General features: G+C 33.6%; 85 protein-coding genes and 3 pseudogenes (2 of these 88 running past the window's edge). 50 read left to right on the plus strand and 38 right to left on the minus strand.

All coding sequences use genetic code 11. The annotated features are described in order from the left end of the window. Together ACNH59_RS14385 and ACNH59_RS14390 are read right to left on the minus strand one after the other, a co-directional pair. Nucleotides 1-2,431 carry the 5' portion of a YfhO family protein gene (locus ACNH59_RS14385; protein ID WP_418263212.1) on the minus strand. The gene continues 11 nt to the left of window position 1, outside the view, so only the first 2,431 of its 2,442 coding nucleotides appear in the window; its start codon is at nucleotides 2,429-2,431; the stop codon falls past the left edge of the window. 47 nt (nucleotides 2,432-2,478) lie between these two features. Then, the gene (locus ACNH59_RS14390) at nucleotides 2,479-2,760 is read right to left on the minus strand and encodes a DUF4834 family protein (RefSeq protein ID WP_418263213.1); all 282 of its coding nucleotides are present in this window, start codon (nucleotides 2,758-2,760) and stop codon (nucleotides 2,479-2,481) included. Nucleotides 2,761-2,887: 127 nt separating this feature from the next. Here ACNH59_RS14390 and ACNH59_RS14395 point away from each other — a divergent pair, with 127 nt between their 5' ends. Beyond that, nucleotides 2,888-3,820: a transporter gene (locus ACNH59_RS14395; protein ID WP_418263214.1), complete on the plus strand. Its 933-nt coding sequence runs from the start codon at nucleotides 2,888-2,890 to the stop codon at nucleotides 3,818-3,820. 90 nt (nucleotides 3,821-3,910) lie between these two features. Beyond that, a complete protein-coding gene (locus ACNH59_RS14400; protein ID WP_418263215.1) occupies nucleotides 3,911-5,032 on the plus strand; it encodes a GTP cyclohydrolase in 1,122 nt (373 codons plus the stop codon). A gap of 139 nt (nucleotides 5,033-5,171) precedes the next feature. Here ACNH59_RS14400 and ACNH59_RS14405 read toward each other — a convergent pair whose 3' ends face one another. From ACNH59_RS14405 to ACNH59_RS14420, 4 genes are all read right to left on the minus strand, one after another. Further along, nucleotides 5,172-7,388, minus strand: a complete 2,217-nt coding sequence (locus ACNH59_RS14405; protein WP_418263216.1) for a TonB-dependent receptor — start codon at nucleotides 7,386-7,388, stop codon at nucleotides 5,172-5,174. A gap of 4 nt (nucleotides 7,389-7,392) precedes the next feature. Continuing rightward, the gene (locus tag ACNH59_RS14410) at nucleotides 7,393-8,688 is read right to left on the minus strand and encodes a hypothetical protein (RefSeq protein WP_418263217.1); all 1,296 of its coding nucleotides are present in this window, start codon (nucleotides 8,686-8,688) and stop codon (nucleotides 7,393-7,395) included. An 87-nt stretch (nucleotides 8,689-8,775) separates the two neighbouring features. Further along, the gene (locus tag ACNH59_RS14415; RefSeq protein WP_418263218.1) at nucleotides 8,776-9,297 is read right to left on the minus strand and encodes a DUF4331 family protein; all 522 of its coding nucleotides are present in this window, start codon (nucleotides 9,295-9,297) and stop codon (nucleotides 8,776-8,778) included. Nucleotides 9,298-9,390: 93 nt separating this feature from the next. Beyond that, entirely contained in the window at nucleotides 9,391-10,041 is a 651-nt protein-coding gene (locus tag ACNH59_RS14420) for a DUF4331 family protein (RefSeq protein ID WP_418263219.1), read from the minus strand. Nucleotides 10,042-10,359: 318 nt separating this feature from the next. On the opposite strand from ACNH59_RS14420, the gene ACNH59_RS14425 reads away from it, so the two are divergent. Together ACNH59_RS14425 and ACNH59_RS14430 are read left to right on the plus strand one after the other, a co-directional pair. Then, on the plus strand, nucleotides 10,360-10,890 hold the full coding sequence (locus ACNH59_RS14425) for an RNA polymerase sigma factor (protein ID WP_418263220.1): 531 nt from the start codon (nucleotides 10,360-10,362) through the stop codon (nucleotides 10,888-10,890). Further along, a complete protein-coding gene (locus ACNH59_RS14430) occupies nucleotides 10,890-11,678 on the plus strand; it encodes an anti-sigma factor (RefSeq protein WP_418263221.1) in 789 nt (262 codons plus the stop codon). Before ACNH59_RS14425 ends, ACNH59_RS14430 begins: the two co-directional genes overlap by 1 nt. Nucleotides 11,679-12,134: 456 nt before the next feature. On the opposite strand, the gene ACNH59_RS14435 is transcribed toward ACNH59_RS14430, so the two are convergent. From ACNH59_RS14435 to ACNH59_RS14450, 4 genes are all read right to left on the minus strand, one after another. Then, nucleotides 12,135-13,733 (minus strand): RagB/SusD family nutrient uptake outer membrane protein, encoded by a 1,599-nt coding sequence (locus tag ACNH59_RS14435; RefSeq protein ID WP_418263222.1) that lies wholly within the window; start codon nucleotides 13,731-13,733, stop codon nucleotides 12,135-12,137. 71 nt (nucleotides 13,734-13,804) lie between these two features. Next, entirely contained in the window at nucleotides 13,805-16,990 is a 3,186-nt protein-coding gene (locus ACNH59_RS14440; RefSeq protein ID WP_418263223.1) for a SusC/RagA family TonB-linked outer membrane protein, read from the minus strand. A gap of 520 nt (nucleotides 16,991-17,510) precedes the next feature. Continuing rightward, a complete protein-coding gene (locus tag ACNH59_RS14445; protein ID WP_418263224.1) occupies nucleotides 17,511-19,091 on the minus strand; it encodes an NADP-dependent glyceraldehyde-3-phosphate dehydrogenase in 1,581 nt (526 codons plus the stop codon). Nucleotides 19,092-19,173: 82 nt separating this feature from the next. Beyond that, on the minus strand, nucleotides 19,174-19,479 hold the full coding sequence (locus ACNH59_RS14450) for a rhodanese-like domain-containing protein (RefSeq protein WP_418263225.1): 306 nt from the start codon (nucleotides 19,477-19,479) through the stop codon (nucleotides 19,174-19,176). Between the two features lie 277 nt (nucleotides 19,480-19,756). Between ACNH59_RS14450 and ACNH59_RS14455 the strand changes: the two genes are divergently transcribed. Next, entirely contained in the window at nucleotides 19,757-20,386 is a 630-nt protein-coding gene (locus ACNH59_RS14455; RefSeq protein WP_418263226.1) for a Crp/Fnr family transcriptional regulator, read from the plus strand. Nucleotides 20,387-20,453: 67 nt separating this feature from the next. Then, nucleotides 20,454-21,239 (plus strand): sulfite exporter TauE/SafE family protein, encoded by a 786-nt coding sequence (locus tag ACNH59_RS14460; protein ID WP_418263227.1) that lies wholly within the window; start codon nucleotides 20,454-20,456, stop codon nucleotides 21,237-21,239. A 73-nt stretch (nucleotides 21,240-21,312) separates the two neighbouring features. Here ACNH59_RS14460 and cydB read toward each other — a convergent pair whose 3' ends face one another. Continuing rightward, entirely contained in the window at nucleotides 21,313-22,389 is a 1,077-nt protein-coding gene (cydB, locus tag ACNH59_RS14465; protein ID WP_418263228.1) for a cytochrome d ubiquinol oxidase subunit II, read from the minus strand. A 105-nt stretch (nucleotides 22,390-22,494) separates the two neighbouring features. Continuing rightward, nucleotides 22,495-23,826: a cytochrome ubiquinol oxidase subunit I gene (locus ACNH59_RS14470; RefSeq protein WP_418263229.1), complete on the minus strand. Its 1,332-nt coding sequence runs from the start codon at nucleotides 23,824-23,826 to the stop codon at nucleotides 22,495-22,497. 182 nt (nucleotides 23,827-24,008) lie between these two features. On the opposite strand from ACNH59_RS14470, the gene ACNH59_RS14475 reads away from it, so the two are divergent. The 4 genes from ACNH59_RS14475 (at nucleotide 24,009) to trxA (ending at nucleotide 27,184) form a co-directional block, all read left to right on the plus strand. Further along, entirely contained in the window at nucleotides 24,009-25,430 is a 1,422-nt protein-coding gene (locus ACNH59_RS14475) for an MBL fold metallo-hydrolase (RefSeq protein ID WP_418263230.1), read from the plus strand. Between the two features lie 41 nt (nucleotides 25,431-25,471). Continuing rightward, nucleotides 25,472-25,861 (plus strand): DUF202 domain-containing protein, encoded by a 390-nt coding sequence (locus ACNH59_RS14480; RefSeq protein ID WP_418263231.1) that lies wholly within the window; start codon nucleotides 25,472-25,474, stop codon nucleotides 25,859-25,861. Continuing rightward, the gene (locus tag ACNH59_RS14485) at nucleotides 25,854-26,702 is read left to right on the plus strand and encodes a methyltransferase domain-containing protein (protein WP_418263232.1); all 849 of its coding nucleotides are present in this window, start codon (nucleotides 25,854-25,856) and stop codon (nucleotides 26,700-26,702) included. Before ACNH59_RS14480 ends, ACNH59_RS14485 begins: the two co-directional genes overlap by 8 nt. Nucleotides 26,703-26,878: 176 nt before the next feature. Continuing rightward, nucleotides 26,879-27,184 carry a thioredoxin gene (gene trxA, locus ACNH59_RS14490; RefSeq protein ID WP_418263233.1) on the plus strand — a complete coding sequence of 102 codons (306 nt, stop codon included), beginning with the start codon at nucleotides 26,879-26,881 and terminating at the stop codon, nucleotides 27,182-27,184. A gap of 43 nt (nucleotides 27,185-27,227) precedes the next feature. Here trxA and ACNH59_RS14495 read toward each other — a convergent pair whose 3' ends face one another. Then, nucleotides 27,228-31,742: a PAS domain S-box protein gene (locus ACNH59_RS14495; RefSeq protein ID WP_418263234.1), complete on the minus strand. Its 4,515-nt coding sequence runs from the start codon at nucleotides 31,740-31,742 to the stop codon at nucleotides 27,228-27,230. Nucleotides 31,743-31,957: 215 nt separating this feature from the next. Between ACNH59_RS14495 and ACNH59_RS14500 the strand changes: the two genes are divergently transcribed. The 14 genes from ACNH59_RS14500 (at nucleotide 31,958) to ACNH59_RS14565 (ending at nucleotide 43,984) form a co-directional block, all read left to right on the plus strand. Further along, entirely contained in the window at nucleotides 31,958-32,413 is a 456-nt protein-coding gene (locus tag ACNH59_RS14500) for a MarR family winged helix-turn-helix transcriptional regulator (protein WP_418263235.1), read from the plus strand. Between the two features lie 11 nt (nucleotides 32,414-32,424). Then, nucleotides 32,425-33,057, plus strand: coding sequence for an NAD(P)H-dependent oxidoreductase (locus ACNH59_RS14505; RefSeq protein WP_418263236.1), 633 nt, complete (start codon nucleotides 32,425-32,427; stop codon nucleotides 33,055-33,057). A gap of 24 nt (nucleotides 33,058-33,081) precedes the next feature. Beyond that, nucleotides 33,082-33,648 (plus strand): YceI family protein, encoded by a 567-nt coding sequence (locus ACNH59_RS14510; protein ID WP_418263237.1) that lies wholly within the window; start codon nucleotides 33,082-33,084, stop codon nucleotides 33,646-33,648. A gap of 226 nt (nucleotides 33,649-33,874) precedes the next feature. Further along, nucleotides 33,875-34,441, plus strand: coding sequence for a YceI family protein (locus ACNH59_RS14515; protein WP_418263238.1), 567 nt, complete (start codon nucleotides 33,875-33,877; stop codon nucleotides 34,439-34,441). Between the two features lie 246 nt (nucleotides 34,442-34,687). After that, nucleotides 34,688-36,088 (plus strand): anthranilate synthase component I family protein, encoded by a 1,401-nt coding sequence (locus ACNH59_RS14520; protein WP_418263239.1) that lies wholly within the window; start codon nucleotides 34,688-34,690, stop codon nucleotides 36,086-36,088. An 80-nt stretch (nucleotides 36,089-36,168) separates the two neighbouring features. After that, entirely contained in the window at nucleotides 36,169-36,735 is a 567-nt protein-coding gene (locus tag ACNH59_RS14525) for an anthranilate synthase component II (RefSeq protein WP_418263240.1), read from the plus strand. 67 nt (nucleotides 36,736-36,802) lie between these two features. Then, nucleotides 36,803-37,795, plus strand: coding sequence for an anthranilate phosphoribosyltransferase (gene trpD, locus ACNH59_RS14530; RefSeq protein ID WP_418263241.1), 993 nt, complete (start codon nucleotides 36,803-36,805; stop codon nucleotides 37,793-37,795). Nucleotides 37,796-37,887: 92 nt separating this feature from the next. Further along, the gene (trpC, locus tag ACNH59_RS14535) at nucleotides 37,888-38,679 is read left to right on the plus strand and encodes an indole-3-glycerol phosphate synthase TrpC (protein WP_418263242.1); all 792 of its coding nucleotides are present in this window, start codon (nucleotides 37,888-37,890) and stop codon (nucleotides 38,677-38,679) included. Nucleotides 38,680-38,721: 42 nt separating this feature from the next. Beyond that, on the plus strand, nucleotides 38,722-39,339 hold the full coding sequence (locus tag ACNH59_RS14540; protein ID WP_418263243.1) for a phosphoribosylanthranilate isomerase: 618 nt from the start codon (nucleotides 38,722-38,724) through the stop codon (nucleotides 39,337-39,339). Nucleotides 39,340-39,376: 37 nt separating this feature from the next. After that, nucleotides 39,377-40,561 (plus strand): tryptophan synthase subunit beta, encoded by a 1,185-nt coding sequence (gene trpB / locus ACNH59_RS14545; protein WP_418263244.1) that lies wholly within the window; start codon nucleotides 39,377-39,379, stop codon nucleotides 40,559-40,561. A gap of 124 nt (nucleotides 40,562-40,685) precedes the next feature. After that, nucleotides 40,686-41,006: a gamma-glutamylcyclotransferase family protein gene (locus ACNH59_RS14550; RefSeq protein ID WP_418263245.1), complete on the plus strand. Its 321-nt coding sequence runs from the start codon at nucleotides 40,686-40,688 to the stop codon at nucleotides 41,004-41,006. A gap of 56 nt (nucleotides 41,007-41,062) precedes the next feature. Continuing rightward, nucleotides 41,063-41,824 carry a tryptophan synthase subunit alpha gene (gene trpA, locus ACNH59_RS14555; protein WP_418263246.1) on the plus strand — a complete coding sequence of 254 codons (762 nt, stop codon included), beginning with the start codon at nucleotides 41,063-41,065 and terminating at the stop codon, nucleotides 41,822-41,824. 192 nt (nucleotides 41,825-42,016) lie between these two features. Further along, nucleotides 42,017-42,676 carry a hypothetical protein gene (locus tag ACNH59_RS14560; RefSeq protein WP_418263247.1) on the plus strand — a complete coding sequence of 220 codons (660 nt, stop codon included), beginning with the start codon at nucleotides 42,017-42,019 and terminating at the stop codon, nucleotides 42,674-42,676. 168 nt (nucleotides 42,677-42,844) lie between these two features. Then, the gene (locus ACNH59_RS14565; RefSeq protein WP_418263248.1) at nucleotides 42,845-43,984 is read left to right on the plus strand and encodes a hypothetical protein; all 1,140 of its coding nucleotides are present in this window, start codon (nucleotides 42,845-42,847) and stop codon (nucleotides 43,982-43,984) included. Between the two features lie 12 nt (nucleotides 43,985-43,996). Here ACNH59_RS14565 and ACNH59_RS14570 read toward each other — a convergent pair whose 3' ends face one another. The 3 genes from ACNH59_RS14570 to sucC form a co-directional block, all read right to left on the minus strand. Then, entirely contained in the window at nucleotides 43,997-45,784 is a 1,788-nt protein-coding gene (locus ACNH59_RS14570; protein WP_418263249.1) for an SLC13 family permease, read from the minus strand. 515 nt (nucleotides 45,785-46,299) lie between these two features. Next, on the minus strand, nucleotides 46,300-46,638 hold the full coding sequence (locus ACNH59_RS14575) for a hypothetical protein (protein WP_418263250.1): 339 nt from the start codon (nucleotides 46,636-46,638) through the stop codon (nucleotides 46,300-46,302). A gap of 379 nt (nucleotides 46,639-47,017) precedes the next feature. Beyond that, complete coding sequence (gene sucC / locus ACNH59_RS14580; RefSeq protein ID WP_418263251.1) at nucleotides 47,018-48,211, minus strand: ADP-forming succinate--CoA ligase subunit beta; 1,194 nt, start codon at nucleotides 48,209-48,211, stop codon at nucleotides 47,018-47,020. Nucleotides 48,212-48,627: 416 nt separating this feature from the next. Between sucC and gltB the strand changes: the two genes are divergently transcribed. From gltB to ACNH59_RS14595, 3 genes are all read left to right on the plus strand, one after another. Next, nucleotides 48,628-53,142: a glutamate synthase large subunit gene (gene gltB / locus ACNH59_RS14585; protein ID WP_418263252.1), complete on the plus strand. Its 4,515-nt coding sequence runs from the start codon at nucleotides 48,628-48,630 to the stop codon at nucleotides 53,140-53,142. 4 nt (nucleotides 53,143-53,146) lie between these two features. After that, the gene (locus ACNH59_RS14590) at nucleotides 53,147-54,601 is read left to right on the plus strand and encodes a glutamate synthase subunit beta (RefSeq protein ID WP_418263253.1); all 1,455 of its coding nucleotides are present in this window, start codon (nucleotides 53,147-53,149) and stop codon (nucleotides 54,599-54,601) included. 132 nt (nucleotides 54,602-54,733) lie between these two features. Next, the gene (locus ACNH59_RS14595; RefSeq protein WP_418263254.1) at nucleotides 54,734-55,213 is read left to right on the plus strand and encodes a DUF6265 family protein; all 480 of its coding nucleotides are present in this window, start codon (nucleotides 54,734-54,736) and stop codon (nucleotides 55,211-55,213) included. A gap of 264 nt (nucleotides 55,214-55,477) precedes the next feature. On the opposite strand, the pseudogene ACNH59_RS14600 reads toward ACNH59_RS14595, so the two are convergent. The 4 genes and pseudogenes from ACNH59_RS14600 to ACNH59_RS14615 all read right to left on the minus strand — a co-directional run bounded on the left by ACNH59_RS14600 (nucleotide 55,478) and on the right by ACNH59_RS14615 (nucleotide 61,799). After that, a pseudogene (locus ACNH59_RS14600) lies at nucleotides 55,478-56,913 on the minus strand (TolC family protein). Continuing rightward, nucleotides 56,906-60,109, minus strand: a complete 3,204-nt coding sequence (locus ACNH59_RS14605; protein ID WP_418263255.1) for an efflux RND transporter permease subunit — start codon at nucleotides 60,107-60,109, stop codon at nucleotides 56,906-56,908. Before ACNH59_RS14605 ends, ACNH59_RS14600 begins: the two are co-directional and overlap by 8 nt. A gap of 25 nt (nucleotides 60,110-60,134) precedes the next feature. Continuing rightward, nucleotides 60,135-61,217 carry an efflux RND transporter periplasmic adaptor subunit gene (locus ACNH59_RS14610; RefSeq protein ID WP_418263256.1) on the minus strand — a complete coding sequence of 361 codons (1,083 nt, stop codon included), beginning with the start codon at nucleotides 61,215-61,217 and terminating at the stop codon, nucleotides 60,135-60,137. Between the two features lie 153 nt (nucleotides 61,218-61,370). After that, nucleotides 61,371-61,799 carry a hypothetical protein gene (locus tag ACNH59_RS14615; RefSeq protein ID WP_418263257.1) on the minus strand — a complete coding sequence of 143 codons (429 nt, stop codon included), beginning with the start codon at nucleotides 61,797-61,799 and terminating at the stop codon, nucleotides 61,371-61,373. Between the two features lie 305 nt (nucleotides 61,800-62,104). Here ACNH59_RS14615 and ACNH59_RS14620 point away from each other — a divergent pair, with 305 nt between their 5' ends. Both ACNH59_RS14620 and ACNH59_RS14625 read left to right on the plus strand, forming a co-directional pair. Then, on the plus strand, nucleotides 62,105-64,375 hold the full coding sequence (locus ACNH59_RS14620; RefSeq protein WP_418263258.1) for a TonB-dependent siderophore receptor: 2,271 nt from the start codon (nucleotides 62,105-62,107) through the stop codon (nucleotides 64,373-64,375). A 143-nt stretch (nucleotides 64,376-64,518) separates the two neighbouring features. Next, nucleotides 64,519-64,944, plus strand: coding sequence for an HIT family protein (locus tag ACNH59_RS14625; RefSeq protein ID WP_418263259.1), 426 nt, complete (start codon nucleotides 64,519-64,521; stop codon nucleotides 64,942-64,944). A gap of 67 nt (nucleotides 64,945-65,011) precedes the next feature. Here the strand turns inward: ACNH59_RS14625 and ACNH59_RS14630 are convergent, their stop codons facing one another. Further along, nucleotides 65,012-67,645 (minus strand): valine--tRNA ligase, encoded by a 2,634-nt coding sequence (locus tag ACNH59_RS14630; protein ID WP_418263260.1) that lies wholly within the window; start codon nucleotides 67,643-67,645, stop codon nucleotides 65,012-65,014. Nucleotides 67,646-67,847: 202 nt separating this feature from the next. Here ACNH59_RS14630 and ACNH59_RS14635 point away from each other — a divergent pair, with 202 nt between their 5' ends. Then, nucleotides 67,848-68,237, plus strand: coding sequence for a DUF1573 domain-containing protein (locus ACNH59_RS14635; protein ID WP_418263261.1), 390 nt, complete (start codon nucleotides 67,848-67,850; stop codon nucleotides 68,235-68,237). A gap of 34 nt (nucleotides 68,238-68,271) precedes the next feature. Here ACNH59_RS14635 and ACNH59_RS14640 read toward each other — a convergent pair whose 3' ends face one another. Continuing rightward, nucleotides 68,272-69,489, minus strand: a complete 1,218-nt coding sequence (locus tag ACNH59_RS14640; RefSeq protein WP_418263262.1) for a PDZ domain-containing protein — start codon at nucleotides 69,487-69,489, stop codon at nucleotides 68,272-68,274. 237 nt (nucleotides 69,490-69,726) lie between these two features. Between ACNH59_RS14640 and ACNH59_RS14645 the strand changes: the two genes are divergently transcribed. From ACNH59_RS14645 to lgt, 5 genes are all read left to right on the plus strand, one after another. Then, a complete protein-coding gene (locus ACNH59_RS14645) occupies nucleotides 69,727-70,959 on the plus strand; it encodes a pyridoxal phosphate-dependent aminotransferase (protein WP_418263263.1) in 1,233 nt (410 codons plus the stop codon). 167 nt (nucleotides 70,960-71,126) lie between these two features. After that, nucleotides 71,127-71,798 (plus strand): GTP cyclohydrolase I FolE, encoded by a 672-nt coding sequence (gene folE, locus ACNH59_RS14650; RefSeq protein ID WP_418263264.1) that lies wholly within the window; start codon nucleotides 71,127-71,129, stop codon nucleotides 71,796-71,798. 124 nt (nucleotides 71,799-71,922) lie between these two features. After that, nucleotides 71,923-73,401, plus strand: coding sequence for a cysteine--tRNA ligase (gene cysS / locus ACNH59_RS14655; RefSeq protein WP_418263265.1), 1,479 nt, complete (start codon nucleotides 71,923-71,925; stop codon nucleotides 73,399-73,401). Between the two features lie 65 nt (nucleotides 73,402-73,466). Further along, the gene (gene yidD, locus ACNH59_RS14660; RefSeq protein WP_418263266.1) at nucleotides 73,467-73,703 is read left to right on the plus strand and encodes a membrane protein insertion efficiency factor YidD; all 237 of its coding nucleotides are present in this window, start codon (nucleotides 73,467-73,469) and stop codon (nucleotides 73,701-73,703) included. A gap of 104 nt (nucleotides 73,704-73,807) precedes the next feature. Beyond that, complete coding sequence (lgt, locus tag ACNH59_RS14665; RefSeq protein ID WP_418263267.1) at nucleotides 73,808-74,734, plus strand: prolipoprotein diacylglyceryl transferase; 927 nt, start codon at nucleotides 73,808-73,810, stop codon at nucleotides 74,732-74,734. A gap of 148 nt (nucleotides 74,735-74,882) precedes the next feature. On the opposite strand, the gene ACNH59_RS14670 is transcribed toward lgt, so the two are convergent. The 4 genes from ACNH59_RS14670 to gyrB all read right to left on the minus strand — a co-directional run bounded on the left by ACNH59_RS14670 (nucleotide 74,883) and on the right by gyrB (nucleotide 84,185). Beyond that, nucleotides 74,883-77,102, minus strand: a complete 2,220-nt coding sequence (locus tag ACNH59_RS14670; RefSeq protein WP_418263268.1) for a T9SS type B sorting domain-containing protein — start codon at nucleotides 77,100-77,102, stop codon at nucleotides 74,883-74,885. A gap of 934 nt (nucleotides 77,103-78,036) precedes the next feature. Continuing rightward, the gene (gene secDF, locus ACNH59_RS14675; protein WP_418263269.1) at nucleotides 78,037-81,006 is read right to left on the minus strand and encodes a protein translocase subunit SecDF; all 2,970 of its coding nucleotides are present in this window, start codon (nucleotides 81,004-81,006) and stop codon (nucleotides 78,037-78,039) included. Nucleotides 81,007-81,230: 224 nt separating this feature from the next. Next, nucleotides 81,231-82,166, minus strand: a complete 936-nt coding sequence (locus tag ACNH59_RS14680; protein WP_418263270.1) for a malate dehydrogenase — start codon at nucleotides 82,164-82,166, stop codon at nucleotides 81,231-81,233. A gap of 72 nt (nucleotides 82,167-82,238) precedes the next feature. Next, nucleotides 82,239-84,185 (minus strand): DNA topoisomerase (ATP-hydrolyzing) subunit B, encoded by a 1,947-nt coding sequence (gyrB, locus tag ACNH59_RS14685; protein WP_418263271.1) that lies wholly within the window; start codon nucleotides 84,183-84,185, stop codon nucleotides 82,239-82,241. 264 nt (nucleotides 84,186-84,449) lie between these two features. Here gyrB and ACNH59_RS14690 point away from each other — a divergent pair, with 264 nt between their 5' ends. Then, entirely contained in the window at nucleotides 84,450-84,908 is a 459-nt protein-coding gene (locus ACNH59_RS14690; protein ID WP_418263272.1) for an RNA methyltransferase, read from the plus strand. Between the two features lie 186 nt (nucleotides 84,909-85,094). Here the strand turns inward: ACNH59_RS14690 and gatB/aspS are convergent, their stop codons facing one another. The 6 genes from gatB/aspS to ACNH59_RS14720 form a co-directional block, all read right to left on the minus strand. Further along, nucleotides 85,095-88,427 carry a bifunctional amidotransferase subunit GatB/aspartate--tRNA ligase AspS gene (gene gatB/aspS / locus ACNH59_RS14695; protein WP_418263273.1) on the minus strand — a complete coding sequence of 1,111 codons (3,333 nt, stop codon included), beginning with the start codon at nucleotides 88,425-88,427 and terminating at the stop codon, nucleotides 85,095-85,097. Then, nucleotides 88,427-89,824 carry an amidase gene (locus ACNH59_RS14700; RefSeq protein ID WP_418263274.1) on the minus strand — a complete coding sequence of 466 codons (1,398 nt, stop codon included), beginning with the start codon at nucleotides 89,822-89,824 and terminating at the stop codon, nucleotides 88,427-88,429. The genes gatB/aspS and ACNH59_RS14700 overlap by 1 nt, the downstream gene beginning before the upstream one ends. A 2-nt stretch (nucleotides 89,825-89,826) precedes the next feature. Then, nucleotides 89,827-90,096 (minus strand): hypothetical protein, encoded by a 270-nt coding sequence (locus tag ACNH59_RS14705; protein ID WP_418263275.1) that lies wholly within the window; start codon nucleotides 90,094-90,096, stop codon nucleotides 89,827-89,829. A 160-nt stretch (nucleotides 90,097-90,256) separates the two neighbouring features. Continuing rightward, nucleotides 90,257-90,706 (minus strand): hypothetical protein, encoded by a 450-nt coding sequence (locus tag ACNH59_RS14710; protein WP_418263276.1) that lies wholly within the window; start codon nucleotides 90,704-90,706, stop codon nucleotides 90,257-90,259. 180 nt (nucleotides 90,707-90,886) lie between these two features. Next, nucleotides 90,887-92,668 carry a TonB-dependent receptor gene (locus ACNH59_RS14715; RefSeq protein ID WP_418263277.1) on the minus strand — a complete coding sequence of 594 codons (1,782 nt, stop codon included), beginning with the start codon at nucleotides 92,666-92,668 and terminating at the stop codon, nucleotides 90,887-90,889. An 84-nt stretch (nucleotides 92,669-92,752) separates the two neighbouring features. After that, nucleotides 92,753-95,767, minus strand: coding sequence for a tetratricopeptide repeat protein (locus ACNH59_RS14720; protein WP_418263278.1), 3,015 nt, complete (start codon nucleotides 95,765-95,767; stop codon nucleotides 92,753-92,755). Between the two features lie 245 nt (nucleotides 95,768-96,012). Between ACNH59_RS14720 and ACNH59_RS14725 the strand changes: the two genes are divergently transcribed. From ACNH59_RS14725 to ACNH59_RS14735, 3 genes are read left to right on the plus strand one after another with little or no spacing between them, the layout of a single operon-like run. After that, nucleotides 96,013-96,696, plus strand: coding sequence for a cell division ATP-binding protein FtsE (locus ACNH59_RS14725; RefSeq protein WP_418263279.1), 684 nt, complete (start codon nucleotides 96,013-96,015; stop codon nucleotides 96,694-96,696). Between the two features lie 18 nt (nucleotides 96,697-96,714). After that, nucleotides 96,715-97,815, plus strand: coding sequence for a glycosyltransferase (locus ACNH59_RS14730; protein WP_418263280.1), 1,101 nt, complete (start codon nucleotides 96,715-96,717; stop codon nucleotides 97,813-97,815). Between the two features lie 2 nt (nucleotides 97,816-97,817). Continuing rightward, entirely contained in the window at nucleotides 97,818-98,765 is a 948-nt protein-coding gene (locus ACNH59_RS14735; RefSeq protein ID WP_418263281.1) for a glycosyltransferase family 2 protein, read from the plus strand. On the opposite strand, the gene ACNH59_RS14740 is transcribed toward ACNH59_RS14735, so the two are convergent. Together ACNH59_RS14740 and ACNH59_RS14745 are read right to left on the minus strand one after the other, a co-directional pair. Then, nucleotides 98,762-99,856, minus strand: a complete 1,095-nt coding sequence (locus tag ACNH59_RS14740) for a glycosyltransferase (protein WP_418263282.1) — start codon at nucleotides 99,854-99,856, stop codon at nucleotides 98,762-98,764. The genes ACNH59_RS14735 and ACNH59_RS14740 overlap by 4 nt on opposite strands. A gap of 45 nt (nucleotides 99,857-99,901) precedes the next feature. After that, a pseudogene (locus ACNH59_RS14745) lies at nucleotides 99,902-100,314 on the minus strand (sugar 3,4-ketoisomerase). A 254-nt stretch (nucleotides 100,315-100,568) separates the two neighbouring features. Between ACNH59_RS14745 and ACNH59_RS14750 the strand changes: the two are divergent. Next, nucleotides 100,569-101,456, plus strand: a complete 888-nt coding sequence (locus tag ACNH59_RS14750) for a glycosyltransferase family 2 protein (protein ID WP_418263283.1) — start codon at nucleotides 100,569-100,571, stop codon at nucleotides 101,454-101,456. A 19-nt stretch (nucleotides 101,457-101,475) separates the two neighbouring features. Here ACNH59_RS14750 and yaaA read toward each other — a convergent pair whose 3' ends face one another. Next, nucleotides 101,476-102,234: a peroxide stress protein YaaA gene (gene yaaA, locus ACNH59_RS14755; protein ID WP_418263284.1), complete on the minus strand. Its 759-nt coding sequence runs from the start codon at nucleotides 102,232-102,234 to the stop codon at nucleotides 101,476-101,478. A 158-nt stretch (nucleotides 102,235-102,392) separates the two neighbouring features. Between yaaA and ACNH59_RS14760 the strand changes: the two genes are divergently transcribed. The 3 genes from ACNH59_RS14760 to ACNH59_RS14770 all read left to right on the plus strand — a co-directional run bounded on the left by ACNH59_RS14760 (nucleotide 102,393) and on the right by ACNH59_RS14770 (nucleotide 106,386). Next, complete coding sequence (locus ACNH59_RS14760; protein ID WP_418263285.1) at nucleotides 102,393-103,655, plus strand: MFS transporter; 1,263 nt, start codon at nucleotides 102,393-102,395, stop codon at nucleotides 103,653-103,655. A gap of 237 nt (nucleotides 103,656-103,892) precedes the next feature. After that, nucleotides 103,893-105,071, plus strand: coding sequence for a Na+/H+ antiporter NhaA (gene nhaA / locus ACNH59_RS14765; RefSeq protein WP_418263286.1), 1,179 nt, complete (start codon nucleotides 103,893-103,895; stop codon nucleotides 105,069-105,071). Then, on the plus strand, nucleotides 105,055-106,386 hold the full coding sequence (locus ACNH59_RS14770; RefSeq protein ID WP_418263287.1) for a TIGR00341 family protein: 1,332 nt from the start codon (nucleotides 105,055-105,057) through the stop codon (nucleotides 106,384-106,386). Before nhaA ends, ACNH59_RS14770 begins: the two co-directional genes overlap by 17 nt. 74 nt (nucleotides 106,387-106,460) lie before the next feature. Here ACNH59_RS14770 and ACNH59_RS14775 read toward each other — a convergent pair whose 3' ends face one another. After that, nucleotides 106,461-106,841, minus strand: coding sequence for a hypothetical protein (locus ACNH59_RS14775; RefSeq protein ID WP_418263288.1), 381 nt, complete (start codon nucleotides 106,839-106,841; stop codon nucleotides 106,461-106,463). 344 nt (nucleotides 106,842-107,185) lie between these two features. Between ACNH59_RS14775 and ACNH59_RS14780 the strand changes: the two genes are divergently transcribed. Then, nucleotides 107,186-109,063 (plus strand): T9SS type B sorting domain-containing protein, encoded by a 1,878-nt coding sequence (locus ACNH59_RS14780; protein WP_418263289.1) that lies wholly within the window; start codon nucleotides 107,186-107,188, stop codon nucleotides 109,061-109,063. A 64-nt stretch (nucleotides 109,064-109,127) separates the two neighbouring features. Here ACNH59_RS14780 and ACNH59_RS14785 read toward each other — a convergent pair whose 3' ends face one another. Next, nucleotides 109,128-110,168, minus strand: a complete 1,041-nt coding sequence (locus ACNH59_RS14785) for an RluA family pseudouridine synthase (RefSeq protein ID WP_418263290.1) — start codon at nucleotides 110,166-110,168, stop codon at nucleotides 109,128-109,130. Next, nucleotides 110,158-110,775: a PASTA domain-containing protein gene (locus ACNH59_RS14790; protein ID WP_418263291.1), complete on the minus strand. Its 618-nt coding sequence runs from the start codon at nucleotides 110,773-110,775 to the stop codon at nucleotides 110,158-110,160. Before ACNH59_RS14790 ends, ACNH59_RS14785 begins: the two co-directional genes overlap by 11 nt. Nucleotides 110,776-110,895: 120 nt before the next feature. On the opposite strand from ACNH59_RS14790, the gene ACNH59_RS14795 reads away from it, so the two are divergent. From ACNH59_RS14795 to ACNH59_RS14820, 6 genes and pseudogenes are all read left to right on the plus strand, one after another. Next, nucleotides 110,896-111,867, plus strand: coding sequence for a D-alanine--D-alanine ligase (locus ACNH59_RS14795; RefSeq protein ID WP_418263292.1), 972 nt, complete (start codon nucleotides 110,896-110,898; stop codon nucleotides 111,865-111,867). A 40-nt stretch (nucleotides 111,868-111,907) separates the two neighbouring features. After that, the gene (locus ACNH59_RS14800; RefSeq protein WP_418263293.1) at nucleotides 111,908-112,102 is read left to right on the plus strand and encodes a DUF433 domain-containing protein; all 195 of its coding nucleotides are present in this window, start codon (nucleotides 111,908-111,910) and stop codon (nucleotides 112,100-112,102) included. A 136-nt stretch (nucleotides 112,103-112,238) separates the two neighbouring features. Then, nucleotides 112,239-112,468, plus strand: a pseudogene (locus ACNH59_RS14805) (DUF5615 family PIN-like protein). A gap of 86 nt (nucleotides 112,469-112,554) precedes the next feature. Next, a complete protein-coding gene (coaD, locus tag ACNH59_RS14810) occupies nucleotides 112,555-113,019 on the plus strand; it encodes a pantetheine-phosphate adenylyltransferase (protein ID WP_418263294.1) in 465 nt (154 codons plus the stop codon). A gap of 189 nt (nucleotides 113,020-113,208) precedes the next feature. Further along, nucleotides 113,209-113,787, plus strand: a complete 579-nt coding sequence (locus ACNH59_RS14815) for a PhnA domain-containing protein (RefSeq protein ID WP_418263295.1) — start codon at nucleotides 113,209-113,211, stop codon at nucleotides 113,785-113,787. A 153-nt stretch (nucleotides 113,788-113,940) separates the two neighbouring features. Beyond that, nucleotides 113,941-115,343 carry the 5' portion of an IS1182 family transposase gene (locus ACNH59_RS14820; RefSeq protein ID WP_418263296.1) on the plus strand. 136 nt of this gene lie beyond the right edge of the window, so the window shows 1,403 of its 1,539 coding nt (coding positions 1-1,403); its start codon is at nucleotides 113,941-113,943; its stop codon lies beyond the right edge, outside the window.

A 115,343-nucleotide genomic window follows, 5' to 3' on the forward strand; every position in this document is an offset into this window, starting at 1 on the left:
TGTCTTTAGCTTTTAGCGTTCGCTTTCTTTCAAAATAAATACCACCAATTACTAATAATAAAATAATACCATAACTTATCAATGTAAGGATGGTTCCTGTTTTAATTACTTCAGGTTCAAATTTAAATTCGATGGTATGTTTTCCTGGAGGAACCATCATGGCTCTTAAAACGTAATTCACAGGAAAATGTTCTGTTAATTCACCATCAACATAAGCATTCCAACCTTTTTCATAATAGATTTCAGAAAACACAGCCAAACCTTCTTTAGTTGTTTCCGCTGTATATTTTAAATAATTAGGTTTGTAAACATCCAAATGAATAGTACCCGTCGTGTCTAAATTTCTTTTCAAACGAGCATTTTTAAATTTGTGTCCGTAAATTTGAATATTAAATATTGCAGCTAATTTAGTATCAAATCGCTCCAATGACTTCATTTCGTCATTAGCCTTATTGACCAACTTCACATCGTGAACAAACCATGCATTTCCATTGGCATTAGGATTAATTGTTGGAAATTCATTCCCTTCCTTATCCGTTTGAATAATATATTTCACATTCAACATGTTCAAGACTTCCATATTGTTTTTGGCAATTTGGTAATCAAATAACTGTTGAACACGTCTTGGTTTAGCGGCATGATACCCTCCAATTGATTTATGAAAATATGAGGCTCTCGCACTAGAGAAATTACCACTTACTTCAAATACTCTGTAGTGTGTAGTGTCTTTTAAAATTTCAGAATCAGATGGCGTTTCTTGAAAAGGAACAGCCACTTCTCTACCGCTGATAAAGTCTTTGGCATCGACATATCTTTTAGCCACAAAAAACAAATCAGAAATCATAAAGAGTCCTACTAAAATAATAGCTGTTTTTTGAGCTAATTTATTTTTTGTAAACAACCATAAAATCGCTGCAATCACCAATATAAAAAAGGTAGAACGTAACAAATCAGCACTATACATACTCATTCTGTCCATTTTCAAAGCATCGACGAACTCAGGTCCATAAGACTCCATATAGTATGTATCACTAGTTCCTGAAAAATGGAACAAGCCTTTGCTTAAAAATAAAACAATCACCAATCCCAAGGCTAAAGTAGCTGCCTTAGTCAGTCCTTTTAACTGGTCTCCTCTATCTAACGTAAAGAAAGATTGGAATCCCATAATTGCTAAGACTGGAAAACACAATTCAAGAATCACTTGAATGGAAGATACGGCCCTAAACTTATCATACATGGGCACATAATCAATGAAAAAGTCGGTCAAGATTGGGAAATTTTTCCCCCAAGACAACACCAAAGCCACGAAAGCACCTGATAGAAAAACATACTTAATTTTTCTCTCATCAATAAAAAGTGCCAAAACAGCCAAAAAGAAAACTACGGCACCTATATAAGCAGGAGCAGCAACAATAGGTTGATCTCCCCAATAGGTTGGCATTCCTGAAACAAAATCGGCAGCTTGGTTTTCTGGAACTCCTTTTGAGAGCATGAACTCATACATTTTACTATCTGTACCTACATTCTCACTGTTAGAACCTCCAAAAAGCCTTGGTGCAATAAGGTTAAAACTTTCAGCTAGTCCATAACTGTATTCTGTAATATATTCTCTAGAAAGCGCGCTTGAGCCTGAATGAGCCGAACCATCAGGATTAAAAGTCAATTCGCTCTTTCCTCTAGTACTAAAATTAGCGTATTCAGCAGTAGCTAGTAAACTGGTAGCATTGGCTCCAATACCTACAATACCCGCTCCAATCAATACGCCAAATGACTTAAACAATGTTGGTAATTCTTTATTCTTAAATGCTAAATAACTAAAATATCCAGATAAAATCAGTAAAAAAATCAACAGATAATACGTCATTTGAAAGTGGTTCGCATTGATTTCTAATGCAGTTGCAAACAAAGTAAGCAATCCACCCACTACATATTTTTTTTGATACACTAATAAAACACCCGCAATTACTAGCGGCATATATCCTATAGCATGTGCTTTTGCATTATGCCCCACACCTAAAATAATGATGAGATAAGTAGAAAAACCAAAAGCAATAGCTCCCAAAAAGGCTTTTAAGGGATCAATTTTCAATACTAATAACAAGGCATAAAACCCGAGGAAATATAGAAAAAGATAATCAGCAGGACGCGGTAAAAAACGAATGGCATCATCTAATGCACCAATATAGTCATGAGGATATTTGGCTCCTAACTGATAGGTTGGCATTCCACCAAATGCAGCGTCAGTCCAATAAGGTTCTTGATGTTCTAAAGCTCTAAAATCATTTTGTTCCTTGGCCATTCCTGTATACTGAGCGATATCGGATTGAAAAATTTGTTTGCCTTGTAAAACAGGATAAAAGTAAAAAAGAGAAACAAAAACAAAACCAAAAATGGCAAGAGCGTGAGGGTAAAACTTATTTATAACTTTCAATTTCTAGCGTATTATGAGGGGTTAAAAAGAAAATAATTCGAGCAAATTTAGTCTATTTCTTCATAATCTACATAATCCCCTACTTTTTTAGTTGACTTAGGATTTCCTGAAGTAGGTGGTTTGTAATAAATATCTCCTGCCGAGGAGGTTTTATTCCAGGAATTATCTTGCGCTTGCTGTTGTTGTTGCTGAAAATTAGTGCCTGCTTTTTCTACCGCTTTTTTTAACAATAAAGGCAAAAACAATTTTGCTAAAAATTTAAAAATGTAGTAAAAGGCCATTATATATAATACCGTTCTTAAAAAACCTATAAAAGAAGCTGTTTCCATAAATCGATTATTTTTTTACAAAATTAACAAATCCTGCACTCAAAATTAAACTATGCTTCTTAAATAAATAATAAAATATAGTACATTTGGAAAACGCTATTCTTGTAAATCCTAAAAAACGACAACTATGTATCCATTTAAAACCGCAATATCTATTGCCTTTCTACTGGTTTCATTTGCTCAATACGGACAACACACAGATGAAATCAACTCCAATAGACCAGGAGAAACCATGTCAGCTTTTGCTGTAGGAAAGTCGGTTTTTCAAGTTGAATCTGGTATTTATGGTATTCATGAAAACCATAGTTTACTGAACTATGACGCTAATGGATATGGGGTTGACTTGACTTTTAGATATGGAGCCCTTCTTGAAAAACTAGAATTTATTGCAGATTTACAATATCAAGAACAAACGGTTATAGACCATAGCTATCAATATAACAGATCCGCTTTAAAACAAACTGTGCTAGGAGCTAAATATTTATTTTACGACCCTTTCAAAGGTTATAAAAAGGAAATTAATGTTTATAGTTGGAAGGCCAATCGTGCTTTTAATTGGCATCAATTAATTCCCGCTGTATCTCTATTTGCAGGAGCTAATTTAACCTTTTCCGATAATCCTTACTATTTTTCGCGTGAAGCAGACATTTCACCGAAAATCATGCTGATTACACAAAATCATTTCGGAGACGGAAGATGGGTTTTAGTTTCCAACATCATCGCTGACTACATCATGACCGACTACCCTAGTTATGGTTATGTTTTAACCTTAACGCGTGGATTCAACCAAAAGTGGTCTGGTTTTATTGAAAATCAAGGTTACAAAAGCGACTTTTATAGCGATGCCATTGTTCGTGGAGGTGCAGCATATTTAGTTAATAGAAGTCTACAAATTGATGTTTCTATTAGTAATAGTCTAAAAACAACTCCTTCTATTTTATATGGCGGAATAGGTATTTCATGGCGTTACGACGCTAATTATAAAGAAGTCATCATGGAAGGAGACAAAGGTGATTCTAAAAAAGCCATTAGAAGAGCTAAAAAAACTAAAAAAGGATAAGAAAATTAGGTATTCAATATTGGCTCTAAAAACGACAGCCCTCCCTTACCTCTTACCCAATAACTCATAACCCAAAACGCATCGCGATCAATGATTACAATTCAAGAAGCAAAAACTAAAAAAGAATTAACAGCATATATTAAATTTCCCTTTTCACTTTATAAAGACAATCCATACTGGGTACCTCCAATTATTGCAGACGAATTAGAAACTTTTGACAAAACAAAAAACCCAGCGTTTGAAAATGCCGAAGCTTATTTTTACTTGGCTTATCGAAATAACCAAGTCGTAGGTCGCATAGCCGCTATAATCAATTGGGAAGAAGTAAATAACCAAGAAAAAAAGAAAGTTCGTTTTGGCTGGTTTGATGTCATTGACGACATTGAAGTCACTAAAGCACTTTTAGAAAAAGTATATGAATTAGGACGCAAAAATGCGCTCGAGTATGTTGAAGGTCCGATGGGTTTTTCTAATCTTGATAAAGTTGGTGTGCTAACGGAAGGGTTTAGTGAATTAGGAACCATGGTTACTTGGTACAATCATTCTTATTATGCACAGCATTTTGAAAAATTAGGTTATGTACAAGAAAAAGAATACATAGAAAGTAAATTCCCTTTCAAAAATGTGAAAGTGGAAGCTTTTGATAAAGCACAAGATTTAATAAAAAGAAGATACCAGTTAAAGGCTTTAAATTTCAAAAAAACGAAAGACGTGATGCCTTATGTGGACAAAATGTTTGATTTGTTCAACGCTTCTTATGCTAACTTATCTTCTTTTGTAGCTATTTCAGATGTCCAAAAAGCGTATTTTAAGAAAAAATACCTCAGTTTCATCAATCCTGAATACATTAAATTTGTTGAAGACAAAGATCATAATTTAGTCGCCTTTGCAATTGTAATGCCCAGTTTCTCTGAAGCCTTACAAAAAGCAAATGGAAAGCTTTTCCCTTTTGGGTTTTATCATTTATTAAATGCACGTAACAATAGCAAAGACGTCGCTTTTTACCTTATTGGTGTTCATCCTGACTACCAAAAAAAAGGAGTTCATGCCGTTATTTTCAAGGAATACCATACCACTTTTACAGAAAAAGGTATTGAAAACTGCATCCGAACTCCAGAATTAGCAGACAACCATGCCATTCACGCAATTTGGAAAAACTTCGACCCAAAAATTACTTGTAGAAGAAAAACATTTAGAAAAGATTTGTCCTAATAACTTACTCTAATGCTATTTTTTCTGCCAAAATATAACATTAGAACATTCTTCTATTTAAAACAAAAGATCCAAATACAAAAAGGTCTAGTGCCGTACCATAAACACTAGACCTTTGCAAACAAACAAAAATCAATCTCTAAAATCTATAACTAATTTTTCCTTTCAGAAAAAAAGGTGTCCCTGGAGTAAAATGAATTTCTTCAACGCTATTGGATTCATTTTGCAATCTGGTTTCTGTAGCAAATTGGGTTTCATTCCATTCCTTATTGAATAAATTTTCAATAGCAAAACCGAATGTTAGGCTTTTCAATTCGTAATTGAGGTTACAATCTACAATTCCGTAACCTTTAGCAACGATTGAGTTATCCTCATTGGCAGGTCGATTTTTCAAATGTCTATAATGAATTCCTCCTGAAAAACCATTCCATTTTTGAAAACTTAAACCTGCAGTAGCTGTAAAATCAGGTGCGAGTGGAATGTAATTTTGACCCGATGGATTCTCCCTATCTCTGGCATAGGTATAAGTCAAATCCGTATCAAAAAACAAAAAATCGTTCATCTGGTAACGAATACCTAAATCAGCTCCCATTCTTTTTGTTTTTCCACTCGGTTCGATTATTCCTGCGTCACCCACATACACAAACTCTTGTTCCAAAAACAATCCCCATAATGCAGTATTGACTAATAATTTTGGACTCGCTTTAAAAATAGTTCCTAAATCAAAACCTACCGAACTCGGAAGTATCTGTCTTCCATTGTTTTCAACCACCACCCTAGTATCGTTAGAATGAAAACCTACGCCAGTTTTTAAAAAATATTGTACGTTATTATTGGGCGCGTAAATAAAATTTAATTTGGGAGAGATCTTAAATTCAGTTTCTGATTGTGTAGCATAACTCGTAGCCAATTTATCTTGGTAATTAAATTTGAAAAAATCAAAACGAACCGCTGGATTGATCATCCAATTCCCGTGTTTGAATTCGGCGTTCCAATAATTAAACCCATTAAACTCTTCAATATCTCCCAGTTTAATCTGGTCTAGGGTCGTGGTTCTCCCTTTTGTATGAGACAATTCAGAATCGACGGTCGCATCGGCTCTAAAACCGGCACCTACTTGTAGTAGTACATCCCAATCCTTTTGTTTTAATTTCTTATTCCATTCCGAATTCATTCCATAAATAGAACGATTTTCTTTCTGTTTGATTTGGTCTCCATTTATCGGATCCTCTAAGAAAAAAGTAAAATTCGAATACAATTCAAAATCATATTTAGAATAAAATACATTGGCTTTTACAAACGTATTTTCATCAATAGATTTCACCAAAGCCGCATTGATATTAGTCCGAGCTGTACTTCCCCCTTCGGTATTATCCACAGCTCCAAAACGTGAAATCAAACCTTGATCTACCAATCGTTGTGGTATTTGCCCAGAAGCATCCCATCGACTTGCAAAACGAGAAGCCGTAAAGGAAAATTTGCTATTTTCATCTAATAAAGTCGTAAACTTTCCCAATAAATTCACTCTATTAAAGTTTTGTGGACTATCAAATGGACCGTCAGTCAAAATATATTCGGTAGCGATATAAGCCGATTGTTTTTTTTGTTTTCCTAAAAGGTTAAAGATTCCCACTAATCTTTGTGTATTGAACTGCCCCGCTTCAAGACTTATCATGCTTTTATCAATTTTCTCTTTTGTTTGAAAAGCAACATAACCCGCTGTTGCAAAATCACCTTTGTCAGCATAATAGGAACCTTTGCCAAAATCAATTTTCTCAACTGTTTCTGGAATTACAAAATGCAAGTCGGCATAGCCTTGACCGTGCGCATGCGAAACCATATTCACTGGCATTCCATCGACTGAAATTGCTATATCAGTTCCATGATCAATATCAAACCCCCTTAGAAATATCTGTTCCGCTTTTCCACCACCTGCATGTTGACCAATGAATAATCCTGGAACTTTTCTTAAAATTTCTTGGGACGAATTTACGGGGGCGGTTTCCAAATCTATTTTGGAAATCACATTCATTGCTGATAATTTAGGTTGGATGATAATTTCATTCAATTTGAATATCGCATCCTCTAAAACAATTTTCAATTCGGAGGTAGCTACTGAATATTCTACTTTTTTATATCCAAATGCAGTAACTGTAAGCGTATTTCCTATTTCGGTTCTATCCAAAACAAACCTACCAAAGGCTGTTGTATGGGCATGAGCATTTGAATTACTGTTGACTACATAAGCATTTTCGATAGGGTTCCCCAATTCATCAACAACAACACCTTTTACATTTTGTGCAAAGGATGTAATTGAAATACAAGACAACACCACTATTAAATATAGATATTTCATACGTTTACAATTCTTTAATTTTCGATTCAAACTCAGGACCTAGTTCATAAATACTGCTTTCCAATTCTTTTTTCAAACTAGCAACCTTATCCAATTGATTATTTGCCTTGTAAATCATTGCCAAATGGTATTGAATATGTGGTTCAAATGTTTTTCCAACTACTTTATCATTAGCTATGGCTAAAGCATTTTTAGTGTCTCCTTTTTTCAAGTAAGCCCATGCTAATAAATCAAAGGATTCAGGTGTAGGACGATGATCTACTTCTTCTTTTGCAATTTCCAAAGCTCTATCAAATGTCAATTGATTGTCGGCATAAATTAAGGCATTGTATTTATTATACATCGCACCATAATTTTTTTTGGCTAGGCTTTCAAAATAATCTTCTTGGTATTTTTCAGCATCCAGTTTATTTTGTTCAAAGGAAGCAATTTCCGACTTTAACAACAATAAATCCGGTGTATTATGTGATTTTTCAATTGCTGTGATAATTCTTTTAGCTTCCTGAGTATTTCTTTCGTGTGAAAATACAATCCAGGCAATTCCTTTTTTAGCATATGCATTATTAGGATCTATTTTTAAAGTCATGATGTAATGATCATATGAATCTTGAATTCGACCAGCATGACCGTAAAAATCAGCAATATTAGAATAAGACCAAACTTTTAACAGCTTGTTGTTTTCTTGCTCAGCAATCTTTTTTGCTTTCTCCATAAATCTGATTGCAGTATCTAAATCACCCTTATGATCGTTCCATTTAGCAAGGCGAATGAGATAATCAAAATCATTCATGTCTTTGGTGGCTTCAAGATTCATTAGAGCCTCATTATAATTCCCTAGTTCCATTTGCACATCAAACAGTAACTTTTTTGACTCTATTCGTCCTTCTCCTATGGAAAAAGCTTTTTTCGCTAAAACCAAGGCTTCTTTAAAACGATGTTGGGAAATATAATTTCTAGCCAATGCCCTTAAACTCCCTACACTATTGTAATTTCTAGCTTCATTAGCCAGTATCAGTAACTTTTCAGCATGATATAAATGATTTATGTTTCCAGTAAATTGAAATAAAGCACTATATTTAGAGGCAATTATACCTAAATAGGATTTTTGGATGGTATCAGCCTTATATTTGGTTTCCCAAAATTTAATTTCTTGGAGGGTAAAATCCAAATCTTCATTCTCTTTCACTTCCAAAAAAGCATTGTAATCCTTTGAATCGGTAATTTGTTTTTTCGGGTTGGTACATGAAACAAGAAATGTTATTCCTAAGAATACCGTGAGTATTTTTATAGTTGCATTCATAATCTCATTTTTGTTTGTTTATTTGAAATAAAAACAGAGTACTATGGTAATATGACGTACTCTGTTTTTTTTTAGTGAAAGATCATATTACCAAGCAGTCGCTAAGTATGGAAAAGATGTTGTAAAATCTTTATCATTCTTGTTCACATTATCTTTTGTCAATCCTGGATTTGATGTTCCATTTGGACCTCCAAAAATCAACAACAATTCCACATCAATCACATCGTCCCCAAGTGCTCTACCAGTTAAAACATTTGTTCCGTCAAAAAAAGTTGTTTTTCCAGAAGTAGATACTCCTAAAACATCCGTTGCTAATACAGATGTAAAAGTATCCGCATCAAGAGTTAGCGCATTTGTTGTATAATTTGGGTTTAAAGCTAACAATCTAGCTTTAAAGACAGACTTATATTTAGCATTCATTTCAGAAGGTATGGTTCCATTGAAATCGTCTTTTGGCTGACCTGATGCTACAAAAACCGTATTAATAGCTGGTCGTCCCATTTGGTCTTGTTGAACAAAAGTTCCAGTAAAGTCAGGCTCTACTGAACTATTATTATCATTATTGTCGCAACTTACCGCTCCTACAGCACATACAAGTGCTAAACTCATTACTTTTATTTTATTTATTGTTTTCATAATTTATGTATAAGGATTTAACCCGATTTTGAACTTCAAAATCAGCTGATTGTAATTAAAATTTGATTATTGTTTTTTCTTAGTTTCCACCCAAGTATTCAATGAAGCAGCTGTTCCCAATTTTGCTTTAGGTACCTCAATTACCACTGAAAGAACATTTGTTCCTGCAAATGTATCCACACCAGTAGTTCTAAATCCAGCAGCTTTGCCATCAAGAATGTCTAAATATTGTCCTAAATCAAAAAAGAAAGGATCATCTCTAGGTCCTGCAAAAAACTTCATTCCGTTTTGAGTAGCTGTAATCGCTGATGCTCCATATTTAGAAATCATCACGTTTCCAGAAGCCTTACTCATATCAATTGTGCTAGTTTTTCCTTTAACGGAAGGAGCGTATGGTCCAAAGAAATACATTCTATCTCCTTTACGAATCGCTTGAATAACCAAATCTTCTTTATTATCCCCATTATTATCAATATTCACTTCGATCATCACATTTTCGTTGAATGAAGCAGCAGCTGTTGTAGCAGGACTTAATAATCCTTGAGTGTTTACTGCAAATACTAAATTATTAGTATCCTGTCCTTGAAAGGCATAGAAATCTGTAATATCAGATGCTGTGTCCTTAACCGCTGGTGCGTCAATATGATCCGCTGCCACTAAGGTTAATCCCGCTATCGCAATTAGCGAAAGTCCTAAAATTGTTTTTGTCTTTTTCATTTTGTAAATTTTTAAAGGTTATAATAGCATTTACGAGATTAAATTCCTTTTGGTTTTAAGTTTTCAAAAAAAAATAAAAAAACATTCATTGTGTATAATCATTAATTCTAAAAAAAGAAGATCATCTCAACAATTCAGCTGTAGAATTTATTTCATCATGACAATTTTCAAAAAAACTAGGAGTTCTCCAAAACATACAAAATATAGACCACAACCCTCATTAAGAAAAATTGCACAACATGATTTCTACTTTATTTATTTTAATAAGTACAATTCTAAATAAGTTTGTATAAGTTTGTAAACAAAATCGAAAACATCATGACACAAGAAGAGTTATTAGTTTTAATCTACAAAAAAGACGAAAAGGCTTTTACCTATCTTTATGATATGTATTCTAAAAGTCTATTCGCTGTTATAAATGTTCTGGTTAGAAATACTGAAGAAGCAGAAGATGTGCTTCAAGAGGTTTTTATCAAAATATGGAAAAACATGGATTCCTATAATGAAAGTAAAGGAAGATTTTACACTTGGATCCTCAATATAGCTCGAAATACTTCTATCGATAAGTTACGTTCTAAAAACTTTAACAACAGTCAAAAAAACCTTTCTTCTGATAATTTCGTACATCTATTAGATGACAATACTAAATTGACTAATAAAGTGGATACCATTGGGCTACAAGAGTTTGTAAAAAGGTTAAAACCAAAGTGTATACAAATAATAGATTTACTTTTCTTTAAAGGATACACCCAACAGGAAGCTGCGGAAGAGTTAGAAATACCACTAGGAACGGTAAAAACACACAATAGGAATTGTATAAATGATTTAAGAACCTATTTGAAAGTATAATGGAAAATAAAGAATATATAGCATCAGGAATATTAGAACTTTACGTTTATGGCTTACTCAGTGAAGCTGAAAACATAGAGATTGCTAATAAAGCCAAAAACGACCCCGAATTACAAGCAGAAATTATAGCCATAGAGCAATCTATTGTGGCATTATCATCAAGTTTCTCGCCTTTCAATTCTATAGGGAATTATGAGAAAATCAAAAACAGTTTAGGTTTCAAAAAGGAATCTGAGGTAATTGAATTAGAGCCAAGAAGAAGCCTTTCACCTTATATTGGTTGGGCAGCAGCTGTTCTATTACTAGTAGGAATTGGCTACCAATACACGCAACTTAATGTTGCCACTAACCAAGTAGTAAATGCTGAGGCTGAAAAAGAAAAAATAGAAAAAGAATTGAATGCTTTGACTTTAGAAAACAAAGCTATTGAATCTAGTTTAGCCGTCATTAGAGATACCAACAATACAGTGGTAGCACTTGGAGGACAAGCCGTAGCACCAGAATCATTTGCTAAAATTTATTGGAACAAAGAAACCCAAAAAGTATATGTAGATGCCTCTGGATTACCTGAACCTCCAAAGGGAATGGTCTATCAAGTATGGTCATTAAAATTAAACCCATTAACACCTACAAGCATTGGATTATTGGATAATTTTGTTGCCAACAATCAACGCATTTTTGCTGTAGAAGCTACTCCTGACGCTGAAGCTTTTGGAATTACGTTGGAACCAGCAGGAGGAAGTCTAAGCCCTACAATGGAACAATTATACACCTTAGGAAAGGTATAAATCCTATTGCAATTAAGCAAATCTCATTTATACAAAGACCAGCTTCAAATTCGATTGAAGCTGGTCTTTTTTTATTTACAATTCATTCACGCCTGTCAAGAATCATCAGCAAATAACAACTCTCAAACCAAAAATTCTTTGAGGCTACTTTATCCCATTGTGTTTTTCTAAATACAACCCATAAAAAACTACAATGTCAAAGAAATAACCTAAAATAGAAGAATTAACCATAACATAGCACTTGCATTATCTCACCTTGAGCTAAAAACTAATTGTGACAAAACTATTATAGACGTATGCTTCAAATTTCTAAGAGAAAGATATAAAAGCAAAAAACACCCAATCACTTTTGTCGAAACAAATGTCATTGGGTGTTCAAAAAAAAAAAATTAAAAATTGTTTTAATACTATTTCTTTAATTAAATCTAAAATCTAATCTTTAAAATGTATTTCCTGCTAATAGCCCTCATTCTGATTGATTGGAGTCTTCGTATTAGTTATAATTTCAATATTTGGGATAGGTAATAATTTAAACTTAGGATCTGCTGTATGAGCCTGTAATTGTGTTAAACTAAAAGGATTATCATACATACTATAAAAAGCAGTCATATTAGCAAAATGATTATCCATTACTCCTTTAGCAGTAATCGTTGTCATTGTAGTGTTAAAACGCAACAAGTCAAACCAACGTTGATTTTCTAATGCAAATTCCCATCTTCTTTCATTAGCAACCGCTAATTCATAAGAGGCTGTTGTTGCTAAATTTAACAAAGTGTAAGCAGGCAAACCAGCTCTTGTATGAACTCTATTAATATAGTCTAAAGTAGTAGTGTTAGCAGTTCCTACAGCCTCACAGTACATCAATAATATATCACTATATCTCAATACTGGCCAATCTAATTCAGAATCATTTGCAACAGCTACAGTAGTAATATGTTTAGATGCCCAATATGTAAATGTACTAGGAGCTGAAGTAGGTGTTGGTTTATAGACCTTGATATTATAATTTCTTCTCACATCGGTTTCACCATAAGATTTATACAATTCTTCTGTAGGATTATTATATGATCCTCTAGTTCCTGCAGGAACAGGTAAACCTGTTTGATTGGTCACTGATGTAGTATTACTAGAAAATAAATTTGCTAATGAACTACCGTATCCTAAACCACCTGATTTAAAACGAATGGCAAACAAAATTTCAGCATTCAATTCATTCGTTGATGAAAATACATTTGCATAAGCTCCAGTACCTGTTAAAATAGAGTGTCCACTATTAGCGATTACATCTGTAAGCAATGGCAAAGCATCCGATTTTTGTCCTCTAGTTAAATACACTTTAGCTAACAATCCTTTTGCTGCCCATGCAGTGGCTTTCCCTCTATTTGCGGCTACCGTACCTGCATAAGTAGTAGCAATACAGTTTTCAGATGCATTTTTCAAATCAGCAATAATGAATTTATAGATATCATCTACAGTTGCTCTTTTAATGTTTAGAGCTTCTTCAGAGCTAACTGGTCTATCTAATAAAAACACACCACCGTACAATCTAACCAAATTAAAATAATGATACGCTCTCATAAAAGAAGCTTCTCCAGCAGTTCTTTTACGAATTGCTTCAGATACTGACACAGAACCGTTGTAATCAATAGTGCCAGTGGTTGGATTATAAGAAGTTTTCAAACCTTGTAATAAGGCATTTATACTACGTATACTTGTATAAGAAGTTGCCCAGTAATTCTCTATAAATAAATCAAAAGAAGGCGCTTGAAACACATCATTACTATACACTTGTAAGTTTTGAGCATTTGTTGTTCCTGTATTATTCATAAAGGTGTTGTCACTCCTGATTTCAGACAACATCCATTCAAATGCAATAGGACCTCTTAAAGTACTATAACATCCATTTATAGCTAGATTCAATTCTGTTTCATCTCTATAAAAGTTTTCACTACTAATTTGATTAAGATTGTCAACTTCAATATAATCAGAACAACTTGATAGCGATAGAATTGAAAATAAAATTAACAACTTATTTTTATTGATAATATTTTTCATATTTATATTTTTTAAAAAAATTTTTAAATTTCACAAAACTTGTTTTACCAAATTTTAGTAAATCCATTTTATTATAATCCTACTTCAATACCAGCAAGAATAGTTCTTTGTATTGGGTAAGCTCCTCTTTGATATCCTGCATGCAATGCATCTGATTGAGATGTTCTCGCTTCAATATTTATTCCTCTATAATCTTTATTAGCAAAGAATAATAAATTTTGACCAGATAAAAAGAATCTCAAATTTGTTAATCCTAATGTTTTCAAAGTTGTTTTTCCAACATTATACCCCAATGAAACTTCTCTTAAAGTCATATAACTAGCATCTTCAATAGCATTATCAGTAAACAACCAGTTAAATCCATTTGTTGTATATGGAGTTTGTCCATCGCCTGGATTACTTGGGCTTACCCATCTATTAGCCATGTAATTTAAGTTTCTTTCTTTAGATTCATTGTAATTCGTGTCTCCATTGATTAATTGACCACCTTTTACACCTTGTATTGTAAAGTTTAAATCTAAATTTTTATAGGTCAACTTATTGGTAAAACCATAAGAAAAATCAGGATACGGATTACCTAAAATAGTTCTGTCATTAGTATCAATTTTATTATCACCATTAATATCTACAATTTTCAAACCACCTTCTTTCAGTCCATTTGTTAAAGTTGTAGTGTATCCTGAAGCTGCAATTTGTTGTATACTAGTCCAAACTCCATCAGTTTTATACCCGAAATAACTTACTAATGGCTGACCTATAATAGCATAGTTATTCAATCCATTTCTATTATCAACAGTTGATGAAATAATTTGAGAATTAGCTCCTAAATCTTTAATTTTATTTTTAACATGTGAAATATTAAAATCAGTACTCCAAGTAAAATCTTTTGTTTTAATGTTAACGGTAGAAAGCTCAAGTTCTATCCCTTTGTTATTTAAACGACCCGCATTTACAATTGTAGAACTTGAACCAGTAATTAACATACTAGACTGATTTAATAATAGCTTTTCAGTTTCAGAATTGTAAACATCAATACTCATATTAACTCGGTTTCTAAACATCGCTAAGTCTAAACCAAAATTGGATTGAAAAGTTCTTTCCCAAGTAATATCTCTATTAAAATTAACTGAATTTGTATTTGCTAATCCTCCTTGAACAGAACCCGTTCCTGTTCCACTTAAGTAATTAGTGCTGTTAAAAGTATTCTCATAAAGGAATGGAGCGATATTATTATTACCCGTTGCTCCATAACTTGCTCTAAGTGCTAATCTACTAATAGCTGCAGCATTAGACATAAAATTTTCTTTAGACACTACCCATCCAATTGAAGCAGCAGGAAAACCTCCCCATTTATTTCCTTCAGCAAATTTTGAACTACCATCCGTTCTATAACTTGCCATTACTAAATATTTATCTTTATAAGCGTAGTTTATCCTTCCTAAAACAGACACTAAACCAGTAGTTATATCCGATTGTATTGGTTGTGCAATTGTGGTAGCAAAATTTAAATTTTTAACAAAATCACTCGGGAAATTAGTTCCTGCAGTAATTAATGATTTTTCTCTTGTAGATTGTAATGTAAAACCAGCTAAACCTGTAAAATCATGATTTCCAACAGTTTTCCTGTAATTCAATGTGTTTTCTGTTAAGAAATCAAAATAATAGTCATTCGTATAAGTTGCGTAATTAGGATTTCCAAATCTTGAAGCGTTCGCTGCACCAGATTCTAATCTATCAGAATTTCTATAGTAAATACTTTGAGTCGTTCTAAAATCCAAACCTTTTAGTATTTCAAAATTCAAACCAATACTTCCTTGAAAACGAAACTGATTTTGATTGTCGTCTTGCATTAACAAAGCACGCATTGGATTGGTGTTTGAAGTGGTAAAAGGAATTGCATTTGCAGCTGTGGTAAAAGCATTTCCATTAGGATCTGTTCCAGAGTAAACTAAATTTGCAAAATCATCATCTTCTGCAAAATCACCAACTTTTATATTTCTACTTGGTTGTTGACCATTAATAAAATCAGCCGTTTTTTGTGTATGATACACAGGTAAAAAACTTGGAAATCTAGTAAAATCGATAAAATTAACAGGAGGTCTTTCTCTCTTTGTATTAGATGGATTTAAATTAATATTCAATTTAATCTTGTCTGTTAAAGCTAAATCGTATTTTACTCTAAAGTTTAATTTTTGGTACTCACTTTTCAACATCAAACCTTGATCATATTGGTACCCAGTCGAAATGAAAAACTTACTCTTTTTACTTCCACCGGAAACATTAAATTGAATATCTTGATAATAAGCATTTCTTAATGCTTCATCTTGATAATCAGTCCCGTTACCATCTAACAAATCTTTCTCGATTGCATATTGTGCTTGCCACTTACTCAAAGATGTTAAAGTAGACCCATAATTATTAGGAGCAGTAGTTGTCCACAATGGATCTGCAACTCTTAAAGCTTGTTCAGCATATAATCTCTCCACATAAGCCTGAGAACTCATAATATTATATGTTTCATAAGCCTGCTTTACCCCTGAAGTATTTCTGAAAGTAAACTTAGTCTTTCCTTCTTTACCACTCTTTGTAGTAACCAAGATTACCCCATTAGCTCCTCTAGAACCATAGATAGCAGAAGATGCTGCATCTTTCAAAACCTCTACAGACTCTACATCAGCATTGTTTAAAGCCCCAAAACCATCAGGCATTGGCTGTCCATCAACTACTAATAAAGGACCTGTACCTGAACCAATAGAACTCACACCTCTAATGTTTACTTGCGTATCAGCACCTGCTTCAGAAGAGATATTTTGAATCGTTACACCCGCAATTTTACCTTGCAAAGCATTATCTAAACGAGAAACTGGAGCATTTTCAATTTTTTCACTTTTTACTTTAGCAACTGAACCCGTAACACTTGAACGCTTTTGAGTTCCATAACCAACAACTACAATTTCATTAAGTTGATTATTGGCTTCTAATAATGACACATTTACCGTTGTATTCTTTCCTACTACAACACTTTTGGTTTCAAATCCTAAATAAGAAAATTTTAGAATTGACTTAGCACTATTGGCTAATATCACATACTTCCCATCTAAATCCGTTATTGTACTCTTTCCGTCCGCTGTAACAGTAGCATTGGGAATAGGTTGCCCCGTATTATCAAGTACTCTTCCTGATATCTTAATATTATCAGTTTGTGCATTGATAATTGATGAGAAAACTAAGAGAAACATTAAAATCGTTTTTTTCATAATTTAATCCGTTTGTTAGTTAGTTATTATTTTTTGAGTTAACCTTATTTTATTATTACTATATCGATTGAAAAATTTACACCTAATTGCATTTTTTAAGGTTAAAAACTAAACGACCAATTTGGTTAACCAATCAATAAAACAAACTTAATTTTTTTAAATCAATAAAAAAAAAGAAGTAGTACAAAAAATAAAAAAATGAAAATAAAAACACATTTCATTATTTTTATTAAAAATATCTGAAATATTATAAGCTAAATACTAATTTTAATAATAATCTATCAAACAAATTGAAACAATTTTTAACTACAAATTGATAAAAAAAAGCAATTAAAACTGAATTTACTTACTAAATACATCTAATTTTTCTAGATAAAAGCTTAAACCTACCAATCTGGTAAACCAATTTAAAAAATTAAGTAAAATGTAGCAGCTTATTACAAACGAATTCCTTACTAAATTACATAAAAAAAACCTCCTTGAAAAAAATCAAGGAGGTTCTAAATATATTGAACTAATTTTACAAAATATAATCTGTATTAATAAAATTAGATTCCTTGCTGTCTAACAATTCTTGTAAGATAGAATTGTTATAATCGTTATCTTTTGAAGCTACAAATGTTCGAATTGAAAACGAACGTAAAGCATCATGGATACTTAAGGTACCTACAGCCGAATCTTTACGACCTGTAAATGGGAATACATCTGGCCCTCTTTGGCATGAGCTATTCAAATTCACTCTACTCACCAAGTTTACCAATGAATCAATAAGGGGTGCTATCGTTTTGGCATTCTTACCAAACAAACTTACTTGTTGCCCATAATTAGATTCCGCCATATCTCTCAATGGCTCTTGAATATCTTTGAATGTTAGAATTGGTACTACTGGACCAAATTGCTCTTCCTTATACACTCTCATTTCTTTGTTTATTGGAAACAAAACTGCAGGAAAAATATAATTATCTGTTCGTTGTCCTCCTTTAGCATTAATAATTTTCGCTCCTTTACTAGTAGCATCATCAATTAATTCCTGAATATAAGCAGGTTTTTCTTTTTCAGGTAGTGGGGTCAATGTCACTCCTTTTTCCCAAGGATTTCCAAAAACTAAATTATCAACTTTATCAGAGAAACGCTTGTTGAACTCAGTAGCAATAGACTCATGCACATATAGTACTTTCAATGCAGTACAACGTTGTCCATTAAAAGACAAACTACCTGCTATACATTCGTTGATAGCCAAATCTAAATCAGCTTCAGGCAAAATTATCGCAGGATTCTTAGCTTCTAACCCTAATACCAAACGCAAACGGTTTTTGTTAGGGTGTTGATCTTGCAAGGCAATGGCCGATTTACTATTTCCAATCAAAGCCAAAATATCAACTTTTCCTGATTGCATCACCGGAGCAGCAACCTCTCTACCTCTACCGTACAAAATATTAATAGCTCCCTTAGGAAAACTATTTCTAAATGCTTCTAACAAGGGTGAAATTAATAGCACTCCATGCTTAGCAGGTTTGAAGATTACAGGATTCCCCATAATCAAAGCAGGTATCAATAAAGAGAAGGTCTCATTAAGTGGATAGTTATAAGGTCCTAGACATAAAACTACTCCTAATGGACTTCTTCGCACCATAGCATTTACACCTTGTACTTTTGAGAAATGCGCACTACGACTGTTCAATTCTTTATAACTATCAATCGTATCATTGATATATTCAACAGTTCTATCAAACTCTTTTTCTGAATCACCTAGGGACTTCCCTATCTCCCACATCAAGAACTTAACAACCTCAGCACGGGTTTCTTTCATTTGTTTAACAAACTTCTGCATGCATTTGATACGATCTACCACTTTCATTGTAGGCCAAAGTCCTTGCCCGTGATCAAAAGCCGCAGCTGCAGCCTCCACAGCCTCAAGTGCTTCTTTTTCGCCCATAAATGGAATAGAACCTAAGATTGTTGGTGCATAATCTTCAGTTGAAGAAATTGTTGAAAATACAGGAGTTGTTTCTCCTGTCCATTTTTTTAACTCTCCATTAACTAAGTAAGTATCCTGATTCAGGATCTCCTTAATTTGGTACTCTTGTGGAATTGAATTCATTTTTTTTATAGTGTTGGTTTTTTTTTATGTTTTTGATATATAAATGAAAAAAAGAGGTTTTTACCCTCTTTTCTTTAAATGTCTATTCTACTTCACCTTCCCACTCTAGCATTCCGCCAAGCAAGTTATAAGTATGTTCAAATCCTAATTCATTCATTATTTCACATGCTTTGGCACTCCTAGCTCCTGAACGACAATATATGTAGTATTTCTTATCTCTGTCCAAAGCTTCAATTTCTGAAATAAATTCTTGACCTTTATGTATATCGATGTTAATGGAATTTGGAATCATTCCTTCGTTAACTTCACTCTCAGTTCTTACATCTAGAATTACTACATTCTCGTCTGCTTCTAACTGAGCAACCCATTCTTCTTGTGATAAATTCATAATTCGTTATTTTTTTAGCTAAAATACAACGTTTTTACAAAACAAAAAACATTAATTTTAAGATATTCGTGATTACGAAAACGTATTAGTTTAGATAAGGACTTGATTTTTAAAGAGATATAGAATTGTATTTTTTTTAGTTATTTAAAATAAATACACCTTATTCCAATCTAAATATAATAACATTGATTTAAAACTAGATGAACCATAATCACTGAATTAAAACTAAAGCTATTTCATAAAAGATTGTTACTTTTGAATAAACCACTAAAGTCTTATGCCTGATACCATAAAAAAATTATTCGCTAGCTTTTCAAACGACCTCATCCATGATGTACAGGAAAATGCCATCCTTAAAAATGTCGAAGCTGGTGAGGTTATCATGAGAACGGGCCAATATATTAAAAATACCGTTTTAATCACCAAAGGAAAAATAAAAGTATACCGAGAAGGAGAAAATGGAGGAGAGTTTTTTATGTATTATCTACAACCTGGACAAGCATGTGCCTTATCCATGATATGCGCTACCAAAAATGAAAAAAGTCAAATAATGGCCAAAGTAGTTGAGGATGTTGAATTGATGATGATTCCACTTTCACTTATGGATCGTTGGATGATGGAACATCGCTCTTGGTATGAATTTGTTATAGAAACCTACCGCAGCCGATTTGAAGAAGTTCTTGAAGTTGTGGATAATATTGCTTTCAGAGCTATGGACGAGCGTTTGGAATTCTACTTAAAACGCCATCGGGATGCTTGCGGTTGTAATGTTCTAAAGTTATCTCACCAAGAAATTGGTACTGAACTCAATACTTCTCGTGAAGTAATTTCAAGACTTCTCAAAAAAATGGAACAGAGGGGATTAGTTAAATTGCATCGAAATAATATTGAATTATTAGACCTTTGATTAGCTAATGTGATAAATGTTACTGTACAACTATAAATAACCTCCCACCTTTGTAAAAAATTACAAAATGGAATATTTAGGTTATTTTGCATCTATTATCATTGGACTTTCTTTGGGATTAATTGGCGGAGGAGGCTCCATCTTAACCATTCCAATATTAGTTTATTTGTTCAAAGTGGATCCAGAGCTTGCTACTAGTTACTCTTTATTTATTGTAGGCACTACTGCTTTATTTGGTGGCTACAGTCATTTTAAATTAGGCAATTTAAATATAAAAACAGCCCTCTATTTTGCACTGCCCTCGGTGGTATCCATTTTGATTATTAGAGAAGTAATTTTTCCTCAAATTGCTTCCACAATTTTCACAGTTGCCTCCTATGCTGTTTCGAAAGATTTACTAATCATGATCGTTTTTTCGATTCTAATGATTACTGCTGCTATCTCAATGATGAAAGACAATAGCAACTTGGTAAAGAATCCAAAAACAAATTTCACTCAACTTGGTTTCATTGGATTTCTAGTGGGAATTGTCACTGGTTTTCTAGGTGCAGGTGGCGGTTTTTTAATCATTCCTGCTTTGCTATTTTTCGCCAATCTCCCAATGAAACAAGCGGTGGGTACTTCCCTTTTGATAATATTTATCAACTCTACAATCGGTTTTGCAGGGGATATATACATAGGCACACCGGTAGACTACAAATTTCTATTCCTAATCTCATCAATTGCATTTGCAGGAATGCTTCTTGGAATTCAACTTTCAAAAAAGATAGACGGCCATAAACTAAAACCTGTTTTTGGTTGGTTCGTATTGATTATGGGAATATACATTATTGCAAAGGAGATTTTTATGTAAAAAGGAAGTTTAGCATTATTTGTTATGAGCTGCTTCAACTCTAAACAAAACTCACTAACCCTAAACCTATAACTCAATGCTCTCCATAACCTACATCATCCATTTTACCACTAAAAACTTTGTATTGGATTATAAAATAACCAATAACCAATACTAAAGCTATTGCAAACCAATAAACCCCAACAGACAAAGCGTAATCTTCATTGGCTACATTATAAATGGTTAACGAAGGATTAGTAGAATTGGTAGATGGTAAAACTTCTGGAAAAATAGAAGCCGTAGTAGATGTAAAACCACCAACAAGGAAAAGTGTCGAATATATAAATCCTGTGATATCCTTCTTAAAACTTTTGACCTTAAAAAGCCCAAATAACCCAACAAAAGTAATCAAGGGAAAAATAAAAAGAATTGGGGTTTCTATAAAGTTATGAAACGGCTCTTCTTCAATAATATGCCAAACCGATAGTGATACAATCACCAGTCCAAGAAGCACATAATTTAATTTATAAATCACTTCTTTCAATTGAGAATTTAGGTCCGAATTGGTTTTGTAAATAATCCAGTTGGCACCATGAATCATCAATGCTACTACGCTTACAATACCTAAAAACAAAGTAAACCAGTCGATAATTCCTAGCTCTGTTGCTACTGGGCTAAAACTAGAATTCCACAACGGTAAGAAAAAATAATGTGGTTCTTGTGTAGAGACCCCATTGACCACCATACCAAGATTCACTCCTCTCACTACATTTCCTAGGGCCATCCCAAAAAACAAGGCTAATAATAAACTAGCAATTCCAAAGGCTTTGTCCCATACTACTTCCCACATATGATGGTGAAATTGTCCGCGTAGTTCCAGCCCAATCGCTCTAAAAATAAGCAACCACAAAATCATAATCAAAGGCAAGTAAAATCCACTAAAAGAAGCTGCATACAAAGTAGGAAAAGCGTAAAATAAAACACCTCCACCTGCAATCAACCAAACCTCATTGGCATCCCAGAAAGGACCAATTGCATTGGTAATGGCTTTTTTATCTTTTTCTTTTTTGGCAAAAAACAAATGAATGATTCCTGCCCCAAAATCATATCCATCCAGTACCACATAGGTCCCTAAAATGACGATTAATACGATGTACCAAAAAAATTCCATAAATTGATTATTTATTTTTATTTAAGATATTTAGTGAACGATTTTTGATTTCAGAATTCTCAAAATCAAAAAAACTTCGTCCCTAATTACAAAATCTCCTGTTATTTAGTGTTGTTCTGGTTCTGGTCCTTTGTAGATGATTTTACCAACTAAGATTGCGAATAGCATTCCCAACAAAGCATATAAACCTACAAATCCCATCAAGGTAAACAATGTGTTTCCTGAGGAAACTGTTGGCGAAGCTCCATCAGCTGTTCGCAACAAATCATAAACCAACCACGGTTGGCGCCCTAATTCAGCTGTGTACCATCCCGTTGTATTGGCAATATAAGGAAACGGCATCATGAACATAAAAGACCACAGCAACCATTTGGTTTGGAACAGCTTATTTCGACTCAATTGAAAAGCGGCCAAAACCATCATCCCGATAAACAAAGTCCCTAATCCAACCATAATGTGATAGGCATAATACAAGCCTGAAATATTAGTAGGATGAGTGTTTTCTGGAAATTGATCCAAACCTTTCACCTCAGTATCCCAGTTTCCGTATGTCAAGAAACTCAACACATTAGGCACAGCAATTTTGTTATCCAACTTTTTATCTTTTACATCTGGCTGTCCTATTAGTACAATTTCGGCCCCTTTTTCCTCGGTATGAAAAATTCCTTCCATCGCTGCAAAGGTTACCGGTTGATGTTTCACCACATTTTTAGCCAATAAATCTCCAGTAGGCATTGCCACAACCAAACTCGAAATCAGCCCAAACACAACACCTGTTTTCAAGAACAATTTACCATAGGATACATTGCGGTTATTCAAAATATAAAAAGCACCTATTCCTGCCACTACAAACGAACTTGTCACCATTGATGCCGCTTGATTGTGTAAATAAGAAGGCCAAAGCCACACATTAGTAAATAAGGCACTAAAGTTTGTAAGTACAAATTTTCCGTTTTCGAACACTTCATACCCTACTGGATGTTGCATCCAAGAATGGGTTGCAATAATTAAAAAACCACTAGCCCAAGAACCTAGACAGATTAGCAAGCCTGTTATAAAATGCCAGCGATGTCCAATAATTTTTTCTCCAAATAGAAACATTCCTAAAAAAGAAGATTCTAGAAAAAACGAAAACATTCCCTCCATGGCCAGGGTTTGCCCAATAATTCCACCTGTGAGTTCAGAGAATTTTGCCCAATTGGTACCAAATTGAAATTCCATTGGAATTCCAGTAACCACACCCATCGCAAAATTGAGGGCAAAAATACGCATCCAAAAATGAGTAGCTTTGTTATAATGAGGGTCGTTTGTCTTTAAAAATTTCCATTTGAAATAAACGACAATCAATGAAAGTCCCATGGTCAATTGCGGAAACAGATAGTGAAAAGTAATGGTGAATGCAAACTGCATTCGGTCATAAAAGAGCATTTCTTCCATAAGGAAAGGAGTTTATTTTTGATTGCGCAAATTTAGCCTAAACAGAAATAAAACACTACTTAAAAAAGTTTAAATTTCTATTATTTTCATTTATAAACTATTTTAGTTTATGTAACTTTAGTCACTATTTAACTAGAAAGGGAGCCTTATCTTTGTAGTGTAAAATTTTAAAACATACAGTCATGCAAATCGAACAAATATATACGGGTTGTCTTTCCCAAGGAGCTTATTACATCACTTCTAAGGGAGAAGCTGCCATCATTGATCCCTTACGTGAAACACAACCTTATATCGCACGTTTAAAAAGAGATAAGGTAAAACTCAAATATGTTTTTGAAACCCATTTTCATGCCGATTTCGTTTCAGGACATATCGATTTGAGCGAAAAAACAGGTGCTCCCATCGTTTATGGCCCAAATGCAAATCCTGAATTTGAAGCAATCATTGCTACGGATGGTCAAGAATTTAAAATAGGTGATGTTACCATACAAGTTTTACATACTCCAGGACACACTATGGAAAGTACAACCTATTTGCTAATTGATCCTAAAGGGAAAAAACATGCTATTTTCTCTGGAGACACCTTATTTATTGGCGATGTAGGAAGACCTGATTTAGCCCAAAAAGCGGCTTCGATGACTCAAGAACAATTAGCGGCTATTCTATTTCATTCTCTTCGAGATAAAATCATGACCTTACCGGATGATGTAGTTGTTTATCCAGCACATGGAGCAGGAAGTGCCTGTGGTAAAAACATGAGCAAAGAAACCATTTCGACTATTGGCAATCAAAAAGAAACAAATTATGCTTTAAGAGCCGATATGACGGAAGCTGAATTTATCAAAGAAGTTACCGAGGGACTATTGCCTCCACCAGCCTATTTTGGGATGAACGTCGCTATGAACAAAAAAGGATATGAAAGTTTTGAAACCGTCTTAAATCACGGTATGAAAGCTATCAAAGTATCAGATTTTGAAGCAGTTGCCGAAGATTCAGGCGCGTTAATTTTGGACAGTAGAGAAAATCAAGATTTTGCAGAGGGACACATTCCTCAATCCATCAATATAGGGATTGACGGTAGTTTTGCCCTATGGGTAGGAGAACTTATTGTCAATGTGAAACAACCCATCATTCTTGTAACTGCAATAGGCAAAGAAGAAGAAACCGTAACCCGTTTAAGCCGTGTAGGGTTTGACAATATTATAGGTCATCTAGAAGGTGGTTTTGAGGCTTGGAAAGAAGCCAACAAGGAAGTAGACACTGTAAAAAGAATTACTGCTAAAACCTTTGAAAAAGAATTTGATTTAGGTAAAAGTAAAGTAATTGATATTAGAAAAGAAAGTGAATACAAAGCGGAACATGTAAACGACGCTTATTTAAGACCTTTAGCTGAAATCAATGATTGGATTGAAGAAATCAACCCAAAAGAACATTTTTACATGCACTGTGGAGGCGGTTATCGTTCTATGATTGCAGCTTCAATTTTGCAAGCTAGAGGTTTTAGGAATTTCACCGAAATCAAGGGAGGATTTGCAGAAATGGCTAAAACAAATATCCCAAAAACCGATTTTGTTTGTCAGAGTAAAGTTTTGAAATCGAATTAAAAAGCTGTATTTTTAGTGTTCCAATTCTAAAAAACACTCATATGATTTCTTTATCTAAACTAGATTTTGCGAAATTGATAAAATTTAGGAGGAAACAAAAAGCCGAAGAACCACTTGTAAAACCAAATAAGGTAATTGAAACCTTAAAAAAAGATTTAATACTAAGGGAACAACTCGCCTTACAGCGGACGATTTTGGCCAATCAAAGTACATTTTTAGCTTTTCTGCGTACTGCCATGTATTTTTCAATTGTAGCATTGAGTGCTCGAAATTTACTCCAAATAGAGAATAGTTTACTAGTAGAAATTATATTTTTTGTAATCTCAGGTTTTATTTTACTTTTTGGAATAATCAATTTCTTTAAACACAAAAGAATGATTAAAGACAACAGAAAACACATTGGTGATTATCAACTGCAATATCATGAATAAAGAAAAATGCTGTACCATTTCCTGCGAAAATCCATTGGACCAAAACTATTGGGACACCCAATACCAATGCAATAGTACAGGATGGGATTTGGGCTGCGTTTCCCCTCCTATTCAGACCTATATAGATAGCTTATCTAATAAAGATATTTCAATCCTAATTCCTGGCTGTGGAAACAGTTATGAAGCAGAATACCTATTGAAACAAGGATTCTCTAATGTAACACTAATCGATATTGCACCTACATTAATAGCAACATTACAACAAAAATTCAAAAACAATCTTAACATCACTATCATTTTAGGTGATTTTTTTCAACATCAAGCCAAATACGACCTGATTCTCGAACAAACCTTTTTTTGTGCACTACCACCCTCTATGCGACAAAAATACGTTTGGAAAATGCACCACCTATTAAATAAAAATGGCATACTAGCAGGTGTATTATTCAACAAGGAGTTTGCATCAGGTCCCCCTTTTGGAGGAACTAAAAAAGAGTACAAACTACTATTTGATAGAGCATTTGAATTGGTATCTTTTGAAACTGCACGCCATTCAGCAATTCCAAGAGCTAATACTGAATTAGCCTTTCAATTTAGAAAAAACAATGAAGTTGTCGTAACTTTATATAATATAAACGGAATTACTCATAATGAAAGCAAAGAAACCGTTGGGCAAAATTTAGCAAAAAATAAATCGGTATTAAATGTCAGTATCAGCAATGATTTTACAACTATACTGGTGGTGAGCAAGACAGAAATCCCTGTCCAGCTATTACAAACTGCAATTGGCAGCAATAAACATTATGAAATAACAAAACATGAAGACGATACTATTCAATAATTGGCATACCATGCGCTGGATCCGATTAGCAATTTCGCTATTTTTGATTCAGCAAGCAATTCAATTCCATGAAATCCTATTGGCTTTTATGGGTGCTTTATTTTTATTTCAAGCGCTATTTAACCTGGGATGTGGGTTGAACGGCTGCCCATTACCAACAACTAAAACTAGAAATCATGAACAGTAATTTTGACAGCATTATCAACACTAACAAACCCGTTTTAATAGATTTTTATGCCACTTGGTGTGCTCCCTGTAAAACACTCAGCCCAATTTTAAAAGAAGTTAAGGACAGTCTAGGTGACCAAATTACCATTATTAAAATTGATATTGACAAAAACCCCTCCGTTGCAGGCAAATACCAAGTAAGAAGTGTACCCACCATGATATTATTTCAAAATGGCGAACCACTTTGGAAACAATCTGGAGTTTTGGACAAAAATGAAATTATCAACTCAATTGTTCATAAAGCGAAAATATAACAAAAGGAAGTGTTAGCTAAATAAACTTATCCTTTCAATCCATTTAATTTTCGCACCATTTACATAAAACCTGTTCTAAATCAGAAAAAATGATAGGCTTGGATAAATAATCATTCATTCCAAATTCAAAGCATTTTTCCTTTTCACCTACCAAAATCCCCGCGGTTAAGGCTATAATTGGAACTTTGGAAAAACTTTCATCTTTTCTAATTTCGAAAGAAGCTTCATATCCATTTTTCAAAGGCATTTGGATGTCCATAAAAATGATATCTATTTTTTCTCTTTTGCATTTCTCAATTGCCTGGACTCCATTATAAGCTTCATGGATGATACAATTAGGCATTACTTTTTTAATCAAAGTTTTAGCCAAAAGCATATTTATTTTATTGTCTTCTACCAACAAAATAGTTTTAGAACTTAAAATTTTTAAAACGGAAGGAAACACAGGAATAGTTTCTGACTTATCATTACCCTTCTCTTGAAGTAGTTTCTTAAAATGAACAGAAAAAAAGAAATTACTACCAACTCTATATTTTGATTTCAGTTGTAATTTACTCCCCATTAATTCTAGTAATTGATTGGATATCGACAAGCCTAAACCAGTACCTCCAAATTTTCTACTTGTAGAAGTATCTTCTTGTACAAAAGAACGAAAAATTTTACTATTGTTGTACGATTTAATTCCAATACCTGTGTCTTTTACTGAAAAATGAATCTTGACCATATCATCATAATTGGAAACTTCTTGATAAACCACAAGCCGAACCTCTCCTACTTCTGTAAATTTCAAGGCATTACCAATCAGGTTTACCAAAATTTGTTTTAACCTAACAGGGTCTGCTAAAATAAGTTTAGGCAACTTTTGATCGATGTCGAGTGCCAAATCAATATTTTTTTGACCGGCTTGATACTTAAACATATCAATGATTCGATTGCATAATTCTACCAAATCAACTTTATCAATTTCTAGCTCCAGATTACCTGATTCAATTTTGGAAAAATCAAGAACATCATTGACAATTTGCATTAAAGTGTTGGCAGAGTCATTTACTGTTTTTAAATAATCATTATGATTCTCCACAGAATTAGATTCCATTAGTAAATGTGAGAAACCAATAATCCCATTCAAAGGTGTTCTTATCTCATGACTCATATTGGCTAAGAAATCAGTCTTCGCTTTGCTAGCAGCTTCTGCTTGTTCCTTTGCTTTTTTTAATTCATTTTCCATGAGCTTTTGCTCAGTAATATCAATAAAGCTAATAACAATTTCATCTATTTCTCCATTTTCATTCCAAAGCGGAAAACCATTCACTAAGACCCAAACAACTTTCTTGTTTTTAGGATTTTTTATAGCTGTAGTTAAGTTTTTTATTGACTTATTAGTTCTTATAATTTTATTGACCGGATAATTATCAATTGATAAGGCATTTTGATGTTCATCTAAAAATATCAACTTTTCAACCAATTCTTGCAAAGCTTCTTTATTCTCTGCATTGATACTAAACAGTTCTGACGCTTTATTATTACTCATAATAATAGATTTATCAGGACTGAAAACGATGATTGCAGCATCTAAATTTCCAAGTAACCCCCTGTATCTTCTTTTGCTCTTTACCAATGATTGTTCTATTTTCTTGGTCTGCGTCACATCACGGGAAAGACAAATAAATAGCGTTTCAGCAAAATCTTTATTCTCTAATCTTGAAATGGAGAGTTCAAAACAATGTTTTCCATTAGGCAAATGCAACCAATACTGCTTTCCAATAGAATACCCGTTAATATAGGCTTCATTTATTGCTTTTTCACATACATTTGCAGCTTCTGGTGGTAATATTTCACTATAAGGTTTTCCAATAAATTGTTCAGCAGGAACGGTCAATAGTTCACTGCGACCAGAATGGTAATTTTTTATGATGCCATCTCCTCCTATTTCAAATAATAAATCGGGAAGTGCATCAAAGACAGCTTCCAACCTTTTATTTACGGTCCTAAATTCTTGCTCGGTTTTTTTGAGTTCCGAAATATCCATCATAGAACCAACTAATTTTTCGACATTTCCATCTTTATCCCGAATAATAACAATTCGTTCTAAAAAATTGCCATACTCACCATCCTTTTTTAAGAATCTGAATTCGTCTGACCGCGTGTAATCACCTCGTTGAAACGCCGTATTAAGTCCACTAAGCACCCTTTCTTTATCCTCTGGATGTAATTTGCTTATCCATAATTTTTTATTTTCTTCATTAGTCAAGTTCCCATCAAAAGAACCTATAATTTCATTATGTACTTTATTATACCAACTTTTCTCATTTACAAAATCTAACTCAAAGATTACATCATTTGTGGCCGAAGAGATCATTTCAAACCTTTCATTAGCCTTGATTATTTCTTCTTCTGCTAATTTCATAACGGTAATATCAGTCAATGTACCAATAAAACCAACAACTTGACTTAAAGAATCTTTTTCAGGGATAGCATTCCCCAACAACCATAAAATTTTGCCATCTGGATGTTCAAAACGAAATTCTGCCGACTTCTCGACTCTATTATTAACCAAATCATGCCATAAATCAAGCACATACTTTCTATCATCAAGATGTACTGCTTTGATCCAGTCACAATTTTTATAATCCTCAAACGTTAAACCTGACATCAATTTCATATTAGGACTTACATAAGAAACATTTCCTTCTAAATCAGTCCTAAATATCCCAACTGGTGATACTTCTGCTAGTGAATGGTATCTTTGTTCACTTTCAATCAACTCGTTTTCAGCTTTTTTACGCAAAGCTTCTTTTTCAAATAACTCTAAGGCAAATGCAACATCCCCCGTTGCTTCTTCCAGTAAAGCCTCTTCTGCTTTATCAAAGAAACCAACTTCATCCGAATAAAAAATAAATAAGCCCACCACTTGACCAAATTTTTTAATAGGCAAAGTCATCAATGCCCTAAAATCTCTTGCTAAAGCTTCTTCTTTCCAGTTATCCATCAGAGGATCATTGGCAATATCATTACAAACTACAGTGTGACCTTCCCTTAAACAGATTCCTGCGGGTCCATTACTGTATTTATCCTTACTAGTACTTACATTCTTTAGAAGTTCTCTATAACCATCATCGGCCCCTGCCGACATAACTGGAACTAATTTATTAGTATTTTCATCTAATAAACCAATGCAAGCCATTTTAAATCCACCTAAGTCCACCGCTATATCACAAGCTTTTCTGAACAAGGTTTCTTCATCTTTGGTCTGAACAATCATTTGGTTGATTTGGCTGATAAAGAAATAAAGTCTATTAGATTTTAATAGTTTTTGTTTGTCCATTATTTTTTCAGAAATATCAGTAATGATTCCGTGACAAACAACAGCTCCATCAGGTTCCACAACAGGTAATGAATGTACTTCATGCCAAATACAGCCTTTGTCAGGATGGTTGTATCTATATTCGCAATTTAGAGGAACCAAATCTGTTTTAGTCTTAATGATACTTTGCATCAAACTGTCAATATCATCAGGATGAACTAATTTAAATATACTCATCGCATCCATTTCTACCTCCATAGATGTCAATCCAAAAATTGCTCCCATAGCATCACTTATATAAGGAAAACTAATTCCTCCTTCATTGTCTTGGCGCATGGAATAAATTAGTCCAGGAGCAGTAGATGCTATTTTTAGAAACTTATCTCTTTCCTCTCTTAGAGCATTGGTAATTCTTTCTCTCTCAGTAACGTCCCTAAGATTTACGACAATACCATTAATGACACCATCATTTAACTTATTGTTTATCGTTCCTTCTAACCAAATATAATGTCCTTCTTGATGTTTTACTTGAAATAAAACAGGAATATTAAGATTAGGATTCGCTAGTGATTCTTTAACTTTTTGTTGTGTATATTCAATAAAATCAGGATGTAAATGGACTAAGGCTGATGATTCTTTCTCCTTATCAAAAGACATGCCTGTGATTTTTTCTGAAGAAGCCGCTCTAAAAATAACTTTCATATTTTCATCAACCACTGAAATAATCTCTTCATTATTTTCAACTAAAGCTCTAAACCGCTTCTCATTTAATTTTAATAAATCTTTATTCTTGCGCTGTTCTGTAATGTCTCTAAATAAAACTGAAATTCCATTAGGCGAAGGATAAATATGATTTTCAAACCACAAATCAAAGGAAGGATAATATTGTTCTAAATAAGTGTATTCTTGATTTTCAAAGGCCAAATGATATGCCTCATAAAAGGGTAGTTCTTTTCCGTTTGGATAAAGCTCCCATATACTTTGACCAATCACCTCCTTTGGATTACAATTTAAATAGGTAGCCGCTGTTTGGTTCATATAAGTGTAACACCAATTGGCATCTAAGGCTATAAAAGCTTCTGTTATTCTTTCATAAAAAGAATCAAACAACAGCTTCCCCTGAAGTTCATTATCTTTATTAATGGAAGTTTTTAAGTTTACTCCAGCACTATGGTTTTGTAAATCATCAATCACTTTTTCTAATTCAGCTATTTTCAACTGCAATTGTTCGTACGTAGGTGTATCTCTTTCCATTTCCACTATGTTACATTGTAATCAATCCCTTATATTAACATTAAATAAATGTAATACTTTTTTAGCAAAAAGCAATCTTTTAAATTAATAAAAAAAAACATAATACTCAGATTTTATTTCTGTTATAAAAATAAATGTTAAAAAAACATAAAATTTGTATATACAAATAAAATAACAACTACATTTGTACCAACAAATATCAAAAAAGTTGAATTATGAAAATAGAAGAAATAACCAAAACTAATACATCGCTGGATGATGCAACGAAAGTTATTTTAAATATAGTGTACACTGAAAAAGTAATTTCAGAACAATTCAGCGAAATACTAAAACCTTATGATTTATCAAGTGAACAATACAACGTATTACGAATATTGAGAGGTCAAAAAGGAAATCCAGCTAATATGTGTCTTATACAAGAACGTATGATAGCCAAAACGAGTAACACCACTCGCTTAGTAGACAAACTACTACTAAAAGAATTAGTCACCCGAAAAGTTTGTCCTGATAATAGAAGAAAAATTGAAGTCTTAATTACTCAAAAAGGGCTAAACACACTAACCGAACTGGACCCTAAAATTAAGGAACATGAAATTTCATTTTCAAAAAGACTTAGTTCAACCGAACTGAATCAATTAAACGAATTGCTAGAAAAATACAGAAACAATTAATATTAAAAACAATGAACACATTTATAGAAAAACAAAATTGGAGATACGCTACCAAAAAATTTGATGCAAGCAAAAAAATTTCCGCAGAAGATTTAGACTTTTTGAAAGAAGCTATACGACTAAGCTCTTCTTCTTACGGCCTACAACCTTACAAAGTTTTGATCGTTGAAAACCCTGAGCTAAGAGCTAAAATTCAACCCGCAGCTTGGGGACAATCACAAATTGTTGAAGCTTCACATCTTGTTATTTTTGCCAATATAACAGATGTCAACGAAACAACTATAGATCAGTATTTTCAAAACATCAGTAAAACCCGTAATATTCCGCATGAAAATCTATCTGGATTTGCTGATTTTATGAAGTCAAAAATTCTCCCTTTAAGCTCTGAGACCAAAAACATCTGGACATCAAAACAGACTTATCTAGCAATGGGAAACCTCCTGAATGCTGCAGCCGAAAAACAAATCGATGTTACACCTATGGAAGGCTTCATCCCTGAACAGGTAAACGAGATCCTAGGACTCGATGAATTAGGACTAAATGCTACCCTTATCGCAACAATTGGATACAGACACCATGAGGATGATACTCAACATTATAAAAAAGTTAGAAAATCAAAAGAAGAACTATTTATCACTTTATAATTATTAATCACACACTTTAAAACAATGAAAAAATTAAAAACAATTGCACTAGCCTTAGTATTAGTATTTACTACAGCAAACATCAATGCACAAACTAAGAAAATTGACGCTGCTAAAAGCAACATCAACTGGGTAGGTAAAAAAGTAACCGGAAAACATAACGGAACTGTAAATTTCAAAGAAGGCCAGTTAATTTTTAAAAATTCTAAATTAGTAGGTGGAAATTTCACTGTAGACATGAATTCGATGACCGCAACAGATCTATCAGGTGAATACCAACAAAAATTAGACGGACATTTAAAATCAGATGACTTTTTTGGAACTGAAAAATATCCAACTTCTACTTTAGTATTTAAAAAGATTGCCCCAAAATCAAAAGATGTTTATACGGTAACTGGAGATTTAATTATCAAAGGTAAAGCAAATCCAATCACTTTTAACCTAGCGGTAAAAGGTAATACGGCAAGCACAACATTTAATGTAAATAGAACCAAATACGACATCAAGTACGGTTCAGGAAGCTTTTTTGACAACCTAGGAGACAAAGCGATTTCAGATGAATTTGAATTGGCTGTGAATTTACAATTCTAAAAAGTAGTTACAGAATTACTAAAGCACCTCTAAGCAATAGCGTTTAGAGGTGTTTTTTTTATCTAAAACTCAAAATAACTGTTAATATTAACTAATGACAACCAATTGTTTACTGATAATTAGTTTAAATATTATGATTTTATTGTAACTTTGAGAAAGAACATTATTACATATTCGATAATTAAACATACAACATATAATTTTATTAACTAAAACCATCTATACAATGAAAAATCTAAAACTACTACTACTCGCACTCCTTGTTATCTTCAGTTTCACAAAATTAGAAGCGCAAGACAAAAAAATAGATGTTTCCAAAAGTATCATTAAATGGACTGGGAAAAAAATAACTGGACAGCACGAAGGAACAATTAAATTTAAAGAAGGCGTCTTAATGTTCAACAATAATAAAGTTGTTGGTGGCCGATTTATCGCTGACATGACTACACTGGACAACACAGACCAAACAGGGAGTTCAAAAGCCAAACTTGAAGGACATTTAAAATCAGACGATTTTTTTGGTATCTATAATTTTGACACTTCTCTTTTAACATTCAAAACAGTTACAAGCAAAGGCAATAATGTCTACACAATCATAGGCACCTTAACTATCAAAGGAAAATCACATCCAATTATTTTTGATTTAATTGTAAAAGGAAACACGGCTATGGCAAATCTAAGTGTTGACCGAACAAAATATGACATTAGATATGGATCAGGAAGCTTTTTTGACGACTTAGGCGATAAGACTATCTACGATCAATTTGACCTTAATGTTTACTTGGTGTTTTAACCAAAATCTAACAAAATTAATCATATTTTAGTATTTAAAATTTGAAAAATCAAATTACATTTATATATTTGCCCTATGAAATTTACAAATAAAAATACTTGGTGGTGGAACAATTTACGTCAATAGTCGTGAACTAAGCTCCTATGGTATTATTTCTATAAAAATATATAAAAAAGGCTTGTCAACACGACAAGCCTTTTTTCAATTAAAAAAATCAGAGTCAACTAATTTTAAAATCAAAATAAATTGAAACCATTTATACTCAAAACCCACTATAAACAAATATTGGCAGACACCATTACTCCTGTGAGTGTGTATCTGAAAATTAGAGATAAATTCCCTAATAGTTTATTGCTTGAAAGTAGTGACTATCATGGAAGTGACAATAGTTTTTCCTATATCTGTTGCAATCCTATTGCTTCTTTCAAAATCGAAAACGAAACCATTTATAAAAATTTTCCTGACGGAACGACTGAAACTATTACTATTGATGCAAAAACAGATATTCCACAGATTATTCAAGAGTTCTCAGGGCAATTTCAATCGGAGAAAAATGATTTCAAATTCATCAATAATGGATTATTTGGATACATTTCCTATGATGCCGTTCGTTATTTTGAAAAAGTAACAATTGCCAAAAAAGAAAATAGCAACACCATTCCTGATGTTTATTACGCAGTTTACCAAAATATTATTGCAATAAACCATTTTAAAAACCAAGCCTATATTTTTTGTCACAGTTTAGATGGTCGTAATAACATCTCTGAGTTAGAGCAATTATTGCAATCTCGAAACTTGTCAACTTATAGTTTTACTAGAGAAGGTGAAGGATTTTCAAACCTAACAGATGAGGAATTCAAACAAAATGTTGCCTTAGCCAAAAAACATTGTTACAGAGGTGACGTTTTTCAATTAGTATTATCGAGACGATTCACCCAAGGATTCAAAGGAGACGAATTTAATGTTTATAGAGCGTTACGAAGCATAAACCCTTCTCCTTACCTCTTCTTTTTTGACTATGGCGATTTCAAAATATTTGGCTCTTCTCCTGAAGCACAAATTATTGTCAAAGACCGTAAAGCCGAAATTCATCCTATTGCAGGAACGTTCAAACGTACAGGTGATGACGAAAAAGACGCTATTTTAGCGAAACAACTATCCGAAGATAAAAAAGAAAATAGTGAACATGTCATGTTAGTTGACTTAGCTCGAAATGACTTGAGTCGTCACGGTCATAACGTAAATGTTGAACGTTACAGAGAAGTACAGTTCTTTTCACACGTCATTCACTTAGTATCTAAAGTTACAGGACATTTGCATGACAATGCTACAACTTTACAAGTGGTTGCCGATACTTTCCCTGCGGGAACTTTGAGCGGCGCTCCTAAACACAGAGCCATGCAATTGATTGAAGATTACGAAAAAACTAATCGCAATTTTTATGGAGGTGCCATTGGTTTTATGGATTTTGAAGGTAATTTCAATCATGCCATTATGATTCGAACTTTCTTGAGTAAAAATCATCAACTACATTCACAGGCTGGAGCTGGAATTGTAGCGAGTTCTAATGAAGAAAGTGAAATGCAAGAAGTATACAACAAATTGAGAGCTTTAAATACGGCTTTGGATTTAGCAGAAACAATATAGAAACGATAATAAGTTAAGTAGTGAATGTTAAGCACTAAAAATTAATAACCATTCACTCCTAACTTACAATTTTAATGAAAATGAAAAAAATACTAGTTATAGATAATTACGATAGTTTCACTTATAATTTAGTGCATTATCTGGAAGATTTGAATTGCGAGGTTACGGTATATCGAAATGACGAATTTGACATAGACGAAATAGCACATTTCGACAAAATCTTACTTTCTCCAGGACCTGGAATCCCAGACGAAGCAGGTTTATTAAAACCTGTCATTGCTAAATACGGCGCAACAAAAAGTATCTTTGGAGTATGTCTTGGCCAACAAGCTATTGGTGAAGTATACGGCGGAACACTTTCTAATCTTGACAATGTGTATCATGGTGTAGCCACTAACGTAAAAACAGTAGTTGACGATGAAGTTTTATTTCAAGGTTTAGGAAAGGAATTTGAAGTAGGACGCTACCACTCATGGGTAGTTGACGCTACTTTACCTGATGCTCTCGAAGCTACTTCTTTTGACGAAAATGGACAAGTTATGTCATTGCGTCATAAAACATTTGATGTTCGTGGCGTACAATTTCATCCTGAAAGTGTTTTAACACCAAACGGAAAAAAAATGCTTGAAAACTGGGTTAACAGCTAGTAAGCAGTATTCAGTTAATAAAAACTTAGAACCTTAAGTACATAGATTCTTAGCAACTTTAAAAAAAATGAAAAACATTCTCAATAGATTAATCAATAACGAAATGCTTTCTAAGGAAGAAGCTAAAAACGTTTTGGTTAATATTTCTAACGGAAGTTATAATCCAAGTCAAATTGCCTCTTTTTTAACCGTATACATGATGCGAAGCATTAGTATTGATGAATTGGCTGGATTTAGAGAAGCCCTTTTAGAATTATGCGTTCGCATTGATTTATCTGATTACAACACAATTGATTTAGTTGGTACTGGAGGAGATGGCAAAGACACTTTTAACATCTCAACTTTAGCTTCCTTCATAACTGCCGGAGCAGGAATAAAAGTAACTAAACACGGTAATTATGGGGTTTCTTCTATTACTGGTTCTAGTAATGTAATGGAGAGTTTAGGAGTTAAATTCAGCAATGATGCCGATTTTCTAAAAAAATGTGTGGATGAGGCTGGAATTTGCATTCTACACGCACCCTTATTTCATCCTGCAATGAAAAACGTGGGACCTATTAGAAGAGAACTGGGTGTACGAACCATTTTTAACATTCTCGGACCAATGATTAATCCATCATTTCCTAAAAATCAATTATTAGGGGTTTTCAATTTGGAATTGGCTAGAATGTATGGTTATCTATACCAAAATACCGACAGTAATTTCACCATTGTTCACGCACTGGACGGTTATGACGAAATATCATTAACGGGACCTGCTAAAATCATCACCAAAAGCACAGAAAGAATGTTGAATCCAGAAGATTTTGGTGTTCGATTAATACAACAAAGTGAAATTGAGGGTGGAAACACTATTGAAGAATCAGCGCAAATGTTTGTAAATATCATTTCTGGAAAAGGAACTGAAGCCCAAAACAATGTAGTTTGTGCCAATGCAGCCATGGCAATTGCTACGGTGACAAATTGCAATCCATTAGAAGGTTTTGAAAAAGCTAAAGAAAGTTTGCTTTCTGGAAAAGGATTAAATGCGTTGCTTAAATTGCAAGAATTGAGTCGATAAATAGTTTAAGATGTAGTATTTAAAGTTGAATCATAAGACGAATAGAATAGAACTTTAAACACTAAAACTTTAAACTTTAAACATAATACATAATGAACATCCTAGATAGAATCATAGTTGACAAAAAACAAGAAGTTATTCTAAAGAAATCAATCATTCCTGTTTCACAATTGGAAGCTTCAGTATTTTTTTCGAAAGAAACAATTTCGTTAAGCCAAAATTTAAAAAATAGCCATTCAGGAATCATCGCCGAACACAAACGACGTTCGCCATCTAAATCCGTTATCAACCACGGATTTACGGTTGAAGAAGTCGTAAAAGGATATGAAGACGCAGGCGCTTGCGGAATCTCTGTATTGACTGATGGAAAATATTTTGGCGGTTCATTAGACGATTTATTGTTGGCAAGAGCATCTGTAAATATCCCGCTATTGCGAAAAGAATTCATTGTAGATGAATACCAAATCTTGGAAGCCAAAGCTCACGGAGCCGACTTGATTTTACTAATCGCAGCGGTTTTAACTCGCGAGGAAATCAAATCATTGTCTGAATTCGCACATAGTCTTGGACTAGAGGTTTTATTGGAAGTTCATAATCTAGAAGAATTAGAAAAATCAATCATGCCTACATTAGATATGATTGGAGTGAACAATAGAAACCTAAAAACCTTTGAAGTAAGTTTGGATTTCAGCAAGCATTTGGCCGATAAAATTCCAAATGAATTTGTAAAAGTTTCTGAAAGTGGCATCAGTAGTATTGAAGCCATAACTGAATTAAAACCCTATGGATACAAAGGTTTCTTAATTGGTGAAAACTTCATGAAAACAGATAATGCGGGAAAAGCGGCAACAGAATTTATTCAGCAGTTAGAAGGTAAAGCTTAAAGGCTATACGATTAAACTTTGCAAAACAAAAACAACAACAAAATGAAAATCAAAATTTGCGGAATGAAATACCCCGACAATATAATCGAAGTAGGATCGCTCCTACCCGATTATATGGGATTTATATTTTGGGAAAAATCAGCACGATATTTTGATGGAGTAATACCTTCATTACCGGAAAGCATCAAGAAAACTGGGGTTTTTGTCAATGAAACCATTGAAGAAATTTTACAAAAAGTAAGCCTTAACAATTTACAAGCCGTACAATTACACGGCAAAGAATCTGTGGAATTTTGTACCGAACTAAAAAGCAAATTACAGAAAAGGACAGAAATAATTAAAGTTTTTTCTATATTAGACGACTTTAATTTTGAGGTACTAAAACCCTATGAATCAGTATGTGACTACTTCCTTTTTGACACTAAAGGGAAGCTTCCTGGCGGAAACGGAACCACATTTGACTGGAAAGTACTCGAAAACTATCCTTCTAGTAAACCTTTTTTCCTTAGTGGCGGAATCGGTTTAGATGAAATGGAGGCTGTAAATGAAATATTAAAAACCAATTTACCTATTCACGCCATTGACGTAAATAGCAAATTTGAAATAGAACCAGGATTAAAAAACATAGAGACATTACAATGTCTCTCAACAATAAAGTAAAGACGGACCGAAGTACGTTTTCATAAAAAAATAAAATATGGGATCATATAATGTAGACGAAAAAGGGTATTATGGCGAATTTGGCGGTGCTTACATCCCCGAAATGCTCTATCCAAATGTTGAAGAATTACGTCAAAACTACCTTAAAATTACAGCAGAACCTGATTTTAAAGCCGAGTTTGATCAGTTGTTAAAGGATTACGTGGGACGTCCTAGTCCGTTGTACTACGCAAAACGTTTATCAGAAAAATTCAACACCAAGATTTATCTCAAGAGAGAAGATTTGAATCATACAGGTGCGCACAAAATCAACAATACCATCGGGCAGATTCTAGTTGCTAAAAAACTAGGAAAAAATCGCATCATTGCTGAAACAGGTGCAGGACAACACGGAGTGGCGACTGCTACAGTTTGTGCCTTGATGGGCTTAGAATGCATTGTTTATATGGGAGAAATTGACATCAAACGTCAAGCCCCCAATGTAGCTCGTATGAAAATGTTAGGTGCCGAAGTACGTCCAGCCAAATCAGGTTCTCGTACTTTGAAAGACGCAACTAATGAGGCCATTCGCGATTGGATCAACAACCCTGTTGACACCCATTACATTATTGGCTCAGCCATTGGCCCACACCCTTATCCTGATATGGTGACCCGTTTTCAAAGCATCATTTCTGAGGAAATCAAATGGCAATTAAACGAAAAAGAAGGACGTGAAAACCCAGACTATGTTGTAGCTTGTATCGGTGGAGGTAGTAATGCGGCAGGTACTTTTTATCATTTTTTACATGAACCAGAAGTAGGTATCATAGCCGTTGAAGCAGCAGGAAAAGGAGTCAATTCTGGACACAGTGCCGCTACTAGCAAACTAGGTAAAATGGGGGTTATCCACGGCTGTAAAACCTTGTTGATGCAATCCCTCGACGGACAAATTACAGAACCTTATTCTATTTCGGCAGGATTGGACTATCCAGGAGTAGGACCTATGCACGCGCATCTGGCGACCTCAGGACGTGGCGAATTCTACTCAATGACTGATGATGAAGCTATGAAAGCAGGTTTTGAGTTGGCACAATTAGAAGGAATCATTCCTGCAATTGAGTCTTCCCATGCCTTGGCAGTTTTAAAAGAGAAAAAATTCAAACCCGAAGATATTGTAGTCATTTGCCTTTCAGGTCGTGGAGACAAAGATTTAGAAACTTATATCGATTATTTTAAATTATAGTTAGGGTTTATCTTGAATTTATTTCAGGTCGTTCCCGCAAAAAAAATCGGGTTGACCCTGACAATTCGGGACCATCTTTAACGCACACACAACAACATTAGGCATTACATTAAAAAAAGAGAACATGGCAAATTTATTCGCATACGGAACATTAAAAGACACTGATATCCAACAAAACATTTTCGGTCGCCTTTTGAAAGGAACTCCAGAAAGGTTGATTGGCTATACCATTACCCAAATTGAAATCGAAGAAGAGTTCGGGATGGAAACCTACCCTATCATCACGGCTACAGAAAATCCAAAAGACATCATCACAGGATGGCTTTACGAAGTTACCGATGAAGAAATACAACTTGCTGACACCTATGAAGGTTTGCATTACAAACGTGCTGAAGTAACTGTAGAATCAAACGTAAAAGCTTGGGCCTACATCGTTACCAATTAAAAAAGCAATTACCTCAAAAAGCCAGAGTTCCCTCTGATAAAAATAGAACGGTTACAATGAATAGAATCGAACAAAAATTACAAGAAGATCAAAAAATACTCTCCATCTACTTTTCAGCTGGATATCCTAATCTAAACGACACAGTCCAAATCATTCAAGATTTAGAAAAAAACGGCGTGGATTTAATCGAAATAGGCTTGCCTTTTAGCGATCCTTTAGCTGATGGACCTACGATTCAAGAAAGTTCCACAGCAGCTTTACACAACGGCATGACTACTGAAATTTTATTCAGCCAACTGAAGGACATTCGCAAAACGGTATCGATTCCGTTGATCATCATGGGCTATTTCAACCCTATGATGCAGTATGGTGTAGAAGCTTTTTGTGCCAAATGTGCTGAAGTAGGCATTGATGGATTAATCATTCCTGATTTACCCGTAGACGTTTATGCAGATGAATACCAAGCCATTTTTGAAAAACACGGATTAATCAATGTTTTCCTTATCACGCCACAAACCTCTGACGAGCGCATTCGTTTTATCGACAGCGTTTCTAACGGATTTATTTATATGGTAAGTTCAGCTAGTGTGACTGGTTCTCAATCTGGTTTTGGCAGCACACAAGAAGACTACTTCAAACGCATTGCCAACATGAACTTAAAAAACCAACAAATCATCGGTTTTGGAATCAACAATGCAGAAACCTTCAACCAAGCGACTGAATATGCCAAAGGAGCGATTATTGGTAGTGCTTTCATCAAACATTTGACTGAGGAAGGAACTTCTAAAATATCAGAATTTGTGAAAGCGATTCGATAAGATTTACTTTTATTCAAAATTTACAAGGCGTTTAATCTCGATATAAATTGAGATTAAACGCTTTTTTTATATACAAATTTATAATGATTTTTTCTTACATTAGCTTAATGAAATAATATCCGCCGTTTGTCAGAACTATATACAAGTCTCACCAATTTTAAAAACAACCAAAAGATAAATACTCATAAAAAAATGAAAATAAATTTATTAACTATTTTGACAATCACCCTTTTGACAAGTTGTATTGGGACAAATAAATTTACAAGTTTTTCTGAACCTAAGTTTCAAGAAGTAAAAACAAACTCAGCAAATAACAGTTTTACATTTGACTTAACTGGACTTGAAAGTAAAACCAGCATAATTACTTCGACTAAAGTAAAATCGCAATTTATTCCTGCTATACTTTATTGGCAGTGGAACAATACAATAAAATGCGAAATTAATCCTGTTACAGTCGGGCAATTATTTCAAATAAATTTTATGCAATATGTAGACTCCTTGAAAATTTCAGAAAAACTACAAGGAAGAAAACTTGAAATGAAAGTAGAAAAAATTCCAAACAGTTTCGTTTATACACACAAAGGGAATTCCATTATTCTAATTGTTGCATATACAGTTAGTGATTTAGAGGCAATTTTTCCTCAAGAACAAGACTTAGTAGTAAGTTACAAAATGACACAAAATGGTTCGACAATAAAAGAAGGAAAACTAACTGCAAGCAATAAAGACCAAACAATTAAAAATGTATGGAAGTCGACAAAGAAGTTTACTTGGTTGTATATTGACCAGTTTAAGCAAAATACCAACTCAATGGCAAAAGAGATAGTTGATAAACTTGTTAAAGAGATATAAAAAATGATGCTAAAGTAAACCTACAGCTAGTACCCGCATAGAAAATCGATTCATAAGAACAACATTGAAAGTACAACTTTCCGCTATTCAAATTAGAATTAAATACCTTAGCAACTGCTAGTTTTCAAAAATATCCACAAATTCAATCTCAACATTCCTCAATCATACATGAAAAAATCCATTTTATTAGTATTGACATTGGTTTCCTTATTACTGCATGCTCAAGACAAAATAGCTGTTCAAAAAGTCAATATCAAATCCACTTTATTTGAGGAAGAAAACAATGAAATTCCAAAAGTGATTCCTTTAAAAAAAGAATATACTGCTGTTGCTAACAAGATTAATCAATTCATTTTAGAGGAATTCATGATTGAAGGATTTCAATTAAAGAAAGAAGAAGATTTTAGATATTCTGATTGCAAATTCAAATACCAATTAAGCCCCACTCATTTATACCTCAAAACAGAAGGAGAATACTTGGGGCCTTATCCAAGTCCATTTGAAAGAGAGCTGATTTTTAATTTAAAAAATGGAGCTGTTGAAAATAACGAAAATATTCCGTTTCAGGCTTTTTTTACGCTGAACGGATATTTGGATTTTATGGAGAAACATTGGTTAACGGAAGCCAAGAAAGAATTTGTTACCGCCATCAAAGATTGTGAAGGCTCTGAACCTTATTGCTCTTATTACGATATTGAGAAATATGAAGTAACAAACAACCAATTAACAATTTCACTAACAAATGATTGTTATCCTCATGTTGCGAAAGCCTGCACGCCTTATTTGACCAAATCCTTTTCTAAGGAGGTTATGAAAAAATTTTTAAGTGAATGGGGTTATAAAATTTTATTTAATGCCAATTATACTTCTAAAAAAGCAATAGATAAATTTATAATCAATCAAAAAGAAAGAAATAATGCTGAAAACAACATTTTCCTTTTTGGAAAAATAAACAAATTGTATCCTATTAGTATGGCTTTAACACTTTCCAATAAAGACAATTCGGTAAGCGGATATTATTACTATGACAAGAAAAAAATTAAAATTAAAATAAAGCTCAGGGGGACATATTCCACAAACGCTATTTCCCTAAACGAATTTACAAACAACCAAAACACTGGGAATTTTAGTTTGAAATTCAGCGAGAACTATAATGAAGATGGAATTTTTATCGACGATAATGACAACCAATCAAAGTACTTAACGGGAAATTGGTCAAACAACAAAAATCATTTTAAAATTATTTTTAATGCTATAGTATTTAATAAATACCCCAAAATAATGCTGGCTAAACAAACAAAAAACTAAATCAACACAAAACTACAAATAGAGCATTGGCAATAAAAAGGAAGCCAAAATCAGTAATACTATGGAAAGGACTCCTCCAATAATTAGGAAATGTTTGAATTTGTAAATTCCCAAACCATAAATAATGGCATTGGTTTGGTAACCCATTGGGGTGTAAAAACTAAAGTTAGCCCCAAACATCACTGCATACAACAAAGGCTTAGGATTAAGTTCTAATTTGGCTGCAATCGCTATTACAATAGGCGCCACTATAATTGCGGTGGCATTATTAGAAATAAAACCACTCATCAGCATGGTAAAAGCAAATATAATAGAGATGGTTACTGAGGCAGGAACCACCTTCAAAACACCGTACAATTGTTCTGCCATGTACTCATCTGTACCTGTGTTTCTCATTGCGACACCAAGTGGTATCATACCAGCCAATAAAAAAATCACTTGCCAATTGATATCGGTATAAGCATCTTTCAGCTGAATACAGCCTGTAAATAAGCACAAAGCCACCCCTATTAAACAACTTTTAAGTATCGAAAAAGTATTTGATGCTGACAATGCAATTACTAATAAGATAGCCAGAAATGAAATTACTTTTTTATACGTTGGGATATACGGATTGGTAATAACGGTATTGGCAAAAAGCAAATTATTATTATTGGCAATCTTTTGAATTTCTGTCAAACTTCCCGTTAGTAACACACGATTGCCAGGGATAATGAACTTTTTTGAGAAAAATTTCTTGAAATAATTCCTAGTATTCCGATCTTTAAAACTACTACTCACCCCTTTTACATATACATTTTCAGGTAAAGTATCATTAAATTCTTCGATAGACATATTGATAAAACGTGAATTAGGCAAGATAATCACCTCATGGAATTCATTTGTAAAGTGCTCTTCTATTAAATCTTGATCAACACCCAATATATTCAATCCTAAACTTTCCGTACGCGCGGTCAAGTCTTCTATGGTTAAATCCAACCAAAGTATGTCATTCTCTTGCAACACTTCTGATTTTAAATCTCCTTTTAAATAGTGTTTTCCTCTTTGTATTTTAATAAGATGAATGTCATTTTCATCCCAAATTTCGGTTTCAGATGTCTTTTTACCTATCAATTTAGAACCTTCTCTAATTTTTACGGTAGTAATGTAGCCAAATTTATTGTGAAGTTCAATGGTATCTAACTCGGGCGATGTGGGTAAAAATTTCTTGGCAAGAACAAAAATAATTGGAATTGAGAGCAACAAAAACAAAATACCAGCGCTTGAGAACTCAAAGAAACTAAATCGCCCAACACCACTTACTCTGGAAATATCAGAAACAATCAGATTGGTACTGGTCCCCATCAAGGTACAACTACCTCCTAAAATTCCAGCAAATGAAATCGGCAACAATACTTTTGAGCGATCAATTTTCCCTAATTTATCCAGTTCGTTAAACAATTTGATAAAAACGATAACCACTGCAGTTGTTGCCACAAAGGAAGATAGAAAACCTACAACTATCATTAATATTGGTAGAAAAACCCATATTGGTAATTTAATAATGGGTATGATTTTATGCACCATCATAGCGACAACCCCATTTTTTTCTAAACCAATAGCAATTATCATTAAGCACAATATGGTCAACACAGCATTATCTGAAAATCCCGAAACAGCTTCTTCAGGAGTTACAATTCCGCAAATAAGCAAACTAGTTAATATAAAAAAGGCTGTTTTATCTACCGTAAATTTTTCACTTACAAACAAAAGAAATGCAGTGAATAAAATTCCGATTACGATGGCTATCTCAAATGTCATACTTTCTAATATTAGAAAATTAAAGTGCTTTATAAAGCTAGATTTTTAAAGTTATACATTTTTTTCTACATCTGATATATTGATTATTAACTATTTAACAACACCTTCAATATAGACTACTTAAAAGGCCTCAATTTAGATTCTATATACTATCAATCATTTGTTTCAATAAAAAAGTATAACTCATTGATAAACTTAAATTCAAAGCAGATAAATTTAAAGGAAGTCCATAGCAAATACCTATAATTTGGACCCAAAAATAATTATCAAGCCAATTCAAGATTCTGGAAAAATTACAGCATTTATGTTTTTTAAACCAAAATTTGTATTTTCGATACTTTAGCCATTTTCTAATCAGGATTGATTTTATCTTACACTAATAAATAAGTTTATGCCCACCGGTACAATTTATTCTTATAACAATTGATAAGCTTCCAATTAGCAAGAAAAGTAAAATTTATAAAAAAATCCTAAGCCACATAGCTTAGGATTTTAAATTTATTTTAGTGTTTAATTTACGATTGAAAATTTACATCAAAAACATAAATGGTATCAATTAACAATTCATCTGTTTTAAGTTTTTTGAAGTTCAAACTTTCATTTATATAATTATTTAATTCTTCATTGAAGGAATCTGTTTGCAACACAACAATTTCATTATTGGCATTAATTCTAATCTTTACTTTTACCACAGTTTCATTTTCTAATTCACCCACTGAGGATTGAGGTGTTAAAAAAGTAGTTAATTCTTGGAAAACTTTAGAATTCGTTTTTTTAGGTTTCAATTCGTTTGCTGACACCAAAGCAGTACAAAGCAACAAAAGACACACAATAGATAAGCTTATTTTTTTCATGATTTTTCCTTTTAAGTTTTATTTTCTTTTCTTTTCTTTTACAACTCAAAACTACATCACTTACCCATAAAAAAATAAAGAACTCAAATAGCTTAACTCAATGATAAAACACAAAAAAAAGGTAAATAATTAGGCTGCTAATTTTATCCATTTAAAAATAGTTAGTCAATAATTATTCATCTGCAATATTATAGAATCGCTATAAAAACAACCAAATAGTCATCAAGAAAAGAATTCAAAACGACAGATTGAGATTAACATTGTGATAACCTTAAATTCTAACACGAATCTATTTAGTAGCAGTACAAAAAAATCCCGAGCTTTCACCCAGGATTTATATTGAATTCAACTAGCAAAACTAGTTGCAATTAATTTTCAATTAAGAAAGTGCTGCTTGAACTTGATCAGCTGCTTCTTGAAAAGCTACTGCAGATAAGATTGGCATACCAGAATTATCAATTAATTCCTTAGCGATATCAGCGTTAGTTCCTTGCAAACGAACAATAATAGGCACTTTAATAGCATCACCCATGTTTTTATAAGCATCAACAACTCCTTGAGCCACACGGTCACAACGAACGATACCTCCAAAAATATTAATCAAAATAGCTTTTACGTTTGGATCTTTTAAGATAATACGGAAAGCAGTTTCCACACGTTTAGCATCAGCAGTTCCACCTACGTCTAAGAAGTTTGCAGGTTCAAAACCAGCATACTTAATTAAATCCATAGTTGCCATTGCAAGACCAGCACCATTAACCATACATCCTACAGTTCCGTCAAGATCAACATAGTTTAATCCTACTTCTTTAGCTTCCACTTCGATTGGATTCTCCTCACGAATGTCACGCATTTCAGCAATGCTTACTTGTCTGTATAAAGCGTTATCATCAATATCAACCTTAGCATCAACCGCTAAAATTTTATCATCAGAAGTTTTCAAAACTGGATTGATTTCAAACATAGATGCGTCTGAACCAATATATGCCTTGTATAAAGCGTCAATAAACTTCACCATTTCTTTCAATGCATTTCCAGAAAGGCCTAAGTTAAAAGCAATTTTTCTTGCTTGAAAACCTTGTAATCCAACAGAAGGATCTATTTCTTCTGTAAAGATTAAATGAGGAGTATGCTCAGCTACTTCTTCGATATCCATTCCACCTTCAGTAGAATACATAATCATATTACGACCTGTTCCTCTATTCAAAAGTACGGATACATAAAATTCAGAAACTTCACTTTCACCAGGATAGTAAACATCCTCAGCTACTAATACTTTGTGAACTCTTTTACCTTCAGCAGAAGTTTGAGGAGTTACTAATTGCATTCCTATAATTTGTCCAGCAATTTCAGCAACTTGATCCAAGTTTTTAGCTAATTTCACTCCACCACCTTTACCACGTCCACCAGCGTGAACTTGGGCTTTGATAACATGCCATCCCGTTCCTGTTTCAGCAGTTAATTGTTTTGCAGCAGCAACAGCTTCGTCTGCGTTATTAGCAACGATTCCGCGTTGAATGCGAACCCCGTAGCTAGCTAAAATTTCTTTACCTTGATATTCGTGTATGTTCATAATATAGATTTTATCTTGTTCCTGAATTTGTTTCAGAATAAATAAGTGGCACAAAAGTAGCAAAATACATCCTAAGAGAGAAATATTTTTAATATTTAAAAATCAATATTTTGATAACAAATGTTAAATAAAAAGAATTTCATTTTTTAAATCGAAAAAAATCAGAATCGGCAAAAACACGACACTATTACGTTTGAAAATTCGCAAAAAAAAACATAAAAACTTGTCCAAATTGGTTAAAATTGGCTTTCAATAACAAATAAAATTATCGATTTACTAAAACAAAGAAGCAAAAACCGAATTATTTACAATTATCATCGAATTTTATGCTTTTATTACAAAAATACAGCTTCCACCACGTTTTCGATTCATAATGTATAATGAAATCTTTATTTTTGTAAAAAAATTTATCAAGCATGAAACTTAAAGAACAAGGCCTTTATTTGCCAGAATTCGAGCATGAAAACTGTGGAGCTGGTTTTATTTGCAACCTTAAAGGTGAGAAAACGAATCAAATTATACACGACGCATTAGAAATTCTAGTAAAACTAGAGCACCGTGGTGGTGTAAGTGCTGACGGGAAAACAGGAGATGGTGCCGGACTTTTGATTGACATACCACACGAATATTTCAATAGAGTTTGTGATTTTAAATTACCTGCTGCTCGTGAATATGCAGTTGGTATGGTGTTTTTACCTAAAATCAAAAATCAATACGTTTTTTGTAAAGACATCTTTGAAAAAGAAATCAAAGCACAAGGACTTGCTGTTTTAGGATGGAGAGAAGTTCCTGTTGATTCTACTCAACTAGGTGAAATTGCATTAGCTTCTGAACCTTCTATTGAGCAATTATTCGTTGGGAAAACTGAGGATATTGATGAGGCTACTTTCAAAGCAAAATTATATGCTGCCCGTAAAATCACTGAACACACAATTGCTGGCTCTAAAATCTCGCAAAGTTCTTATTTTTATGTTCCAAGTTTATCTACTACTACCTTAATATATAAAGGTATTATTATGCCTGAAGATATTGGCCCGTATTATACCGACTTACAACAAACTGATTTAGTAACTCGTTTGGCATTAGTACATCAACGTTTCTCTACCAATACGATGCCTACATGGGAATTGGCGCAACCTTTTAGATACATGTGTCAAAATGGTGAGATTAACACCCTTCGTGGTAACGTAAGTAGAATGCGTGTTCGTGAAGAAATCATGAAAAGTGATGTCTTTGGACCACAAATAGAAAAATTATTCCCTATCATTTTACCAGGAAAGTCTGATTCTGCTTCTATGGACATGGTGGTTGAATTATTAACACATACAGGAAGATCATTACCAGAAGTAATGATGATGATGATTCCTGAAGCATGGGAGAAACACAAAACCATGTCGGAAGAAAGAAAAGCTTTCTACGAATACAATGCTTGTATCATGGAACCATGGGACGGACCAGCATCTGTACCGTTCTCCGATGGTGACTACGTTGGAGCGTTATTAGACCGTAATGGTTTGAGACCTTCTCGTTATACTGTAACAAAAAGTGGTAAATTAATCATGGCATCAGAAATTGGTGTTGTAGAAGTTGACCCTGCTGACGTTGAAAGCCATGGTAGATTAGAACCTGGAAAAATGTTCTTGGTGGACATGAACGAAGGACGTATCATCAATGATGAGGAAATCAAAAGCAAAATTGTTTCTGAAAGACCTTACCAAGAATGGCTGAAACAATACCGTTTGAACTTAAAAGACGTTCCTACTACTACGATCGCTTGTCCTATCGAAACTATCGATTTAAAAACAAGAGAGCGTTTGTTCAATTATACATTAGAGGACATACAAGAAATGATTGTTCCAATGGCTCAAGCTGGAAAAGAAGCTTTGGGTTCAATGGGTATCGATACACCTCTTGCTGTTTTATCTGACAGACCTCAATTAATCCCTAACTATTTCAAACAATTATTTGCACAGGTAACAAATCCACCTTTGGATGGTATCCGTGAGGAAATTGTAACAGATATTAGTTTGGCTTTAGGTCAAGACAGAAATATTTTTGACATTTCTAGCAAACAATGTAGAAAATTAAGAATTCAAAATCCGGTAATCTCTAATGACGATTTAGAGAAAATCAGAAACATATCAATAGATAATTTCAAGGCAGAAACTATTGAAATTCTTTACTCAAAATCAAAAGGATTAAATGGTTTAGAAAATGCTTTGGATAACATTATCATCCAAATTACAAAAGCGGTTGAAAGAGGAACAAACATTATTATCTTATCAGATAGAGGTGTAAACAAAGAGTTCGCTCCAATCCCTGCTTTATTAGCTTGTTCTTACGTTCACCACCAAATGAACCGTTTGCGTAAGCGTTCTTACTTTGATATCATTATCGAATCGGCAGAACCACGTGAACCACATCATTTCGCTACTTTATTTGGTTACGGAGCAAGTGCTATCAACCCTTATATGGTAAACGAAATTATTCGAGTACAAGTACAAGAAGGTTTCATCACTGGTATCAGCGAACAAAAAGCAGTTGACAACTTCAACAAAGCAATTGGTTCAGGAATTCTAAAAATCATGAACAAAATCGGAATCTCTACTTTACATTCTTATAGAGGTTCTCAGATTTTTGAAATCGTTGGTTTCAACTCTAAATTTGTTGAAAAATACTTCCCTTACACAGCTTCAAGAATTGAAGGTATTGGATTGTATGAAATTGAGAAAGAAATTAGCGAAAGATATAATTACGCTTATCCAGATGTATTAATTCCAAACCGTTTAGGATTAAACATTGGTGGAGAATATAGATGGAGACGTAACGGGGAAAGACATATGTTCAACCCAACCACTATCGCTAAATTACAACAAGCTGTACGCTTAAGTGATCAAGATAGTTATGATGTATATGCTAAAACTGTAAACGATCAAGCTAAAAACTTAATGACCATTCGTGGATTATTTGAGTTTGATAACTTAGACCCTATTCCATTAGACGAAGTAGAACCATGGACTGAAATCGTAAAACGTTTCAAAACAGGTGCAATGTCTTACGGATCTATCTCTAGAGAAGCTCACGAAAACTTAGCCATCGCAATGAACCGTATTGGAGGAAAATCCAATTCAGGTGAAGGAGGAGAAGACAGAACTCGTTTCCAACCAGATGTAAACGGAGACAGCCGTAACTCGGCTATCAAGCAAGTAGCTTCTGGACGTTTTGGAGTAACTTCTCACTACTTATCTAGTGCAAAAGAGATTCAAATTAAAATGGCTCAGGGTGCAAAACCAGGAGAAGGTGGACAATTACCAGGTGAAAAAGTATTGCCATGGATTGCATCGGCTCGTAACTCAACTCCTTTTGTAGGACTGATTTCACCTCCGCCACACCACGATATTTACTCAATTGAGGATTTAGCACAATTAATCTATGATTTGAAAAACGCTAACAGAGAAGCACGTATCAACGTGAAATTAGTTTCTGAAGTTGGTGTTGGAACAATTGCTGCGGGTGTTGCTAAAGCAAAAGCTGACGTTGTATTAATTGCAGGTTACGATGGTGGTACTGGAGCATCTCCATTAACATCGTTGAAACACGCAGGTCTTCCTTGGGAACTTGGTTTGGCAGAAGCACAACAAACGTTAGTATTAAACAACTTAAGAAGCCGTATCGTTGTAGAATGTGACGGTCAATTGAAAACAGGACGTGACGTAGCTATTGCTGCTTTACTAGGTGCTGAAGAATTTGGCTTCGCTACTGCTCCACTAGTTGCTTCTGGATGTATCATGATGCGTAAATGTCACTTGAACACTTGTCCTGTAGGTATCGCTACTCAAGATAAAGAGTTACGCAAAAACTTTAAAGGAACTCCTGAGCACGTAATTAACTTCTTCTACTATGTGGCAGAAGAATTAAGAGGAATTATGGCTCAATTAGGTTTCAGAACATTAGAAGAAATGATTGGTCAAACGCACAAAATCAATTCTAACAAAGCAATTACTCATTATAAAGCAAGAGGTTTAGATTTATCTTCTATCCTACACAGACCTGACACGTACAAGTACATGACAGTTCGTAACACTGAGAAACAAGACCATGGATTAGACAATGTATTGGATTTCCAAATCTTGAAAGATTCTCATCGTGCTTTATATAGAAAAGAAAAAATGACTTTGGATTACCCAATTAGCAATATCAACAGATCTGTTGGTGCAATTGTGAGTAACGAAATTTCAAAAATATACGGTCACTTAGGATTACCAGAAGATACCTTAAACATTAATTTCACAGGTTCAGCAGGACAAAGTTTAGGAGCATTCAGTGCACATGGATTAACTTTTACAGTAGAAGGAAATACAAATGACTATTTGGGTAAAGGTTTGTCTGGAGCTAAATTAATCATTAAGAAACCAGCTGCTGCGACATTTGTTGCTGAAGATAACATTATCGTTGGAAATGTTTGTTTGTTTGGAGCAATCGAAGGAGAAGCTTACATCAACGGTATTGCAGGAGAACGTTTTGCAGTACGTAACTCAGGTGCTACAGCAGTAGTTGAGGGTGTGGGAGATCACGGTTGTGAATACATGACTGGTGGTAAAGTTGTTGTTCTTGGTAAAACAGGAAGAAACTTTGCAGCAGGTATGAGTGGTGGTATCGCTTATATTTACGATCCAAATAACAATTTCAAAAACGGTTTGTGTAACACCGAAACTATTGAATTTGAAACAATCGAAGGTGCTGAAGCAGATGAATTAAAACAATTGATCGAGAAGCATGTCCTTTACACCAACAGTACTAAAGGAACTGAATTATTGAAAGATTGGAGCGCAAGCTTAAACAATTTCGTAAAAGTAATGCCTACAGAATACAAAAAAGCATTGAAGCGTTTGGAAACTGAGGTACAAATGGTAGAAGAATTAACAGTATAATACAATGGGAAAAGTAACAGGTTTTAAAGAATTCGAAAGAAAAGATGAATCATACACAGCTGTACAAGAGCGTGTAGGGCATTATAAAGAATTTACAGTTCCTTTGAGCGAAGCTGAAATCACAGAACAAGGTTCACGTTGTATGGATTGTGGTATCCCATTTTGTCATAGTGGATGTCCGTTAGGGAATTTAATCCCTGATTTCAACCACATGGTTCACCAAGGTGAATGGCAAAAAGCCTCTTGGATACTACACTCAACAAATAACTTCCCTGAATTTACAGGACGTTTATGTCCTGCACCATGTGAAAAAGCATGTGTATTAGGGATTATCAATGAACCAATATCTATTGAAAATATAGAAAAAAACATCGTTGAACGTGCTTTCGCAGAAGGATGGATCAAACCACAACCTCCAAAAAACAGAACGGGTAAAACTGTTGCTGTTGTTGGGTCCGGTCCTGCTGGATTAGCTGCTGCACAACAATTGAACAGAGCTGGTCATACAGTTACTGTTTTTGAAAGAGACAATGCAATAGGTGGATTATTACGTTATGGTATTCCTAATTTCAAATTAGAAAAAGAAATCATCGACAGACGTATTGCTATCCTTGAAGCAGAAGGTATTACTTTCAAAGTAAACACTAACGTTGGTGTAAACTATGATATCAATGACTTAAAAGCATTTGATTCTATCGTGCTTTGTGGTGGAGCAACAGAAAGAAGAAGCTTACCTACTCCAGGTGCTGATGCAGATGGCGTAGTTCAAGCAATGGATTTCTTGACACAACAAACCAAAGTAGTTTTTGGAGAAAAAATCGAAAATCAAGTATTAGCTACCGGTAAAGATGTAATCGTTATTGGTGGTGGAGATACAGGATCTGACTGTGTGGGTACTTCTAACCGTCATGGGGCGAAATCAGTAACCAACTTTGAGATTATGCCAAAACCTCCAGTAGGAAGAAGCGAAACTACTCCATGGCCTTTCTGGCCGTTGCAGTTGAAAACATCTTCTTCTCATAAAGAAGGTTGTGAAAGAAACTGGTTAATCAACACCAAAGAATTCATCAAAGATGCTAATGGTAAATTAACTGCTCTTAAAACGGTAAATGTAGAATGGAAAATCGTTCCTGGACAACGCCCAGAATTGATTGAAGTTGAAGGTTCTGAGAAAATATGGCCATGTGACTTAGCTTTATTGGCTTTAGGTTTTACAGGTCCAGAGAAAACTTTGGCTGAACAACTAGGTTTACAAACAGACTTTAGAAGTAACTATAAAGCAAATAACTACCAAACTAATGTTCCGAACATATTCACTGCGGGAGATATGAGAAGAGGACAATCCTTAATTGTTTGGGCTATTTCTGAAGGTCGTGAGGCTGCCAGAGAAGTTGATTTGTACTTGATGGGAACAACTAACCTTCCTACTAAAGAAGGTGGTGATTTACCAGGAGTATAATACATTGTTAAAATAATTTCAAAATGGCTGTCTATGAATTTAGACAGCCATTTTTATTTTCTAGTTGTTTTATTATACAATCATTTTTTTCCTAATTTAGCCTCTGCAATCAATCATTAAATATCCTGTCTTATGATTTCAAGAATTAGTCTTTTATCTATTATTGTAGCCTGTGTTTCCTGTCAAAAAAATTCAAAATCAGACAAAGAATTGATTCGTTCATCCGAATGGTTGTTGGGAAATTGGGAACAAAAAACGACAGAAGGTTTGCTCGTTGAAAACTGGACGAAAGTCAATGATAGTACATTGAATGCTACTTCTTTATTTATTAGAGAAAAAGATACCATCCATAAAGAAACGATTGTACTCCAACAAACGGGAGAAAACCTTACTTATAAAACTACTATTAAGGGACAAAACAACGACCAACCCATTCTTTTTTTATCGAAAGAATCCCTAGAAAACCAATTAATTTTTGAAAACCTCAACAATGATTATCCTCAAAAAATCAGTTATTCGAAGCCAAAAGAAAACCAACTGCTAACTGAACTTTCAGGAGTACAATCAGGAAAACAAAATACCGAAAAATACATTTTAGCCAAGAAAAATTAACTGAACTAAAGTTCCCTAATTGTCTTATTATTTTGTCACGTTTACACGAATTGACACAAATTTAGGAATATATAAAATGAATTACACCATTTTTCTAATTTTAAAAATTCTTGTAATCTACAGATATTAGAGTGCGTTGAATTGGAGCCTCTAGTTAATAACTAACAGAAAAAGTAAATTCGTATCTAACACAAAAAAGGTTGCCTTTTCAGACAACCCTTTCTCACCAATAAAATATGAAACTAAATAAGCTAACTTGACCCATTAATTCCACCCGCCTCCAAGAGCTCTATAAATGTCAACAAAAGCATTCATTTGTTGTTTTTTAGTTTCGATTAATTCGAATTTTGATTCTAATGCTTCTCGTTGAGTCAACAATACTTCCATATAATCAGCACGGGCCGATTTAAATAATTCATTAGAAATCCCAACCGATTGGTTTAAAGCTTGAACTTCTTGCGATTTTAAATCAAAACTTTGTTCCATATTTTTGATTTTGGACAATTGATTTGCTACCTCAACATAAGCATTTACTAGTGTTCTTTCATAATTGTAAACGGCTTGAATTTGTTTTGCATTGGCACTTATATAAGTCGCTTTGATCGCATTTCGATTAATTAAAGGCGCTACTAAATCACCAGCAAAAGAATACAATAACGACTCAGGAGTTTCTAATAAATACTTCGCATTGAAAGCCTGAAAACCTATTCCTGCTGAAATTCCTAAAGAAGGATAAAAACGAGCCTTGGCTACTTTTACATCCAAATTAGCAGCTGCTAATTCCATTTCAGCTTGTTTGACATCTGGACGATTTCCCAACAATTGAGAAGGAACACCCGCATGAACTTTGGCTGGCACTAAATTCTCAAAAGAATGGTGTTCCCTACTAATGGGTTGAGGAAAACGACCACCAAAAAGTTGATTTTATTCTCCGTTTCAGTTATTTGCTGTTGGATCGAAAACTGCAAACCACGAGTATTTAAAACTTGTGCCTCAAAACGACGAACCGCCAACTCGGTAACACGAGCTGATTCTTTTTGCAATTTGACAATTTTAAAAGCATTGGTTTGAATTTCGATATTTTGTTTCACAATTTCCAATTGATTGTCCAAAGCCAATAACTCATAATAGGAATTAGCAATCTCAGCAATTAAATTAGTTTGCACAAAATTACGGCCTTCAACACTAGCTAAATAACGGCTTAGAGCTGCTTTTTTAGCATTGTGCAGTTTGCCCCAAATATCAGCTTCCCAAGTTGCAAAAGCACCAATTTTATAATCTTGAAGTGGTTCGGGAGTTTCGATACCTAGTTTGATTTCAGTAGTTGCTTCACTAGCTCCAATATTGGTATAGCGACCCACCTTATCTATTCCTGCACTAGCATTCAATCCCACAAACGGTAAATATTCTCCTTTTCTAGCTCTAATTTCGCTTTGAGCAATTACCATTTCTTGCATCGTGATGTTGAGCTCTTGATTGTTTTTTAAAGCACTTTCTACCAACTCATTCAAATAAGTGTCTGTGAAATACGTTTTCCACTGAATTTTGGCAGAGTTCAAAGTATCATTGGTAGTATTAAAAAATACCTCTGGAACCGTTTTATTTTCTGTTTTTTTAACCACAGAAGGAACCATACAACCTGCTAGACTTATTAATACGCAGGTTAAACCTGCGTATTTTAGTTTATTTAATTTATTCATTTTTATCGTTTTCTTCAGTTGTTGAGAAATCATCAATATAGTGTACAAATCCTTCTGTCAATGACTCATCCTCTTCTCCTTTAATTAATTTTCTACCATCAGCTAATGAGCCAAAAATATAATAGAGTCCCGGAACAATTATTACTCCGAAAATAGTTCCAAAAAGCATTCCTCCTAAAGCGGCTGACCCCAATGTCCTATTACCAATAGCACCCGCTCCTGTCGCAAGCATCAACGGAATCAATCCAGCGATAAAGGCAAACGAAGTCATCAAAATAGGACGGAAACGCACTTTGGCACCTTCAATGGCTGCTTCTAAAATCGTCATCCCTTCATGATGCTTCTGGACAGCAAATTCTACAATCAAAACTGCATTTTTACCGAGTAGTCCAACGAGCATAATGAGACCAATTTGAGCATAAATATCATTTTGAAGTCCCATTATTTGTAACAAAAGAAAAGAACCAAAAATCCCTACTGGCAATGATAAAACCACGGCTAATGGAATGATGAAACTTTCATATTGTGCTGCTAAAACAAAGTAGACAAAGGCTAATACAATCATAAAAATGTAAAGCGATTCGTTTCCTCTACTGGCTTCGTCATAAGACAATCCTTCCCATGCAATATCATAATTTTTAGGTAAGGTTTCTGCTGCTACTTCTTTGACTGCCTCAATAGCGTCAGCTGTGGTATAACCTTTGGCTGGAAGTCCTTGAATGGCTGCCGAATTGTACATGTTATAACGTGTGATTTCATTAGGCCCTTGGGTTTTGACCAACTTCATAAAAGCGGAATATGGAACCATTTCGTCACGGTCATTCTTAATGTACAGATTTAAGATATCAGATGGTAATCGTCTGAATTTAGGATCAGATTGTACGTAAACCTTAAAGAAACGTTCAAATTTGATGAAACCCTGTTCATATGTACTACCAATTAAGATGTCCAGATTTTCCATGGCTTTACCAATAGAAACTCCTTTTTGCATAGCTAGTTCATTATCAACTTCCAACTCATACTGTGGATAATTCGCTGCAAAAAAGGTAAACAAGCCTGTAAGTTCTTTGCGTTTGCTCAAATTTTCCATGAAATCTTTGTTAATCTTGTCAAAGTCTTTATAATCAACCGTAGTGTTTTTATCTAACAAACGCATCGAAAAACCTCCTGACGAACCAAAACCAGGAATTGCTGGCGGTTCAAAAAACTCAATTTTTGCTCCAAGGTCTCTTGATTTTTCTTCTAACTCTTCCATGATTTCGGTCACTTTATGTTTTCTATCCGACCATGGTTTTAAGTTAATCAAACAGGTTCCTGCATTAGAACCCCTACCCTCTGTCATGATTTCGTATCCTGCAAGCGAAGAAACCGACTCTACTCCATCTACCTCTTCACACACTTTTTGAAGTCTTTGTGATACCTGATTGGTCGTTTCTAAAGTGGATCCTGGAGGTGTTTGGATAATCGCATATATAGTTCCTTGGTCTTCACTTGGAATAAATCCTGAAGGAAGAATTTGATTAACAAAAAAGGTACCAATACAAAAAGCAATCAAAATAGCAAAAGTCAACACACGCCTGCTTACAATCGATTTGAGAAGCTTCACATATTTTCCTGTCAACTTATCAAATACACGGTTGAAGCTATCTAAACTCTTAGTTAACAGATTTTTTTTCGTTTCTTTTCCATGATTATTTTTTAGTAACATCGCACACAAAACTGGTGTCAATGTCAAAGCAATAACCGCCGAAATTACAATCGAACTCGCCATTGTAATCGAAAACTGTCTGTAAAATGTTCCAACTGGACCAGACATAAATGAAATAGGTACAAACACCGAAACCATTACAGCCGTGATGGCGATAATTGCACCACTAATTTCACCCAAAACTTTCTTAACTGCCAAATAAGGTGTAATATGCGGGAATTCTTCAAACTTGGCGTGAACAGCCTCGACGACGACAATGGCATCATCGACCACAATACCAATAGCCAATACTAAGGCAAACAAGGTCACTAAGTTGATGGTAATTCCAAAAAATTGAATGACAAAGAAGGCTCCGATAAGCGAAACAGGAACTGCCAAAATCGGAATCAAAGTCGAACGCCAATCTCCTAAAAATATAAACACAACTAAGGCAACCAAAATAAAGGCATCTCTCAAAGTGTCAATTACTTGTTCTATGGAAGCGTCTAAGAATTTCGATACATCATAACTGATTTTGTAATCCAAGCCTGGAGGAAAGGTTTCTTTCATTTCTTCCAATTTCTCTTTTACTTGCTCAATTACCTCATTAGCATTACTTCCATAATTTTGTTTCAATACAATAGAAGCAGATGGATGTCCGTCTAAATTGGAATAAATATCGAAAAATTCACTCCCTAGTTCGGCTCTACCTATGTCTTTTAAGCGAATACTTTCACCATTAGGATTGGCACGAATGATTACATTATCATATTCTTTTGGTTCACTAAATCGTCCTTTATAGGTCAATACATATTCTAAAGATTGTGCTTGAATTCCTGAACTTTGTCCAATACGCCCTGGACGACCTACAATACTTTGTTCTCCCAATGCTTTCATCACTTCGTCAGTAGAAACATTATAGGCTCTCATACGGTCAGGATTCAACCAAATACGCATCGCATAAGTTCTACTTCCTAAGATTTGTGACCTTGCAACACCTTTGATCCTGTTGATTTCAGGAAGCATTTTCACGTTGGCATAGTTGTAAAGGAATTTTTCATCCATATTTTTACCCGTTGCATAAAGGTTGACATACATCAACATACTCGGTTGGATAGGTGTAATCACAACTCCTTCTCTTTGTACTAATTCAGGCAATAATGGCATTACTTGATCGACTCTTGTCTTTACTCTAATCACCGCCTGATTGGGGTCGGTACCAGGTTCAAAAATGATTCTCAAAGTAGCTTCTCCTGCACTAGTCGCATCGGTTGCCATATACCTCATATCTTGAACACCATTAATGGCATTTTCTAAGGTAATTAATGTAGATTTCACCAATACATCTGCACTTGCGCCAGGATAAGCAATAAATATATTTACGGTTGTAGGGGCAATATCAGGAAATTGTGAGGTGGGCAATTTTAAAATTGCCAACAGTCCCATAAAAACAATAACAATCGAAATCACTATCGCAAAAACGGGTCTTTGTATAAATTTACTAAACATGTTTTTATCTTTTTAAATGATTTGATTATTCAGCATACAATTCTAAATGCGCCAAAACAGATTCTGGTTTCTCTAATTTATACTCGATTTTTTCGTTTTCTTTTACTAATCGAATCCCTTCTAGAAGTACTTTATCATTCAACGTCAAACCTTCTTTGATGATGAAAAGGTGAGGCAATTCGGCAGCGATGATAATCTCTCTTGATTTGATTACATTGTTCTTGTCTAAAACATACACATATTTTTTGTCCAAAACTTCAAAAGTGGCTTTTTGAGGAATCAACATAGCATTTTTGTACGGTAAACTCATTTCGATATTACCCGTTTCTCCATGTCTTAACAATCGTTTGGGATTTGGAAAAGTGGCTCTAAAAGGGATATTTCCTGTTTCATTATTAAAATTAGCTTCAATCGTTTCAACAACTCCTGAATAATCAAATAACTCATTATTTGCCATTAATAAATTCACTTTGGTCTTACCATCATTATGTGCTTTGGTAGCATAATCAAGGTATTCTGCCTCAGGAACATTGTAATACACCCACATTGAACTGTTATCTGAAAGTTCTGTAAGTAAATCACCTTCATCAACTAAACTTCCTAAACGAACATGAAAACGGTCAATAATCCCATCAAACGGCGCTCTTATCTCTGTAAAGTTTAGATGTACTTGATTCAATGACATTTCGGCTTTGGCCTTATCTAATTTGGCTTTAGCCATAGCTAATTCATTTTTGGAAACCACATTTCCGTCGGCAAGTTTTTTGGTGTTTTGATATTCGATTTCAGCAAAATTGGCTTCCGCTTTTGATTTTGCAAATTCTGCTTGATAGATATTTGGCATAATTTTGAATAGCAACTGTCCTTTTTTAACAGCCTGACCTTCATCAACATAAATTTGTTGTAAGTACCCTTTTTCCAAGGCTCTCAATTCAATATGACGAATGGAGCTTATTTGACAAACATATTCTTTTGTAATGGCTGTATCTTTTTGAACTGGATTAGTTACTAAGAATTTCGTTTCTTCTTTCTTTTCTTCTTTTTTGTTATTGCAACTAGCAAGCCCCATTAAAGCACACAGGCTTAAGAGCATAGATAATTTCTTCATAATAAGGGATCTTATTAAAGTAAATGTTTTTTTGTGAAATATTTAAAATAGAATAAGCACTAAGCATGCCCTGTAATTGAGACTACAAGGAAACGGTTTTAGATAAAACAAAAAGTGCTTGGCAATTGCAAATTGCCTATAAGAAATTTACAATCAAATGCGGAAAACCTGAAAAAAGACATATCTTTTATAAGAAATCAGGTTATTAAAAATCGTTTTGTAGGATGCTTTTTTCTTGACCGTAATTGGTATGTTTATACCTCTTAGAATTTGGTAAAAAGAAGCAAAATAACTTTTGGAAAGTAATTCTTTCTTGGATGAAAATTGTTCATCTTCTTCAACTTCGTTATCAGTAGCTCGAAGTTTAAAATCAATATTTTTTGTAAAAGGTTGTTCAATATGAAAAGAAGTCAAACATGTAATGAGTACGTTCTCATTACCAACATTCCCCTTTTCATTTGCTTTTTCAATAGAAAAAGAATATGAATTGCTTATAAAATTAGTGGCAAATAATGAACTGTAACCGCTAAAAATGATTACAATTAAATACAGAAAAAATCGATAATTCAACTTCTTTTTCATGATTGCGAAATTACACTTTCTTAGATAGCTATCAAATCTACTACTGTTAAATATTGTTAAATAGATTTTTATATGAATTTAAAGTCAAAAACAACACTTCAATTTTTATATGTAAAATCTAAATCCCACAAAAATTCTTGATTCGTCTCTACAATTCAATTGTTAAGCTAATCCCAAAAAACCTACTAAACAATAAGTTAGAAAAAATCACGTATTTTATTTTTATTTATTCTAAATAAACTTTGTGAAAAACTTTTTTAGGAACTACATTTGCCTTGTTATTTTAATTAAATCTAAATAAAATTATGAAAAATATCGTGTTATTGATGACAACCTTAATGGGAGTAAGTTTACAAGCTCAAGAAGTATCAACCCTTTACTCCCAAACTACATTAGAAGCCAAATACAATTTTGTGCATGATACTATTAAAAACAAAAAAGGAGAAATCCTTAGAGAAGTGACTATTACAGCAAACAAGCAACCAAAACCAGTCACGGTATTACGCTCTGGATTGCAACCAATGGACATCCCACAAAGCATTCAGATAATTGATTCAGAAATTATAACTCAACAACAAGCCATTCGTTTAAGCGAAGTTATTAAAAACACTAATGGTGTTTATGTAGGTTCAGCACGTGGTGGAGCTCAAGAATCCTTCTGGTCTAGAGGTTATGATATGGGACCCAATAATATGCTAAAAAATGGATTTCGTTATAACGCTGGATCTATACCCGAGGTTTCTTCATTAGAAAGAGTCGAATTTTTAAAAGGTGGTTCGGCATTATTGTATGGTAATGTGGCACCTGGAGGAATCTTAAATTTAGTTACAAAAACACCCCAATTCACTCAAGGCGGAGAGATTTCGATACAAGCTGGTAGCTACTCATATTACAAACCCACAGTTGATTTTTATGGTCCATTAAACAAATCAATTGCTTACCGTTTCATTGGTTCGTATGAAAACTCAGAAAGCTTTAGAGATGTGGTTAAAAATGAACGAATTTATTTCAATCCCTCGTTCTTATTTAAAATAACTGATAAAACACATTTTACTCTTCAAGGAGATTATTTAGATGCAGATTGGACCCCTGATTTTGGTACTGGAATTATTGGTAAAGAAATTTTAGATATCTCTCGAAATAAATATTTTGGAGCCCTATGGTCAACTGGTAATACTAAATCTGCTAGTGTATCGGCTTTATTGAATCACGGTTTTAATAAAAATTGGAAATTAAATTTCAATACTTCGTTTCAAAATTACAATAGAACCCAAAAATCAACTGCTCAACTTTCTGGTTTAGACACTTACGCTGTCCCTGGAGACTGGAACCGTTCGTTGACACAAAATGATAATTCAGAACAAATATTTGGTAACCAATTGAGTTTACAAGGCTGTTTCAGTACAGGAAGTATCAAGCATCAAATATTTACTGGCGTTGATTTTGAAAATTCTTTAACAACTGCATACACTTTCGCATTTAACGAAAAATCAGTAATGGTAAATGGTAAACATGTAGCTAATCTTTATGATTCTATAAATCTTTTTACTTTTGATCCTACAACACAAAGAAATGACATTCCAAATGCTAATACTACCAAAATTGTATACACAAATGCAAAACGTTTTGGAGCTTATGCTCAAGATTTGATTTCAGTAACAGATCAAGTTAAAATTTTAGCTGGATTACGTTGGTCATGGCAAGAATCACAGGCAGACACACGTGATTTGACTAAAAACCCTCTCACCTTTGACGAAGGTGCAAAGCGTTTAGACCATGCTTTTTCTCCAAAAGTTGGATTGGTCTTACAACCTACTAAAGACATTTCCCTATTTGCTAGTTATTCTAATTCTTTTACACCTAATAATGGTAACACCTATAACAATCAACCTCTTGACCCTTCCATCATAGATCAATACGAAGCAGGGGTTAAAACTGATTTTTGGAGAGGAATACTGAGCACAAATGTTACTATATATCAAATATCTAACAACAATTTGGTTCAAACAGCACCATTTGAAGCTGATGGTGTAACTCCAAACAACAACTCAAATTTAAAAATAATGAGTGGAGAAACTAAAAGTAAAGGTGTTGAATTTGATGTTACTGCTAAACCACTAGAAGGATTTAATATCAATGCTGGATACAGCTACAATGACATGCGATTTGTGAACACACCCATAGCTATTGGGAATTCAGTAAAAGGGGATCGTGTTGCGAGAACTCCAGCAAATACAGCAAATTTAAGTTTCTTTTATACCGTACAATCAGGAAAATTAAAAGGAATATCAATTGGTGCCATTGGAAATCATATTGGAAACCGAATTGCTGGTTGGAACAACCGCTATGTTGTAGATCCAAATAATGCTAATAACTTGATTATTGAAGACCGAGAAGTTCCCATTCACGGATATACTACAGTTGACATATCAGCTGGTTATACTTGGAAAAAAGTCTCAATCTTATGCAAATTATCAAACATTACTAACGAATTGAACTATACCGTTCATGAAAACTATAGTCTAAACCCAATTGCACCGCGTCAAATATTGACTTCATTAAAATATATGTTTTAAAATATTCAAATATTTATTGGATACTGTCTCCTTTAAAAGCTTTTCCTAAGTGAAAATTAGGAAAAGCTTTTGCTTTTAAAAATAAAAATTACATTTACACAATTCAAAAAAACAAATTACAGTTATTTTTAAAAGTACCTACTATGTCGAGTCCCGCTTCAGCATGTCTTTATTGTCAAAACAATGACAACTTACATCAATTAATGATTAAAATTACTGATCTTGATGTATCGCAACTTTTTTTATTCAAAGAACAATCTTATTCTGGACGTTGTAATCTAGTTTACAACCAACACGGACTAGAATTATTTGACTTGAATGAGGAACAACGCTCCGCCTATATGGGAGACATTGCCAAAGTAGGAAACGCAATTAACAAAGCCTTTGCTCCTTCTAAAATTAATTATGGCGCCTATAGCGATACCTTATCTCATTTACACATGCATATTGTTCCCAAATACAAAGATGGATATGGTTTTGGAAGTGTTTTTGAAATGAATCCACAAAAAATCTATTTATCAGATATTGAATACGAAGCGGTTATTTCAAAAATAAAAGCTCATTTGTAATTTCAAAAAAATCCCATTTGTTCCTAAAAACAAATGGGATTTTTATTTTGCAAATCAATTTTGATTTTTAATTCAATCCTGCCAAACTTTGCTCGATAGTCGTGATTTTTGCCAAAGCATCGGCTTCTTTTTGACGTTCATTAGCAATTACTTTTTCAGGTGCTCCTGCTACGAATTTCTCATTAGACAATTTTCCTTGAACTGATTTCAGAAATCCTTTGGTATAATTCAACTCTGCTGTCAATTTTTCAATTTCTTCGGCAACGTTGATGTTTCCTGTGATTGGAATGAAATATTCGTTAGAGTTCACACGGTATGACAAGGCGCCATCTACTTTTTCGGTCACATACTCAAAAGAAGAAATGTTCCCTAATTTAGTAATTACGGTATCAAAATAAGTAGAAATACCATCATTGTTAATTCCTTTCAACTCAATAGCATCTTTAAAAGGAATGTTTTTGTCTTTACGAATGGTTCTGATTCCAGAAATGACTTCCATCGTAATATCAAAATCAGAAACCAAAGTCGCATTTGCTGTTTTAGCCACAGGCCAAGTTGATACAATCAAAGCTTCTTCTGGAGTTCTTTCCGTAATTAATTGCCAAATTTCTTCGGTCAAGAATGGCATGAATGGGTGTAACAACTTCAAATTATTTTCGAGCATTTCTATCGCTTTCACAAAAGTTACACTGTCAATTGGTTGTTGGTATCCTGGTTTAATCATTTCTAAGAACCAAGAACAGAAATCATCCCAAACGAGTTTGTAGATTCCCATCAAAGCTTCAGAAATTCTATATTTATCAAAATTATCTTCAATTTCAGCTAATACTTGTTGGAACTTCGCTTCGTACCATTCGATAGCTACTTTAGAAGATTCTGGTTGTTCAATTGCATTAGAAACTTCCCAACCTTTAATTAATTTGAAGGCATTCCAAATTTTATTCGAAAATCCTTTTCCTTGGTTGCATAATTCTTCATCAAACATGATATCGTTTCCTGCAGAAGCACTCAAAAGCAATCCCACACGAACACCATCGGCACCAAACTTCTCAATTAATTCTAATGGCTCAGGTGAATTCCCTAATGATTTAGACATTTTACGTCTTTGTTTGTCACGTACCAATCCTGTTAAATAAACATTGGTAAACGGTTTTGCACCAGTATATTCGTAACCTGCTATAATCATACGCGCTACCCAGAAAAACAAAATATCAGGACCAGTTACCAAATCATTGGTTGGATAATAATATTTAAAATCCTCACTCTCAGGATCCATAATTCCACCAAAAACTGACATTGGCCACAACCAAGAAGAGAACCAAGTATCTAGTGCATCTACATCTTGTCGTAAGTCAGAAATTAGAAGTGCAGGGTTAGAAGTTCTTTCTTGCGCTAATTTTAACGCCTCTTCGATATTCTCAGCTACAACAAAATCTTCTTTTCCATCACCGTAATAAAAAGCTGGAATTTGTTGACCCCACCACAATTGACGAGAAATATTCCAGTCGCGTATGTTATTTAACCAATGCGCATAGGTGTTTTCGAAGCGTTTTGGGTGCAATTTGATGTCACCATCCTCTAAAACCGACTTGATAGCAGGTTTTACCAAATCCTCCATCTTTAGAAACCATTGATCTGATAATCTAGGTTCGATAACCGCTTTGGTTCTTTCAGAAGTTCCTACTTTATTCAAGTGGATTTCTGTTTTGGCTAAATCCCCTTTTTCCTCCAATTCTTTGGCAATAGCTTCACGTACTGTAAAACGATCTTGTCCTTGGTAATGCAAACCAAAACTATTCAAAGTCGCATCTTCATTGAAGATATCAACGATTTCAAGATTGTGCTTTTCTCCCAAAGTTTTATCATTCATATCGTGGGCAGGAGTCACTTTCAGACATCCTGTTCCAAACTCGATATCTACATACTCATCTTCGATAATTGGAATCACACGACCGCAAATAGGGACAATAGCTTTTTTGCCTTTCAAATGTGTAAAACGCTCATCATTAGGATTGATACAGATAGCGGTATCTCCAAAAATAGTTTCTGGACGTGTCGTTGCAACTGTTAGAAAATCCTCTGAACCTTCAATTTTATATTTCAGAAAATATAACTTTCCTTGTCTTTCTTCAAAAATAACCTCTTCATCAGATAAAGTGGTTTTTGCCTCTGGATCCCAGTTTACCATTCGGTAGCCACGGTAAATCAGTCCTTTGTTATATAAATCCACAAAAGATTTGATCACTGATGCAGACATATCTGGGTCCATCGTAAACTTAGTACGTTCCCAGTCACAAGAACATCCCAATTGTTTCAATTGTTCCAAAATAGTCCCACCATATTTTTCAGTCCAATCCCAAGCGTGTTTTAAAAACTCCTCACGAGACAAATCATTTTTATTGATTCCCTCCGCTTTTAATTTGGCCACAACCTTAGCTTCTGTAGCAATAGAAGCGTGGTCTGTTCCAGGAACCCAACAAGCATTGAATCCTTTTAAACGCGCACGACGAATCAAAACATCCTGAATAGTATTATTCAGCATATGCCCGATATGTAGTACTCCTGTCACATTTGGTGGTGGAATTACAATCGTATAAGGTGTTCTATGATCTGGTTCAGAATGAAAATAATTATTTTTCATCCAGTACTCGTACCATTTATTCTCAATAGTTTTAGCGTCAAATTGTGCAGGAATTGTCATTTTATCATTTATTTGTTTAATCGGTTATTCATCTAATCGATTAAACAAATAACCGATTAAACAAATAACCTTTTCTTTTGGTCTGATTTTTGTATTTTATATCGGCAACAAAAGTAAATAATTAAGCACACTATAAAAAGCGAAATAAAAATTTGTGTCCTAATTAAAAGAAAGTATATTTACTTTAACAAAAACAAACCCAATGAAAAAAATAGCCACTTTTATCGCATTCGTATTATTCTGTAGTATTGGATTTGCACAAAATGGAGCTAAAATTGATTTCAAAGCTAAAAACAATACTATCGATTACGGAACCATTTCTAAAGACAAAGACAGCGGTATCAGAGTATTTGAATTTACCAATATTGGAAATGCTCCTTTGATTATTTACTCTGTGCAGTCTACTGTAAGTTGTACTATTCTCTCAAAGCCTTCTGATCCTATAGCTCCTAACAAATCTGGTAAAATTGAAATCAAATACAATCTAGCTCCTGGTCCTATTAGAAAAACAATTACAGTTGAATCTAATGCTGTTAATTATGAAGACGGAAGAATTCCTTTAAAAATAAAAGGAGAAGTCATTGATAAATAAACCTTTAAAGCACTCTAAAACAGAGTGTTTTTTTTTAATCTAAAATATTGACTAATTTAAAACTAAACTGGTGAATGGCTCCATTTCTAAGAACCTCCATTGAAATCCATTTTTCATTAGCTGATTTTAAAATTGAAATTAATTCTTGATAAGTATAATTGTCTGCATCGTGTTTATTGATTGCAATAATAATATCCCCTCTCTGAATTCCACTTTTTTCAGCTGGTGAGTTCAAACGCACACTTGCTACTTTATAAATAGGTTTTAATTCAAATTTGTATTTAAAATTTATCGGTTCGGACTCTTCGGCAGAATCAAAAACAGAAGTAGTTTTTAAAAATAAAGGCTTTTGTTTCACTTCAACATTTACTAATTTCATTCCAGCATGAATAATTTCGATGCCACTTTTGTTGTACAAAAAGGGATTTTTAAACATTTTATTGGGTTTTAAGTACATGCTACTATTTTTATAATCCATAATAACAGTAAACCTTTTTAAAATTTCTCCCCCAACAGAACCCATTCGCCCAGGAATAAATTTTAAATATTGAATAGCAGTTGAATCTGGAAATGCAGCTATAGGATTTTTAAATCGAAAATCTAATAGTCTAAACTCATTTATGATAGCTCGCTTTCCGTGTACATCACCACTAAAACCTTTCCCTAAATAATCTTCAAAATTTTTATTGGGTATTTTTATAGTATCATTTTCAAAAAGCCAAATAGAATCACTATTCCCTACATCAACAAGTAATTTCACTGCTAAAAAATCATTCTCTAACCCCACCATTCCCTCCACATAAGGCTTGTATTTTTCAATAACAAGAGGTGTTTTAGTAAATTTTCGCGAGATTTTCTTTCTATTCCTTTCATTATCATGATAAATTGTTATTCTTTTTTTTTCATAATTAATTGCTATCAAATTATTTTTAAAGAATGTATATCCCAAAATACCATTTACAGGAATTCCTAAATGATCTGAAAAATTAAATTCACCACCAAGTATCACATACAGCAGGTGTGAACGAGAAACCATACCTTTTATCTCTAAAACATTAGCTGTCGATTTCAAACCCGGAACTGAATAATCACTACCAAATCCTTTTAAAACAATTCTTTGAGTATTCTTATACTCAAGATCATTATTTTCGTCTACACTAAACACAATGGTGTATACAGCACCAGTATCTAACATAAAAGTGAGTTCTACCCCATTTAACTTTACTGGAATCAAGACTAAATTATTAATCAATTTAAAGGAGAAACAAAGTCTATTCTTTTTTTTTATAAATTGAAAATCGTCTTGTCCTAAAACAGGGATAGCAAGGCAAAACAGAAAAAAAAATAAACATATTTTTCTCATGTTATAGTAGTTTTGATAAATTTAATAAATATCTTGCATTTCTAGCGAGATATTTCCAAATTGTGAATCTATCAATAGTTAAGTTCTAAAAAAAAAATCGCAAATTTGCAGTAAATTATTATTCACATGCCTAACATTTCAATAAGAGGTCGAAAAATGCCTCAATCCCCAATACGTAAACTTGCTCCTTTTTCTGATATAGCTAACAGAAAAGGATTAAAAGTTTACCACTTAAACATTGGTCAACCCGACATCAAAAGTCCTGAAAAAGCTATTGAAGCCATAAAAAACATTGAGTTGGATGTGATTGAATATGGTCCATCAGAAGGAAACAAAACCTACAGAAAAAAACTGGCTCAATTTTACAGAAAACAACGAGTAAATGTTGATTTCAAAGATATTATGATTACTACTGGAGGCTCTGAAGCGCTTCTATTTGCAATGGGAAGTATAATGGACCCAGGTGATGAAGTCATTATTCCTGAACCGTTCTACGCAAACTACCATGCTTTCTCAGAAGAATCAAGTGCAACCGTAGTTCCTGTTAACTCAAGTTTTGAAAACGGATTTGCTTTACCCTCTATTGAAAAATTTGAAAGTTTAATTTCTTCTAGAACAAAAGCGATCTTAATATGCAACCCAAGTAATCCGACAGGAAATTTATATTCAGAGCAAGAAATTCAACAATTAGGAGAATTAGTAAAAAAACATGATTTGTTCCTTATTGCCGACGAAGTATACCGTGAATTTATTTATGACAAAGAAGATATTCATTACTCAGTTATGAATCTTGTTGGATTAGAGCAAAATGTCATTATGATTGACTCTGTATCTAAAAGATACAGTATGTGTGGCGCTCGTATTGGCTGTATGGTTACCAAAAACAAAGAAGTAATTGCTACAGCAATGAAATTTGCACAAGCACGTCTGTGTCCACCAACAATTGAGCAGATTGCTTGTGAAGCAGCACTTGATACACCAAAAAGCTATTTTACAAAAACCATCAAAGAGTACAAAATAAGAAGAGATACTTTGATCTCTGAATTGCTAAAAATTGAAGGAGTCGAAGTAACATTGCCTAAAGCAGCATTTTACTGCATCGTACAATTGCCTGTAAAAGATACAGAACATTTTGCAAAATGGCTGTTAAAAAACTATGAACTAGACGGAGAAACCGTTATGATTGCTCCTGCAGCTGGTTTTTATTCTACGCCTGGAATGGGGAAAAATCAAGTACGTATGGCCTATGTTTTGAAAAAAGAAGACTTAATCAGGTCTGTACAAATATTAAAAGCAGCTTTAGTCGTTTACAAAGCGATAAAATACAAAAAACCGATGATTGCTGATGCAAACATTTAGTCCCATAAAAACTTCAAAACAACGGCAAGAACCAGTTTACAAGGTTTTGCCGTTGTTTTTTTTAATAGTAAAAAGTTTTATTTAACTTTTGTCGAATTAAATACTTTAATATTTATTAATTAACTTTGCTCGCTTAAAAATAACCTCGTTTATAATAGAAGATTTTGATGATACAAAATGAAGAAATGCATGACGAAATAGGAGATAATCATATTGCTTCATGTGCACAAAACCCAGTCCGAGAAGACGCTTTTGACCTATCTGACGACGAAAAGATTGAAAAAATAAAAAAAGATGTTGAAAACATTCTTCAAACTCTAGGAATGGATTTGACAGATGACAGCATCAAAGGCACACCAAATCGTGTAGCAAAGATGTTTGTTAAAGAAATTTTTGGCGGATTAAATCCAAAGAAAAAACCAAATGCTTCTACCTTTGATAACAATTACAAGTACGGAGAAATGTTAGTTGAAAAAAACATCACCCTCTACTCTACTTGTGAACACCATTTACTACCAATTATTGGAAGAGCGCATGTGGCTTATATTTCAAATGGAACTGTAATTGGTTTATCTAAAATGAACCGTCTTGTAGAACATTATGCTAAAAGACCTCAAGTACAAGAACGCTTAACAATGCAAATTGTTCAAGAACTTCAAAATGCTCTAGGAACAGAAGATGTCGCTTGCGTTATTGATGCCAAACACTTGTGTGTAAACTCACGTGGTATTAAAGACATAGAAAGCAGTACTGTAACTTCTGAATTTGGAGGTAAATTTAAAGAAGAGCAAACGAGAAGAGAATTTTTAGACTACATCAAATTAGAAACTAAATTTTAATTGATTCCCTAAATCCTAACCCTGATTAAAGTAAAAATCCTTTTTATCGTTTTTTTTAAACGATAAAAAGATTGAAACATCCCGAAGTATCGGGAGCAGGAAAAAGCTTCAAAAAAATAAAACAATGCCTTTATATCGTACTCAAACCGTCAAAATATATAATTCTCTTTCGGGAGAAAAGGAAACGTTCACTCCAATACATGAAGGAAATGTAGGAATGTATGTTTGCGGACCTACAGTTTACAGCAATGTACACTTGGGAAATCTGCGTACTTTCATGTCATTTGATGTTATATTTAGATACTTATTACACCTAGGTTATAAGGTACGTTATGTCCGTAATATTACTGATGTGGGCCATATGGTTGACGATGCGGATGAAGGAGAGGATAAAATTGCCAAAAAAGCACGCTTAGAACAATTAGAACCAATGGAGGTTGTTCAACGCTATACGGTAGATTTTCATGAAATATTGAAAGCTTTCAACTTTTTACCCCCTAGTATCGAACCTACCGCAACAGGACATATCATTGAGCAAATTGAAATTATCAAAAAAATTATTGATTCGGGTATAGCCTACGAAGCCAATGGATCGATTTATTTTGATGTGGTAAAATTCAACGAAAGCAATAATTACGGAATCCTAAGTGGTCGTAACATTGAAGATATGTTAGCTAATACTAGAGATTTGGACGGACAATCAGACAAGAGAAATCCTCAGGATTTTGCTTTATGGAAAAAAGCCGAACCACAACAGATTATGCGTTGGCCATCCCCTTGGGGAGAAGGTTTCCCTGGATGGCACTTAGAATGTACCGCAATGAGCACCAAGTATCTTGGCAATCATTTTGATATTCACGGTGGTGGAATGGATTTAAAATTCCCACATCACGAGTGCGAAATTGCACAAAATCAAGCCTGTACTGGACAAACACCGGTAAACTATTGGATGCACGCTAACATGCTGACATTGAACGGCAAAAAAATGGCAAAATCTACAGGCAACAACATCTTACCTGGAGAAATATTAACTGGTAACAATACCATTCTAAGCAAGCCTTTTTCAGCTTCAGTAACTCGTTTTTTCATGTTACAAGCCCATTATAGAAGTATCCTTGACTTTTCTGACGATGCCATTGTGGCTGCTGAGAAAGGATACAAACGATTAATGGAGGCTATCGATAACTTGAAACAAATCATACCAAGTAACACAAATACCATTCCGATTGCTTCGTGGAAACAGCTTTGTTATGATGCCATGAATGATGACTTTAATTCCCCCATTTTAATAGCGCAATTATTTGAAGGTGTTCGCTATGTGAACTTATTAAAAGAAGGAAAAGAAACGTTAACAGCGGAGGATTTGAATGATTTTGCTAATACAATGAATGCCTTTGTTTTTTCAGTTTTAGGGTTGGAAAACGAAAAAACATCCAACAGTCAAAATGACAAATTAGAAGGCACTGTCAAACTCTTAATAGAAATGCGAAATCAAGCAAGAGCTGATAAGAATTTTAGTTTATCAGATCAAATTAGAAATCAGTTACTTTCTCTGGGTATCCAACTGAAAGACAGCAAAGAGGGCACTAGCTTTACTATATAATATATTCAGGTTCAATTGTCTCCTACAATTGAACCTTTTTCATTTACAGCAAACACAACATTATAATGAAAATCACTACTCCATTCATAATACTTGTTCGCTTTTATCAATCGGCAATTTCGCCATTTACACCCGCTGCTTGCCGATTTGAACCCACCTGTTCTTCCTATATGATTCAAGCTTTACAAATTCACGGCCTGCTACGTGGAGGCTATTTAGGAATTAAAAGAATATTGAGCTGTCATCCTTGGGGAAAGACTGGTTACGACCCCGTTCCTCCAAAGAAAAATAAACAATTATAAGGACAAGGTTTAGACTGTTAAACTGTTCCCAATACTCTTTTATAACTTCAATTTAATATTGAAACTCAAAACAAAAATAGTATTTTTACACCAAAAATTTCAGAATGACACACGCTTTAAACATTGTATGGAACCCTTCAGAAGGTATCGATTTAGGATTTTTTGTGATTCGTTTTTACAGCCTTATGTTTGTAATCGCCTTTGGATTAGGTTGGTACATTATGAAGAATATATTTGAACGTGAAGGCGAAACGATTGAGAAATTGGACTCATTATTTGTTTGGACCGTATTAGCCACTTTAATTGGCGCGCGATTAGGGCATGTATTGTTTTATGATTGGGAATATTTCCGAAATCATTTGTCTGAAATTTTTCTTCCCTTTCGTTTTACTCCAAAATTTGAATTTACAGGATATCAGGGGTTAGCGAGCCATGGAGCGGCAATTTCAATAATTGTAGCCATGTATTTTTACAGTAAAAAAGTTTTAAAAAGACCTTTATTATGGATATTAGACCGAGTAGTCCTTGCCGTAGCTAGTGGAGCTATATTTGTTCGGCTTGGAAATTTTTTCAATTCGGAAATTGTAGGTAAAAAGACAGACTCTATTTTTGGAATTCAGTTTATAAGAGACCATTTTTCACCTAGAGAAGCCGTTTCTTTAACCAATATGGCAGAACCAACTGAAGCCTACTCAGCCATAGCTACCAATCCACAATTTTCAACTATACTCGCTCAAGTACCTTTAAAACATCCAGCACAGTTATACGAGTCCTTTTGTTATGTATTCGTATTTGCTATATTATTCTTTTTATACTGGAAGACTGAAGCACGCTTGAAATCTGGGTATTTATTTGGTCTTTTTTTAGTTGCCTTATGGACTGTTCGATTCATTGTTGAATATGTAAAAGAAAGCCAAGGAGGATTTGAAAGTGCTTTGGGATTGTTTTCTACAGGTCAATGGTTAAGCATACCCTTTATACTCATTGGATTTTATTTTGTTTTCACAGCAGAGAAACCAATTAAATCTTAAACAACCATTTGTAAAATAAAAAAGAGGAATAGTACTAAAAATACTATTCCTCTTTTTTATTACTAATTTCTATCGAAAAGAAGACATCTAAACTTCTTTATTTAAACTATAATCAAGCCTTAAAATTAAAGATAAAGGCTAAACTCCCCTAACGTTTTAAAGAAAAGTGAGAACGAAACTTTTTCAAAACATTGTCCTCCACATAATCAATTACAAACCAATAATCGGTAGCTGGCATTGGATTTCCATTGTAAAAACCGTTCCATCCTGCACTATTTGGTTTTACTTCGACCAATAATTTACCATAGCGATCAAAAATTCGAATTTTAGCATTCACATCATCCTTTAAGGTATCTATATTCCACGTATCATTGTATCCATCACCATTTGGAGTAAAAAATCTAGGAAAATCTACGACCAAAATATTAGTTTTCGTTATTGGAATACTACAACCAATTGGATCTTTAACAGTCACCGAATGAAGTCCATAAGAAACATTTTCAAAAACAGAACTCTCTTGAAAAGGTCCAAAATCAAGTTGGTACAGGTAATTACCTGGTGCAGTGGCATTAATAGTTACTATTTGATTATCTGCAAATGCCTCAGAAACGGTCCACTGAAAATCAACCAAAGTATTGGAAGGAACAACAGTTACAACTATAGTTTGCTGGGTTGCACATTCTCCAGAATTAGGAGTAAACACATAAGATCCCGTATTCATATTATCAATTACAGCAGGATTCCAACTACCATTAACCCCATTAGGTGAAGTCGATGCCAAAGCTGGAGGCACGCTTCCTGAACAAATAGAAAAAGAACTAAAACCGGGATTGATTGGCTGATTCACTGTAACATTCAACGTTTGCGTAAAAGCACACTCAGTTGGATCTGGAGTAAACAAATAACTTCCACTGGTTGTATTACTAACTGTTGCAGGAGACCAAGAACCAGAAATACCATTAGGTGAAACCGAATTTAATACTGGAGCCGTACTACCAGCACAGAAGGGAGCAATAGGAGCAAAATTAGGTGTACTCTTAGGAGTAATAGTAACATTTAAAGTTTGAGCTGTTGAACATTGGTTAGGATTAGGCGTAAATACATAACTACCGCTAGTGGTATTATTTATTGTAGCTGGAGACCACGAACCCGTAACTCCTGTTGGAGATGTCGTCGCCAATACCGGTGGCGTACTACCGGAACACAAAGGAGGGATATTAGCAAAATTAGGAGAATTATTCGCTATAACCGTAATAGTTACTGTTGTAGGACTTGTGGTGGCACATTGTCCCGCATTAGGTGTGAAGGTATAAACAACAGGACCTAAAACTGCGGTATTTACTGTTGAGGGTGACCAACTACCCGAAATAGCAGGGCTGTTATTGGAATTAGTAGGTAAAACAGGTGGCGTGGCATTTTGACAAACAGTACTAGGAATAGTTGCAAAAGTTGGAGTTGCTCGAGGCACCACTGTAACATTCATTGTTTGGGTAGTAGCGCAAGGATGCGCAACCGGATCAGGAGTAAAAGTATGTGTCACAGTTCCTACTGTACTAGAATTAATTGTAGCAGGAGACCAAGTTCCAGCTATACCTTCATTAGAAGAAGAAGGCAATGCAGGTGCTGTACTTCCTTGACATACTGATCCAATAGCCGTAAATGTTGGGGTAACAGTTGAAGTACCGCAAGGAACACTGCAAGTAAGTACAGAACGATCACAAGGATAAGTTGTATGCCACAGAGTTAAGGTCACTGACTTCCCAGGTGCTAACCCAAACACTTGTAAATTGGTTGGGCCAGTAGTCCCAGTAATGGCAGGTCCTCCATCTATAGTATAAAAATAAGTATATTGATTGGGTAAACTTCCAGTATTAGTCCAATCGAAATAAACGGAACTATTTTTATCAGCAGCTGCAATTTGAGTAGGATCACATCTAAAACTTAATATTTTAGACCCATTATCCGCAACTACATTAACTACAATTTGAGATCTACTACTTACAGTAGAACCATCTGTTTCACTCACATAATAAGTTGTAGAACCTACCGTAGAAGTTGAAGGGGTTGGCGCTGTGATACTAGGAGTTCCTCCGGTTGCTGCAGTACCATACCAAATCAAAGTGTTTCCTGGCGAAGCTGTTGCAGTTAACGGTGACGCAGTACTCCCTTGGCAATAATAAATAGGAGAACTAACTACTGGAGGCGCAACTGCCATTAAAGGAATAAAACTGTCAGATAAATCAATCTTGTTTTTTAAAATATTGTTATTAGGCTCATTAAAGTCTTTTAAATTATTAGCAAACAAACTTGCATGCAAAAACCACACAACAATACACAGAAAAGTAAATGATTTGATAAATTTTCTCATTATCTAAAATTTTAAAATTGAACCTGAGTAAAGAAACTCATTATTTCAATATTTAGTAAATATATAAAATTTGAAATTCTTATAAAATTAAAACCGATTAATAACACCTTTAAATGGATATAATAAGAAACAAAATTTAATATTTATATAACAACACTTTTACTACACATAATATTACAATCAAATTATGTATACAATACCTAAAAGAAAACTATAATTACACAAAACTCCAATTTCTAAATTTTTAGTATTAAAACATGTGTTAGAGTTTTTAAGGCCTGCATTGGAAACATGTCTTAGATTTCCACCAAAATAAAACTTAAACTGTTTTATAACACACAGAAAGCCCTGACGACAAAATATCTGAAAAAGCAAACCCATTAGACAATCTTTAGGTTACCGTATCAGAAAACAACGGTCCTACACTACCCTAAACAAAAACATTCAAACTTTGATATATTCTTTTTCGACTTGAAATCCTACATTCAAAATGTATTGATAAACATTTTTAATTTGGCAAACCGTTCTTTTCGTTCTTCATAATCAGGTTCTGTAGGCTTAACAAAATATAAATTCAATAATTGATGTTTTCAAAAATTTATTTCAGATTGAATAACAATCATATACGCAAACGACTGCGTTCTCTTAACTAAATAATTAAAAGCCGTTTTATAATATTTATTGGTGAATGTATAATTCTTATTCGTATACTCACTATCAAAACATGCACTAATCCAAAAATATTTTGGATGTTCATTGGACTGACAAAACAACAATAACAAACAATTAAAAAAACAATAAAATACTAAAAACTTATTTACTTTTTCTTTTGCAATTCATTTTACCAACTTAAAGTTCTACAAAACACTAAATATTGCACAAAAAAAAGACCCAACAATAATGTTAGGTCTTATTTAATTTTTCAACTTTTGAATTATACTTCAGAATGTTGTTTTTCAACATTTGATTTATCTTCTTTAGAGATTGTATCTACCAATACTGGAGTTGCAATAAATAGTGAAGAATAAGTTCCAACTACAATACCTACTAGCATTGCAAATACAAATCCTCTAATTGATTCTCCTCCAAAAACAAACATGATTAACAATACTACAATCATCGTTAATGAAGTATTGATTGTTCTTGACATAGTGGTATTAATAGACTGATTTACAATTTCAGAGAAGTTACCTTTTGTTTTACCCGCCAAGAATTCTCGAACCCTGTCAAATACAATTACAGTATCGTTCATAGAATAACCAATTACAGTCAAAATTGCAGCGATAAAATGTTGATCGATTTCCATACCAAACGGCATAAACTTATAACATAAAGAGTAGATTCCTAAAACAAAAATAACATCATGAGCTACTGCTGTAATCGCACCTAAACTGTATTGCCATTTTCTAAAACTAATCATTAAGTACAAGAACACTAACAACATCGCTCCTAGAACAGCCCAGTAAGCATTAGTCTTAATATCCTCAGCTACCGTAGGACCTACTTTTGAAGCTTGTAAGATACCAACTTTTTTTCCGTCGTATGCATTAACAAATTTGTCATAAGTCAAATCAGCTGCATAATGATGTTTCAAGTTTTCGAATAATAATTTATTCACTTCTTCATCTGCTTCTATTCCGTGATCTTTAACTTTATATTTAGTAGTAATTTTTAATTGATTATCATTACCAAATACTTTTGCCTCTGCACTTCCAAACACTTTCGTCAATTCGTCCTTTACTAATTCAGCTTCTACTGGTTTTTCAAAACGTATTTGGAAAGTTCTACCTCCAACAAAATCCACACCTTGATCTAATCCATTAGTGGCCAAAGAAACGATACTTACCACCAATACAACAGCAGAAAACATATAAGTCCATTTTTTCTTTCCTAAGAAATCAAAGTTGAAATTATTAAATATTTTTTCAGAGAACTTAGTTACAAATGTTAAGTCATTTTTACTTCTTAAATTTCTATCTAAAAAGATTCTTGCAATGAAAATAGAAGTAAATAAAGAGGTTGCAATACCAATTAATAAAGTAGTAGCAAATCCTTTAATTGGGCCTGAACCAAAAATAAACAATACTGCACCAGTCAAAATATGTGTTACGTTGGCATCTGTAATAGACGACATTGCTCCTGTCCAGCTGTACGAAGTTTTAATTGCTTCTTCAAGAGATTTACCTGATTTCAATTCTTCTTTTGCTCTCTCATAAATAATAATATTCGCATCTACTGCAGTACCCATTGTTAATACAATACCCGCAATACCAGGCAAAGTTAATACAGCACCTAAACTTGCTAAAATTCCAAAAAGGAATAACAAGTTCACTGCCAAAGCAATATTAGCATACCAACCTGCTCTACCATAGTAAACCATCATCCATAAAGATACAATAAGCAATCCAACGATTGCAGAAGTCGTACCATTGTCAATAGCTTCTTGACCTAAAGATGGTCCTACTACTTCTGACTGAATAATATCAGCTGCAGCTGGTAACTTACCTGCTCTTAATACATTTGCTAAATCTGTAGACTCATCTAAAGTAAAACTTCCTGAAATTTCAGATCTACCTCCTGCAATAGGTCCACTAGAAACCCCTGGAGCAGAATATACAACATCATCTAAAACAATGGCAATATTTGATTTTTGAGTAAAAGCTCTTCCTGTTAATTCTTCCCAAATCTTAGCCCCTTGACCGTTCATTTCTATAGAAACAGAAGGTTTCCCTAATTGGTCAAAAGATGGATTAGCACCTGTAACAACACCACCGCTCATTGCAGCAGCATCATCTCTATTCCCTCTTAGAGCATATAATTCAACAGCTTCAACATTTTTATCTTTAGCATCTTTAATTTGAGATGATTTACCCCAAACAAATTTCACATAACGAAATTCTGGCGCTAACAAAACTCTAATATCAGCTCTTTTAAAATAACTATTAATTACTGCAGTATCTTTAGGAGCAAATAATCCTAAAACTGGACCACCACCTTGAGACAACATTTTATCAAACAAAGGATTATTTCCTTGCTTAGTAGCCAATGAATCCTTAGTATCAGTTAACAATGCACTTAATGAATCCTTAACTACTTTTTTAGTTTCAACATTATTGATTTCTGTTTTCTTCAAAGCATCATTTGCAGCTACTAAGAAGTTTCCGATTTCGTCAATTTTGTATGTTTCCCAAAACTCTAATTGAGCCGTACTTTGTAATAATTTCTTAATTCTATCCACATCTTTAGCACCAGGAAGTTCTACTAAAATCCTTCCTGACTCTCCTAATTTTTGGATATTTGGCTGTGTAACACCAAATTTATCAATACGTTTTCTCAATACACCAAAAGCACTTTCAACAGATTCGTCTACTTTTCTTCTGATTACTTTTTGAACTTCTGCATCTGACATTTGAAAATCAACTCCACCTTCACCTTGTAAAGAACGATTGGCAAAAATATCAGGAGAAGCTAATTTTACAGTTCCTTTTGAATTAGCAGCAAAAGCATCAAAGAAAGCATCAATATACGTTTGATTTCCTTTTTGATTTGCTGTCGCATCAGCTAATGATTTATTAAAAACTGGGTTTTTAGAATTATTAGAAAGCCCTTTCAAAATGTCTTTTACAGAAATTTGCAATATCACATTAATACCACCTTCTAAGTCTAGACCTTTATTAATTTGTTTGTCTTTTACTTCATCAAAAGTAAAATCAGCAAAACCTAAGTTGAATACTTTTTCTTTACTAATGGAATCCAAATATCTTAATTCCTTATCAGGGTCTCCTCCTGAGAAAGCTTTAGCATCGTCTTTTATTTTATTGGCGACAAAAGTGAAAGAAAGCTGGTAAATACTTACCAATGCAAATAGAATTGCAAAAAATTTAATAAGTCCTTTATTCTGCATTATTACTAAAAATTAATTATTTTATATTTATTTTATTTTTGTTTCTACATCAATTTCAATCCTTGAATTCATTTTTTTAACAAAAAAACAAAACCAAAGGATTGTATTATTTTTATAAACCGAGCAAATATATAATTCTGGTTCAGACTAACCAATTTATTTGCGAATTAATCTCAAAAAAAAGACTGCAAAAGTGCAGTCTTTCCCATTATATGTTGTTTTTATTAACCTAAGATAGATTTTAAAGCATCATTCATTTGCCTTACAGCAACTGCACTCTTTGCAAATAACGCTTTTTCACCTTCATTTAACTTAATATCAATAATTTCTTCCACACCGTTCTTGCCAATAATACAAGGGACTCCAATACAAATATCAGATTGTCCATACTCTCCTTCTACATAAACAGAACAAGCAATCATTTTTCTTTGATTATTCAAGATACTATCCACTAAAAAAGCTACTGAAGCTCCTGGTGCATACCAAGCTGACGTACCTAACAATCCCGTAAGTGTTGCACCCCCAACCATTGTATCAGCAGCTACTTTTTCTAAAACATCAGCTGATAGAAACTGAGTAACTGGAATACCATTATAGGATGCCAATCGCGTCAACGGGATCATTGTCGTATCACCATGACCACCAATAACCATAGCCGATATATCATTTACTGGTTTGTCCAATGCTAATCCTAAATAGGTTCTAAAACGAGAACTATCTAATGCTCCACCCATACCAATTACTCTATTTTTAGCTAGTCCAGTTGATTTTAAAGTCAAATAGGTCATCGTATCCATTGGATTTGCTACAATTACAAAAATAGTATTAGGAGAATATTCTAAAACACTTTCAACAACCGACTTAACAATTCCAGCATTAATTCCGATTAATTCTTCACGAGTCATCCCAGGTTTCCTTGGAATTCCTGAGGTAACAACAACAACATCACTATTTGCTGTTTTAGAATAATCGTTGGTTACACCTGAAACTGTAGTATTAAATCCAGTATTAGTTGCACATTGCATAATATCCAAAGCTTTACCTTCTGCAAAACCTTCTTTTATATCCAACAATACCACTTCACTAGCAATTCCTCTATAAGAGATTACATCCGCACAAGTAGCTCCTACGTTTCCTGCTCCTATTATTGATACCTTCATATTTTTTTTGAGTTAATTGTTAATTAAAATAAAACCGACCATTTGTTAGAATGGTCGGACTAATTTAATAAATTAAGCATCAATATTTGCATAAACTGCATTTTTTTCGATAAATTCCCTACGAGGTGGCACTTCATCCCCCATCAACATCGAGAATACTCTATCGGCTTCAGCCAAACTTTCAATAGTTACTTGACGTAAAGTTCTAAAACTAGGATCCATTGTCGTTTCCCACAATTGCTCCGCATTCATCTCTCCAAGACCTTTATAACGTTGAATCGCAGCACTTCCACCCATTCTTTCATTAGCTTGATCACGCTGAACATCATTCCAAGCATATTCTTTTTTATTTCCTTTTTTAACCAAATATAAAGGTGGAGCTGCAATATAAACGTGTCCCTCTTCAATCAATTCTTTCATAAATCTAAAGAAGAATGTCAAAATCAAAGTTGAAATGTGACTACCATCGACATCGGCATCACACATAATAATCACTTTATGGTAACGTAATTTAGAAATGTTCAAAGCCTTACTATCTTCTTCCGTACCAACAGTAACACCAAGAGCAGTAAAGATATTTCGAATTTCTTCGTTCTCAAAAACCTTATGATGCATCGCTTTTTCAACGTTCAAAATTTTACCTCGTAGTGGCAAAATAGCTTGAAAGTTACGATCACGACCTTGTTTTGCAGTTCCACCTGCCGAATCTCCCTCGACAAGATATACTTCGCATTTTGCTGGATCTTGCTCTGAACAGTCAGACAATTTTCCTGGCAATCCACCGCCACCCATTACGGTTTTACGTTGTACCATTTCACGGGCCTTCTTAGCAGCGTGACGGGCTTGAGCAGCCAAAATTACTTTTTGAATAATCACACGAGCATCATTTGGATTTTCCTCCAAATAATTTTCTAACATTTCACCTACAGCCTGACTTACTGGCGAAACTACTTCTCTATTTCCTAATTTGGTTTTGGTTTGTCCTTCAAACTGAGGCTCTGCCACTTTTACGGAAATAATCGCAGTTAATCCTTCACGGAAATCATCCCCTGCAATTTCAAATTTTAACTTATCCAACATCCCAGAAGCATCAGCATATTTTTTAAGGGTTCTTGTCAAACCACTTCTAAAACCTTGCAAATGCGTTCCTCCTTCGTGCGTATTGATATTATTTACGTATGAAAAAATATTCTCACCATAACTAGTGTTATATATCAAAGCAACCTCAACTGGAATCTCCCCTTTATCATTATCCATTGAGATTACATGAGCAATAATTGGCTCACGATTCCCGTCTAAGTAACGGATATACTCTTTTAAACCTTCAGTAGAATGAAAAACTTCTCCTAGAAAATTACCTTCTTTATCTTTTTCTCTTTTATCCGTAAATGTAATTGTAATTCCTTTGTTCAAGAAAGCCAGTTCACGCATACGTGCCGATAAAGTATCATAAGAATACTCTATGGTTTGTGTGAAAATAGTTGGATCTGGATAAAAAGTAACAATAGTACCTCTTTTAGTCGTTTCACCAATTTGCTTTACAGGATACAAAGCTTTACCTCTTTCGTATTCTTGCTCGTATATTTTCCCGTCTGCACTATGAACGGTAGCTCTCAAATGTTGAGACAACGCATTCACACATGAAACCCCTACACCGTGTAAACCTCCAGAAACCTTATAAGAATCTTTATCAAACTTTCCTCCTGCTCCAATTTTGGTCATTACTACCTCAAGAGCCGAAACTCCTTCTTTTTTATGCATTCCAACAGGAATACCACGACCATTATCTTCTACAGAAATAGAACCATCTTCATTTATATCTACTCTAATCGTATCGCAATGACCTCCCATTGCTTCATCGATAGAGTTATCTACAACTTCGTAAACCAAATGATGCAATCCTCGAACTCCTACATCTCCAATATACATGGAAGGACGCATTCTTACGTGCTCCATTCCCTCTAACGCCTGAATACTATCAGCTGAATAATTATTTTCTTTCTTGATTTCTTCGCTCATGTTTTTTATGCTAAAAATGTATTTTTTTTGTCTAACGAACAAATATATAAAAACTGAAATTAGAACGCAGCCTAAATCAGCTTTTAAAGGTTTAAGTTATTAACAATAAATGTCAATTTCAATAACAAAATGCAAATTCAATAGCAATATCAAAGAATCAATTTCAATAGCCGTGACAATGACCCCAAAAAAACTAATTAAAACCCTTTTTAAAACCAATAAATTAAAACTTGACAATCCCAAAACAGTTTGTACTTTTGCCTCATGAATGATAATTTCACAACAGAATTTTTCGGTATTGGTATCCAAAACGGTAAAACCCCAGAAAATCTAGGTGTTTTATGGCGAACCGCTCAAAACTTGGGTGCCAGCTATATTTTTACTATTGGGAATCGTTATGCCAAACAAGCATGCGACACGCACAATGCCGTAAAATCAATGCCTTATTTTCATTATGAAAACTTTGAAGATTTCTTTAATAACTTACCCAAAGGCGCCCGCTTAGTAGGTGTAGAACTTGATGAAAGAGCCGAAGATTTAGAAACTTTTGAACATCCAAGACGTTGTGTGTATTTGTTAGGCGCAGAAGACAACGGTCTTTCCAAACAAGCCATTGAAAAATGTCATTTTTTAGTAAAATTCAAATCAGAGAAAAGCTTGAATGTATCTGTTGCAGGAAGTATTGTGCTTTATGATAGAGGACTTAATAAGCCGAGGTCGTAATCAAGCTACACCACTTACAGCAACATAAAAATAAATTCACCATTAAGAAATTAAGTAAAATTAAGCCTTAACTACCCTTAAATTTCTTAATGGTTAAATTAAATAACTGATTTTTTTTATTAAAAAAGCGAATTCATACTCTTCAGTACGAATCCGCTTTTACTTTATTTATAGAATTTAAGAAATCTACTTCCTCATAATCTTCACATTCATTTCTTCTACCTTTTTATCAGATAAAATCGATGGTGCTCCGAATAATAAATCCTCACTTGATCCTGTTTTAGGAAAAGCCATAACTTCACGAATAGAAGCTTTTTTCTCCAAAATCATCATCAAACGGTCAATTCCCCATGCGATTCCACCGTGTGGAGGGGCACCGTATTGGAAGGCTTTGTACATCGTTCCTACGCTCTTCATCATCTCCTCTTTATTGTACCCCATATTTCTATAAGTTGCTTCTAGAATTTCCGATTTGTGTGCACGAACAGATCCTCCACCTATTTCGTAACCATTTAAGATAATATCGTATTGTTGCGCAATGATGGTTCCGATTTCGTCTTCGTTACCATCCATGTGTTTTTTCAAATCATAGATAGCCGGCATTGAGAACGGATTGTGTGTAAACGTCCATCTTCCCTCGTCTGTTTTTTCAAACATTGGAAAATCAACCACCCAAGCCGGACGCAATTCCTTCGGATTAATCAAGTTCAACATTCTACCCATTTCTTGACGAACCGCATCCAAAGCTTTGTTTGCCGTAGCATAATCTGCCGCAGAGAAGAATACAATATCCCCTACTTGCGCATTCGTGGCTTTGATAATTCCTGCTGCGATTTCCTCTCCTAAGAACTTAATAATAGGCGATTGCAAGTCTTCTTCATTTACAATAATATACGCTAATCCACCCAAACCGTGTTGTTGAGCCACAGCCGTTAAGGTTTCGATTTGCCCTTTAGACATACGCTTATTTCCTTGCTCTGCAGCCGAAACTTTGATACATTTTACAATTCCACCTTCGTCAATTGGTTTAGAAAATACTTGGAAAGTAGTGTCTTTTACAATAGTTGTGATGTCTTGCATTTTTAATCCGTAACGCAAATCAGGTCGGTCACAACCATAGAAATCCATCGCATCTTTATAGGTAATCACTTCAAACGGATGTAGAATCCATTTTTTACCGTAAATTTTAGTCACGATTTCATTGAACATTTTTGTGTTCAAATCAATAATTTGCTGCATGCTTGCATACGCCATTTCCATATCCAATTGTGTAAATTCAGGCTGACGATCTCCACGAGAATCTTCATCTCTAAAACAACGTGCTACTTGGAAATATTTCTCATAACCACTCACCATCAACATTTGTTTAAACTGCTGTGGCGCTTGTGGCAACGTATAAAACATCCCTGCCCCTTTACGAGTAGGAACAATAAACTCGCGTGCTCCTTCATCTGTTCCTGCACTTAAAATTGGTGTTTCTATTTCTAAAAACTCCTCCGTATCTAAAATATCACGAATTAACTTAATAACCTTATGTCGGTTGACAATAGCTCTTCTTACTTCTTCGTTTCTGTGATCCAAAAACTTGTATTGAAAACGAGTTGCTTCATTTGTTTTAGCAGCTCTTTTTATTTCGAAAGGCAAGGTTTTCGATAAGTTCAAAATTTCTAAAACCGAAGTTTCCATTTCGATTTTACCTGTACGCAAACCTGCATTGTAATCATCTTCATTACGGCCAACGATAACTCCTTTTACAGAAATCACCGATTCTGATTTAATCTTAACCAAATCATCAATATTTGGGAATGACTCTCTACTGATACGAACTTGGAAAATTTCATAGCTAGAATCACGCAAATCGATAAACATCAAATCTCCGTGGTCACGTACAGACGCTACCCAACCAGACAATTCTACTTCTTGACTGATGTTTTCTTCAGACAATTGAGATATTTTGTGTGTTCTATAGGTGTCCTTTATGATAATTGGCACTTCAGGAAGCGTTTCTTCTTGTTGTCCTTTGCCTTCTACTTCTATTTCTTTTGAAACATTTTCAGCAGCTGCTTTCTTTTCTAAAACTGCAGCAGCACCCAATTGATCTAAAATAATCTGACGAATTGCTTTTCCATCGGCACCTTTCCCTACAACACCTAAAACTTTACCAACTAAAATCCCCGCTTTTCCTTGATTTCCAGCTTTAATATCATTGGCAACAGCTTCATTTTCTGAAAGCACTTTTGCAATTACTTCTTTAATTGTATCTTCAGAAATGGTGTTTTCTTCGAAGTATTTGTTATAATCAAAATTTTGATCTTTCAAATAACCTGCAATCGCATTTTGAACTAAAGCTGCCGTAATTTTCTCTGCTTTAAACAGCACAAAAATGGTTGTTAGATGCTCAATATTATGGATTTTAGTATAATCTTCAGCCTTGATATTGTTAGCCAACGTCTTAGCCACAAATGAAGGATCGTTGATTTTGTCGTTTAATGTCACAAACGTTCTTGAACGCAACGCATCAGCCGTGAAAAATTTAGCATCTTGAGGCAAAACACCACCACCAATCAAAATTGATTCTACTGCATAAGGCAAGGCGCTAGTATCTACAGAAATCGCTTCAATCTCCGCTTTGATATTTACAAATGGTAAATCGGGTTCCGAAATAAAACGGTAATCCGCTTCGAATTCCTTTTTACGCATGGTTTTGGTTTGCTTTAAATCGGCATCCCATAAAACCGTAGTTTGTTCAGGTCGAAACGCTTTGTTTTCGATATAATAATTGAACTGTTTTTCTACCTCTTCCTTCAAAGCTTCTACCATAAACTTAAACGAGTTCAAGTTTTTGATTTCCGTTCTTGGATTCAAATCTTGGCTGTCTTTTTTACGTAAAGAAACTGAAACATCCGATTTGAATTCTCCTTTCTCCAAGTTCGCTTCTGAGATTCCAAGATTCTGAACTATACGCTGAATGTACTGCGCATAAATCGAAGCGTCTTCGATATTTCTAAGACAAGGTTCCGTAACAATTTCGATTAAGGGAACTCCTGCTTTATTAAAATCCACTAAAGATATTTTCTTTTCGTGCATCAATTTGGCAGCATCTTCCTCTATATGCACCTGAGTCAAATTCACTGTAAATTGCGAACCATCATTTCTATAGCAAGAAACCTCTCCGTCAGGAATTATAGGATTATGAAATTGTGTAATTTGAATATTCTTTGGGTTGTCTGGGTATTCGTAATGCTTCCTATCCCAAGAAATGACTTCGTTACTAAAAGACGAATTGACTGCTTTACCAAAATAAATTGCTTTGGTAATCGCTTCCTTGTTGATAGCTGGTAAAACGCCCATTTGTCCTGTACAAACCGAACATATATTTTTGTTAGGTGTTTCAATTTCTTGATTGGGACAAGAACAAAACAACTTGGTTTTGGTATTCAATCGAACGTGTGTTTCTAGTCCGATTACCAATTCTAAATCGTGGGCAATTATCGCCGCATTTAATTGTTCCAATTCCATTATAGTGTGTCTTTTAAGAAGTTAGCAAATTGCATCACTAATTCGTCATTATTTTTTGCTGCTGTAATTTGCAGTCCTGTAGCTGTACCTTGTGGCACTGTCATTGTAGGCAACTGCCCTAAACTAAATCCCACGGTGTAAGCATCTGATAAGTACATTGCCAAAGGATCTTTTAAACTGTCGCCAATTTTTGGTGGTGTGCTTGGCGTTACTGGTGATAAAACCACATCAACTACTTCAAAATCTTTACTGAAATTTTCCGAAATTTGGTCTCTTAAAGCCAATCCTTTTAAATAAATAGCATCCGAGAAACCTTGTGACAATACTTGGTTCCCCCCTACGATTCTACGTTTGGTTTCTTCTGAAAAGTTTTCAGAACGTGTTGTTGCGTAAGTGTCAATTAAATTTTCTCCTTCAATACGGTTTCCATAATTAGTACCGTCGAGACGAGACAAATTCGAAGCAGTTTCAGCCATTGCCAAAGTATAATAAGTAGAAACTAAAATATCCGATTTGAAGAAATCCAATTCTTTTACAGCAATTCCTTTGGCTTTAATTTTTTCGATACTCGCCAAGAAATCGGCTTTTACTTGAGCGTCAATCGCTTCACTTTCGATGAAGTTTTTGAAATAGCCTACCGTTTTCACTTTTGAAGTCGCAACTGTCTCTTCGCTAATTTCGTTGGAAATGATAGAGGTTTGATCTTTTGGATCTTTTCCGCTCATCACGTTCAATACAATGCGAATATCTTCGATTGATTTTGCCAATGGTCCCACACAATCCGTAGAAGACGCATAAGCCATCAATCCGTATCTTGAAATTCTACCGTAAGTGGGTTTAAATCCGTAAATATCATTATAACCCGCAGGTTGACGAATCGAACCTCCCGTATCTCCTCCAATAGAAAAAACCGTATAATCTTTGGCTACGTTTACCGCAGAACCTCCACTGGAACCTCCAGCTACCAATTCTGGATTAATAGCATTTTTCACCGCTCCAAAAATGGTGTTTTCACTAGAAGAACCATGCCCAAAACTATCACAGTTTTCTTTTACTAACGGGATAGCACCTGCATCCAATATTTTTTGAATAGCAGTAGCCGTGTATGCTGATTTGTAATTTTTCAATAAATCAGAACTTGCTGTTGTGTACGTTCCTTGAACCATATACACATCTTTAATTCCAAAAGGAATCCCTTCTAACAAACCAATCGTTTCGCCTTTTGCAATTTTAGCATCTACTTTAGCTGCTAAATCCAAAGCCAAAGTATCCAAAGTTGAATTAACCGAATTGTATTTATTTTCTTTAAGTAAGTTCAATTTTTCTTGTACCAAAGCGGTGCAAGTAATTTCTTTGTCCACCAATTGCTGGTGTATTTTTTTTATTTGCGAATCCATGTTTATCCTTCTATTACTTTAGCAACCACCAAAAATCCATTTTTCTTGTTCGGGAAGTTTTCGATAATGATTTGTCTCTCTATTTCAGAACTTTCAACAACCACATCTTCTCTTAAATCACTTACCGACACACAATTACGATTGACATTATTGGCAGCGTTATTATTTGAGGCATTGGCATTTTTAATTACATCAAACAATTTGTTCACACTCTCGGAAGGTTGCGCTCCTTTAATACTCGACAAGACGTCGACTGTCATTATTTTACTCATAATTGTATTTGGTTTTAAAGTCAAACTTTTAAGGTCGCGAATTTACAAAAGTTTTATTAGGGAATCATCATTTTTTGATAATGATTTCAATGGTGTAAAAGCAAAAGTCCATCTTAAAAAGACAGACTTTGATTTGATCTTGGAAATTACAAAAGTAAAACTATTCGATTTCCTCAATCAAATACTTCGTTCCATTAATTTCAAAAGTAAAGCCTACTTTATTCCCTATCAGTTTATTTCCTAGCGGAGATTGTGGAGAAAGCGCAATTACATTAGTTCCGTCAATGTTGATTTTTGGCAAAGCCAAAGACAGATAAAGGTAAATTCCGTTCGCTTTTACGAGACTTCCTAGCGAAATTGTTTCGGCTACAATTTCGGGATTGATTTTCTCCAAAACTGCTTTTTGAGCAATTACTTCACTCAATTTAGCATTGAGTTTTTCTTGCTCCAAGTGCATCATAGACAAAGCCGTTTCGTGCTTGTCACCAGCTGAACCTTTGGCGTCGTTTTTTGCATCTTCGGTCAATCCTGAAATCATGTCTCTAAAAACATCGATTCGATCCTGAACTTGTTGGGAATAATAAGAGTGTATTTTTTGTTTGAAAGTCATTTTTTTTATTAGCCGCTATGGCTCTAAGTCACTAAGTTTCTATGATTATTTTTAAATAACTGATAAGTATCAAAGAAAAAAACTAATTAAAAACAATTAAGTTTTTAGACACTTATCGAATAATCAACATCCGCAAAATATTAAAAAAGCTTTGTATCTTTAGTTCTTTGTGACAACTTCTTAGAAATCAAATTTATAATTAGCCCCTACCACGATTTGCAATCCTTGAACTGGGTAATTCAGCCATTTTTGATAATTTTGATTGGTGATATTGTTTACTTTTAAGAATCCCGTTAAACGCTCATTGTGTTTATAACCAACATGAGCATTAACATCAAAATAACTATCCAAAGTAATAGGATCAGGTTGGACTAGATAAAGTATATCTGTATTCAACTGCAGGTCTTTCCTTTCACCAACATAGAAAACTTGCGCTCCTGCAAACCATTTTTGTGTAATATTAAAATCTAATTTAGAGTCTAATTTAACTGTTGGTAAATTCCAGGCTTCTTGTTGAAAATCGTTTTTAAAACTGTATACAGAACCACCAATACTAAAAGTTACATTTTCAGAAAAACTAGCTTTTAAATCTCCTGTAAAACTCAATGTTTTCATATCGTCATACACCACCTGGAACGAGTTTCCAAAAGCATAGAATTCGTTAGAGGCATTTTCATTATAATCATTACTTTTAAACAATGCCTTATTCTTTTCATTCAAATAAGATGCTCTCAAGTTATAACTCACATTGTTAGCCAATTTCCCTTTCAAACCAGCAAATATATCATATTGCTTATCTGTTGGTCTCATAAAACCTGTAGTACCATTATCCCCCATTGTAGGTGATAAAAACGGATTTCCGTCTACAAAATTTTGATACGAGTTTTGCTCTAAACTACCTTGCGCACCTGCATAAAATATCATCAAATCCCCTACTACATTATAAGAAGCGGTAACTTGAGGATAAACAAATAAAGCATTCTTCGCATTTTCTAAACCAAAACTATAAAAAATACTAGCTCCTAAATTTAATGTCCAATCATCTTTCAACATTACAAAACTTGGTGAAAGCCCAATATTGGTATAGCCATACTTTACAGCCTCGGTATTGGTTTTAGCATAATTATTCTCAAAACTTCCACCTACATAATCCACAACTACATCCGTTTTCACAGCTTGTTCTCCCACTTCAAAAAGAAAAGTAGGCTTTGCATAAAAACGATTTTCGGTGCTACCAAATGTATCTGCAAAATGCAAAAACTTCAAATTTGCATCGCTCAAAATACTTTCTCCAAAACCAATTCTCCCTCCAATTGAATACGTATTGAATGAGTGTTGTGGATTGATACTGTTTATTAAATCCGCTCGATCTTGTGGAGTTTGTAAACTTCCAAAAGTTGCAGGCAAACCATACCAATTGTAAATTTGATTCTTATATCCTAAATCAAAATTAAACGACATATCATTGTAATTGGCTCCATAAGTCAAATCAAGAGCTGTATCAAAATAATCTGCATCTAATTCTACTCCTTTTACACCACCTTGTGATGAAAGATGACGAAACATCCCTCCCACATAATCATTATTATTCAATTCTTGATTTACATAAAGCTCCGCATTCAGTGTTCTAAAGTTTCCAAAACCTAAAGTCGCATAATTATTATAAATAGGTTCTTGTTTTGATTTTTCTACCCCTTCCGCTTTTCCTTTCAATGGTGCAAATGTGGAAGCTACTGGAAATGAAAAAATGGAATATTTGATGCTTTCTTTCTTAGTATTGCCCTCATCATCTAATGAAGGTGTTTCACTTATTTTAATTGCATCTGAAATAGTTGGACTATAGGACTTCGTAACTGTTACTTCTTCTGAACCAATGTTCCCATCTCTCTTTTGAGCAAATGATACTTGAACAGTCATTATTAAAAATGCTAAGGCTATATAGTTTTGGAAATTGAATTTCATACTTTTTATCTTTATAATTTGGTCTAAAACAAAACACTTTTATTGTTTTTTTTTCAAACCTATCTTTTGCTTGAAACTTTATAATTAATTTTGAATTGATGAATTGGTTTTCGACTCTTGAGATTTAATAGCCGCTAATTCAACTTTAGCCTCAGAGACTACATCTGGATAATCGGTAAAATTCTGAATTACATTGTCTAAAATATAAGTCGCTTGAAAACTATCTTTTAAACCATAAAAGTTCTTAGCCATGACAACTAATCCTTTAGCACCATAATACCTGTAACTCGAGTAACTCTTTGCTAATTTTTGTACCACTGTGTTGGATACTTCATACTTCCCATCTTTATTTTTAAAATAAGCATCATAATATAAGGCTTCAGCCGCTAATTCACCCTTGGCAATGGTTAACAACTTAGCGTATCCTGCTCTAGCTTTGGTTTCGTCACCCGTTTGCATAGCAGAACGAGCAATGATAATTTGCGCATCACTTTTGACATTATCATCTATTTTAGAACTATTTAAAACTTTTTCAGCATAGACAACTGAATTGGAATAGTCTTTTTTGTCATAATAACACTTCATCAAATTAGATTGTGCAAATATCTTGTTTTGAGAAAGCTCTGCTTCATTTTCCAAACGTAGTAATACCGAAATTGCTTTATTTTTATCACTACTTTTTAGATAAATTTGCCCCAATCGTGTTAATGCTTGCTCTGTAAACTCATTACGCGATTGATTAATCACATATTCATAATTCGGAACTGATTTAGCTTCCATATTTTCAGAGAAATAGGTTTGAGCCAAATAAAAATTTGCTTGTAAGCTATGTAAACCTCGAGGAAAACTTGAAATATAGGCATTAAAACCAGATATGGCTTGATTGTAATTTCTTTGACTAAATTGTTTATACGCCGATTCGTAACTGTCATTATCCAATTCAACATCTGATACTGCTACGAAATCCAATGTTCTAACCCAAGAAGCATATTCATTTACCCTTCCACTATCTACATAAATCAATCTTGCTGTTGAAACTGCTTCAAGTGCCTCAGGACTTTTTGGAAATTCAGAAGCTACTTTTTTAAATTTCGTTAAGGCCAAATCATTTCTATCTGAATTATAATAAACTAAACCTTGACGCAAAATAGCTTTGGCAGTAAAAGATCCTTTTTTATAATCATTTATTAATCGATCATAAGTGTTTAAAGCTAAATCTTGCTTGTTTGTCGCAACATACGTATTCGCTAATTCATACAATGCATCATCTTTATAACTCGATTTAGCATAAACTTTAATGAATGTGTTTAATTCGTCAATTTTCTTGTCATTTTTCCCTACAAAACCATAGCAAAGTGATTTTTGAAAATAAGCATAATCAGCATCAAATCCGTTGAACTCAATTACTTTATTGTAAGCTTCCATGGCTGGATAATACTTTGAATTTACAAATCGGCAATCTCCTAAACGTAAATAAGAGTCGTTTAAACGATCCACATCACCTTTAACTTTATTAATTTGATTTTGAAAATAATCTCCAGCTTGATCGTATTCTTTTAATTTAAAATAAGCGTACGCAATGTTATAGTTGATATTCTTATATTCAACAGTGGATGCAGCTCGAGGTAAAGCCATAAATTGCTTGAAACTTAATAACGAATTTCTATGGTCTTCTAACTTGTTTTCCGTTTCCCCTTTCCAGAAAGTAGCTCTAGCTGTAAACTCAGCATCCACTTGATTTTCAAGTGATTTTTTAAACATTTTTTCAGCTTCTTGGTAGTTCCTATTGGTAAACAACTCTAAACCACTGTAGAAAGTCACTTTTTGATAAGAGGCCTTATTTTCTGGTCTTTTATTTTTTTCTAATAATACTAAAGCTTCGTTGTAATTCTTAGAAGAAATATAGGAGTCAATTAACAACTTTTCGATAGTTGCTCTATTCCCATTATTAGGATATTTGCTAATAAAACCTAATAAAACTTCAGGCACACTTTGATAAGAATTTCCAATTTCATAACTCAACTTGGCATAATTCAAACCTGCATCTTCTTGAATTGCAGCATCAAAATTCATTTCAGAAGCATTCTTGAAGGCATTCAGAGCTTCTTGTTTTTTATTTTGGTTCAAATAACTTTCACCTAAATGGTAGTAAGCGTTTTGAGCAACTGAATCTTTTCCGCCAATGATTTTATTGAATTGCGCAATCGCTTTTTCATAATCATTTTGTTTATAATAAGCATAGCCTAATTGGTAATAATCGGTATTACTCCATCGTCCTCTTTTTCCTTTATAAGCTGTCAAATATGGAATGGCTTTATCGTATTTTTTTAGGTTAAAATAACTTTCACCAATAATCTTATTCAACTCTGACTTTTCCAAAGCGGTAGATTTTGCCATTGCTTTTTCTCCCAATTCGATTGCTTTTTGAAAATTACCTTGTTTAAAGTTCATATCAGCCTGGTAGTATGAAAGTTTCTCTTTGTATTTTTCATCACCAGAAACCTCATCAAAATATTTATTGGCCTGAGAGTAATCGTTCCCTTCATAAGCCATAAAACCTAAATAATATTTAGCTTGGGAACCATATTCTTTTGAATTCACTACTTTATTAAAATAGCTTGAAGCTTCTTTTTTGTTTTTGGTATTAAACAAGCAATAGCCTTTTTGAAAATTAAATTTTTCTCTGTCCTCACTTTTTAGTTGGTACTCATTCACTTTCTCAAAGTTTCTCATGGCACCAGAATAGTTCTTTTGATCAAAATAATAAAAAGCGACTTCTAAATAGGCTTGATTGCTTTTAGCACTTGTAGGGTAATCTGTAAGGAAACGTTCAATCAAATCACCTGCATTTCCTCTATCTAAACGTATTGCACAACTAGCGTCATAGTAGGCGCAATCAGACTTAACTTCTGGATTTTTACTCTCCAAAAACACTTTCTCAAATATTGTTTGAGCTGAAGCAAATTGTCCGTCTCGGTACAAAGAAACAGCTTTATTAAAATCTTTTAAATCATGAGTATATATCGTTGATTTTTGTGCAAATATTGAAATTGCATTGGTAAAAACCAACAAAATGAGGCAGCTAGAAAGTTTACGCATTTGTTTCTTTTTTTTATCTATTCAAAAGTATCATATTCTAATGTTTATAACGAATTCTAAAACGATTTTATTATAAACATTCTTTTAACAATAAAACTACTTTAGCTTCATTATTAAAACTTGAATAAACCTTACAACAATAATGCCTATTTTTTAAAATCACGATAACTTTTGTAATTGATAAAATTTATTTTGAATACAACCGTTAACTTATTACTTTTACCCAAATAAATGAAACCTATATTATGTCTCAACCTATCCTTTCTTTAAAGAACGCAACTATTTACCAAGAAGACAAAACTATTTTGTCTAACGTAAATTTAGAAGTTAACCGTGGTGAATTTCTATATATCATCGGAAAAACAGGAACAGGAAAAAGTAGTTTAATGAAAACACTTTATGCGGATTTACCATTAACCGAAGGTGAGGGACATATTGTTGAGTTTGATTTAGTAGGATTAAAAGACAACGATATTCCATTTTTAAGAAGAAAAATTGGAATAGTTTTTCAAGATTTTAAGTTACTACCAGACCGTAGTATCAAAGAAAATATGATTTTTGTATTGAAAGCTACAGGCTGGACTGTAAAAGAAGAAATGGAACGTAAAATAGATGAAGTTTTAGACAAAGTGGGGATGAAACAATATCTTAACAAGATGCCACATCAAATCTCTGGAGGAGAACAGCAACGTGTGGCCATCGCCAGAGCCTTGCTAAACGACCCTGAGTTAATTCTCGCAGATGAACCAACAGGAAACCTAGACCCTCAAACTAGTACTGAAGTACTAGATGTGCTAAGAAAAATCAATGAAAATGGGAAAACAATTATCATGGCTACGCATGATTATGCCCTTTTAATGAAATATCCTGCTAAAACCTTAAAATGTGAGGATGCTAAAATATTTGAAGTTGTTCAAAGAACGGTTTAACAACATTAATTCTTTTAATTGAAGCAAAGGACTATCGTTATATCAGGTATCAATATGGTTGAAGGAGGTATTTTTACAATCCTTGACAATTGCCTGCAAAAAATCTCAAGTTATTCAGAAAACAAAGAGATCAAAATAATTGCATTAGTAAACGACAAATCAAAATTTAATTACCCAAATATTGAGTATATTGAATTTCCAAAGTCAAAAAAATCATGGACTTTGCGATTGTATTATGAATATTTTTATTTCAAAAAATTTTCAAAAAAAATAAATCCTGATGTATGGCTCTCCTTACATGACATTACCCCAAATGTTGTAGCCAAAAAACGCTTCGTTTATTGCCATCATCCCACTATTTTCTTTAAAGCAAAATGGAAAGACTGGAGATTTAATTATAAAATTGGTGTTTTTTCGATTCTTTACAAATACTTGTACCAAATCAATATTAGAAAAAACGATGCTGTTTTTGTACAACAAGATTGGATAAAAAATGAATTTGAAAAGCTTTTCGATATAAAAAACATTTTTGTTTGCAGACCTGAATTCACTGAAATTATAACAACCAAAAAAATAGCATTAGAAGATGATAAAATTCATTTCTTGTATCCTAGTTTTCCCAGAACATTCAAAAATTTTGAATTGATATTTGATGCCATCGAGTTGTTAGATCATTCTACAAAAGACAAAGTCAAGTTTCATTTTACGGCGATAAAAGATAATCCAAACGCTTATGCCATCCACTTATATCAGAAATATAACACAATAGAGCAAGTTGTTTTTTGGGGTATTAACGACAGAAATGAATTACTTAAACTTTACAATTCTGTTGATTGTATTATATTTCCATCCAAACTTGAGACTTGGGGACTGCCAATAAGTGAAGCAAAAGCATTTGAAAAACCAATGCTTTTAGCCAATTTACCCTATGCAAAAGAGACTGTTGGTGATTATCACAAGGTTTCTTTTTTTGATATCGAAAATCCAAAAGAACTAGCCCAGTTAATAACACTATTCACCAATAAAACCATCCAGTTTCAAGGAAACTTGTATTCTTTTAATTCCAATTCTCAGCTTAATGACTGGGGAACTCTTTTTAATTATATTCTAAAAGATTAGTAATGGCCTTTTTCTCCGTAATTATACCACTATACAACAAAGAAAACCATATTCAAGATACTTTAAGAAGTGTTCTTAATCAAAGTTTTCAAGACTTTGAAGTACTTATTATAGAAGATTGTTCAACTGACAATAGTAGAATTAAAGCTGAATCTGTTATTTCAGATAAAATAATAATCATTCAACATAAAGAAAATCAAGGATTATCGGCTTCAAGAAATACGGGGATTCTAAATGCGAATTCCGACTATTTGGCTTTTTTAGATGCAGATGATATTTGGGATGAAAAATATTTAGCAAAAATATTTGAATTAACTCAAAATTTCCCAAAAGCACATTTGTTTGCAACCAATTATGTAGAGGTGTATTCTAAAAAAGTAACCATTAGTCCTTCTACAAATTTAAAAAAATTTGATTCCGATGGAATTGTTCCTGATTTTTTCGAAAGTAATTTATATCAAAATATTTACTGCCCTTCAAGTCTCTGTGTTAAAAAAGAAGTTTTTGAAAAAATTGGAGGATACGATAATACTATAAATTATGGTGAAGATGTGGATTTTAATATTAGAGCTAATTACTTATTTAAGTTAGCGTATTCAAACTCTGCTTTAGTAAATAATATAATGTATTCTGAAAATAAAATTACTAATAGCAGTTTAAAAAATAAAAAAATCACAAATTTCACTTATTATGAACCATTAGCTAAAACAAACAAGAGTCTGAAAATGTACTTAGATATAAATCGCTATATGATGGCTCTTAATTACAAAAGACAAAACGACCTCGTTAATTGGAAAATGTTAAAAAATAGTATTCATAAAAACCCAGACATATCGGGCTTAAACAATAAGCAGCGTATTTTATTAGAACTACCTACTCTCGTATTACAACTAATATCTAAAATAAAATTAATTCTTTTGAAATTGGGAATTAAAATTTCAAGTTTTTAAGTCTTAAATAAATCTAGCCATTGAATCCCTATAGTTTCTAATGAAAAATTATGAATACTATTTTGTGCATTATTTTTACATTTTTGGTACAGTTCAACATCGGTAACCATTATATCCAAAGCCTTTGTCAAGCATTCACTATTTTGATTTTCAACTAGTAAACCATTTTGTTTATGAGTTATAATCTCACTTGGCCCTGATAAACAATCAAAAGACACAACAGGTGTTCCACAAGCCAAACTTTCGATTAAAACCATTGGAAAACCTTCATTTTTACTTGACAAAACTGTAAAAAGCGCATTTTTGTAGTATTTATAAGGATTCTCTACTTTTCCCATAAAAGTCACTAATTCTTCAACGCCTAGACTTTTTACTTGTTTTTGGAATTCACCTTTCAATTTTCCATCACCTAACAGCAACAATTTTACTTTTTTGGAAGGTAAAACCGAATTTGCATAACAATTAATTAAAATATCAAATTGTTTTATATTGTCTTCCATTCTCCCTACTGCCAATATATAACTAGAGGGAACCACAACAGATTCTTTTGATTTATCTAAAATACTGCTAAAATCAAGTGGATTATAAATGGTTTTTATATTTGTAAAACCATAAAATTCACTCACCTTTTTAGTTATTTGCTTAGAAACTGAAACAATTAGAGGATTACCATAAATAATTTTTGCTATCCATTTATTTTTTGGAAAATACAAATAAGTCATATAACTATGTACCCAAATAATCAATGGAGCATTATAAACTAATTTAGATATAATAAACTCCTGAAAATAATGATGTTTTGTTCTTGAATCAATGATGAAATCAAACGAATGATGTTGAAAAAATTTATACATTACCCAAAACCTTTTCAAACGATGAAAAACCCCACTTTTCAATTGTTTAGTCCCCAAATTTAATAATTGTCCTGCATATTCATACTCTACTTTATCAATAGATATAATATGATGAATACTACAATTATTTTCTTCAAAAAAAAAGGATAATTGAGAAGCACATCGTTCAGCTCCTCCAGTGGCTAACTCCTCGCCAACAATACAAATAGAAAGCTTTCTATGGGGTGAAGATTTCAAATTTTTAATTTTAGTATTAATGGAAGCTAGTCTGTTAAAAAAGTTTTATCTTTTAAACAAATGCATTTTTGTCTTTATACTTTTAAATGTTTCAAAATCTCGAATGTAATCTTCCTCATTAAATTTTTCAGAAGCAACTACTAAACAAACGGAACCAGATGAAAAATTTTTTATTTCTCTCCAAATACCTGGATTTATTAATAGTCCAATATCTGGTCTATTAAGCGTAATTACTTCATTTTCTTCCGAATCATTTAAAATAACATCAAAACTACCACTCAAAGCTACCAAAAATTGTTTTAAATTTTTGTGGGCGTGCCCCCCCTTTCGGCACCAGAAGGAACATCATATAAATAATAAACTCTTTGAATATCAAACGGAATGGTATCATCCTCAATAACTGATAAATTGCCTCTTGGATCTTCTATTTTTGGTATTTTGATTAGTTCTATATTCATTTTATAAATACTTGTAAAACTCAATAAGTGCTATACTGTAAGCTAATTCAGTCAAAACTATTATTTGGCTACTGTAATAATATACATTAGCACAATTATACTATTATTATTTTTGTAAAACAAATTATAATCAATCATCCAAAATATCAATTATTTTGAAATGTATAATACAGAAATATAAATAGTATAACTATTTTGTAATCTCAATTACGAACTATATTTTTGCTTTTTTAGTTGATTTTCAAAATCCTAGTATGTCATCAAAACCATTAATTAGTGTTATTTGTTTATGCTACAATCACAGCAAATATGTAATTGAATCTTTGAATTCGGTTATCGATCAAACTTATGACAATATTGAATTAATAATTGCTGATGATTGCAGTACCGACAACTCAACCAAAGTTATTAAAGAATGGCTATTAAAATATCCGACAGTTCAATTTGTAGAGAACTCAAAAAACTTAGGTAACAACAAAACTTTCAATAACGCTTTTGCATTATCAAGGGGAGAATATATTATTGATCTGGCGGCAGATGATGTTTTGCTACCAAATTGCATTGAAAAACAATTGAAATCTTTTCAAAATTCTGATTATAAAAACATTGGAATTGTTTATGGAAATGCGGAAATAATCTCTGAGCAGGGTGATCATCAATCTTACTATTATCCAACCAACGAATTAAAAAAAGCCACTCCTTGTCCGCCTTCTGGAGATATATACCTTTCGGTTATTGGTCAACGTAATTATATATGCTCAGTTAGTTCCATGTTAAAAAGAGAACCTTTCATTGCTTTAAAGGGCTATGATGAAGATTTAGCTTTTGAAGATTTAGATTATTGGTTTCGTTGCTCTAGAAAATACAACATCGTTTTTATTGATGAAATATTAATTAAAAAGAGGGTTATTCAAAATTCGCTAGGTTCTGTTTTTTATAGAAAAATGAACTCCTATACAAACAAAATTAATCATTCTGTTTTTTTAATTATAAAAAAAGCAATAGTAATGAATCAAACTAAAGAAGAAAACAAAGAATTACTCTACAGAATTCATATAGAAATGGATAAAGCCATAAGAACTATGAATTTACCTCTTCTGCTTCGTTATATTCCATTGGAATTAAAAATGAGATTTAGTTAACTCAAGACTAGCTTCTGTTTTACCTCGTAAAAACCAAGTGATTTCCCTTAGAAAGATTTGCATCAAATTGATAACCTTCGTAATTAAATCCTTTTAGATCATCAATCGTTTGAGCATTAGTATCAATAATATAACGCACCATCATTCCTCTGGCCTTTTTTGCAAAAAAACTAATGATTTTTAATTTTCCATCTTTGTAATCCTTAAAATCTGGTGAGATTACAGGAACTTTTAAAGCCTTAGTATCTATAGCCGAAAAATATTCATTACTTGCTAAATTAACAAATAATTCTCCTTCTACTAACTCTTTATTGAGAGCTTTAGTAATGGTTGGTTTCCAAAATTCATAAAGATTTTTATTATCACCTATAGTTATTTTGGTTCCCATTTCAAGTCGGTAGGCCTGTATTAAATCCAATGGTTTCAATAATCCATACAATCCAGATAATATTCGCAATTTATCTTGTAAGATATCTATTTGATCAACTGGTATCGTAAAAGCATCCAATCCAGTGTATACATCCCCATCAAAAGTATAAACAGCAGGACGTGCATTTTCAGGTGTAAAAGGCGTTTGCCAATCTTGATTTCGTTGCCAATTGAGGTCAGCTAATTTTTGAGAAATACTCATCAAACTTGCCAAATCCTCTGGCTTTTTGGTTTTTAAAACTTTGTGTACTTGACGAGATTCTTTTAAAAACTGTGATTCAGAAAATGTAGATATAGGTAATTCTTTTTCAAAATTTAAAGATTTGGCAGGTGATATTACAATTTTCATATAAAGAAATTCAAGTTCATAGTATTAACAGTTCAAATGTACAAATTGAAAACAAAAAATCCGTTTTCTATAATTGAATTGTTCAATGATAGAATAAAAAATAAAAATAGTAATACAATTGATTTATCTTATTTTTGAAAAAAAAATAAAAACATACGATGACAACGAATACTTCTATAAAAACCAAACCTGTTTCCATTTTTAATGCAGCTGTAATTGTAGCTGCATTAGGTTATTTTGTTGACATTTATGATTTACTTCTTTTTGGAATTGTACGAACTGATAGCCTTAAAGATCTTGGTTTAGTGGGTGATGCTATACGTAACCAAGGTGAATTTCTAATTAGCATGCAAATGGGTGGCATGTTAATAGGAGGGATTTTATGGGGAATTTTAGGAGATAAGAAAGGACGAATTTCGGTGCTTTTTGGCTCTATATTGATCTATTCTGTGGCAAATATTGCCAACGGAATGATCACCACAGTTGATGGCTACGCTTTTTGGAGATTGATTGCTGGAATAGGACTTGCAGGAGAATTAGGCGCAGGCATTACTCTAGTTACAGAAAGCTTACCTAAAGAAAAAAGAGGATATGGAACGATGATTGTGGCCTCTGTTGGTGTCTCAGGAGCCATTGCTGCTTATTTAGTATATCAAATTTTTAAAGACTGGCGTTTGTGTTACTACGCAGGGGGAGTTTTAGGTATTTTATTGCTTTTTATGAGAATCAGAATCAATGAATCAGGAATTTTTAAGAAAGTAGCTGAAAGTGATGAAAAAAAAGGAGATTTTCTTTCCCTTTTTTCTAAAAGAGAACGATTTTTCAAATACCTACAATGCATACTCATAGGAATTCCTATTTGGTTTCTAGTTGGTGTTTTAATCACCTTTTCACCAGAATTTGCCAAAGCTTTGAATGTTGAAGGGGCTGAGACGGTTTCAGCTGGACAGGCCATTGCATGGTGTTATACAGGTTTAGTATTGGGTGATATTGGTAGCGGTATTTTAAGTCAGTGGTTCAAAAGCCGCAAAAAAATTACCTTCGTTTTTATATTACTAAATCTATCGATGGTGTTTTTGTATTTAAATTCGTACGGAATATCGGTTGCTAATTTTTACTTAATTTGTTTAGCTATGGGATTCTCCGTGGGGTATTGGGTATTATTTATTACAATAGCCGCAGAACAATTTGGCACAAATATTCGCGCTACAGTAACAACTACTGTTCCAAATTTCGTAAGAGGACTTTTACCAATTATCATCCTAATTTATTCATTTTTCAGAGATCAATTACTCAACGGAAACATCCTTAATGCTGGAATGATTGTTGGCACTTTGCTTTCAGTAATTGCGTTGTTAGCGCTTTGGAAATTAAAAGAAACCTTTCACACCGATTTAGATTTCATAGAACAAAACAATTAAAATTTACTCAAAATAAAGTAGTTTAAATATATCTTGCATAATTTCATTTATTTAAAAAACAATCCTAAGTGAAGATAAGAAAACGTTTTCGTTTGAAAATCATTTAACATTATACTCAAAAGAGCAGAATATCCTTCAATTTAGTTATGCTATTAATGGCAAATTAGGTATTTTTGAAAAAATTAAAATAAAAACTATAATAACCCTAATAGAATATTTTCTAGAAATAAAACTCCCATGAGAAAAAGAATTAAAAAAATCTATCAATCAGACTTGTTTAGAGAATTTTTTGATAATGAAAAATCAAGTGGTCTCGTATTAATTGGCTGTACTTTAATTTCATTAATACTTGCTAATTCCATTTTCGGAGAACAATACCACCACACTTGGCTAACACCTATAGCTGGCCAAAGTTTGGAATATTGGATTAATGATGGATTAATGACAATTTTCTTTTTATTGATTGGTTTGGAGCTAGAAAGAGAAGTATACTTAGGAGAATTATCGAACATAAAAGATGCCCTTCTTCCTATTTTTGCTGCTTTAGGAGGTATGCTTGTGCCAGCAGGACTTTATTTATTATTAAATTCAAATGACATAACTCGATCAGGAGCTGGAATACCAATGGCTACTGATATTGCTTTTGCGCTAGGCGTACTCTCTTTATTAGGCAATAGAGTTCCGCTCTCACTAAAAGTTTTCCTGACAGCACTTGCCGTAATTGACGATTTAGGCGCTATTTTAGTCATTGCTGCTTTCTATACTAAAACCTTGTATTGGACTAATTTACTTGCCGCTTTAGGGGTTATGCTAGTTCTTTTTATAATGAACAGAATGAAATATTACAAAATCATACCTTACCTAATTGGAGGAGTCATTATGTGGTATTTTATGTTGCATTCTGGAGTACACGCAACTATAACTGGTGTTCTTTTAGCTTTTGTAATTCCTTTTCAAAAAGGAGAAAAAACATCCATATCCTACAAATTACAGCATTATTTACACAAACCTGTTGGTTTTTTCATCCTACCCCTTTTTGCCTTAGCAAACACTGCCATTGTTCTAGGTTCAAACATTGGTGAAACACTACAACAACATTACAGCATTGGGATCGCCTTAGGTCTCGTTTTAGGAAAACCGATCGGTATTGCAATATTTAGCTTCTTTGCTGTTTCAATAGGCCTTTGTAAACTTCCTGATGATTTGAATTGGAGGTCCATTATTTCTGTTGGATTTTTAGGAGGAATTGGATTTACCATGTCCATATTTATCACTTTACTAGCTTTTGATGACCATGAAATAATTAACAACGCTAAATTTATCATTTTACTTTCATCTCTAACAGCTGGTGTCATTGGTTTCTTCTCTCTTAAAAAAACTTTAAATAAAGGAAATCATAATGGAAAAACTAATTAGTGATTTTCTAAAATTCATCAACCTCAATCAAGGAGAAGAAGAACGAGGCAAAGTTTTAGACAATGTAAAAGCTAACATTTCATTTAGTGGTTCGAATTTATGGATTCTAGCCTGTGCTATAGTGGTAGCATCGGTGGGGTTAAACGTTAATTCTACAGCTGTTATTATTGGTGCCATGCTTATCTCTCCATTAATGGGACCTATTGTAGGTGCCGGTTTTGGCTTAGGAATATATGACTTCAACCTATTAAAAAAATCACTTAAAAACTTATTAGTTGCCACTATTGTTGGACTACTTGTATCTACCTTGTATTTTTACATTAGCCCTTTTAAAGATACCCAACCTGAATTACTCTCTCGTACCGCCCCAAATATCTACGATATCATTATTGCTTTTTCAGGTGGACTTGTGGGAGCTATTGCTATTACAAGAGTAGAAAAAGGAAATCCTATTCCAGGAGTTGCCATCGCAACCGCCCTTATGCCTCCGCTTTGTACTGCAGGATATGGATTAGCCGTGGGGAGTTATCGCTTCTTCTTTGGCGCTATTTATTTATACACCATTAATTGTGTCTTTATCTGTATTTCAACTTTTTTTATTGTAAAATACCTAAAGTACCCTACAAAAAAACAACTTACAGAAACCAATCAAACCAAAGTAAAATACATCATAACTACCTTAATTACTATACTAATACTTCCTAGTATTTACTTTGCTTACCAACTATTTGAACAAAAAAAATACCAACATGCGGTAGATATTTTTTTAGAAAATGAATTTACAAACAAAGGGATTGCAATTTTATATAAAAAGACAAAATTCAATCAAAACCCCAAAAAACTAGAACTGGGTTTCTTGACCAAAAAATTCACTGAGAAAGAGATTAAATCCTTAAATCAAAAATTAAAATCTTACGAAATTAACAATACCAAATTAGTAGTAATGCAAGACACGACTGATTTAAAAAGTGATATTTTAAACGAAATTAAATACAATAAATCTGTCTTAAGCGAGAAAGATGTCACAATATTAAATTTAAAAAAACAAATTGCTGACAATCACTACAACAACAAAGCGTTATTAGCCGAAATAAAAATTTTATTTCCTGTAATTGATAATATAACAATAGCCAATCATAATTTTAATGAAGGCACAGATAGCCTTAAAACAGTCCCTATACTTGTTTATATCAGTAAAAAAAGACTTGAAGGAGAGTCTGAGAAACAATTAGCCTCTTGGCTCCAACAAAGATTATCAAAAAAAGAAATCCAAATTTACAGTCAGATCAACAATAATACACCTAAAAAAAACTAGTCTGCCATAAAAAAAATCCCCTCAAACACTACTTCAATTGTGTGAGGGGATTCTCTTCGAAAAACTATTCTTTTTTAAGTTGTTTGAATTCCATTATTTTCAAGTATTGCTAAAAGATACAGACCTTCATCTACATCATAATTTTCGATACCATTTTTGTACCATTCTTGAATAATTTCTAATTGGAAGGCGGTGTATCCTTCTGAATCGATATTCATTCCTAACATTCCTGCTAACTGAAATTCATCTAAAACTTTTTTAGTTACTATTCGAGCTGGAATACCCTGTGTCAATTTTCCATTTAATCTCTCGTAATCTGCTCTTCCACATTGAAAACCACAAGTAAAGGCTTGACAATTTTGTAAATTCAAATTAAGCTGACAAAAAGGATTTAAACCTAGTGAATATCCTTCCATATAACCTTGCCTGTAAACGGGGTCAAATATATCTTCCATCTTAATATGGTGTTTAGTTTCTTACTAATTCTATTCAAACCTACCGATATATGCTTAACTATAAAATTAAAATCGTTGAAAGGAAAAAATAATCTTTAACCTTCACTTTAAACTTTATATTATAATCAAAAATCAATTTATTTCTTTAATTGATAAACATATTTACACCATATTATTCTCATACTTAAAAAACTTTAACAACTCTAAAAAGGATTAAATAATTTCATCAACAAACGAAACCAAGAAAAAAGCTCTTTTTTAGGCCGTATAAAAGTAAATCCAAGATCATTCAAATTATTAATCCCGTATCTTTGTTTGTCAATAAAAATAGATAAATTTAGGTTATGGGAATAAAATATTTAAAATATCTATATCATTTTCTTTTCTTGTTGCTATTTTTTACTTGTTGGTCCCAAAATGTAAAAGTATCCCCTACATTTACATACTTAAACTCACCAACTAAAACCTATACCGTAGCTGATTTAAAGATTATTGATCTTCCTTTATCAACAACCGCAATTTGGTATGATGCACTTACAGGAGGCACTATTCTCTCACCAGTTACCCCCTTAGTAAGTGGGAAAAAATATTTTTTGGAAACCGTTCCAGCTGCGGCAATAGGCACTAGACTACAAACGATTGTTTATGAAATCACACCTACAATTACTGCAGACAAAACGAATAACATTTGTGTAGGTGAAATAGTTAAAATCACAGCTAGTAATTTATTGTCAAATGAACAATTTTCAACTGAGAATACCAGCGGTTTAGGGCTAAACCTTGTCAAAATAGCACAATTTGAAAACTCAACATATTATGTAAAACAACAAAAAATGTCTTGGGAAGATGCTAACAACCTCATCAATGCGATACCTGGAGCTTCTATGTATATAATCAATAGTACAACGGAAGAAACTGCAATTTATAACGCACTGACCAGCCTAGGACTAGCAAGCACTACTGACGACGGAATCGCCTATTGGTTAGGCTTAAAACAATATCCTAATGCAAACAACTTTAGCGATAGCGCAAGTCAAGGTGGTTGGTATTGGATTGACGGAACACCTATGACATATACAAACTGGAGTCCAGGCGAACCTAATGATTATAGAGATGCCCCCGGAAACACTCCTCCTTTCCAATTATATGATGCAGGAGGTTCTAACGACGAAGATTACGCACAATTTGACTATCAAAATCGTGGTATAAAATGGAACGACGCTCCAAATGACAGTAATAATCGAAATTCGTTTCCAATATTTGAATTTACTTTTTCAACAGGGCTACAATGGTTTCAATTCAATACAACTACAAACAATTATGATCTTATATCAGGAGAAACCAAAGAAGAACTTATCGTAACCACCAAAGCTGGAATTCAAAAATACAGACTCGATTTACTTACTAATGGGGCAACCTTTTCCTTATATTACGAAATCATAAAAAACGAACCTCAAGTTTTCCCTATCGATACCAACTTAACTACTGCATGTGCCACAACTATAAATACCAATACTCTTGAAGAACAAACTGCTTTTAATACATCAACTTTTGAAAGCACCATTTTAGGAGGCCAAACGGGTATGATTGTGACCTATCAAGACGCGACAGGAAACATACTACCTAGTCCGTTACCAAACCCTTTTGTTACTGGTAGCCAAAACGTAACTGTAAAAGTAGCCAACAGCTCAAACCCTAGTTGCGTAGCAACCACTATAATTTCGTTCTCTGTCACTCCTAGTGTCAAAATTGAATCCATCGATATAAGTGACTTACACAATGAAAATAGTGTTACCGTAGAATTGGAAAACAATTTAGGACCAAATCAGTTCAGCCTTAACGGAGCTAGTGGTCCTTTTCAAGAATCTAATTTTTTCAACGCTGTAGCACCCGGACGTTATGAGGTATATGTAAAAGACAGTAACAATTGTAGCTTTGATTCAAAAACTATTTACGTAATTGGAGCTCCTCAATTTTTTACTCCAAATGGGGATGGTTATAACGATTATTGGAACATTAAAGGAATCGATACTAATTTCAACTCTAATTCCATAATTCATATTTATGACCGATACGGTAAATTCATCAAAGAATTGCAAACTTTAGACCAAGGTTGGGACGGAACTTATGCAGGAAATCAACTTCCTGCTTCGGATTATTGGTACACCGTTAAATTAGGCGATGGTAGGATTGCCAAAGGACACTTTAGTTTGAAAAGGTAACTTGGTTTTACTGATTATTTGTTTAACTGTTTAACCGCTTAAACAGTTAAACAAATAAGACCTTTTATTCCTCCTCTTCAAGCGTATGCGACTTCGAGTAACCTCTCCATTTATCAATACAATCTTGAAAATCTTGTGGCAATTCGGTATCAAAACGTATATGTTCCCCTGTGTTTGGATGAACAAAACCTAAAGTTTTAGCATGTAAAGCTTGTCTTGGTAATGCTTTGAAACAATTATCAATAAACTGTTTGTATTTGGTAAACGTTGTTCCTTTTAAAATCAAATGACCACCATAACGTTCATCATTAAACAAAGGATGACCAATATGTTTCATGTGTGCACGAATCTGATGGGTACGTCCCGTTTCTAAAATACACGAAATCAATGTTACATATCCAAAGCGCTCCAACACTTTATAATGCGTAATAGCAGGCTTACCAATCTCTGGATCAGCAAAAACAGCCATTTGCATACGGTCTTTTAAATGACGAGCCAAGTTCCCTTCGATAGTACCTTGTTCTTCGACTACATTTCCCCATACAAGTGCGATGTATTCTCTTTCAGTAGTTTTAGCCTCAAATTGTTTGGCTAAATGTGTCATAGCAGCCTCAGTTTTAGCAATTACTAAAAGCCCTGAAGTATCTTTATCAATCCGATGTACTAATCCAGGTCGTTCACTGCTGTTCATTGGTAAATTTTCAAAATGAAAAGCCAATGCATTCACTAAAGTTCCTGTATAATTACCGTGTCCCGGATGCACTACCAAACCTGGTTCTTTGTTCACTAACAACAATGCATCGTCTTCATATACTATATCCAAAGGAATATCTTCGGGCAATACATGATTCTCAAACGGAGGATGTGACAACATCACCGTTACAATATCAAAAGGTTTTACTTTATAATTAGATTTTACAGCAATTTCATTTACAAAGATATTCCCTCCTGTAGCTGCATTCTGGATTTTATTTCGGGTTGCATTTGGGATTAACCCCATCAAATATTTGTCAATTCTTAATAAGGCTTGACCTTTTGGCACCTCAAATCTGTGGTGTTCAAATAATTCATCTTCTATGTCAACCGACTCTATATTATTGTTCATTTGGCATTTCATCTAGTGGACTTGCAATACTATCCGTTGGTATACTTTCTTCATAACTCGCTTTTCCGTCTCCTAAAACCAAATCAATTTTAGAGCCTTTCAAAACTTTATCACCTGCTTTAACGTTTCTTCCTTTAAAACGCATCTCCAATACCATATCTTTTGCTAGATTCGGTATATACGTAATAGCCCCCTCTTCAAGACCTAAAGCTCTTAATGTAGGCACGGCTTCACGATAGGTTTTTTCAACTAAATCTGGAATTTTAACCGATGAGAATCCAGATGAATTTATCTTGATATACACTTTTCTTCCCACTTTCACTTTAGCACCAGGCAAAGGATCTTGTTGAACTACGCTATATTTTGGATAGTCACTTCTATAATCTACACTATCCAAAAGGACATAAGCTAAATCCAATTCATCTAATTTTTCCTCTACTTGTTCTTCTGTTAACTTACTCAAATCTGGAACCGTAATCTCATTTCCATGGTCAGTTGTAAAAGTCAACCAATGCATCAACAAATATCCTAAAACGGCAATAATCAAAAGTGCCAAAAAGGCTTGTACAAAAAATACTCGGCTAGTAAGGTATTTACGTAAACTCATAAATTAATTTTTATAATACGACAAAGATATAGCTATTTCGTTCCAAAAAAAATGATAATTTTGTTTAGCATACGTTTAATCGGTTAATCGGTTAGACGTTTAACCTTTTAAACTTATAAAATGAAAAAAATTGCCATCATCATGGGCGGTTATTCTAGCGAATACAAAATCTCTTTAATTAGTGGAAACGTTGTTTACCAAAATTTAGATAAAACCAAATACAATCCTTTTCGCATTCATATTTTCAAAGAAAAATGGGTGTATGTTGATGATAATGAAAATGAATTTCCAATTGATAAAAATGATTTCTCCGTAACGGTTGAAGGCAACAAGTTCAATTTTGACTGCGTATTCAATGCCATTCACGGAACACCCGGCGAAGATGGACTAATGCAAGCTTATTTTGAATTAATCGGTCTACCACAAACTGCTTGCGATTACTACCAAGCCGCATTAACTTTTAATAAAAGAGATTTATTATCTGTTTTAAAACCATACGGAATCAAAACAGCAATCTCCTATTACTTAAACCTTGGTGACGAAATCAATATTGACGAAATTATCAATAAAGTAGGTTTGCCTTGTTTTGTAAAACCTAATAAAGCAGGTTCTAGCTTTGGAATTTCAAAAGTAAAAACTACAGAAGAATTACCAACAGCCATTGAAACAGCTTATAAAGAAGATAACGAAATCATCATTGAAAGTTTTCTTGACGGAACTGAAGTTTCTGTAGGGGTTATCAACTACAAAGGCAAAGTCACCGTTTTACCGATGACAGAAATCGTATCCGAAAATGATTTCTTTGACTACGAGGCCAAATACCTTGGGAAATCTCAAGAAATTACTCCAGCAAGAATTTCAGCTGAATTGACTGAAAAAGTAGGAGCTATTGCCAAACGCGCTTATGAAGTTTTAAAAATGAAAGGTTTCTCCCGTTCTGAATTCATCATTGTAAACGACGAACCGCACATGCTAGAAATGAACACTATCCCTGGAATGACTAATGAAAGTTTGTTGCCTCAACAAGCCGCGGCAGCAGGAATTTCATTGCAAGATTTGTTTAGTAATGCGATTGAATTGGCTTTAAGCTAATTGAATTTTATTTCGTTAACTTTGTATAAAAATTTACTTCATGATTGATTATAAACAACATATCGTTTTAAATTCTGAAACTCGTTTCAGAAAACCAACAATTATAAACAAACAAATTACAGTATTTGATGTTTTAACTTGGCTTACAAATGGAATGACATTTATAGAAATCAATGAAGATTTTCCAGAACTTAATGAAGACAATATAAAAGCATATCTAGCTTACGCTGCTTAAAAGAGAACACAAAATTCAAATAGCATCGTAAGTTTGTTTTTGATCAAAACATATCGTTTAGAATTATCTCTAAAATCAAAAAGCATTTTCAGATGCAAAACAAGTCAAACAATTTGGTATTAAAAATCACAGTGATATAGAAATATGGAATTATGCAAAAGCAAATCAAATGACCATTGTTAGTTTTGGTGCAGACTTTTCGATTTCTCAAATTTCAAAGGGCATCCACCGAAAATTATTTGGCTACGATTGGGAAATACTAAAACTGATTTTCTAGCTAAAATTATCAAGCGTAGATATGCTTTAATCAACGATTTTTCAACATCACATTTTTATACTGAAATTGCTTGTTTAGAAATCAAATAATCATTTCAAAAAGTTACTATTCAAACTAAGAAGTTACCTCTAAAAACATAGATGCATAGTAACTAAGTACCTTAGAATCTAAAAAAATGAGAAAAGCCATATTCCCTGGATCCTTTGATCCCATCACACTTGGACACGAAGACATCATCAAAAGAGCAATTCCTCTTTTTGACCAAATCGTGATTGCCATTGGTGTCAATGCCGAAAAAAAATACATGTTCACCCTCGAAGAAAGAAAACGTTTCATTGAAGAAACCTTTAAAAATGAACCCAAAGTCTCTGTTATAACTTACCAAGGTTTGACCATTGAATTGTGCCAAAAAATAAATGCCGATTTCATCTTAAGAGGATTACGCAATCCCGCTGATTTTGAATTCGAAAAAGCCATTGCTCATACCAATAGAGAATTATCAAAAATTGAGACCGTCTTTTTATTAACAGCTGCTAGTACTTCTTATATTAGTTCAAGTATAGTGCGTGATGTAATACGAAACAATGGTGAATATCAAAAGCTAGTTCCAAAAGCAGTTGTGGTAAGCACCACAAATTAATTCAGAGAACAATTAACAAGTAAGTTTAAAATTATTTTTTCACCATTAAGAAATTAAGAAGATTAAGCTAAATAAATCTTAATTTCTTAATGGTTTTAATTTTCAAATCACCCCAGTTTTCGTAAATACCATTAATAAAAAACTTCTAATCTAATATTCTTAGTAATTTAGCCACCTTAAAACAAAACAATGAGCATCGATAGAGAATTAAACAAACGAAGTGGATCACAATGTGAACTTTGCAACGCCACTGAAAATCTAAAAGTATATACCGTTTTACCTACTCAAAAAGGCGGTCTTGACGAAAGCATATTTGCTTGTTCCACTTGTATTGACCAAATAGAAACCCCAGGCAACGAAGACCTAAACCACTGGAGATGTTTGAATGATAGCATGTGGAGCGAGCACACTCCTGTTCAAGTAGTAGCTTGGAGAATGTTGAGCCGTTTACGATCAGCAGGATGGCCGCAAGAATTATTAGAACAAATGTATTTTGACGAAGATACGTTGGCTTGGGCACAAGCAACTGGCGAAGGCGAAGATGATGAAAATAAAATCATTCACCGCGATAGCAACGGAGTAATTCTTGAACATGGAGATTCGGTAGTACTAATCAAAGATTTAAAAGTAAAAGGTTCTAGCATGGTTGCCAAACAAGGAACAGCAGTTCGTAACATCCGTTTAGACCATGAAAATGCCGAATACATTGAAGGAAAAGTAGATGGACAAACGATTGTAATCATTACGCAATATGTGAAGAAAACATAATTTGTAGTATTCAGTGTTCAGTTTACTCAGATTAAAATTTTATGTAAAAACATAAAAAAGAAGCCGTCTCAAAACTGAGGCGGTTTTTTTGTTTACATTTGGTTTTTTATAGGTTATTTCGTATATTTAGTTATTGATATTAGATAGTTAAATATGAAATTCAAACATTACAACCAACAGCAAACAATACTTTTACCTTATTCGTTTGACGAATTAATTCCAGAGAAACACCCCGTTCGAGTAGTTGACCAAGTTGTGGAGTCAATTAACATTCAACCTCTTTTAAAAGCATACAGTAAAGAAGGAAATCCAGGTTATCATCCAAAGATGTTACTCAAAGTGATGTTGTATGCTTATATGACCAATGTGTATTCTTCTCGCAAGATAGAACTTGCTCTACGTGAGAATATCAATTTTATGTGGTTAACTTCAATGACCATTGTTGATCATAACACCATTAACCGTTTTAGAAGCAATAAACTAAAAGACAGCTTTAAGGAAATTTTCAAACAAGTGGTGCTGATGTTGGCATCAGAAGGCTTAATCACTTTAAAGCAAATCTATACTGATGGCACAAAAATAGAAGCACAAGCAGGTCGTTACACATTTGTTTGGGGCAAGAGTATTAAAACCAACAAAACTAAAATGCTAACCCAGTTAGAAGATTTATGGAATTATGCCCAAAGTATTGATAATAATGATGAGCCAAATCCTGAGCCAACCGAGTTTAAAGAAATCAGTAAAGAAGTAATTGAAAAAACAGTTGCTAAAATAGATGCTAAACTCTCTGGGAATGAAAAAGCTAGTTCCAAAGCAAAAGCTAAATTACGCTACATTAAAAATAATTTTGTTGCCAATTTAGAGAAATACGAGCAACAAGAAGCCATTCTTGGTCAGCGTAATAGCTATAGTAAAACCGACAAAGAAGCTACTTTTATGCGTATGAAAGAAGACCATATGCTAAATGGACAACTCAAACCAGCTTATAACACTCAAATATCAACAGAGAATCAAATCATTGTTCATTACACGATTCATCAAAACCCAACCGACACCAAAACACTCAAACCTCATTTAGAAAATTTTGAACAAACCTTCGGAAAAGAAGTCCTTAAAGAATTAGAAGAAATAACGGCAGATGCAGGTTATGGCAGTGAAGAGAACTATGATTATCTAGAACAAAAAGAGCTTACTGCTTATGTTAAATACAACACTTTTGATAAAGAGCAAGACAAAAATTATCAAAAAAAGCATAAGCCATTTAGCAAAGAAAATCTTTATTATAATCAAGAAGAAGATTATTATACATGTCCAATGGGACAAAAAATGCACAAAACTCATCAAAGCAAACGCACCACAGAAGCAGGTTACCAACAAGTAATGAGCCATTATCAGGCCAAAAACTGTGAGGGATGCCCACTGCGAGGACAATGTTTTAAAGCCAAGGGAAATAGAAGTATTGAGAGGAACCACAATCTTGAGAGGCACAAACAAAGGACAAGAGAACTACTATTAAGCGAAACAGGAGTCCAAAAAAGAAAACAACGCACTGCCGA

This window comes from Flavobacterium faecale, assembly GCF_048320115.1.
Taxonomy (GTDB): Bacteria; Bacteroidota; Bacteroidia; order Flavobacteriales; family Flavobacteriaceae; genus Flavobacterium; species Flavobacterium faecale_A.

What these genes read in the sequence shown, in the direction of transcription:
- ACNH59_RS14785 (WP_418263290.1), bottom strand. Translation starts at nt 110,168, where the DNA reads ATGAACAATAATATAGAGTCGGTTGACATAGAAGATGAATTATTTGAA.
- ACNH59_RS14405 (WP_418263216.1), bottom strand. Translation starts at nt 7,388, where the DNA reads ATGAAATATCTATATTTAATAGTGGTGTTGTCTTGTATTTCAATTACA.
- ACNH59_RS14690 (WP_418263272.1), top strand. Translation starts at nt 84,450, where the DNA reads ATGAATGATAATTTCACAACAGAATTTTTCGGTATTGGTATCCAAAAC.
- ACNH59_RS14635 (WP_418263261.1), top strand. Translation starts at nt 67,848, where the DNA reads ATGAAAAAAATAGCCACTTTTATCGCATTCGTATTATTCTGTAGTATT.
- ACNH59_RS14525 (WP_418263240.1), top strand. Translation starts at nt 36,169, where the DNA reads ATGAAAAAAATACTAGTTATAGATAATTACGATAGTTTCACTTATAAT.
- trpA (WP_418263246.1), top strand. Translation starts at nt 41,063, where the DNA reads ATGAATAGAATCGAACAAAAATTACAAGAAGATCAAAAAATACTCTCC.
- ACNH59_RS14700 (WP_418263274.1), bottom strand. Translation starts at nt 89,824, where the DNA reads ATGGATTCGCAAATAAAAAAAATACACCAGCAATTGGTGGACAAAGAA.
- ACNH59_RS14670 (WP_418263268.1), bottom strand. Translation starts at nt 77,102, where the DNA reads ATGAGAAAATTTATCAAATCATTTACTTTTCTGTGTATTGTTGTGTGG.
- ACNH59_RS14630 (WP_418263260.1), bottom strand. Translation starts at nt 67,645, where the DNA reads ATGACAATTCCTGCACAATTTGACGCTAAAACTATTGAGAATAAATGG.
- ACNH59_RS14605 (WP_418263255.1), bottom strand. Translation starts at nt 60,109, where the DNA reads ATGTTTAGTAAATTTATACAAAGACCCGTTTTTGCGATAGTGATTTCG.
- ACNH59_RS14420 (WP_418263219.1), bottom strand. Translation starts at nt 10,041, where the DNA reads ATGAAAAAGACAAAAACAATTTTAGGACTTTCGCTAATTGCGATAGCG.
- ACNH59_RS14715 (WP_418263277.1), bottom strand. Translation starts at nt 92,668, where the DNA reads ATGAAATTCAATTTCCAAAACTATATAGCCTTAGCATTTTTAATAATG.
- ACNH59_RS14480 (WP_418263231.1), top strand. Translation starts at nt 25,472, where the DNA reads ATGATTTCTTTATCTAAACTAGATTTTGCGAAATTGATAAAATTTAGG.
- ACNH59_RS14615 (WP_418263257.1), bottom strand. Translation starts at nt 61,799, where the DNA reads ATGAAAAAGAAGTTGAATTATCGATTTTTTCTGTATTTAATTGTAATC.
- yaaA (WP_418263284.1), bottom strand. Translation starts at nt 102,234, where the DNA reads ATGAAAATTGTAATATCACCTGCCAAATCTTTAAATTTTGAAAAAGAA.
- ACNH59_RS14625 (WP_418263259.1), top strand. Translation starts at nt 64,519, where the DNA reads ATGTCGAGTCCCGCTTCAGCATGTCTTTATTGTCAAAACAATGACAAC.
- gltB (WP_418263252.1), top strand. Translation starts at nt 48,628, where the DNA reads ATGAAACTTAAAGAACAAGGCCTTTATTTGCCAGAATTCGAGCATGAA.
- ACNH59_RS14540 (WP_418263243.1), top strand. Translation starts at nt 38,722, where the DNA reads ATGAAAATCAAAATTTGCGGAATGAAATACCCCGACAATATAATCGAA.
- ACNH59_RS14575 (WP_418263250.1), bottom strand. Translation starts at nt 46,638, where the DNA reads ATGAAAAAAATAAGCTTATCTATTGTGTGTCTTTTGTTGCTTTGTACT.
- nhaA (WP_418263286.1), top strand. Translation starts at nt 103,893, where the DNA reads ATGAGAAAAAGAATTAAAAAAATCTATCAATCAGACTTGTTTAGAGAA.
- gatB/aspS (WP_418263273.1), bottom strand. Translation starts at nt 88,427, where the DNA reads ATGGAATTGGAACAATTAAATGCGGCGATAATTGCCCACGATTTAGAA.
- ACNH59_RS14435 (WP_418263222.1), bottom strand. Translation starts at nt 13,733, where the DNA reads ATGAAAAATATTATCAATAAAAATAAGTTGTTAATTTTATTTTCAATT.
- cydB (WP_418263228.1), bottom strand. Translation starts at nt 22,389, where the DNA reads ATGGAATTTTTTTGGTACATCGTATTAATCGTCATTTTAGGGACCTAT.
- trpB (WP_418263244.1), top strand. Translation starts at nt 39,377, where the DNA reads ATGGGATCATATAATGTAGACGAAAAAGGGTATTATGGCGAATTTGGC.
- trpD (WP_418263241.1), top strand. Translation starts at nt 36,803, where the DNA reads ATGAAAAACATTCTCAATAGATTAATCAATAACGAAATGCTTTCTAAG.
- ACNH59_RS14790 (WP_418263291.1), bottom strand. Translation starts at nt 110,775, where the DNA reads ATGAGTTTACGTAAATACCTTACTAGCCGAGTATTTTTTGTACAAGCC.
- yidD (WP_418263266.1), top strand. Translation starts at nt 73,467, where the DNA reads ATGAAAATCACTACTCCATTCATAATACTTGTTCGCTTTTATCAATCG.
- ACNH59_RS14445 (WP_418263224.1), bottom strand. Translation starts at nt 19,091, where the DNA reads ATGAATTCAATTCCACAAGAGTACCAAATTAAGGAGATCCTGAATCAG.
- ACNH59_RS14795 (WP_418263292.1), top strand. Translation starts at nt 110,896, where the DNA reads ATGAAAAAAATTGCCATCATCATGGGCGGTTATTCTAGCGAATACAAA.
- ACNH59_RS14570 (WP_418263249.1), bottom strand. Translation starts at nt 45,784, where the DNA reads ATGACATTTGAGATAGCCATCGTAATCGGAATTTTATTCACTGCATTT.
- ACNH59_RS14735 (WP_418263281.1), top strand. Translation starts at nt 97,818, where the DNA reads ATGGCCTTTTTCTCCGTAATTATACCACTATACAACAAAGAAAACCAT.
- ACNH59_RS14770 (WP_418263287.1), top strand. Translation starts at nt 105,055, where the DNA reads ATGGAAAAACTAATTAGTGATTTTCTAAAATTCATCAACCTCAATCAA.
- ACNH59_RS14750 (WP_418263283.1), top strand. Translation starts at nt 100,569, where the DNA reads ATGTCATCAAAACCATTAATTAGTGTTATTTGTTTATGCTACAATCAC.
- coaD (WP_418263294.1), top strand. Translation starts at nt 112,555, where the DNA reads ATGAGAAAAGCCATATTCCCTGGATCCTTTGATCCCATCACACTTGGA.
- ACNH59_RS14680 (WP_418263270.1), bottom strand. Translation starts at nt 82,166, where the DNA reads ATGAAGGTATCAATAATAGGAGCAGGAAACGTAGGAGCTACTTGTGCG.
- ACNH59_RS14475 (WP_418263230.1), top strand. Translation starts at nt 24,009, where the DNA reads ATGCAAATCGAACAAATATATACGGGTTGTCTTTCCCAAGGAGCTTAT.
- ACNH59_RS14510 (WP_418263237.1), top strand. Translation starts at nt 33,082, where the DNA reads ATGAAAAAATTAAAAACAATTGCACTAGCCTTAGTATTAGTATTTACT.
- ACNH59_RS14415 (WP_418263218.1), bottom strand. Translation starts at nt 9,297, where the DNA reads ATGAGTTTAGCACTTGTATGTGCTGTAGGAGCGGTAAGTTGCGACAAT.
- trpC (WP_418263242.1), top strand. Translation starts at nt 37,888, where the DNA reads ATGAACATCCTAGATAGAATCATAGTTGACAAAAAACAAGAAGTTATT.
- lgt (WP_418263267.1), top strand. Translation starts at nt 73,808, where the DNA reads ATGACACACGCTTTAAACATTGTATGGAACCCTTCAGAAGGTATCGAT.
- ACNH59_RS14565 (WP_418263248.1), top strand. Translation starts at nt 42,845, where the DNA reads ATGAAAAAATCCATTTTATTAGTATTGACATTGGTTTCCTTATTACTG.
- ACNH59_RS14725 (WP_418263279.1), top strand. Translation starts at nt 96,013, where the DNA reads ATGTCTCAACCTATCCTTTCTTTAAAGAACGCAACTATTTACCAAGAA.
- ACNH59_RS14440 (WP_418263223.1), bottom strand. Translation starts at nt 16,990, where the DNA reads ATGAAAAAAACGATTTTAATGTTTCTCTTAGTTTTCTCATCAATTATC.
- ACNH59_RS14590 (WP_418263253.1), top strand. Translation starts at nt 53,147, where the DNA reads ATGGGAAAAGTAACAGGTTTTAAAGAATTCGAAAGAAAAGATGAATCA.
- ACNH59_RS14515 (WP_418263238.1), top strand. Translation starts at nt 33,875, where the DNA reads ATGAAAAATCTAAAACTACTACTACTCGCACTCCTTGTTATCTTCAGT.
- ACNH59_RS14815 (WP_418263295.1), top strand. Translation starts at nt 113,209, where the DNA reads ATGAGCATCGATAGAGAATTAAACAAACGAAGTGGATCACAATGTGAA.
- ACNH59_RS14450 (WP_418263225.1), bottom strand. Translation starts at nt 19,479, where the DNA reads ATGAATTTATCACAAGAAGAATGGGTTGCTCAGTTAGAAGCAGACGAG.
- ACNH59_RS14760 (WP_418263285.1), top strand. Translation starts at nt 102,393, where the DNA reads ATGACAACGAATACTTCTATAAAAACCAAACCTGTTTCCATTTTTAAT.
- ACNH59_RS14550 (WP_418263245.1), top strand. Translation starts at nt 40,686, where the DNA reads ATGGCAAATTTATTCGCATACGGAACATTAAAAGACACTGATATCCAA.
- ACNH59_RS14710 (WP_418263276.1), bottom strand. Translation starts at nt 90,706, where the DNA reads ATGACTTTCAAACAAAAAATACACTCTTATTATTCCCAACAAGTTCAG.
- ACNH59_RS14470 (WP_418263229.1), bottom strand. Translation starts at nt 23,826, where the DNA reads ATGGAAGAAATGCTCTTTTATGACCGAATGCAGTTTGCATTCACCATT.
- ACNH59_RS14775 (WP_418263288.1), bottom strand. Translation starts at nt 106,841, where the DNA reads ATGGAAGATATATTTGACCCCGTTTACAGGCAAGGTTATATGGAAGGA.
- ACNH59_RS14780 (WP_418263289.1), top strand. Translation starts at nt 107,186, where the DNA reads ATGGGAATAAAATATTTAAAATATCTATATCATTTTCTTTTCTTGTTG.
- ACNH59_RS14505 (WP_418263236.1), top strand. Translation starts at nt 32,425, where the DNA reads ATGAACACATTTATAGAAAAACAAAATTGGAGATACGCTACCAAAAAA.
- sucC (WP_418263251.1), bottom strand. Translation starts at nt 48,211, where the DNA reads ATGAACATACACGAATATCAAGGTAAAGAAATTTTAGCTAGCTACGGG.
- ACNH59_RS14410 (WP_418263217.1), bottom strand. Translation starts at nt 8,688, where the DNA reads ATGAATGCAACTATAAAAATACTCACGGTATTCTTAGGAATAACATTT.
- trxA (WP_418263233.1), top strand. Translation starts at nt 26,879, where the DNA reads ATGAACAGTAATTTTGACAGCATTATCAACACTAACAAACCCGTTTTA.
- ACNH59_RS14430 (WP_418263221.1), top strand. Translation starts at nt 10,890, where the DNA reads ATGGAAAATAAAGAATATATAGCATCAGGAATATTAGAACTTTACGTT.
- ACNH59_RS14395 (WP_418263214.1), top strand. Translation starts at nt 2,888, where the DNA reads ATGTATCCATTTAAAACCGCAATATCTATTGCCTTTCTACTGGTTTCA.
- ACNH59_RS14610 (WP_418263256.1), bottom strand. Translation starts at nt 61,217, where the DNA reads ATGAAGAAATTATCTATGCTCTTAAGCCTGTGTGCTTTAATGGGGCTT.
- ACNH59_RS14560 (WP_418263247.1), top strand. Translation starts at nt 42,017, where the DNA reads ATGAAAATAAATTTATTAACTATTTTGACAATCACCCTTTTGACAAGT.
- folE (WP_418263264.1), top strand. Translation starts at nt 71,127, where the DNA reads ATGATACAAAATGAAGAAATGCATGACGAAATAGGAGATAATCATATT.
- ACNH59_RS14645 (WP_418263263.1), top strand. Translation starts at nt 69,727, where the DNA reads ATGCCTAACATTTCAATAAGAGGTCGAAAAATGCCTCAATCCCCAATA.
- ACNH59_RS14495 (WP_418263234.1), bottom strand. Translation starts at nt 31,742, where the DNA reads ATGGAAAGAGATACACCTACGTACGAACAATTGCAGTTGAAAATAGCT.
- gyrB (WP_418263271.1), bottom strand. Translation starts at nt 84,185, where the DNA reads ATGAGCGAAGAAATCAAGAAAGAAAATAATTATTCAGCTGATAGTATT.
- secDF (WP_418263269.1), bottom strand. Translation starts at nt 81,006, where the DNA reads ATGCAGAATAAAGGACTTATTAAATTTTTTGCAATTCTATTTGCATTG.
- ACNH59_RS14400 (WP_418263215.1), top strand. Translation starts at nt 3,911, where the DNA reads ATGATTACAATTCAAGAAGCAAAAACTAAAAAAGAATTAACAGCATAT.
- ACNH59_RS14500 (WP_418263235.1), top strand. Translation starts at nt 31,958, where the DNA reads ATGAAAATAGAAGAAATAACCAAAACTAATACATCGCTGGATGATGCA.
- ACNH59_RS14720 (WP_418263278.1), bottom strand. Translation starts at nt 95,767, where the DNA reads ATGCGTAAACTTTCTAGCTGCCTCATTTTGTTGGTTTTTACCAATGCA.
- ACNH59_RS14455 (WP_418263226.1), top strand. Translation starts at nt 19,757, where the DNA reads ATGCCTGATACCATAAAAAAATTATTCGCTAGCTTTTCAAACGACCTC.
- ACNH59_RS14620 (WP_418263258.1), top strand. Translation starts at nt 62,105, where the DNA reads ATGAAAAATATCGTGTTATTGATGACAACCTTAATGGGAGTAAGTTTA.
- ACNH59_RS14705 (WP_418263275.1), bottom strand. Translation starts at nt 90,096, where the DNA reads ATGAGTAAAATAATGACAGTCGACGTCTTGTCGAGTATTAAAGGAGCG.
- ACNH59_RS14485 (WP_418263232.1), top strand. Translation starts at nt 25,854, where the DNA reads ATGAATAAAGAAAAATGCTGTACCATTTCCTGCGAAAATCCATTGGAC.
- ACNH59_RS14800 (WP_418263293.1), top strand. Translation starts at nt 111,908, where the DNA reads ATGATTGATTATAAACAACATATCGTTTTAAATTCTGAAACTCGTTTC.
- cysS (WP_418263265.1), top strand. Translation starts at nt 71,923, where the DNA reads ATGCCTTTATATCGTACTCAAACCGTCAAAATATATAATTCTCTTTCG.
- ACNH59_RS14595 (WP_418263254.1), top strand. Translation starts at nt 54,734, where the DNA reads ATGATTTCAAGAATTAGTCTTTTATCTATTATTGTAGCCTGTGTTTCC.
- ACNH59_RS14460 (WP_418263227.1), top strand. Translation starts at nt 20,454, where the DNA reads ATGGAATATTTAGGTTATTTTGCATCTATTATCATTGGACTTTCTTTG.
- ACNH59_RS14390 (WP_418263213.1), bottom strand. Translation starts at nt 2,760, where the DNA reads ATGGAAACAGCTTCTTTTATAGGTTTTTTAAGAACGGTATTATATATA.
- ACNH59_RS14425 (WP_418263220.1), top strand. Translation starts at nt 10,360, where the DNA reads ATGACACAAGAAGAGTTATTAGTTTTAATCTACAAAAAAGACGAAAAG.